General features: G+C 64.8%; 109 protein-coding genes, 1 tRNA gene and 1 other RNA gene (2 of these 111 running past the window's edge). 53 read left to right on the top strand and 58 right to left on the bottom strand.

Features of this window, described 5'->3' with window-relative positions; all coding sequences use genetic code 11:
* The 3 genes from folP to rlmE all read right to left on the bottom strand — a co-directional run.
* Positions 1-85, bottom strand: the 5' portion of a protein-coding gene (gene folP, locus ACQ5BL_RS15315; RefSeq protein WP_243804626.1) for a dihydropteroate synthase. The gene continues 785 nt to the left of window position 1, outside the view; 85 of the gene's 870 nt are visible here — the first part of the coding sequence; the start codon lies at positions 83-85; the stop codon falls past the left edge of the window.
* A gap of 9 nt (positions 86-94) precedes the next feature.
* Positions 95-2,011, bottom strand: coding sequence for an ATP-dependent zinc metalloprotease FtsH (gene ftsH / locus ACQ5BL_RS15310; protein ID WP_207882720.1), 1,917 nt, complete (start codon positions 2,009-2,011; stop codon positions 95-97).
* A 201-nt stretch (positions 2,012-2,212) separates the two neighbouring features.
* Positions 2,213-2,836 (bottom strand): 23S rRNA (uridine(2552)-2'-O)-methyltransferase RlmE, encoded by a 624-nt coding sequence (gene rlmE / locus ACQ5BL_RS15305; RefSeq protein ID WP_017518950.1) that lies wholly within the window; start codon positions 2,834-2,836, stop codon positions 2,213-2,215.
* Between the two features lie 79 nt (positions 2,837-2,915).
* On the opposite strand from rlmE, the gene ACQ5BL_RS15300 reads away from it, so the two are divergent.
* Complete coding sequence (locus ACQ5BL_RS15300) at positions 2,916-3,230, top strand: YhbY family RNA-binding protein (RefSeq protein ID WP_207882711.1); 315 nt, start codon at positions 2,916-2,918, stop codon at positions 3,228-3,230.
* A gap of 42 nt (positions 3,231-3,272) precedes the next feature.
* On the opposite strand, the gene ACQ5BL_RS15295 is transcribed toward ACQ5BL_RS15300, so the two are convergent.
* The 9 genes from ACQ5BL_RS15295 to grpE all read right to left on the bottom strand — a co-directional run bounded on the left by ACQ5BL_RS15295 (position 3,273) and on the right by grpE (position 14,094).
* Positions 3,273-3,707, bottom strand: a complete 435-nt coding sequence (locus tag ACQ5BL_RS15295; RefSeq protein ID WP_243804624.1) for a DUF4149 domain-containing protein — start codon at positions 3,705-3,707, stop codon at positions 3,273-3,275.
* The gene (gene greA, locus ACQ5BL_RS15290; protein WP_017518953.1) at positions 3,688-4,164 is read right to left on the bottom strand and encodes a transcription elongation factor GreA; all 477 of its coding nucleotides are present in this window, start codon (positions 4,162-4,164) and stop codon (positions 3,688-3,690) included. The genes ACQ5BL_RS15295 and greA overlap by 20 nt, the downstream gene beginning before the upstream one ends.
* Positions 4,161-7,382, bottom strand: a complete 3,222-nt coding sequence (carB, locus tag ACQ5BL_RS15285) for a carbamoyl-phosphate synthase large subunit (RefSeq protein ID WP_207882707.1) — start codon at positions 7,380-7,382, stop codon at positions 4,161-4,163. The genes greA and carB overlap by 4 nt, the downstream gene beginning before the upstream one ends.
* A gap of 19 nt (positions 7,383-7,401) precedes the next feature.
* Entirely contained in the window at positions 7,402-8,055 is a 654-nt protein-coding gene (leuE, locus tag ACQ5BL_RS15280) for a leucine efflux protein LeuE (protein WP_207882852.1), read from the bottom strand.
* 26 nt (positions 8,056-8,081) lie between these two features.
* Entirely contained in the window at positions 8,082-9,218 is a 1,137-nt protein-coding gene (carA, locus tag ACQ5BL_RS15275) for a glutamine-hydrolyzing carbamoyl-phosphate synthase small subunit (protein ID WP_243804622.1), read from the bottom strand.
* A gap of 187 nt (positions 9,219-9,405) precedes the next feature.
* Complete coding sequence (gene dapB, locus ACQ5BL_RS15270) at positions 9,406-10,212, bottom strand: 4-hydroxy-tetrahydrodipicolinate reductase (protein ID WP_243804621.1); 807 nt, start codon at positions 10,210-10,212, stop codon at positions 9,406-9,408.
* Between the two features lie 58 nt (positions 10,213-10,270).
* Positions 10,271-11,401: a molecular chaperone DnaJ gene (gene dnaJ / locus ACQ5BL_RS15265; RefSeq protein ID WP_243804619.1), complete on the bottom strand. Its 1,131-nt coding sequence runs from the start codon at positions 11,399-11,401 to the stop codon at positions 10,271-10,273.
* Positions 11,402-11,523: 122 nt separating this feature from the next.
* The gene (gene dnaK / locus ACQ5BL_RS15260; protein ID WP_207882698.1) at positions 11,524-13,440 is read right to left on the bottom strand and encodes a molecular chaperone DnaK; all 1,917 of its coding nucleotides are present in this window, start codon (positions 13,438-13,440) and stop codon (positions 11,524-11,526) included.
* A gap of 90 nt (positions 13,441-13,530) precedes the next feature.
* Entirely contained in the window at positions 13,531-14,094 is a 564-nt protein-coding gene (gene grpE / locus ACQ5BL_RS15255) for a nucleotide exchange factor GrpE (protein WP_243804616.1), read from the bottom strand.
* Between the two features lie 171 nt (positions 14,095-14,265).
* On the opposite strand from grpE, the gene recN reads away from it, so the two are divergent.
* On the top strand, positions 14,266-15,942 hold the full coding sequence (gene recN / locus ACQ5BL_RS15250) for a DNA repair protein RecN (protein ID WP_243804615.1): 1,677 nt from the start codon (positions 14,266-14,268) through the stop codon (positions 15,940-15,942).
* 157 nt (positions 15,943-16,099) lie between these two features.
* Here the strand turns inward: recN and fur are convergent, their stop codons facing one another.
* The gene (gene fur, locus ACQ5BL_RS15245) at positions 16,100-16,504 is read right to left on the bottom strand and encodes a ferric iron uptake transcriptional regulator (RefSeq protein ID WP_015478949.1); all 405 of its coding nucleotides are present in this window, start codon (positions 16,502-16,504) and stop codon (positions 16,100-16,102) included.
* A gap of 96 nt (positions 16,505-16,600) precedes the next feature.
* Here fur and ACQ5BL_RS15240 point away from each other — a divergent pair, with 96 nt between their 5' ends.
* A complete protein-coding gene (locus ACQ5BL_RS15240; RefSeq protein ID WP_243804613.1) occupies positions 16,601-17,146 on the top strand; it encodes an outer membrane protein assembly factor BamE in 546 nt (181 codons plus the stop codon).
* Between the two features lie 69 nt (positions 17,147-17,215).
* Here the strand turns inward: ACQ5BL_RS15240 and ACQ5BL_RS15235 are convergent, their stop codons facing one another.
* Both ACQ5BL_RS15235 and ACQ5BL_RS15230 read right to left on the bottom strand, forming a co-directional pair.
* Positions 17,216-17,524: an RnfH family protein gene (locus tag ACQ5BL_RS15235; RefSeq protein ID WP_243804612.1), complete on the bottom strand. Its 309-nt coding sequence runs from the start codon at positions 17,522-17,524 to the stop codon at positions 17,216-17,218.
* Positions 17,517-17,951, bottom strand: coding sequence for a type II toxin-antitoxin system RatA family toxin (locus tag ACQ5BL_RS15230; RefSeq protein WP_045216710.1), 435 nt, complete (start codon positions 17,949-17,951; stop codon positions 17,517-17,519). Before ACQ5BL_RS15230 ends, ACQ5BL_RS15235 begins: the two co-directional genes overlap by 8 nt.
* Positions 17,952-18,105: 154 nt before the next feature.
* Between ACQ5BL_RS15230 and smpB the strand changes: the two genes are divergently transcribed.
* Positions 18,106-18,585, top strand: coding sequence for an SsrA-binding protein SmpB (gene smpB, locus ACQ5BL_RS15225; protein WP_243804611.1), 480 nt, complete (start codon positions 18,106-18,108; stop codon positions 18,583-18,585).
* Positions 18,586-18,621: 36 nt separating this feature from the next.
* On the opposite strand, the gene ACQ5BL_RS15220 is transcribed toward smpB, so the two are convergent.
* Entirely contained in the window at positions 18,622-19,398 is a 777-nt protein-coding gene (locus ACQ5BL_RS15220) for an FCD domain-containing protein (protein ID WP_243804610.1), read from the bottom strand.
* A gap of 330 nt (positions 19,399-19,728) precedes the next feature.
* Between ACQ5BL_RS15220 and ACQ5BL_RS15215 the strand changes: the two genes are divergently transcribed.
* The 11 genes from ACQ5BL_RS15215 (at position 19,729) to ACQ5BL_RS15165 (ending at position 35,025) form a co-directional block, all read left to right on the top strand.
* Positions 19,729-21,405, top strand: coding sequence for a lactate permease LctP family transporter (locus ACQ5BL_RS15215; RefSeq protein WP_243804608.1), 1,677 nt, complete (start codon positions 19,729-19,731; stop codon positions 21,403-21,405).
* Between the two features lie 156 nt (positions 21,406-21,561).
* Entirely contained in the window at positions 21,562-22,707 is a 1,146-nt protein-coding gene (gene lldD / locus ACQ5BL_RS15210) for an FMN-dependent L-lactate dehydrogenase LldD (RefSeq protein ID WP_243804606.1), read from the top strand.
* A gap of 168 nt (positions 22,708-22,875) precedes the next feature.
* Complete coding sequence (locus tag ACQ5BL_RS15205) at positions 22,876-25,698, top strand: FAD-binding and (Fe-S)-binding domain-containing protein (protein WP_243804605.1); 2,823 nt, start codon at positions 22,876-22,878, stop codon at positions 25,696-25,698.
* Between the two features lie 157 nt (positions 25,699-25,855).
* Positions 25,856-26,533, top strand: a complete 678-nt coding sequence (locus tag ACQ5BL_RS15200; protein ID WP_243804604.1) for a response regulator — start codon at positions 25,856-25,858, stop codon at positions 26,531-26,533.
* The gene (locus tag ACQ5BL_RS15195) at positions 26,530-27,936 is read left to right on the top strand and encodes a sensor histidine kinase (RefSeq protein WP_430293177.1); all 1,407 of its coding nucleotides are present in this window, start codon (positions 26,530-26,532) and stop codon (positions 27,934-27,936) included. The genes ACQ5BL_RS15200 and ACQ5BL_RS15195 overlap by 4 nt, the downstream gene beginning before the upstream one ends.
* Before the next feature lie 85 nt (positions 27,937-28,021).
* The gene (locus tag ACQ5BL_RS15190; protein ID WP_243804602.1) at positions 28,022-28,273 is read left to right on the top strand and encodes a hypothetical protein; all 252 of its coding nucleotides are present in this window, start codon (positions 28,022-28,024) and stop codon (positions 28,271-28,273) included.
* Between the two features lie 194 nt (positions 28,274-28,467).
* Positions 28,468-31,752 (top strand): acetyl-CoA carboxylase family protein, encoded by a 3,285-nt coding sequence (locus ACQ5BL_RS15185; RefSeq protein WP_243804600.1) that lies wholly within the window; start codon positions 28,468-28,470, stop codon positions 31,750-31,752.
* A 402-nt stretch (positions 31,753-32,154) separates the two neighbouring features.
* The gene (locus ACQ5BL_RS15180) at positions 32,155-33,165 is read left to right on the top strand and encodes a sodium:calcium antiporter (protein WP_243804599.1); all 1,011 of its coding nucleotides are present in this window, start codon (positions 32,155-32,157) and stop codon (positions 33,163-33,165) included.
* An 88-nt stretch (positions 33,166-33,253) separates the two neighbouring features.
* Positions 33,254-33,931 (top strand): type 1 glutamine amidotransferase domain-containing protein, encoded by a 678-nt coding sequence (locus ACQ5BL_RS15175; RefSeq protein WP_430293176.1) that lies wholly within the window; start codon positions 33,254-33,256, stop codon positions 33,929-33,931.
* A gap of 73 nt (positions 33,932-34,004) precedes the next feature.
* Positions 34,005-34,362, top strand: a transfer-messenger RNA (tmRNA) gene (gene ssrA / locus ACQ5BL_RS15170).
* A gap of 171 nt (positions 34,363-34,533) precedes the next feature.
* Positions 34,534-35,025, top strand: a complete 492-nt coding sequence (locus ACQ5BL_RS15165) for a hypothetical protein (protein ID WP_243804596.1) — start codon at positions 34,534-34,536, stop codon at positions 35,023-35,025.
* 338 nt (positions 35,026-35,363) lie between these two features.
* Here ACQ5BL_RS15165 and ACQ5BL_RS15160 read toward each other — a convergent pair whose 3' ends face one another.
* From ACQ5BL_RS15160 to ACQ5BL_RS15150, 3 genes are all read right to left on the bottom strand, one after another.
* Entirely contained in the window at positions 35,364-35,594 is a 231-nt protein-coding gene (locus tag ACQ5BL_RS15160) for a hypothetical protein (RefSeq protein ID WP_243804594.1), read from the bottom strand.
* A 108-nt stretch (positions 35,595-35,702) separates the two neighbouring features.
* Positions 35,703-36,092 (bottom strand): hypothetical protein, encoded by a 390-nt coding sequence (locus tag ACQ5BL_RS15155; RefSeq protein WP_243804592.1) that lies wholly within the window; start codon positions 36,090-36,092, stop codon positions 35,703-35,705.
* Positions 36,085-36,300 (bottom strand): hypothetical protein, encoded by a 216-nt coding sequence (locus tag ACQ5BL_RS15150; RefSeq protein WP_430293175.1) that lies wholly within the window; start codon positions 36,298-36,300, stop codon positions 36,085-36,087. The genes ACQ5BL_RS15155 and ACQ5BL_RS15150 overlap by 8 nt, the downstream gene beginning before the upstream one ends.
* Before the next feature lie 705 nt (positions 36,301-37,005).
* On the opposite strand from ACQ5BL_RS15150, the gene ACQ5BL_RS15145 reads away from it, so the two are divergent.
* The gene (locus ACQ5BL_RS15145; protein WP_243804587.1) at positions 37,006-38,247 is read left to right on the top strand and encodes an AAA family ATPase; all 1,242 of its coding nucleotides are present in this window, start codon (positions 37,006-37,008) and stop codon (positions 38,245-38,247) included.
* Positions 38,240-38,842 carry a DUF4276 family protein gene (locus ACQ5BL_RS15140; protein WP_243804585.1) on the top strand — a complete coding sequence of 201 codons (603 nt, stop codon included), beginning with the start codon at positions 38,240-38,242 and terminating at the stop codon, positions 38,840-38,842. The genes ACQ5BL_RS15145 and ACQ5BL_RS15140 overlap by 8 nt, the downstream gene beginning before the upstream one ends.
* 594 nt (positions 38,843-39,436) lie before the next feature.
* Here ACQ5BL_RS15140 and ACQ5BL_RS15135 read toward each other — a convergent pair.
* The 3 genes from ACQ5BL_RS15135 to ACQ5BL_RS15125 form a co-directional block, all read right to left on the bottom strand.
* Entirely contained in the window at positions 39,437-39,739 is a 303-nt protein-coding gene (locus ACQ5BL_RS15135; protein WP_243804583.1) for a hypothetical protein, read from the bottom strand.
* Between the two features lie 114 nt (positions 39,740-39,853).
* Positions 39,854-40,525 carry a YceH family protein gene (locus ACQ5BL_RS15130; protein WP_243804582.1) on the bottom strand — a complete coding sequence of 224 codons (672 nt, stop codon included), beginning with the start codon at positions 40,523-40,525 and terminating at the stop codon, positions 39,854-39,856.
* Between the two features lie 61 nt (positions 40,526-40,586).
* Positions 40,587-41,342, bottom strand: a complete 756-nt coding sequence (locus ACQ5BL_RS15125) for a cache domain-containing protein (protein ID WP_243804581.1) — start codon at positions 41,340-41,342, stop codon at positions 40,587-40,589.
* Between the two features lie 487 nt (positions 41,343-41,829).
* On the opposite strand from ACQ5BL_RS15125, the gene ACQ5BL_RS15120 reads away from it, so the two are divergent.
* A complete protein-coding gene (locus ACQ5BL_RS15120) occupies positions 41,830-43,323 on the top strand; it encodes an aldehyde dehydrogenase (protein WP_243804579.1) in 1,494 nt (497 codons plus the stop codon).
* A gap of 155 nt (positions 43,324-43,478) precedes the next feature.
* Here the strand turns inward: ACQ5BL_RS15120 and ACQ5BL_RS15115 are convergent, their stop codons facing one another.
* Positions 43,479-44,159, bottom strand: a complete 681-nt coding sequence (locus tag ACQ5BL_RS15115; RefSeq protein ID WP_243804578.1) for a type 1 glutamine amidotransferase — start codon at positions 44,157-44,159, stop codon at positions 43,479-43,481.
* Between the two features lie 276 nt (positions 44,160-44,435).
* Between ACQ5BL_RS15115 and ACQ5BL_RS15110 the strand changes: the two genes are divergently transcribed.
* The 9 genes from ACQ5BL_RS15110 to ACQ5BL_RS15070 all read left to right on the top strand — a co-directional run bounded on the left by ACQ5BL_RS15110 (position 44,436) and on the right by ACQ5BL_RS15070 (position 53,883).
* Positions 44,436-45,656, top strand: a complete 1,221-nt coding sequence (locus tag ACQ5BL_RS15110) for a cytochrome P450 (protein WP_243804577.1) — start codon at positions 44,436-44,438, stop codon at positions 45,654-45,656.
* Positions 45,653-46,933 (top strand): FAD-dependent oxidoreductase, encoded by a 1,281-nt coding sequence (locus ACQ5BL_RS15105; RefSeq protein WP_243804575.1) that lies wholly within the window; start codon positions 45,653-45,655, stop codon positions 46,931-46,933. The genes ACQ5BL_RS15110 and ACQ5BL_RS15105 overlap by 4 nt, the downstream gene beginning before the upstream one ends.
* Positions 46,930-47,370: a flavodoxin domain-containing protein gene (locus ACQ5BL_RS15100; RefSeq protein WP_243804573.1), complete on the top strand. Its 441-nt coding sequence runs from the start codon at positions 46,930-46,932 to the stop codon at positions 47,368-47,370. The genes ACQ5BL_RS15105 and ACQ5BL_RS15100 overlap by 4 nt, the downstream gene beginning before the upstream one ends.
* A gap of 10 nt (positions 47,371-47,380) precedes the next feature.
* The gene (locus ACQ5BL_RS15095) at positions 47,381-48,082 is read left to right on the top strand and encodes a type 1 glutamine amidotransferase (RefSeq protein WP_243804572.1); all 702 of its coding nucleotides are present in this window, start codon (positions 47,381-47,383) and stop codon (positions 48,080-48,082) included.
* Between the two features lie 141 nt (positions 48,083-48,223).
* Entirely contained in the window at positions 48,224-49,597 is a 1,374-nt protein-coding gene (locus ACQ5BL_RS15090; protein WP_243804571.1) for a glutamine synthetase family protein, read from the top strand.
* Entirely contained in the window at positions 49,594-50,286 is a 693-nt protein-coding gene (locus ACQ5BL_RS15085) for a substrate-binding periplasmic protein (protein WP_243804570.1), read from the top strand. Before ACQ5BL_RS15090 ends, ACQ5BL_RS15085 begins: the two co-directional genes overlap by 4 nt.
* Before the next feature lie 151 nt (positions 50,287-50,437).
* Positions 50,438-51,187 (top strand): FadR/GntR family transcriptional regulator, encoded by a 750-nt coding sequence (locus tag ACQ5BL_RS15080; protein ID WP_243804569.1) that lies wholly within the window; start codon positions 50,438-50,440, stop codon positions 51,185-51,187.
* Positions 51,188-51,286: 99 nt separating this feature from the next.
* Positions 51,287-52,030, top strand: a complete 744-nt coding sequence (locus ACQ5BL_RS15075; RefSeq protein ID WP_243804568.1) for a cache domain-containing protein — start codon at positions 51,287-51,289, stop codon at positions 52,028-52,030.
* Positions 52,031-52,395: 365 nt separating this feature from the next.
* Positions 52,396-53,883 carry an APC family permease gene (locus ACQ5BL_RS15070; protein WP_243804567.1) on the top strand — a complete coding sequence of 496 codons (1,488 nt, stop codon included), beginning with the start codon at positions 52,396-52,398 and terminating at the stop codon, positions 53,881-53,883.
* 231 nt (positions 53,884-54,114) lie between these two features.
* On the opposite strand, the gene ACQ5BL_RS15065 is transcribed toward ACQ5BL_RS15070, so the two are convergent.
* From ACQ5BL_RS15065 to ACQ5BL_RS15040, 6 genes are all read right to left on the bottom strand, one after another.
* Entirely contained in the window at positions 54,115-55,599 is a 1,485-nt protein-coding gene (locus ACQ5BL_RS15065; protein ID WP_243804566.1) for an amidohydrolase family protein, read from the bottom strand.
* Positions 55,596-56,795, bottom strand: coding sequence for an amidohydrolase family protein (locus ACQ5BL_RS15060; protein ID WP_243804565.1), 1,200 nt, complete (start codon positions 56,793-56,795; stop codon positions 55,596-55,598). The genes ACQ5BL_RS15065 and ACQ5BL_RS15060 overlap by 4 nt, the downstream gene beginning before the upstream one ends.
* 169 nt (positions 56,796-56,964) lie before the next feature.
* Positions 56,965-58,017 (bottom strand): extracellular solute-binding protein, encoded by a 1,053-nt coding sequence (locus tag ACQ5BL_RS15055; protein ID WP_243804564.1) that lies wholly within the window; start codon positions 58,015-58,017, stop codon positions 56,965-56,967.
* A gap of 38 nt (positions 58,018-58,055) precedes the next feature.
* Positions 58,056-58,847 carry an ABC transporter permease gene (locus ACQ5BL_RS15050; protein ID WP_243804563.1) on the bottom strand — a complete coding sequence of 264 codons (792 nt, stop codon included), beginning with the start codon at positions 58,845-58,847 and terminating at the stop codon, positions 58,056-58,058.
* Positions 58,844-59,755 carry an ABC transporter permease gene (locus ACQ5BL_RS15045; protein ID WP_243804562.1) on the bottom strand — a complete coding sequence of 304 codons (912 nt, stop codon included), beginning with the start codon at positions 59,753-59,755 and terminating at the stop codon, positions 58,844-58,846. The genes ACQ5BL_RS15050 and ACQ5BL_RS15045 overlap by 4 nt, the downstream gene beginning before the upstream one ends.
* Positions 59,756-59,757: 2 nt before the next feature.
* Positions 59,758-60,828, bottom strand: a complete 1,071-nt coding sequence (locus ACQ5BL_RS15040; RefSeq protein ID WP_243804561.1) for an ABC transporter ATP-binding protein — start codon at positions 60,826-60,828, stop codon at positions 59,758-59,760.
* 140 nt (positions 60,829-60,968) lie between these two features.
* On the opposite strand from ACQ5BL_RS15040, the gene ACQ5BL_RS15035 reads away from it, so the two are divergent.
* Positions 60,969-61,655 carry a GntR family transcriptional regulator gene (locus tag ACQ5BL_RS15035; RefSeq protein WP_243804560.1) on the top strand — a complete coding sequence of 229 codons (687 nt, stop codon included), beginning with the start codon at positions 60,969-60,971 and terminating at the stop codon, positions 61,653-61,655.
* Positions 61,656-61,776: 121 nt separating this feature from the next.
* On the opposite strand, the gene yjiA is transcribed toward ACQ5BL_RS15035, so the two are convergent.
* From yjiA to ACQ5BL_RS15015, 4 genes are all read right to left on the bottom strand, one after another.
* On the bottom strand, positions 61,777-62,775 hold the full coding sequence (gene yjiA / locus ACQ5BL_RS15030) for a GTPase (protein WP_243804559.1): 999 nt from the start codon (positions 62,773-62,775) through the stop codon (positions 61,777-61,779).
* A 207-nt stretch (positions 62,776-62,982) separates the two neighbouring features.
* Positions 62,983-63,186 (bottom strand): YbdD/YjiX family protein, encoded by a 204-nt coding sequence (locus ACQ5BL_RS15025; RefSeq protein ID WP_015478970.1) that lies wholly within the window; start codon positions 63,184-63,186, stop codon positions 62,983-62,985.
* A gap of 12 nt (positions 63,187-63,198) precedes the next feature.
* The gene (locus ACQ5BL_RS15020) at positions 63,199-65,265 is read right to left on the bottom strand and encodes a carbon starvation CstA family protein (protein WP_207882604.1); all 2,067 of its coding nucleotides are present in this window, start codon (positions 65,263-65,265) and stop codon (positions 63,199-63,201) included.
* Between the two features lie 187 nt (positions 65,266-65,452).
* Entirely contained in the window at positions 65,453-65,965 is a 513-nt protein-coding gene (locus ACQ5BL_RS15015; RefSeq protein ID WP_207882602.1) for a DUF3015 domain-containing protein, read from the bottom strand.
* A 191-nt stretch (positions 65,966-66,156) separates the two neighbouring features.
* Here ACQ5BL_RS15015 and ACQ5BL_RS15010 point away from each other — a divergent pair, with 191 nt between their 5' ends.
* Positions 66,157-66,525, top strand: a complete 369-nt coding sequence (locus ACQ5BL_RS15010; RefSeq protein WP_207882600.1) for a PilZ domain-containing protein — start codon at positions 66,157-66,159, stop codon at positions 66,523-66,525.
* A gap of 114 nt (positions 66,526-66,639) precedes the next feature.
* On the opposite strand, the gene radA is transcribed toward ACQ5BL_RS15010, so the two are convergent.
* The 3 genes from radA to ACQ5BL_RS14995 form a co-directional block, all read right to left on the bottom strand.
* A complete protein-coding gene (radA, locus tag ACQ5BL_RS15005; RefSeq protein WP_243804558.1) occupies positions 66,640-68,016 on the bottom strand; it encodes a DNA repair protein RadA in 1,377 nt (458 codons plus the stop codon).
* Between the two features lie 54 nt (positions 68,017-68,070).
* Positions 68,071-68,313: a hypothetical protein gene (locus tag ACQ5BL_RS15000; RefSeq protein WP_207882595.1), complete on the bottom strand. Its 243-nt coding sequence runs from the start codon at positions 68,311-68,313 to the stop codon at positions 68,071-68,073.
* A 76-nt stretch (positions 68,314-68,389) separates the two neighbouring features.
* Positions 68,390-68,632, bottom strand: a complete 243-nt coding sequence (locus ACQ5BL_RS14995; protein ID WP_207882593.1) for a YdcH family protein — start codon at positions 68,630-68,632, stop codon at positions 68,390-68,392.
* Between the two features lie 154 nt (positions 68,633-68,786).
* Here ACQ5BL_RS14995 and mscL point away from each other — a divergent pair, with 154 nt between their 5' ends.
* Entirely contained in the window at positions 68,787-69,194 is a 408-nt protein-coding gene (mscL, locus tag ACQ5BL_RS14990; protein ID WP_207882591.1) for a large-conductance mechanosensitive channel protein MscL, read from the top strand.
* Between the two features lie 50 nt (positions 69,195-69,244).
* On the opposite strand, the gene ACQ5BL_RS14985 is transcribed toward mscL, so the two are convergent.
* The gene (locus ACQ5BL_RS14985) at positions 69,245-70,021 is read right to left on the bottom strand and encodes a ferredoxin--NADP reductase (RefSeq protein ID WP_243804557.1); all 777 of its coding nucleotides are present in this window, start codon (positions 70,019-70,021) and stop codon (positions 69,245-69,247) included.
* Between the two features lie 194 nt (positions 70,022-70,215).
* Between ACQ5BL_RS14985 and ACQ5BL_RS14980 the strand changes: the two genes are divergently transcribed.
* From ACQ5BL_RS14980 to ACQ5BL_RS14965, 4 genes are all read left to right on the top strand, one after another.
* Positions 70,216-71,340, top strand: a complete 1,125-nt coding sequence (locus ACQ5BL_RS14980) for a methyltransferase (protein WP_243804556.1) — start codon at positions 70,216-70,218, stop codon at positions 71,338-71,340.
* A gap of 76 nt (positions 71,341-71,416) precedes the next feature.
* Positions 71,417-71,677 (top strand): antitoxin, encoded by a 261-nt coding sequence (locus tag ACQ5BL_RS14975; protein ID WP_243804555.1) that lies wholly within the window; start codon positions 71,417-71,419, stop codon positions 71,675-71,677.
* Positions 71,674-72,081 carry a type II toxin-antitoxin system VapC family toxin gene (locus tag ACQ5BL_RS14970; protein WP_243804554.1) on the top strand — a complete coding sequence of 136 codons (408 nt, stop codon included), beginning with the start codon at positions 71,674-71,676 and terminating at the stop codon, positions 72,079-72,081. Before ACQ5BL_RS14975 ends, ACQ5BL_RS14970 begins: the two co-directional genes overlap by 4 nt.
* 70 nt (positions 72,082-72,151) lie before the next feature.
* Complete coding sequence (locus tag ACQ5BL_RS14965) at positions 72,152-73,009, top strand: alpha/beta fold hydrolase (protein ID WP_243804553.1); 858 nt, start codon at positions 72,152-72,154, stop codon at positions 73,007-73,009.
* Positions 73,010-73,098: 89 nt separating this feature from the next.
* Here the strand turns inward: ACQ5BL_RS14965 and ACQ5BL_RS14960 are convergent, their stop codons facing one another.
* Genes ACQ5BL_RS14960 through ACQ5BL_RS14940 form a run of 5 tightly spaced genes read right to left on the bottom strand, consistent with a single transcriptional unit; the run spans position 73,099 to position 79,214 of the window.
* Positions 73,099-73,665 (bottom strand): nucleotidyltransferase family protein, encoded by a 567-nt coding sequence (locus ACQ5BL_RS14960; RefSeq protein WP_243804552.1) that lies wholly within the window; start codon positions 73,663-73,665, stop codon positions 73,099-73,101.
* A complete protein-coding gene (locus ACQ5BL_RS14955; RefSeq protein ID WP_243804551.1) occupies positions 73,662-74,633 on the bottom strand; it encodes an XdhC family protein in 972 nt (323 codons plus the stop codon). Before ACQ5BL_RS14955 ends, ACQ5BL_RS14960 begins: the two co-directional genes overlap by 4 nt.
* 3 nt (positions 74,634-74,636) lie before the next feature.
* Entirely contained in the window at positions 74,637-75,848 is a 1,212-nt protein-coding gene (locus ACQ5BL_RS14950; RefSeq protein WP_243804550.1) for a cytochrome c, read from the bottom strand.
* A gap of 2 nt (positions 75,849-75,850) precedes the next feature.
* Complete coding sequence (locus ACQ5BL_RS14945) at positions 75,851-76,390, bottom strand: (2Fe-2S)-binding protein (protein ID WP_017520662.1); 540 nt, start codon at positions 76,388-76,390, stop codon at positions 75,851-75,853.
* Entirely contained in the window at positions 76,383-79,214 is a 2,832-nt protein-coding gene (locus ACQ5BL_RS14940; RefSeq protein WP_243804549.1) for a xanthine dehydrogenase family protein molybdopterin-binding subunit, read from the bottom strand. Before ACQ5BL_RS14940 ends, ACQ5BL_RS14945 begins: the two co-directional genes overlap by 8 nt.
* Before the next feature lie 332 nt (positions 79,215-79,546).
* Here ACQ5BL_RS14940 and ACQ5BL_RS14935 point away from each other — a divergent pair, with 332 nt between their 5' ends.
* On the top strand, positions 79,547-80,758 hold the full coding sequence (locus ACQ5BL_RS14935) for an MFS transporter (protein ID WP_243804548.1): 1,212 nt from the start codon (positions 79,547-79,549) through the stop codon (positions 80,756-80,758).
* A 293-nt stretch (positions 80,759-81,051) separates the two neighbouring features.
* Here the strand turns inward: ACQ5BL_RS14935 and ACQ5BL_RS14930 are convergent, their stop codons facing one another.
* From ACQ5BL_RS14930 to ACQ5BL_RS14920, 3 genes are read right to left on the bottom strand one after another with little or no spacing between them, the layout of a single operon-like run.
* A complete protein-coding gene (locus tag ACQ5BL_RS14930; protein ID WP_037007166.1) occupies positions 81,052-81,201 on the bottom strand; it encodes a DUF2474 domain-containing protein in 150 nt (49 codons plus the stop codon).
* Between the two features lie 11 nt (positions 81,202-81,212).
* A complete protein-coding gene (gene cydB / locus ACQ5BL_RS14925; RefSeq protein WP_243804547.1) occupies positions 81,213-82,220 on the bottom strand; it encodes a cytochrome d ubiquinol oxidase subunit II in 1,008 nt (335 codons plus the stop codon).
* Between the two features lie 3 nt (positions 82,221-82,223).
* Positions 82,224-83,657 (bottom strand): cytochrome ubiquinol oxidase subunit I, encoded by a 1,434-nt coding sequence (locus ACQ5BL_RS14920; protein ID WP_243804546.1) that lies wholly within the window; start codon positions 83,655-83,657, stop codon positions 82,224-82,226.
* A gap of 468 nt (positions 83,658-84,125) precedes the next feature.
* On the opposite strand from ACQ5BL_RS14920, the gene ACQ5BL_RS14915 reads away from it, so the two are divergent.
* The 4 genes from ACQ5BL_RS14915 to betT all read left to right on the top strand — a co-directional run bounded on the left by ACQ5BL_RS14915 (position 84,126) and on the right by betT (position 89,695).
* Positions 84,126-84,905: a MetQ/NlpA family ABC transporter substrate-binding protein gene (locus ACQ5BL_RS14915; protein WP_243804545.1), complete on the top strand. Its 780-nt coding sequence runs from the start codon at positions 84,126-84,128 to the stop codon at positions 84,903-84,905.
* A gap of 165 nt (positions 84,906-85,070) precedes the next feature.
* Positions 85,071-86,261: a trans-sulfuration enzyme family protein gene (locus ACQ5BL_RS14910; RefSeq protein WP_243804544.1), complete on the top strand. Its 1,191-nt coding sequence runs from the start codon at positions 85,071-85,073 to the stop codon at positions 86,259-86,261.
* 19 nt (positions 86,262-86,280) lie between these two features.
* Positions 86,281-87,183, top strand: coding sequence for a sigma 54-interacting transcriptional regulator (locus ACQ5BL_RS14905; protein WP_243804543.1), 903 nt, complete (start codon positions 86,281-86,283; stop codon positions 87,181-87,183).
* Positions 87,184-87,736: 553 nt separating this feature from the next.
* Positions 87,737-89,695 (top strand): choline BCCT transporter BetT, encoded by a 1,959-nt coding sequence (betT, locus tag ACQ5BL_RS14900; RefSeq protein ID WP_243804674.1) that lies wholly within the window; start codon positions 87,737-87,739, stop codon positions 89,693-89,695.
* Between the two features lie 159 nt (positions 89,696-89,854).
* Here the strand turns inward: betT and ACQ5BL_RS14895 are convergent, their stop codons facing one another.
* The 7 genes from ACQ5BL_RS14895 to yedA all read right to left on the bottom strand — a co-directional run bounded on the left by ACQ5BL_RS14895 (position 89,855) and on the right by yedA (position 97,902).
* Positions 89,855-91,894, bottom strand: a complete 2,040-nt coding sequence (locus ACQ5BL_RS14895) for an OPT family oligopeptide transporter (protein WP_243804542.1) — start codon at positions 91,892-91,894, stop codon at positions 89,855-89,857.
* A 237-nt stretch (positions 91,895-92,131) separates the two neighbouring features.
* The gene (gene tauD, locus ACQ5BL_RS14890; protein WP_243804541.1) at positions 92,132-92,968 is read right to left on the bottom strand and encodes a taurine dioxygenase; all 837 of its coding nucleotides are present in this window, start codon (positions 92,966-92,968) and stop codon (positions 92,132-92,134) included.
* An 84-nt stretch (positions 92,969-93,052) separates the two neighbouring features.
* On the bottom strand, positions 93,053-93,871 hold the full coding sequence (locus ACQ5BL_RS14885; protein WP_243804540.1) for an ABC transporter permease subunit: 819 nt from the start codon (positions 93,869-93,871) through the stop codon (positions 93,053-93,055).
* The gene (locus ACQ5BL_RS14880; protein ID WP_243804539.1) at positions 93,861-94,652 is read right to left on the bottom strand and encodes a taurine ABC transporter ATP-binding protein; all 792 of its coding nucleotides are present in this window, start codon (positions 94,650-94,652) and stop codon (positions 93,861-93,863) included. Before ACQ5BL_RS14880 ends, ACQ5BL_RS14885 begins: the two co-directional genes overlap by 11 nt.
* 113 nt (positions 94,653-94,765) lie before the next feature.
* Entirely contained in the window at positions 94,766-95,785 is a 1,020-nt protein-coding gene (gene tauA / locus ACQ5BL_RS14875; RefSeq protein ID WP_207882551.1) for a taurine ABC transporter substrate-binding protein, read from the bottom strand.
* 188 nt (positions 95,786-95,973) lie between these two features.
* Entirely contained in the window at positions 95,974-96,966 is a 993-nt protein-coding gene (locus ACQ5BL_RS14870) for an acyl-CoA dehydrogenase family protein (RefSeq protein ID WP_279577150.1), read from the bottom strand.
* Positions 96,967-97,026: 60 nt separating this feature from the next.
* Positions 97,027-97,902 (bottom strand): drug/metabolite exporter YedA, encoded by an 876-nt coding sequence (gene yedA / locus ACQ5BL_RS14865; protein WP_243804672.1) that lies wholly within the window; start codon positions 97,900-97,902, stop codon positions 97,027-97,029.
* A gap of 180 nt (positions 97,903-98,082) precedes the next feature.
* Here yedA and ACQ5BL_RS14860 point away from each other — a divergent pair, with 180 nt between their 5' ends.
* Positions 98,083-98,529 (top strand): Lrp/AsnC family transcriptional regulator, encoded by a 447-nt coding sequence (locus ACQ5BL_RS14860; protein WP_207882547.1) that lies wholly within the window; start codon positions 98,083-98,085, stop codon positions 98,527-98,529.
* A gap of 312 nt (positions 98,530-98,841) precedes the next feature.
* On the opposite strand, the gene ACQ5BL_RS14855 is transcribed toward ACQ5BL_RS14860, so the two are convergent.
* Positions 98,842-100,119 (bottom strand): acetyl-CoA C-acetyltransferase, encoded by a 1,278-nt coding sequence (locus ACQ5BL_RS14855; protein WP_243804537.1) that lies wholly within the window; start codon positions 100,117-100,119, stop codon positions 98,842-98,844.
* Positions 100,120-100,284: 165 nt separating this feature from the next.
* On the opposite strand from ACQ5BL_RS14855, the gene ACQ5BL_RS14850 reads away from it, so the two are divergent.
* Complete coding sequence (locus ACQ5BL_RS14850; protein ID WP_243804536.1) at positions 100,285-101,640, top strand: 3-oxoacyl-ACP reductase; 1,356 nt, start codon at positions 100,285-100,287, stop codon at positions 101,638-101,640.
* 102 nt (positions 101,641-101,742) lie between these two features.
* On the opposite strand, the gene ACQ5BL_RS14845 is transcribed toward ACQ5BL_RS14850, so the two are convergent.
* Positions 101,743-102,147 (bottom strand): EF-hand domain-containing protein, encoded by a 405-nt coding sequence (locus ACQ5BL_RS14845; RefSeq protein ID WP_243804535.1) that lies wholly within the window; start codon positions 102,145-102,147, stop codon positions 101,743-101,745.
* A 63-nt stretch (positions 102,148-102,210) separates the two neighbouring features.
* Positions 102,211-103,218 (bottom strand): AraC family transcriptional regulator, encoded by a 1,008-nt coding sequence (locus tag ACQ5BL_RS14840; protein WP_243804534.1) that lies wholly within the window; start codon positions 103,216-103,218, stop codon positions 102,211-102,213.
* Positions 103,219-103,423: 205 nt separating this feature from the next.
* On the opposite strand from ACQ5BL_RS14840, the gene ACQ5BL_RS14835 reads away from it, so the two are divergent.
* The 9 genes from ACQ5BL_RS14835 (at position 103,424) to ACQ5BL_RS14795 (ending at position 108,754) form a co-directional block, all read left to right on the top strand.
* Positions 103,424-104,281: a MaoC family dehydratase gene (locus ACQ5BL_RS14835; RefSeq protein ID WP_243804533.1), complete on the top strand. Its 858-nt coding sequence runs from the start codon at positions 103,424-103,426 to the stop codon at positions 104,279-104,281.
* A gap of 53 nt (positions 104,282-104,334) precedes the next feature.
* Positions 104,335-104,652 (top strand): nucleotide pyrophosphohydrolase, encoded by a 318-nt coding sequence (locus tag ACQ5BL_RS14830; RefSeq protein WP_207882535.1) that lies wholly within the window; start codon positions 104,335-104,337, stop codon positions 104,650-104,652.
* Positions 104,649-105,419 (top strand): methyltransferase domain-containing protein, encoded by a 771-nt coding sequence (locus ACQ5BL_RS14825; RefSeq protein ID WP_243804532.1) that lies wholly within the window; start codon positions 104,649-104,651, stop codon positions 105,417-105,419. Before ACQ5BL_RS14830 ends, ACQ5BL_RS14825 begins: the two co-directional genes overlap by 4 nt.
* A 54-nt stretch (positions 105,420-105,473) precedes the next feature.
* Positions 105,474-106,055 (top strand): DUF4136 domain-containing protein, encoded by a 582-nt coding sequence (locus ACQ5BL_RS14820; RefSeq protein ID WP_243804531.1) that lies wholly within the window; start codon positions 105,474-105,476, stop codon positions 106,053-106,055.
* A gap of 119 nt (positions 106,056-106,174) precedes the next feature.
* Positions 106,175-106,735, top strand: a complete 561-nt coding sequence (locus tag ACQ5BL_RS14815; protein ID WP_207882522.1) for a DUF4136 domain-containing protein — start codon at positions 106,175-106,177, stop codon at positions 106,733-106,735.
* A gap of 13 nt (positions 106,736-106,748) precedes the next feature.
* On the top strand, positions 106,749-107,243 hold the full coding sequence (locus ACQ5BL_RS14810; protein ID WP_243804530.1) for a GNAT family N-acetyltransferase: 495 nt from the start codon (positions 106,749-106,751) through the stop codon (positions 107,241-107,243).
* Positions 107,230-107,604: a DsrE family protein gene (locus ACQ5BL_RS14805; RefSeq protein ID WP_243804529.1), complete on the top strand. Its 375-nt coding sequence runs from the start codon at positions 107,230-107,232 to the stop codon at positions 107,602-107,604. Before ACQ5BL_RS14810 ends, ACQ5BL_RS14805 begins: the two co-directional genes overlap by 14 nt.
* The gene (locus ACQ5BL_RS14800; protein ID WP_243804528.1) at positions 107,601-108,062 is read left to right on the top strand and encodes a glycine cleavage system protein H; all 462 of its coding nucleotides are present in this window, start codon (positions 107,601-107,603) and stop codon (positions 108,060-108,062) included. Before ACQ5BL_RS14805 ends, ACQ5BL_RS14800 begins: the two co-directional genes overlap by 4 nt.
* On the top strand, positions 108,059-108,754 hold the full coding sequence (locus tag ACQ5BL_RS14795) for a M15 family metallopeptidase (RefSeq protein WP_243804527.1): 696 nt from the start codon (positions 108,059-108,061) through the stop codon (positions 108,752-108,754). The genes ACQ5BL_RS14800 and ACQ5BL_RS14795 overlap by 4 nt, the downstream gene beginning before the upstream one ends.
* A 42-nt stretch (positions 108,755-108,796) precedes the next feature.
* Here ACQ5BL_RS14795 and ACQ5BL_RS14790 read toward each other — a convergent pair whose 3' ends face one another.
* Complete coding sequence (locus tag ACQ5BL_RS14790; RefSeq protein WP_243804526.1) at positions 108,797-109,378, bottom strand: hypothetical protein; 582 nt, start codon at positions 109,376-109,378, stop codon at positions 108,797-108,799.
* Between the two features lie 174 nt (positions 109,379-109,552).
* Between ACQ5BL_RS14790 and ACQ5BL_RS14785 the strand changes: the two genes are divergently transcribed.
* From ACQ5BL_RS14785 to ACQ5BL_RS14775, 3 genes are all read left to right on the top strand, one after another.
* Positions 109,553-109,981 (top strand): anti-virulence regulator CigR family protein, encoded by a 429-nt coding sequence (locus tag ACQ5BL_RS14785; protein WP_243804525.1) that lies wholly within the window; start codon positions 109,553-109,555, stop codon positions 109,979-109,981.
* 126 nt (positions 109,982-110,107) lie between these two features.
* Positions 110,108-110,311: a hypothetical protein gene (locus ACQ5BL_RS14780; RefSeq protein WP_207882506.1), complete on the top strand. Its 204-nt coding sequence runs from the start codon at positions 110,108-110,110 to the stop codon at positions 110,309-110,311.
* A 112-nt stretch (positions 110,312-110,423) separates the two neighbouring features.
* Positions 110,424-110,732 (top strand): excalibur calcium-binding domain-containing protein, encoded by a 309-nt coding sequence (locus tag ACQ5BL_RS14775; RefSeq protein ID WP_243804524.1) that lies wholly within the window; start codon positions 110,424-110,426, stop codon positions 110,730-110,732.
* Between the two features lie 11 nt (positions 110,733-110,743).
* Here ACQ5BL_RS14775 and ACQ5BL_RS14770 read toward each other — a convergent pair.
* Together ACQ5BL_RS14770 and selB are read right to left on the bottom strand one after the other, a co-directional pair.
* Positions 110,744-110,839: transfer RNA gene (locus ACQ5BL_RS14770), tRNA-Sec, on the bottom strand.
* A 140-nt stretch (positions 110,840-110,979) separates the two neighbouring features.
* A protein-coding gene (selB, locus tag ACQ5BL_RS14765) for a selenocysteine-specific translation elongation factor (protein ID WP_243804523.1) crosses the window boundary here: on the bottom strand, positions 110,980-111,379 show its end. It continues 1,667 nt past the right edge of the window; only the last 400 of its 2,067 coding nucleotides appear in the window; its start codon lies off the right edge, out of view — the gene reads right to left on this strand; it ends in the stop codon at positions 110,980-110,982.

Here is a 111,379-nt window from a genome sequence, read left to right as displayed (position 1 = left end):
TGAGGATGCCCATGACATGCGGGCGACTCAAATCAAGAACCCGGCTGCCGCAAGGCAACCGGGTCGGGTGGTACAACGAACTCATTCAGTGCTCTCAGTGTTCGCCAGCGGGCCCGCCAATCGGGTTTTCCTGGCGACCTTCGTCGCGCGGCGCGGGAGCATTGCCGGAGGACCCGGAATTGCCACCCTGCCAGTCACGCGGCTCGCGCGGCGTGCGGCCGGCCATGATGTCGTCGATCTGATCGGCGTCGATGGTTTCGTACTTCATCAGCGCGTCAGCCATCATGTCGAGCTTGTCGCGGTTTTCTTCCAGCAGGCGCTTGGCGGTGCCGTAGCAGTCATCGATGATGCGGCGCACTTCCTGGTCGATCAGCTTGGCGGTCTCGCCGGACACATTGGCGTGCTGGCTGCCAGCACTGCGTCCGAGGAAGACTTCACCCTCTTCTTCCGCGTACATCAGCGGACCGAGCTTCTCCGACAGGCCCCATTTGGTCACCATGTTCCGCGACAACTGGGTGGCGCGCATGATGTCGTTGGAGGCGCCGGTGGTCACGCCCTCGAAGCCCAGGGTCATTTCCTCGGCGATACGGCCGCCGAACAGGGAGCAGATCTGGCTTTCCAGGGCACGCTTGGACAGGCTGTAGCGGTCCTCTTCCGGCAGGAACATGGTCACGCCCAGGGCGCGGCCGCGCGGGATGATCGAAACCTTGTAGACCGGGTCGTGTTCCGGCACCAGACGGCCAACGATGGCGTGGCCGGCTTCGTGGAACGCAGTGTTCTTCTTCTCTTTCTCGGACATGACCATGGTCTTGCGCTCGGCGCCCATCATGATCTTGTCCTTGGCCAGCTCGAATTCACGCATGTCGACGATGCGCTTGTTGGCGCGAGCGGCGAACAGCGAGGCCTCGTTGACCAGGTTGGCCAGGTCGGCACCGGAGAAGCCCGGGGTACCGCGCGCGATCACGGCCGGATCGACGTTGTCACCCAGCGGGACCTTGCGCATGTGCACCTTGAGGATCTGTTCGCGGCCACGGATGTCCGGCAGGCCGACCACCACCTGGCGGTCGAAGCGGCCCGGACGCAGCAGCGCGGGGTCGAGCACGTCCGGACGGTTGGTCGCAGCGATGACGATGATGCCGTCATTCATCTCGAAGCCGTCCATCTCCACCAGCAACTGGTTGAGGGTCTGTTCGCGCTCGTCGTGACCACCACCCAGGCCGGCGCCACGATGGCGACCGACGGCGTCGATCTCGTCGATGAAGATGATGCAGGGTGCGTGCTTCTTGGCCTGGTCGAACATGTCGCGGACACGGGAAGCGCCCACGCCGACGAACATTTCCACGAAGTCCGAACCGGAAATGGTGAAGAACGGCACCTTGGCTTCGCCGGCAATGGCCTTGGCGAGCAGGGTCTTACCGGTACCGGGCGGACCGACCATCAACACGCCGCGCGGGATGCGACCACCCAGGCGCTGGAACTTGCCCGGATCGCGGAGGAACTCCACCAGCTCGCTGACCTCTTCCTTGGCCTCGTCGCAACCGGCGACGTCGGCAAAGGTGGTCTTCACCTGGTCTTCCGACAGCAGGCGGGCCTTGCTCTTGCCAAAGCTCATCGGGCCGCCGCGGCCGCCGCCGCCGCCCTGCATCTGGCGCATGAAGAACATGAAGACCGCGATGATCACCAGGATCGGGAAGCTCGCCACCAGGAGCTGAGTCCAGATGCTCTGCTGTTCGGGCTGCTTGCCTTCGACAACGACGTTGTTGTTGACCAGGTCGCCGATCAGGCCGTTGTCCTGGATCGCCGGGCGGATGGTCTTGAAGGTGTCACCATCCTGGCGCTTGCCGGTGATGACGTAACCGTCGACGGTCACGCGCTCGACCTTGCCGTCCTTCACCTGCTGGATGAAGTCGGAATAGTTGAGCGTCTGTGGCTCGCTCGGGCTGGAGAAGTTGTTCATCACGGTGACGAGCACCGCCGCGATGATCAGCCACAGAATCAGGTTCTTTGCCATGTCGTTCAATTGACTACCCTCTGAAGCCGGCTCCGCCCTGGAAACCGCTTCTCACGACGGCCAGACTCCTTCCGGCCAAAATTACTACACAACGCCCGCCGCCAGGCAGGCGCCGTCTGTAACCCTTTATGAACCCCGGCTTTCACCGGTACAAGCAAAACCTGCAAGGCATAGACCAACAGCCGGCCCAATCATTCCAGTCTAGGCGCCGCGAAAGCCCCGTGCGAGCAGATACTGCTCCCGCGAACGGTCGCGGGACGACAGCGGCTTGCGCATCTGTACCTTCTCGAAATTCTCGCGAACCTGTTTGTGGTAAGCGTCGAAACCCTCACCCTGGAAAATCTTGATCAGGAAATCGCCCCCCGGACGCAGCACACGGGTGCACAGGTCCAGGGCCAGCTCGCAGAGGAACATGGCACGAGGCATGTCCACGGCGGGCAATCCACTCATATTGGGGGCCATATCGGAAATCACAAGGTCTACTGGATTCTCTCCGATGGCCTGCAGCAACTGGGCAAAAACCTCGTCCTCGGTGAAGTCGCCCTGGATGAAGGTGACGTCCGGAATGCTGTCCATCGGCAGGATGTCCGACGCAATCAGGGTGCCCTTGTCGCCGATCACCCGGCTGGTGACCTGCGACCAGCCGCCCGGCGCCGCGCCGAGGTCGACCACGGTCATGCCCGGGCGCAGGATGCGATCCTTCTCCTGGATTTCCAGCAGCTTGTAGCTGGCACGCGAGCGATAGCCGTCGCGCTGTGCCATCTTCACGTAAGGATCGTCGAAATGTTCTTTCAGCCAGCGATGGCTAGTCTTGGAACGGGCCACGTATTACCTCGTCTGAGCGGCATCCCGGTATAACCGAAACTCGGGTAGAATATCCGCCTTTTTTCCCAGGGGTCAGATTATGGCGCTCTCTCAGGAGCAGAAAAAGCAGTTCAAATCTATCGGGCATCACCTGAAACCCGTATTGACCGTCGCTGAAAACGGTCTCTCGGAAGGCGTGATGGCCGAGCTTGAGCGTGCACTCAACGATCATGAACTGATCAAGGTGCAGTTCCGCATCGCCGAACGTGACGACCGTCGCGCGCTGATCGACGAACTCTGCCAGAACGGCAGCTGCGAACTGATCCAGGTCATCGGCAAGATGGCGCTGATCTATCGCCGCAATCCCAAGCCGAACAAGAACCTGTCGAACATCAGCCGCTACAGCGGTCTCTGACAGTCAAGCCCGGCAGCGCGGAGCCGGCAAGGCTCCGCCGCGTCAGCTCCGCTCGTCCCGCCCCGGCGCCGGCTGCAGCACCAGCAGCAACCCGCAGAGCGCCACCACCAGGTAGTTGAACAGCAGCCAACGCTCGGCGTCCGGCGCGACCTGGCGTACTCCGAAATACACCATCGTCATCACCAGCACACTGAGCAGCAATTGCCCACGCATCTCGCGGGTGAAGGCGGCGAATCCGTGCGCCTGCCAGAGCACCAGGGCCTGGAGCAACGCGCAGAAACCGGCGAAACCCAGCAGCAGCGGCTTCAGGGCATCCGCCACTGCATCCACCAGCAGCGGCGCCAGGCCGATCTTGGCCAGCGCCGGCAGCATCACGAACTGAAGCAGCCAAAGGCCGCCGACCCAGAATGTCTGGGCCAGCAGCCAGCTGATGGTGCCTGCGCTTGGACTTTGCCGATCAGGCGTGGCGGACTTCAACGATCTCGTACTCGACGTCACCGCCCGGAGTCTTCACCAGTACGGCGTCGCCTTCGGTCTTGCCGATCAGCGCACGGGCGATCGGCGAGTTGACCGAGATCTTGCTGTTCTTGATGTCCGCCTCGTCGTCGCCGACGATCTGGTAGGTCACGGTCTCGTCGGTCTCGACGTTGGCGATGTCCACGGTAGTGCCGAAGATCACCTTGCCGGAGTGCGGAATGGTGGTCACGTCGATGATCTGCGCGTTCGACAGCTTGGCCTCGATGTCGCGGATACGCGCCTCGGACATGCCCTGCTGTTCACGGGCCGCATGGTACTCGGCGTTTTCCTTGAGGTCGCCCAGCTCACGCGCTTCGGCGATGGCCTGGGTGATCTGCGGGCGCAGAACGGTCTTCAGGTATTTCAGTTCTTCTTCCAGGGCGCGAGCGCCCTGGACGGTCATTGGAAATTTGCTCATGCGTTGATTCCTGCATGGAGATCCTGCAGACGGCGAACGGTCTTCTCGGGACCGAACTTGAGCGCCTCACAGATCGCCTGACCCGCCGCGATGGTGGTGGTGCAGTAGATCTTGTGCTGCAGGGCGTTACGACGGATGGAGTACGAGTCAGCGATGGACTGGCGACCTTCGGTGGTGTTGATGATCAGGGTGACTTCGTCATTCTTGATCATATCGACCACGTGAGGACGGCCCTCGGTCACCTTGTTCACGCGGCGCACCGGCAGACCGGCAGCCTCGATGACGCGGGCGGTACCGGCGGTGGCGACCACTTCGAAGCCCAGCGCGACCAGGTCGCGGGCGACCTGAACGGCTTGCGGCTTGTCGTCCTCGCGGACGCTGATGAAGGCGCAACCGGCGTTCGGCAGGATTTCGCTGGCGCCCAGCTGGGCCTTGGCGAATGCCTCACCGAAGCTGTCGCCGACACCCATCACCTCGCCCGTGGACTTCATCTCTGGGCCGAGGATCGGGTCGACGCCCGGGAACTTGGCGAACGGGAACACCGCTTCCTTGACGCTATAGTAAGGCGGGATCACCTCCTGGGTGAAGCCGACTTCGGCCAGGGACTTGCCGGCCATGACGCGGGCCGCCACCTTGGCCAGCGACTCGCCGATGCACTTGGAGACGAACGGCACGGTACGGGACGCGCGCGGGTTCACCTCGATCACGTAGATGTCCTCGCCCTGCACGGCCATCTGCACGTTCATCAGGCCGACCACGCCGAGCTCCAGGGCCATCTTCTTGACCTGTTCGCGGATCTCGTCCTGGATGTGCTGCGGCAGCGAGTACGGCGGCAGCGAGCAGGCGGAGTCACCGGAGTGCACGCCGGCCTGTTCGATGTGCTGCATGATCGCGCCGATCACCACGGTCTCGCCGTCGCACACCGCATCGATGTCGACTTCGATGGCGCAGTTCAGGAAGCGGTCCAGCAGCACCGGGCTGTCGTTGGAGACCTTCACGGCTTCGCGCATGTAGCGCTTGAGCTCTTCTTCCTGGTAGACGATTTCCATCGCACGGCCGCCCAGTACGTAGGACGGACGCACTACCATCGGGTAGCCGATGTTCTTCGACAGCTCCAGGGCCTGGTCTTCGCTGCGCGCGGTGGCGTTGGCCGGCTGACGCAGGTTCAGGCGCTGCACCATCTGCTGGAAGCGCTCGCGGTCTTCGGCGCGGTCGATGGCGTCCGGGCTGGTGCCGATGATCGGCACACCGGCTTCTTCCAGGGCGCGGCAGAGTTTCAGCGGAGTCTGGCCGCCGTACTGCACGATGACGCCCTTGGGCTGCTCGACGCGGACGATTTCCAGCACGTCTTCCAGGGTTACCGGCTCGAAGTACAGACGGTCGGAGGTGTCGTAGTCGGTGGAGACGGTTTCCGGGTTGCAGTTGACCATGATGGTCTCGTAACCGTCTTCACGCATGGCCAGCGCGGCGTGCACGCAGCAGTAGTCGAACTCGATGCCCTGGCCGATGCGGTTCGGACCGCCGCCCAGGATCATGATCTTGTCGCGAGTCGACGGATTGGCCTCGCACTCTTCCTCGTAGGTCGAGTACATGTAGGCGGTGTCGGTGGCGAATTCGGCGGCGCAGGTGTCCACGCGCTTGTACACCGGCAGCACCTTGAGCTTCTGGCGATGGCTGCGCAGGTTCTTCTCGGTCACACCGAGCAGCTTGGCCAGGCGGGCGTCGGAGAAGCCCTTGCGCTTGAGCTTGTACATCAGGTCGCGGTCGATTGCGGACAGACCCAGGGTCTTCACGCGCTCCTCGTCCTTGACCAGGTCTTCGATCTGCACCAGGAACCACTCGTCGATGCGGGTCAGGTCGAAGACTTCGGCGATGCTCTTGCCGGCGCGGAAGGCGTCGGCGACGTACCAGATGCGGTCGGCATTGGGCACGGTCAGCTCGCGCTTGAGGATGCCTTCGGCTTCCGGATCGTTCAGGTCCAGCTTCGGATCGAAACCGGTGGCGCCGACTTCCAGGCCGCGCAGGGCTTTCTGCACGGACTCCTGGAAGGTGCGGCCGATGGCCATGACTTCACCCACGGACTTCATCTGGGTGGTCAGGCGGGCGTCGGCTTTCGGGAATTTCTCGAAGGCGAAACGCGGGATCTTGGTGACGACGTAGTCGATCGCCGGCTCGAAGGACGCCGGGGTGCGGCCGCCGGTGATGTCGTTCTGCAGCTCGTCGAGGGTGTAGCCGACGGCCAGCTTGGCGGCGATCTTGGCGATCGGGAAGCCGGTGGCCTTGGAAGCCAGCGCCGAGGAACGCGATACGCGCGGGTTCATCTCGATCACGACCATGCGGCCGGTGTTCGGGCAGATGCCGAACTGCACGTTGGAACCGCCGGTTTCCACGCCGATCTCACGCAGCACCGCCAGGGAGGCGTTGCGCATGATCTGGTATTCCTTGTCGGTCAGGGTCTGCGCCGGGGCCACGGTGATGGAGTCACCAGTGTGCACGCCCATCGGGTCGAAGTTCTCGATGGAGCAGACGATGATGCAGTTGTCCTTCTTGTCGCGGACAACCTCCATCTCGTATTCCTTCCAGCCGATCAGCGATTCGTCGATCAGCAGTTCGTTGGTCGGCGACAGGTCCAGGCCACGGGCGCAGATCTCTTCGAATTCTTCGCGGTTGTAGGCAATGCCGCCGCCGGTGCCGCCCATGGTGAAGGACGGACGGATGATGCAGGGGAAGCCGACCTTCTCCAGCACGCCGTAGGCTTCTTCCATGCTGTGGGCGATGCCCGAGCGCGGGCAGGCCAGACCGATGTCGCGCATGGCCTTGTCGAAGCGCGAGCGGTCTTCGGCCTTGTCGATGGTGTCGGCGTTGGCGCCGATCATTTCCACGCCGAACTGCTCGAGCACGCCGTGGCGCTCCAGGTCCAGGGCGCAGTTCAGAGCGGTCTGGCCGCCCATGGTCGGCAGCAGCGCGTCAGGGCGCTCCTTCTCGATGATCTTGGCGACGGTCTGCCACTTGATCGGCTCGATGTAGGTGGCGTCGGCCATGGCCGGGTCGGTCATGATGGTAGCCGGGTTGGAGTTCACCAGGATGACACGGAAGCCTTCTTCCTTCAGGGCCTTGCAGGCCTGTGCGCCGGAGTAGTCGAACTCGCAGGCCTGGCCGATGACGATCGGGCCGGCGCCGAGGATCAGGATGCTCTTGATGTCTGTACGCTTGGGCATGGGACTCTCGTTGCAATATTCAGGAAAGGGTTGCGCTGGCCAGCTTCACGCCAAAGCCGACGAACAGGGCGCCGACGCCACTCGAGGCGCCGGCAGCCAGCCGTTGCCGCCGACGGAACCAGGCCGCCAGACGCACACCGGAGAAAATCAGGAAGCTCAGGTACAGGGCGCTGAGGATCTCGAGGATCGTGCCCAGTACCAGGAACGACAGGCCGGGGTAGGCGTATCCCGGGTCGACGAACTGAATGAAGAAGGAAACGAAGAAGAGGATCGCCTTGGGGTTGGACAGGCTCAGCAGCAGCGCCTTGCGGAACGGCTGGTTGACGTCCACTTCCTTGGCCGGAGCCGCGGCTTCCGACAGGGGCTGGCGCAGTTTCTGCCAACCGCCGCGGAGCATGCCGATACCAAGATAGAACAGGTAGGCGGCGCCAACGTACTTCAGACCCAGGAACAGCATCGGCTCGGTCTTGAGCACCGAGGCGATACCCAACGCCGACAGCAGCATCAGGATCGCATCGCCCAGGAACACCGCGCTCGCCGCCCGGTAGCCCGAGGCCACGCCGCGCTGGGCGGCGGTGGCGAGGACGAACAGCGAGTTCGGCCCCGGCAGCAGGACGATGAACAACGTACCCAGAACGTAGGTCCAGATATCGGTGATTCCCAGGGTCGGCATCATCTTCATTTACCTCTTCGGAGGTCTCAGCGACGCTCGGCCATCGCCGCGATGAAGCGGTCGAACAGCGGGGCCACGTCGTGCGGACCGGGGCTGGCTTCCGGGTGGCCCTGGAAGCTGAAAGCCACCTTGTCGGTGCGCTCGATGCCCTGCAGGGTGCCGTCGAACAGCGACTTGTGGGTCGCGCGCAGGTTGGCCGGCATGCTCGCCTCGTCCACGGCGAAACCGTGGTTCTGGCTAGTGATCATCACCACGCCCGAATCCAGGTCCTGCACCGGGTGGTTGGCACCGTGGTGGCCGTGGCCCATCTTCAGGGTCTTGGCGCCGGAGGCCAGAGCCAGCAGCTGGTGGCCGAGGCAGATGCCGAATACCGGGATCTCGGTGTCGAGGAACTCACGGATGGCCTGGATGGCGTAATCGCACGGCTCGGGGTCGCCAGGGCCGTTGGAGAGGAAGATGCCGTCCGGGTTCAGGGCGAGCACTTCGCTGGCGGGGGTCTGCGCCGGCACCACGGTCAGGCGGCAGCCGCGGGCGACCAGCATGCGCAGGATGTTCAGCTTCACGCCGAAATCGTAGGCGACCACGTGGTACGGCAGTTCGGCGGCGGCGATTTCCGGGTGGCTGTCGGTTTCCAGGTTCCACACGCTGGAACGCCACTCGTAGCGCTCGGTGGAGGAAACGACTTTGGCCAGGTCCATGCCCTTCAGGCCCGGGAAGCCGCGTGCCAGTTCGAGGGCTTTTTCCTCGGTGGCGTCGTCGCCAGCCAGGATGCAGCCGTTCTGCGAACCCTTCTCGCGCAGGATGCGGGTCAGGCGGCGGGTATCGATGCCGGCGATGGCGACGGTACCGTTGGCTTTCAGGTAGTCCGGCAGGGACTGCTTGTCGCGCCAGCTGCTGGAGAGCAGCGGCAGGTCACGGATGATCAGGCCGGCGGCCCAGACCTTGTTCGACTCGGCGTCTTCCGGCGTGGTGCCGGTGTTGCCGATATGCGGATAGGTCAGGGTGACGATCTGTTGGGCGTAGGAAGGATCGGTAAGGATTTCCTGGTAGCCGGTCATGGCGGTGTTGAACACCACCTCTCCGACGGTCTGGCCGTCGGCGCCGATGGCTTCACCGCGAAAAACGCTGCCGTCGGCAAGTGCAAGTATGGCTGGCTTAGTCAAGAAGACCTCCCGTAGTTCAAGCCTGGCTGGGCGTGCGCAGATTGTAAAAAAGCGGGATGACATCAGAAGAAGTCATCCCGCTTTTTATGTGATCATGCTGCGCTACTTTTAGTGGACACACTAAAGCTGTAGTTTACAGAAATGCGACATCATGGTCCACCTTTTGCACGACGTACGGCCATGCCGCTCAGCGCAGGCCGAGAACATCCTGCATGTCGTACAGGCCATTGGCCTGCCCTTCCAGCCACTGAGCAGCACGCACAGCGCCGCGGGCGAAGGTCATGCGGCTCGAAGCCTTGTGGGTGATCTCCACGCGCTCTCCATCAGCAGCGAACAGCACGGTGTGGTCGCCCACCACATCGCCGGCACGCACAGTGGCGAAGCCGATGGTCTCGCGCGGACGAGCGCCGGTCTGACCTTCACGACCGTACACGGCCACCTTTTCCAGATCACGGCCCAGTGCATTGGCGACCACTTCGCCCATGCGCAGCGCGGTGCCGGACGGCGCATCGACCTTGTGGCGGTGGTGCGCCTCGAGGATCTCGATGTCCACATCGTCACCCAGAACGCGGGCGGCGGTGTCGAGCAGCTTCAGGCAGAGGTTCACGCCGACGCTGTAGTTGGCCGCAAAGACGATCGGGATGTCCTTCGCGGCGTCGCTCAGCAGCTCCTTCTCCGCCGCGGAGAAACCGGTGGTGCCGATAACCATCGCCTTGCCGGCCTTGCGGCAGACTTCGAGGTTTTTCAGGGTAACGGTCGGATGGGTGAAGTCGATCAGCACGTCGAACTCGTCGACTACCTTGGCCAGGTCGCCCGACAGCGGCACGCCGATGCGGCCCAGGCCCGCCAGCTCGCCAGCGTCCGCCCCCACCAGGGTGCTGTCCGGACGGTCGACTGCCGCAGTCAGGCCGGCGCTGCCATTGGTCTGCTGCACCGCTTCGATCAGGGTCTTGCCCATGCGCCCAGCGGCGCCCATTACGGCTATACGTCGCATATAAAACTGCTCCAAAGCTAGAAAGCCCCGGACGACTCACACCGCCCGGGGCCTTGCATCATAGATCGTCGAAGAAGCGCTTCATGCCCTCGAACCAGCCACTGGCCTTGGGCGAATGGGAGGCGTTGCCCTGCAGGGTACCGCGGAACTCTTCGAGCAGCTCGCGCTGACGCTTGTCCAGGTTGACCGGGGTCTCCACCACTACGCGGCACATCAGGTCACCAGCACCGCCGCCGCGCACCGGGGCAACGCCCTTGCCGCGCAGACGGAACAGCTTGCCGGTCTGGGTGCCCTCAGGGATCTTCAGCTTGACGCGGCCATCCAGGGTCGGCACTTCCAGCTCGCCCCCCAGGGCGGCGTCGGCGAAGCTGATCGGCACTTCGCAGTACAGATGCTTGCCGTCACGCTGGAAGATGTCGTGCTCGCGCACGTTCACCACCACATAAAGGTCGCCCGCCGGGCCGCCATGGGCGCCAGCTTCGCCTTCGCCGGTCAGGCGGATGCGGTCGCCCGTATCGACGCCAGCCGGGACTTTCACCGATAGGGTCTTGTGCTCCTCCACGCGACCCTGGCCGTGGCAGGAGCCACAGGGGTCGGTGATCATCTTGCCGCTGCCATGGCAACGCGGGCAGGTCTGCTGCACCGAGAAGAAGCCCTGCTGCATGCGCACCTGGCCGATACCACCGCAAGTGGTACAGGTGACCGGTGTGGTGCCGGGCTTGGCGCCGCTACCGCTACAGGTCTTGCAGCCGACCAGAGTGGGAACGCGAATGGTCACGGTGGTGCCGCGAACCGCGTCTTCCAGGTCCAGATCGAGGGTGTAGCGCAGGTCGGCGCCGCGTGCCGGACCGCCGCGAGAGCCGCCGCGCCCACCGCCGCCACCGAAGAAGTCGCTGAAGACATCACCAAAGATGTCCGAGAAGCTCGCGCCGCCGAAGCCAGCCCCGCCGCCGCCCATCTGCGGGTCGACGCCGGCATGGCCGTACTGGTCGTAGGCCGCGCGCTTGCTGGCGTCGGACAGGACCTCGTACGCCTCGTTGGCCTCCTTGAATTTGTCCTCGGCTTCCTTGTCGCCGGGATTGCGGTCCGGGTGGAACTTCATGGCGAGCCGGCGATAGGCCTTCTTCAGGTCCGCTTCGCTGGCGCCGCGCTCGACACCCAGTACCTCGTAAAAATCACGTTTGGCCATAAATTCTTTGCACCTTGAAAACCTCTCCCCCAGACACGCCAACGCGGGAGCAAGCCCCCGCGTGACGTTTCATGCGCACCGACACGCTGGTCGGTGCGCCGGAGCGGAAGCAAGCACGCGGCTTACTTGTTCTCCTTGACCTCTTCGAACTCGGCATCGACGACATCGTCGCCAGCCTTGTCGTCAGCGGCCTCGCCCTGAGCGGCAGCACCCGGCTGCGGCTGTTCGGCGTACATCTTCTGCGCCAGCGGAGTGGACGCCTGGGACAGCGCGTTCATCTTCGCCTCGATCTCGGCCTTGTCGTCGCCTTTCACGGCAACTTCCAGCTCGCCCAGCGCCTTCTCGATGGCGGCTTTCTCTTCGGCGGTGGCCTTGTCGCCAGCCTCGGTGACCATCTTGCGAGTGGCGTGGACCAGCGCGTCACCCTGGTTGCGGGCAGCGGCCAGTTCCTCGAACTTGCGGTCTTCCTCGGCGTTCGCCTCGGCGTCACGCACCATCTGCGCGATCTCGTCCTCGGACAGGCCGGAAGAGGCCTTGATCACGATGGACTGCTGCTTGCCGGTAGCCTTGTCCTTCGCGCCGACGTGCAGGATGCCGTTGGCGTCGATGTCGAAGGTCACTTCGATCTGCGGCACGCCGCGCGGAGCCGGCGGAATGTCAGCCAGGTCGAACTTGCCCAGCGACTTGTTCTGTGCGGCTTGCTTGCGCTCGCCCTGCAGAACATGAATGGTCACGGCGCCCTGGTTGTCATCGGCGGTGGAGAACACCTGCGACTTCTTGGTCGGGATGGTGGTGTTCTTGTCGATCAGCGCGGTCATCACGCCACCGAGGGTTTCGATACCCAGGGTCAGCGGGGTGACGTCGAGCAGCAGCACGTCCTTCACGTCGCCGGCCAGCACGGCGCCCTGGATGGCAGCACCCATGGCAACGGCTTCGTCCGGGTTGACGTCCTTGCGCGCTTCCTTGCCGAAGAACTCGGCAACGGTCTTCTGCACCAGCGGCATACGGGTCTGGCCACCGACCAGGATCACTTCGTCGATCTTCGAGACATCCAGGCCGGCGTCTTTCAGCGCAACGCGGCACGGCTCGATGGTGCGGGCGACCAGGTCTTCCACCAGGGATTCCAGCTTGGCGCGGGAAACCTTGACGTTCAGGTGTTTCGGGCCGGAGGCGTCAGCGGTGACGTACGGCAGATTGACGTCGGTCTGCTGGGTCGAGGACAGCTCGATCTTGGCCTTCTCGGCAGCTTCCTTCAGGCGCTGCATGGCCAGCGGGTCGCCCTTGAGGTCCATGCCGGATTCTTTCTTGAACTCCTCGACGAGGTAGTCGATCAGGCGCAGGTCGAAGTCTTCACCACCCAGGAAGGTGTCGCCGTTGGTGGCCAGTACTTCGAACTGGTGCTCGCCATCGACTTCGGCGATTTCGATCACGGAAACGTCGAAGGTACCGCCGCCCAGGTCATAGACGATGATGGTGTGGTCGCCCTTGGCCTTGTCCAGGCCATAGGCCAGCGCAGCCGCGGTCGGCTCGTTGATGATGCGCTTGACGTCCAGACCGGCGATGCGGCCGGCGTCCTTGGTAGCTTGACGCTGGCTGTCGTTGAAGTAGGCCGGAACGGTGATGACCGCTTCGGTGACCGGCTCGCCCAGGTAGTCCTCGGCGGTCTTCTTCATCTTCTTCAGGACTTCGGCGGAGACCTGCGGCGGAGCCATCTTCTGGCCCTTGGCCTCGACCCACGCGTCGCCGTTGTCAGCCTTGACGATGGCGTACGGCACCATCTTGATGTCTTTCTGTACGACGTCTTCTTCGAAACGGCGGCCGATCAGGCGCTTCACCGCGTACAGGGTGTTCTTCGGGTTGGTCACGGCCTGGCGCTTCGCCGGCTGACCTACCAGGATTTCGCCGTCGTTGGCGTAGCCGATGATCGACGGGGTGGTACGAGCGCCTTCGGCGTTCTCGATGACCTTGACGTTACCGTTCTCCAGGATGGACACACAGGAGTTGGTGGTCCCCAGGTCGATACCAATGATTTTGCCCATATTTCACTCTCCAGAAATTAGATTCCGCGCTGACCCTGTTGCGGGTCTTTGGCTCGGTTGATTACCCAGATGGGGACCGGGTGGTGGATTTCAAGCCTTCTCGTCGATCGAAGGCGGAGTTTGTTCCGGTGCCTTGCTGACCACGACCATGGCCGGACGCAGCAGGCGACCGTTGAGCAGGTAACCCTTCTGGAACACCTTGACCACGCTGCCCGGCTCGAGGCGAATGCTCTCCTCCATGGCCATGGCCTGGTGATGTTCGGGGTTGAACGGCTCGCCGTGCGGGTCGACCGGTTCGAGATTGAAGCGCTTCAGGGTGTCGTGGAACATCTTCAGCGTCAGCTCGATGCCTTCGCGCATCGGCTTGATCGCCTCGTCTTCCGGGTTCGACATCTCCAGCGCACGCTCGAGGGTATCGACGATCGGCAGCAGGTCGCCGGCGAATTTCTCCAGGGCGAACTTGTGCGCCTTCTCCACGTCCTGCTCGGCACGGCGGCGGACGTTCTGCAGTTCGGCGACGGCGCGCAGGCTCTGATCCTTGGCCGCGGCGACCTGCTCTTCCAGGTCCAGCACGCGGGCATTCAGGTCCTCGGCAGCGCCGTTTTCCGGCTGCTCGTTGAACTGGGAATCCTGAGTCTGTTGTTCGTCAGACATGCCACTCTCCTAAAAAAGAAAATAAGCCTTTGAAAACAAAGCGAACCCATTGGTCCGCGGCTCTGCCGTCTATATGGGGTGGAATTCGGCTTCTTCAAGGGGTAGGTGGAGAATTGCCAGCGGCAAAAAATACTGTATAAATAACCATGTCTATCTACGGAGCCGCCGCCCATGCTGGTTCACCTGTCCGTGCACAACTACGCCATCGTCGAGCACCTCGATCTCGAGCTCGCCGCCGGCATGACCGTGATCACCGGCGAAACCGGCGCCGGCAAGTCCATCATGCTCGACGCCCTCGGCCTGGCCCTGGGCGACCGCGCCGACAGCGGCGTGGTGCGCCCCGGCGCCGACAAGACCGACATTCTCGCCAGCTTCGATGTCAGCGCCATTGCCGAAGCCCGAGACTGGCTCGCCGAGCGCGACCTGGAGCAGGATGGCCCGTGCATCCTGCGCCGGGTGATCACCGCCGAAGGCCGCTCGCGCGCCTATATCAATGGCACGCCCTGCCCGCTGGGCGATCTCAAGCACCTGGGCGAACTGCTCATCGATATCCACAGCCAGCACGAGCACCAGTCGCTGCTCAAGGCCGACACCCACCGCCGCCTGCTCGACGAGTATGCCGGCAGCCAGGATCTGGCGCGCCAGGTGCAACTCGCCGCGCAACGCTGGAAGCAGACCCGCCAGGAACTGGACCGCCTATCACGCAACGGCGACGAACAGCGCGCCCGCCACCAGTTGCTCAGCTACCAGCTGGAAGAGCTGGAAAACCTCGGCCTGGGCGACAACGAACTGGAGACGCTGGAAGCTGAGCACAAGACCCTGAGCAACGCCGGCAGCCTGATCGCCGCCTGTCGCCAGGTCGTCGAACTGTGCAGTGAAAACGATGCCGGCAACGTGCTTTCCGCGCTGACGTCGAGTCTCAATCGCCTGACCGCCTTCCCGAGCCAGCCAGCTGCATTGGGCGAAGCGGTGAACCTGCTGTCCAGTGCGCAGATCCAGGTGGAGGAAGCCATCGGCGAGCTGAACCGGTTCGTCGATCACTTCGACGCCGACCCCATGCGCCTGCAGCAACTGGAAGAGCGCATGGACGCCATCTATAGCCTCGCGCGCAAGCACCGCGTGCAGCCTCACGAACTGCAGGACCTGCAGCAACGCCTGCTGGACGAGTTGGAAGCGCTGAACGCCGACGACGAAGCCGTCGAGCGTCTGGGCGACGAGCTGGCTGCCTATGCCCGCCATTACCAGGAAAAGGCGGAGGAGCTCAGCCGCATCCGCCAGGCCGCAGCGCCGCAGCTGGCCAAAGCCGTGGAAATTGAAATGCAGCGCCTGGGCATGCCCGGCGGGCGCTTTGCCATCGACCTGCGCGAATGCGCCCCGGACGAGCCGCAACCCAATGGACGGGAGCAGCTGGAGTTCCTCGTCAGCGCCAACCCCGGCCAACCGATGAAGGGCCTGGCGAAGGTCGCCTCGGGCGGCGAACTGTCACGCATCAGCCTGGCGATCCAGGTGATCACCGCGCAGACCTCGCGCATCCCCACGCTGGTATTCGACGAAGTGGACGTTGGCATCGGCGGCCCCACAGCCGAAGTGGTCGGCCAACTGCTGCGCCGCCTAGGCCAGCGCGGCCAGGTCCTGACCGTCACCCACCTGCCGCAGGTGGCCGCCCAAGGCCATCAGCACCTGTTCGTGCACAAGGACCGCGACACCAGCGAAACCCGTACAGCGGTGGCGAACCTGAAGAAGGCAGAGCGCATCGAGGAAATCGCCCGCATGCTCGGCGGTGTCGACCTGACCAAGGAATCCCTGGCCCACGCGCGCAAGATGGTGGACTCCGCCGTACAGGGGTAATCCCCTATAGGAGCGAGCTTGCTCGCGAACCGGTCTCTCCTACGACCTCGGCGTTATGCCTTCGCGAGCAAGCTCGCTCCTACAAAAAAAAACCACAAAAAAGCCGTACAAACGAAAACGGCGACCCGAGGGGCGCCGTTCTGCATTCCGCGTACGCTTATTTCTTCTTGCGCACGTAGAGCACCAGATTGTGATCGACGAGCTCGAAGCCACGCTCGCGGACGATTTCCTTCTGGCGTTTCTCGATTTCCGAGTCCATGAACTCGATGACCTCGCCGGTATCGACGCAGACCATGTGATCGTGGTGCCCGCTATCAGCCAGCTCGAAGACGGCATGGCCGCCATCGAAGTTGTGGCGCACCACAAGGCCAGCGGCCTCGAACTGGGTCAGCACGCGGTAGACGGTGGCCAGACCTACGTCCTCACCTGCCTCCATCAGCGCTTTGTAGACATCCTCCGCGCTCATGTGGCGTTGCTCGGCGGAATCGAGCATCTGGAGGATCTTGACGCGCGGCAGCGTGACCTTGAGTCCGGCTTTGCGCAGTTCGCTATTTTCAACCATGTGTGCTTTCTCGGCGCTGGAAGCTTCGCAGCTTCCCTCAATGCAGGTATGATCGGGGTTTCGTCGCTCAGCCAAGATAGTGGAAGTCACCACCCGATGCAAAACGCCAAGCTCATGCTGACCAGTCTCGCCTTCGCGCTGGGACTCGCCGCACTCGCCGGTTGCTCTTTCCCGGGGGTTTACAAGATCGACATCCAGCAGGGCAACGTCGTAACACAAGACATGATAGACCAGTTGAAGCCCGGAATGACCCGGCGCCAAGTGCGGTTTATCATGGGTAACCCCTTGATCGTCGACACTTTCCACCCCAATCGCTGGGATTATCTGTACAGCATCCAGCCCGGTGGCGGTCAGCGCCAGCAGGAGCGCATGAGCCTGTACTTCAGCGAAAGCGATCAACTGATCGGCCTCAATGGCGACTTCATGCCCGGCGTGAGCCGCGACGAGTCGATCCTCGGCACCGACGGTGGCGTCACGCCTCCGCTGGCACCGGAAGCTCCGATAAGCGTTCCGCAACCCGAGCAGCCCAAGGAGCAACCGGCCAAGCCCGGCTCCGTGGAAGAGCAGATCCAGAAGGAAGTGGACCAGGTGGAAACCGTGCCGGTCCCGACCCCGGAACCGCTGGACAAGGACCCGCAGTAAGGGTCTGTCCGACAAAAAGCCCGGCCAAGGCCGGGCTTTTTGTTGCCTGCTATTTCAGGCCCCGGGCAATCACCCCCTGGCGGCTTTCGCCCGCGCGGCACGCTGCTTGCGCACTTCCTTGGGATCGGCGATCAGCGGACGATAGATCTCCACCCGCTCCCCCTCCTCCAGCACGCGCTCATCGGGCCTGACCACGGCCTTGCCGAAAATCCCCAGCGGGCAATTCTGCACATCCAGATCGGGAAACTGCGCAGCGATCCCCGACAACAGTACCGCCTCGCGCACCCGGGTGCCGTAGGGCACGCCCAGGCGCAACAGGGCTTGCCGCTCCGGAAGCGCGTAGACGACCTCGATGGCGATGCTCGCCGGCTCAGCCATGGAGCTGCTTGGCGCGCTGGCAGAAGGCGTCGACCATGGTATTCGCCGCCTGGGTGAAAAGCGGGCCGAGGGTCGCCTTCACCAGGGCGCCGGCGTAGTCGAAGGTCAGGTCGAGGGAGATCTTGCAGGCTTTGTCGCCCAGCGCCTTGAAGGTCCAGACACCGTGCAACTGAGTGAAGGGGCCTTCTTCAAGATTCATCTCGATGCTCTGGCCGGGCACCAGCACGTTACGGGTGGTGAAGCGCTGGGTGATGCTGCCCTTGGCCACGGTCAGCTCGGCGCGCATGGCCGTATCGCTTTCCTCCAGCACGGTGGAAGCGGAACACCAGGGCAGGAACTCCGGGTAGCGCGCCACATCGTTGACCAGGTCGTACAGCGCCTTCGCCGGATAGGGCAGCAGGGCCGAACGCTGGATATGCGTGCTCATAGACATCTCGCTTGGTTGTGGGGCATTTCATACGCCCGCTGCTCAAAAAAACAGCGCGCATTGTCCGAGATTAGCCACGCCCCCTCAAGCTTGCATGCCGTCGCACACTGTCCCGATAGCGGCGCGGCGAGCGACTCCCTATAATGCGCGGCCTATGGCTAAACAGAAGAAACACCCTTCGGGGACCATCGCGCAGAACAAGAAGGCTCTGCACGACTACTTCATCGAGCAGCGCTTCGAGGCGGGCGTCGCCCTGGCCGGCTGGGAAGTGAAAAGCCTGCGCGCCGGCAAGGCGCAGCTGGTGGACAGCTACGTGCTGCTCAAGGATGGCGAAGCCTGGCTGCTGGGCAGCCACATCACGCCGCTGACCACTGCCAGCACCCACGTCATCGCCGACCCGGTGCGCACGCGCAAGCTGCTGCTGCACAAGCGCGAGCTGGGCAAGCTGTTCGGTGCCGTGCAGCAGAAAGGCTACGCCTGCGTCGCGCTGTCGATGTACTGGAAGAAGCACCTGATCAAGTGCGAGATCGCACTGGCCAAGGGCAAGAAAGAGTACGACAAGCGCGGCACCGAGAAGGAGCGCGACTCCGACCGGGAAATCCAGCGCGCCATGCGCCACGGCAAGGACGACTGAGTCCTGTCGCGCCCTCTTGCGAGGGCGCGTTGCCGGTCAGGCGTCCACCGCGCCCTGGCGCCGCTGCGCCCGCTGCAGACGCACCTCCTGCGCCTGGGCTTCGGCCAGCACTTCCTGCACGTAGTCGATGTGCCGTTGGGAAATTTCCCGCGCTGCCTCCGCCTGCCCGCCGACAATCGCGTCGTACAACTCGCGATGCTGACGCATCAGCTGCTCGCGGGTTTCGTCGCGCTGCGCGTACATCCCGCCGATGTTGGTCACCACGTTGCGCTTGAGCAGGTCGAACAGGCCACGGATGGTGTGCAGCAATACGGCGTTATGACTGGCCTCGGCGATGGCCAGATGGAAGGCCGCATCCGCCGCGCCCTCCTCCGCCCGGCTGACTTTGCCGGGGCTCTGGTAGCAGTCCTGCAGGGTATCGAAGGCCTGTTTCAGGCGCTGGTGATCCACCTCGGTCGCGCGCTGCGCCGCGTAATAAGCACAGGAGCCTTCCAGTGTGTGGCGGAACTCCAGCAGATCGCGCTGCGCTTCAGGATTGCTCTCCAGCAGGTGCAGCAGCGGATCGCTGAACATCGAGCCCAGCCCTTCGCTGACATAGTTGCCGCCGCCCTGGCGACTGACCAGCAGCCCCTTGGCGCCCAGCTTCTGGATCGCCTCGCGAAGTGACGGCCGCGACACGCCGAACTGCTCGGCCAGCGCACGCTCTGCCGGCAAGCGCTCACCGGCTTTGAGCGTGCCTTCGAGAATCATCGCCTCCAGCCGCTCGACGATGTCATCCGACAGACGGCGCTGCTTGACCTGACCAAACCCCATCTTCGTGCTCTCCCACGGAAAAACGCTCTGCGCCGCGACTTGCGTGCCGATCACGGCAGTCTGACCAGCCCGGAAGCCAGCCACAAGACCGCACCACCCACCCGGGCGTCATCGACAAAAGTTGAACTGCAGCAAATTGACACGCCGACTGCAGGGCTTTTACCCTGAGCGCTCGGCTTTGTAAATTGGTATTACCAATTTACCGCAAAGTCGATTACACGACAACTACGCCGCGATCAGTCGACCGCCTGCCAGCGCGCCACAAGCGCAACGGAATCGCCCGACCGGCAACAAGGCCCTCCACCCAAAAACAATTAGGGAGCCAACCAGATGCAAACCTGGCAGCAGATCTATACCCCGCTCGGCAGCCTCGGCCTGTCCGCGCTGGTCGCCGTCATCCCGATCGTGTTCTTCTTCCTCGCCCTCGCCGTGTTCCGCCTCAAGGGCCACGTCGCAGGCAGCATCACCCTCGCCCTTTCGATCATCATCGCCATCGCCGCCTTCGGCATGCCCGCCGACATGGCCATCGCCGCTGCCGGCTATGGCTTCGCCTACGGCCTGTGGCCGATCGCCTGGATCATCGTCGCGGCGGTGTTCCTCTACAAACTCACAGTCAAGAGCGGCCAGTTCGAAGTGATCCGCAGCTCGGTGCTGTCGATCACCGGCGACCAGCGCCTGCAGGTGCTGCTGATCGGTTTCTCCTTCGGCGCCTTCCTCGAAGGTGCGGCGGGCTTCGGCGCGCCGGTGGCGATCACCGCCGCCCTGCTCGTCGGCTTGGGCTTCAACCCATTGTATGCCGCGGGCCTGTGCCTGATCGCCAACACCGCACCAGTGGCCTTCGGCGCCCTGGGCATCCCGATCATCGTGGCGGGCCAGGTCACCGGCATCGACGCCTTCAAGATCGGCGCCATGACCGGTCGCCAACTGCCGTTCCTGTCGATCCTCGTGCCGTTCTGGCTGGTGTTCATGATGGACGGTCTCAAGGGCGTGAAGGAAACCTGGCCGGCCGCGCTGGTCGCTGGCGGCAGCTTCGCCATCACCCAGTACTTCACCTCCAACTTCATCGGCCCGGAACTGCCGGACATCACCTCCGCCCTGGTCAGCCTGATTTCCCTGACCCTGTTCCTGAAGGTCTGGCAACCGGCTAGCGAGCGCGAAGTAGTCGCCACTGCCGGTGGCGCCGCCGTCCTAGGTGGTAATGCCCCGCGCGGCGCGGAGCCGACCCCCTACAGCTTCGGCGAAATCCTCAAGGCCTGGTCGCCCTTCCTGGTACTGACCGTGCTGGTGACCATCTGGACCCTGAAGCCGTTCAAGGCCATGTTCGCGCCGGGCGGAACGCTGTACAGCCTGGTGTTCAACTTCGCCATTCCGCACCTGGACCAACTGGTGGTGAAGACCGCGCCCATCGTCGCCAATCCGACGCCGATTGCCGCCGTGTTCAAGCTGGATCCGGTCTCGGCCACTGGCACCGCGATCTTCCTCTCCGCCGTGGTCTCGATGTTCATCCTGCGCATCAGCGCGAAAACTGGTCTGACCACCTTCAAGGAGACCCTGATCGAGCTGAAATGGCCGATCCTCTCCATCGGCATGGTGCTGGCCTTCGCCTTCGTCACCAACTACTCGGGCATGTCCACGACCCTGGCGCTGGTCCTGGCCGGCACCGGTGCGGCCTTCCCGTTCTTCTCGCCGTTCCTTGGCTGGCTGGGCGTGTTCCTGACCGGTTCGGATACCTCTTCCAACGCCCTGTTCAGCTCGCTGCAGTCCACCACCGCGCACCAGATCGGGGTCAACGACACCCTGCTGGTGGCCGCCAACACCAGCGGCGGCGTGACCGGCAAGATGATCTCGCCGCAATCCATTGCCGTGGCCTGCGCCGCCACCGGCATGGTCGGCAAGGAATCCGACCTGTTCCGCTTCACCCTCAAGCACAGCCTGATGTTCGCCGCCATGGTGGGTCTGATCACCCTGGCCCAGGCCTATATCTTCACCGGCATGCTCGTTCACTGACCGAGCGCTGATCGGCTGCGCGTCGGCGATACTGCGTTGGAAATGGCCTCGGAGATGCTCACCTACAGTCGTAGGCTCCGCTCCCTCGGCCATTTCCGCCTTGTCTCGCTCTAGCTCGCTCGATCCAACACTTTTCTCTCGAAACGGAAGAGCCCAATGATCATCTCTGCCTCTACCGACTACCGCGCCGCGGCCCAACGCAAGCTGCCGCCGTTCCTCTTCCACTACGCCGACGGCGGCGCCTACGCCGAGCGCACCCTGCGCAACAACGTCGACGACCTGGCCAACATTGCCCTGCGCCAGCGCGTGCTGAAGAACATGTCCGAGCTGAGCCTTGAGACGAAGCTGTTCAACGAAACGCTGAGCATGCCCGTGGCCCTGGCTCCGGTCGGCCTGACCGGCATGTACGCCCGGCGTGGCGAGGTGCAGGCAGCTCGCGCGGCGGCGGCAAAAGGCATTCCGTTCACGATGTCCACGGTGTCGGTCTGCCCCATCGAGGAAGTCGCCCCGGCCATCGATCGCCCCATGTGGTTCCAACTCTATGTGCTGAAGGACCGCGGCTTCATGCGCAACGCCCTGGAGCGCGCCAAGGCCGCCGGTGTCACCACCCTGGTGTTCACCGTCGACATGCCAGTGCCCGGTGCCCGCTACCGTGACGCCCACTCCGGCATGAGTGGCCCGAACGCGCCGCTGCGCCGCGTCTGGCAAGCCATGACCCACCCGGCATGGGCGCTGGACGTCGGCCTGCTGGGCAAACCCCATGACCTGGGCAACATCTCCAAGTACCGTGGAAACCCCACGGGTCTTGCCGACTACATCGGCTGGCTGGGCGCCAACTTCGACCCGTCGATTTCCTGGAAGGACCTGGAGTGGATCCGTGATTTCTGGGACGGTCCGATGGTGATCAAGGGCATCCTCGATCCCGAGGACGCGAAAGACGCGGTGAAGTTCGGTGCCGACGGCATCGTCGTGTCCAACCACGGCGGCCGCCAGCTCGACGGCGTGCTCTCCAGCGCCCGAGCCCTGCCGGCGATCGCCGACGCGGTGAAAGGCGACCTGAAGATCCTCGCCGACTCCGGCATCCGCAACGGCCTGGACGTGGTGCGCATGGTCGCCCTGGGCGCGGACACCGTGCTCATCGGCCGCGCCTTCCTCTACGCCCTGGCGACCCACGGCGAAGCCGGCGTGAAGAACCTGCTGGACCTGTTCGAGAAGGAAATGCGTGTGGCCATGGTGCTGACTGGTGCCAAGTCCATCAGCGAGATCACCCGTGACTCGCTGGTGCGCGAGCTGGGCGCCTGAGCCCGGCTCTTCGTAGGAGCGAGCTTGCTCGCGAACCCGCCCCGCTTCGTGCCAGCCCGGTTCGCGAGCAAGCTCGCTCCTACAAAAAAGCGCCCTGGTGCGCTCTACATAAAGACCACCGATGGGCCGCCCAGCGGCCCACGCTCACCGATGATGACTGGAGCCGCCATGAGCCTGCCCGCCGCGTTCCTCGACACGGTAGAACACCTGATTCCCCGCGAGCGCCGCTTCGACGATCCGCTCTCGACCCTGGCCTTCGGCACCGACGCCAGCTTCTACCGGCTGATCCCCAAACTGGTGATCCGCGTCGAGAGCGAAGACGAAGTCGCCACCCTGCTCAAGGCCGCCCACGCCCAGCAGGTGGCGGTGACCTTCCGCGCCGCCGGCACCAGCCTCTCCGGCCAGGCCGTGAGCGATTCGGTACTGCTGGTGCTGGGCGACAACTGGAACGGCCGCGACATCCGCGATGGCGGCACCCAGATCCGCCTGCAGCCCGGCGTCATCGGCGCCCAGGCCAACGCCTGGCTGGCGCCCTTCGGCCGCAAGATCGGCCCGGACCCGGCCTCGATCAACGCCTGCAAGATCGGCGGCATCGTCGCCAACAACGCCAGCGGCATGTGCTGCGGTACCGCGCAGAACAGCTACCACACCCTGGCCGGCATGCGCCTGCTGCTGGCCGACGGCACCCTGCTGGACAGCGAGTTGCCCGAAAGCGTCGCGGCCTTCCGCGCAAGCCACGGCGCCCTGCTCGAGCAGCTCGCCGAACTGGGCCGGCAGACCCGCGCCAACGCCGAGCTGGCCGCGAAGATCCGCCACAAATACCGGCTGAAGAACACCACCGGCCTGTCGCTGAACGCGCTGGTCGACTACGACGAGCCGCTGGATATCCTCACCCACCTGATGGTCGGCTCCGAAGGCACCCTGGGCTTCATCAGCGCGGTGACCTACGACACCGTGCCCGATCATCCGCACAAGGCCAGCGCACTGACCGTCTTCCCCGACGTGGAGACCTGCTGCAAGGCCGTGACCGTGCTCAAGCAGCAGCCGGTATCCGCCGTGGAGCTGCTGGACCGCCGCAGCCTGCGCTCGGTGGAGAACATGCAGGGCATGCCCGAGTGGGTGAAAAGCCTCTCCGCCAATGCTTGTGCACTGCTCATCGAATCCCGCGCGGCAACCCAATCGCTGCTGCACGAACAACTGGCGCAGATCAGCGCCTCCATCATCGGTTTCCCGGTGGAGAAGCAGGTCGACTTCAGCGAAGACCCAGTGGTCTACAACCAGCTCTGGCGCATTCGCAAGGACACCTTCCCGGCCGTCGGGGCGGTGCGTGAAACCGGCACCACGGTGATCATCGAGGACGTCACCTTCCCCGTCGAACAACTGGCCGAGGGCGTCAACCGCCTGATCGAGCTGTTCGACAAGCACGGCTACGACGAGGCCATCCTGTTCGGCCATGCGCTGGAAGGGAACCTGCACTTCGTCTTCACCCAGGGTTTCGAATCGCCCGAGCAAGTGGCGCGCTACTCGGCCTTCATGGACGACGTCGCGCAACTGGTCGCCGTGGAATACGGCGGCTCGCTCAAGGCCGAGCATGGCACCGGGCGCAACATGGCGCCCTTCGTCGAACTCGAGTGGGGCCACGACGCCTATCAGCTGATGTGGCAGCTCAAGCGCCTGCTCGACCCCACCGGCATCCTCAACCCCGGCGTGGTGCTGACCGACGACCCGCAACTGCACCTGAAGAACCTCAAGCCGCTGCCGGCCGCCGACGAGATCGTCGACAAGTGCATCGAGTGCGGCTTCTGCGAGCCGGTCTGCCCGTCCAAGGGGCTGACGCTGAGCCCGCGTCAGCGCATCGTCATGTGGCGCGACATCCAGGCCAAGCGCCGTGCCGGTATCGATACCACCGAGCTTGAGCGCGACTACCAGTACCAGGGCATCGACACCTGCGCCGCCACCGGCCTGTGCGCCCAGCGTTGCCCGGTGAACATCAACACCGGCGAACTGATCAAGAAACTGCGCGGTGAAGAGGCGCACCACGCCGGCACCGCCACCTGGCTGGCGCGCCACTTCGCCACCGCCATGAAGGGCGCGAAGTTCATGCTGCATGCCGCCAATGGCGCACGGATGCTGCTCGGTGCGCCGCGCCTCGCCCGCCTCAGCGCCAGCATCAGCCACGCCAGCAAGGGCCGCGTTCCGCAGTGGACGCCTGCCATGCCGCAACCCGTGCGCCTCGCAGCCACGTCGCAGCCTGTGGATAACGGCAAACCGCGCGTCGTCTACCTGACAGCCTGCGTGTCCCGCGCCATGGGCCCGGCGGCGGCGGACGAAGAGCAGACGCCGCTGATCGACAAGACCCGCCAGCTGCTGGAAAAAGCCGGCTATCAGGTGGTCTTCCCGGACAACGCCGACAACCTCTGCTGCGGCCAGCCGTTCGCTTCCAAGGGCTACCAGTCGCAGGCCGACGCCAAGCGCGACGAGCTGCTCGCCGAGCTGCTGCGCGCCAGCCGCGGCGGCCTCGACCCGATCTACTGCGACACCAGCCCCTGCACCCTGCGCCTGGTGCAGGACCTGGCGGACGACCGGCTGAAGATCTACGACCCGGTGAAGTTCATCCGCACCCATCTGGTCGAGCGCCTGGACTTCCAGCCGCAGGACAAGCCGGTGGCCGTGCACGTCACCTGCAGTACCCAGCATCTGGGCGAAAGCCAGGCGCTGATCGACCTGGTCAAGCGCTGCACCCGCGAGGTGGTGATTCCCGAGGGCATCCACTGCTGCGGCTTCGCCGGCGACAAGGGCTTCACCACCCCCGAGCTGAACGCGCACTCGCTGCGCACACTCAAGGACGCGGTAAAGCACTGCGAGGAAGGCGTCTCCACCAGCCGCACCTGCGAGATCGGTCTGTCCGCCCACAGCGGCATCGACTATCGCGGCGTGGTCTACCTGGTGGATCGCGTCACCCGCGCGCGCCCCGTGCAAGGCTCTTCATAGGTCCCGGCCCGCGTAGGAGCGGACTCCGTCCGCGATTTGCCGCAGGCGGCGCCAATTCGCCACTGTTCTTAACACCTCGTTAAGCGAGCGCTGGCACCCTCTGCCCGAACCGGATGGCGCCAGCTATCCTGCTGCACAGGCCGGTGAGGGGACCACGATGAGAATTCTATTGGCAGAAGACGACCAGTTGCTGGGCGACGGCATTCGCGCCGGGCTCGGCCTGGAAGGCGATACCGTGGACTGGGTCCAGGACGGCCAGGCTGCCGACCAGGCGCTGCAGACCGACGAGTTCGACCTGCTGGTGCTCGACCTCGGCCTGCCACGCAAGGACGGCCTGGAAGTGCTGCGCGCCCTGCGCCGGCGTGGCGACCTGACGCCGGTGCTGATCCTCACCGCCCGCGACAAGGTGACCGACCGCGTGGCGGGGCTCGACGCCGGCGCCGACGACTACCTGACCAAACCGTTCGACCTCGACGAGCTGCTCGCCCGCGTCCGCGCCCTCACCCGCCGCCGCACCGGCCGTGCCGCGCCACTGCTGCAGCACGGCGACCTGATGCTGGACCCGGCGACCCATCAGGTCAGCCTCGCCGGCGCGCCAGTGGACCTGGCCCCGCGCGAGTACGCACTGTTGCGTCTGCTGCTGGAGCAACGCGGCAAGGTGCTGTCGCGCACCCGACTGGTGGAGGCCCTGTACGGCTGGGACGGCGACCTGGAGAGCAACGCCATCGAGGTCCATGTCCACCACCTGCGGCGCAAGCTTGGCAATGGCCTGATCCGTACCGTGCGTGGCATCGGCTACGGGATCGACCGCCCCGGCACTGCGTCCTCGTCGTGAGTCCCGTCCCCCGCCGCGTCGGCTCGCTCAGTCGTCGACTGCTGCTGCTGCTGATCGGCGGCATCTCCTTGTGCTGGCTGGTCGCCGGCCTGTTCACCTATCACCTGACCCGCGAGCAGGTGAACCGCCTCTACGACCAGGACATGATCGACTTCGGCCAGGCCGCGGCCAGCCTGGTGGACGTCGCCGACGCCATCGATCCGCAGTCCACCGACGCCCTGGAAATTCTCGCCCGCAGCCGCAAGGCCATCGAGGGACTGCCGCTGATCCGCCGTGAAGCGACCCTCGGCTACGCCATCTGGTATCGCGGCCAACCCCTGCTTGCCACCCCTGGCCCGCCGCACGGCATCGAAGCTCAGCCGCTGGGCTTCTCCGACCTGCAACGCGACAACGTGAACTGGCGCGTCCTGCAGATCGTCTCGCCAGGCGCCGACGAAGTGCGCATCTGGGTCTTCGAAGACCTGCACTTCCGCTCCAAGACCCTGCGTCTGCTGCTGTTCAGCGCGCTGTTCCCCCTGCTGCTGGCCCTGCCGCTGTTCCTCGTGCTGGTGTGGTTTGGCGTGCGCCAGGGCCTGGCGCCGTTGCGCAGCCTGATCGCCCAGCTCCACCTGCGTACTGCCCACAGCCTGCACCCGCTGTCGCTGAGCCGGGCGCCGGTGGAGGTGCACAGCCTGGTCAACGAGTTGAACCTGCTGCTGGAGCGCCTGCAGTCGGCCCTGGAGGCTGAGCGCCGGCTGACCAGCGATGCCGCCCACGAAATCCGCACACCGTTGGCCAGCCTGCGCACCCACGCCCAGGTCGCACTGCGCTCCTCCGACCCGGCGGCCCATGCCCACGGCTTGCAGCAGGTCAGCCGCAGCGTCGAACGCATCAGTGCGCTGATGGAGCAGATCCTGCTGCTGGCCCGGCTCGACGGCGAAGAACTGCACGAGACCTTCCGCCGCGTCGACCTCGGCCTGCTCGCCGAGGAAACCATCGCGGAACTCGCCCCCCAGGCCATCGACAGGCACATCGAGCTCACCCTCGACACCCACCCGGACAGCACATTGATGGGGGTGTCGGTCTGGCTCGGGCTGATCCTCACCAACCTGGTCGGCAACGCCCTGCGCTACACCCCCGAAGGCGGCCGCGTGGCGGTGAGCCTGGAGCGCACGGCCGACCAGTTGGTGCTCTGGGTACGCGACAACGGCCCGGGCGTGGCACAGGCCGAGCAGGCGGCCATCTTCACCCGTTTCTATCGCAGCCCCAACGTGGCCAGCAGCACCGGCAGCGGGCTGGGCCTGCCCATCGTCAAGCGCATCGTGGAGATCCACCACGGCCGCATCAGTCTGCACCCGGGGCTGGACGGCACTGGCCTGGGCGTATGCGTCGAACTTCCGGCAACCACCGGCGAAAAAGAGTGAACCTGAGGACAACTCCGGCAGTCCACCCTTTACGGTCCGCGTGAACGGTCCGCCACGACTCGGTCAATTTGCCAGGAGTACAGCCATGAAACGTACCGCCTTGCTCATTACCGCCGCTTTGCTGGCGTCGCCGGCGTTCGCCGCCGACCTGTGCAGCGACAACCTTCAGAAAATCGATGCTGCCGTGCAGTCCAATGCCGGTAGCGCCCAGACCCAGGACCAGGCCATGCGACTGCAGGAGAAAGCCATCCAGTCACAGCAGTCGGGTAATACCAAGGCCTGCATCGCCCAGACTGAAAAAGCCCTGAAGTTGCTCAAGCAGAGCAGCAAGTCCTGATGCCCTTCGACGGCCGGCCGCCTGGACCGGCCGGCCGCCATCGCTCTCGAATGCCAACCGCACCGATGGGCTTACCGCGCCGATAAGCACCACGAAGCTCTCGCCATTCGCGAGCCAGCAGTTCGTTCCCCCGACCAGCCGCCTACTTAAGATGTAGCGATTGCCGACCGACAAGAATCACAAGCGGAATCGCCATGTCCCTGACGCACCTGCTCATCGCCAACCGTGGCGAAATCGCCATTCGCATCGCCCGCGCCGCCGCGGAACTGGGCATCCGCACCCTTGCCATCTACGCCGAGGACGATGCCGACTCCCTGCATACCCGCCAGGCCGACCAGGCAAAGCCCCTGCGCGGACGCGGCGCCAGCGCCTACCTCGACCAGCAGCAGATCATCGACATCGCCCTGGCCGAGGGCTGCGATGCCGTGCATCCCGGCTACGGCTTCCTCTCCGAAAATGCCGACTTCGCCCGTCGTTGCGAGGCTGCCGGGCTGACCTTCGTCGGCCCCTCGGCCCAGGTGCTGGAGTGTTTCGGCGACAAAGCCCGCGCTCGCGACTTGGCCAGCACGCATGGCGTGGCGCTGGCCGCCGGCAGCAACCGCGCCACTTCGCTGGAAGACGCCGAGCGCTTCTTCCGCGAGTTGCCCAGCGGCGCCGGAATGATGATCAAGGCCCTGGCCGGTGGCGGCGGACGCGGAATGCGTGCGGTGCGCAGCAGGGACGAGATCGCCGAGGCCTATGCCCGCTGCCAGGCAGAGGCCCGCGCCGCCTTCGGCGATGACCGCCTCTATGTCGAGCGCCTGATCCCGCGTGCCCGGCACATCGAAGTGCAGATGATCGGTGACGGCCACACCGTCAGCCACCTGTGGGAGCGCGACTGCACGTTGCAGCGGCGCAACCAGAAGCTGCTGGAAATCGCCCCCAGCCCCAACCTGCACCCGCGCCTGCGCGGCGCCATCCTCGCCGCCGCGCTGCGCCTCGCCGAGGCGGTGAACTACCGTGGCCTGGGTACTTTCGAGTTTCTCCTCGACGAGGACAGCGGCGACTTCGTGTTCATGGAAGCCAACCCGCGCCTGCAGGTGGAGCACACCATCACCGAAGCGGTGACCGGCATCGACCTGGTGCAGGCGCAGCTGCGCATCGCCGCCGGCGCCAGCCTCGCCGAACTGAACCTGACCCAGGCGGAAATTCCCCCGCCGCGTGGCCATGCCCTGCAACTGCGGATCAACCTGGAGAGCCTCGCCAGCGACGGCACGCCGCAACTCGCCTGCGGACGGATCAGCGCCTACGAACCGCCCAGCGGGCCCGGCCTGCGGGTGGACGGCTACGGCTATGCCGGCTACCGCAACAGTGCCGGCTACGACTCGCTGCTGGCCAAGCTGATCGTCCACGGCAACGGTGGATATCCACAGCTGGTGCAGCGCGCCTATCGCGCACTCTGCGAGTTCCGCCTGGAAGGTGTGGCCAGCAATATCCCGCTGCTGCTCAACCTGCTGCGCCAGCCAGAAGTGGCCGAAAACCATGTGACCACCCGCTACATCGAGGAGCACCTGCCCGCCCTGCTCGGCGCGCAGGAACATGCCCATCCACACCGTTTCTTCAGCAATGCGGGGCAGGTTCCGGTCGAGCAGCGCACCAGCTCAGCGCCGGTCGGTTGCATTCCGTTGGTCACACCCAGCGCAGGTGTACTCGTCAGTCTGAACACAGCGCCCGGCGATGCCATCGCGCAGGGCCAGACCATCGCTGTGGTCGAGGCGATGAAGATGGAATTCGAGGTGAAAGCCAGCGCCAGCGGCATCGTCCATAGCCTCGCCGCCACCCCCGGCGACAGCCTCGGCGCAGGCAATGCACTGCTGTTCATCGAACCGGCGGACATCCAGGCACAGGACAGCCAGGACACCGCCGTCATCGACCTGGACGCCATCCGCGCCGACCTCGCCGAAGTCCTCGAACGCCACGCCATCGGCCTCGACGAACGCCGCCCGGACGCTGTCGCCAAGCGCCACAGGATCGGCAAGCGCACCACCCGCGAGAACCTTGCCGACCTGCTCGATGACGGCAGCTTCATCGAGTACGGCGCGCTGGCCATCGCCGCCCAGCGCCGTCGCCGCAGTATCGAGGAACTGATCGCCAGCAGCCCCGCCGACGGCCTGGTCAGCGGCCTGGGCAGCATCAACGCCGCGCAGTTCGGCGACGAGAAAGCCCGCTGCCTGGTGCTGGCCTATGACTACACGGTGTTCGCCGGCACCCAGGGCGTGATGAACCACAAGAAGACCGACCGCATGCTGCATCTGGCCGAACAGTGGCGCATCCCGCTGGTGCTCTACGCCGAAGGCGGCGGCGGGCGGCCGGGCGACACCGATTTCGTCGGCGTGGCCGGGCTGGACAACATGAGCTTCGTCGGCCTGGCCCGGCTCTCAGGGCTGGTGCCGCTGGTGGGAGTGGTCTCCGGCCGCTGCTTCGCCGGCAACGCCGCGCTGCTGGGGTGCTGCGACGTGATCATCGCCACCCGCGATACCAGCCTGGGGATGGCGGGCCCTGCAATGATCGAAGGCGGCGGCCTGGGCACATTCGCTCCCGAAGAAGTCGGCCCCAGCGACGTGCAAAGTGCCAATGGGGTGATCGACGTGCTGGTGGAGGACGAAGCCGAAGCCACCCGCATCGCCCGCCAGTACCTCGCCTACTTCCAGGGCGACACCGCCGACTGGCAGTGCGCCGACCAGCGCCTGCTGCGCCACGCGGTGCCGGAGAATCGCCTGCGGGTCTATGACATTCGCCAGGTCATCGAGCAGTTGGCCGACAGCGGCTCGGTGCTGGAACTGCGCCGTCACTTCGCCGCCGGGATGATCACCGCGCTGGTACGTATCGAAGGCAAGCCCTTCGGGCTGCTCGCCAACAATCCGATGCACCTGGGCGGCGCCATCGACGCCCAGGCCGGCGACAAGGCCGCGCGCTTCATGCAGCTGTGCGACGCCTTCGACCTGCCGATCATCTCGCTGTGCGACACCCCTGGCTTCATGGTCGGCCCGGAGGCGGAAAAAACCGGCACCGTCCGCCACGTCTCGCGCATGTTCGTCACCGCTGCCAGCCTGACCGTACCCTTCTTCACCGTGGTCCTGCGCAAGGGCTACGGCCTGGGCGCCCAGGCCATGGCCGCCGGCAGCTTCCACGCCGCGCTGTTCACCGTGGCCTGGCCCAGCGGCGAGTTCGGCGCCATGGGGCTGGAGGGGGCGATCCGCCTCGGCTACGCCAAGGAACTGGCCGCCGTGCCGGATGCGCAGGAACGCCAGGCACTGTTCGACAAGCTGGTCGCCGCCGCCTACCGCAACGGCAAGGGCCTGAACATGGCGAGCTATCTGGAGATCGACGACGTGATCGACCCGGCCGACACCCGCCGCTGGCTGCTGCGCGGCCAGGCGTCGACGCCGAAGCCTGCACCGCGCCAGGGCAAAAAGCGTCCACTGATCGACACCTGGTGACCGGGCGGATTGAGCTACGCTGGCGATCGGCTAGAATGCGCGGCGTCATTGGGGAGTAGCCGACCGTTCGCACGAGCGGGGGCGACGTCAACACACTTGGCCCAGATCCGTTGACGATCTCGCGAGCTAGAGCAGAACTAGGCGAGAGCTGCTGAGAAAGCGGAGTTTACGAGAGTAAATGAGCATTTCTCAGCGGGTCTCAACGACATTCTGCCGATGCGCAGCAGATCGTAGACAGATTTCAAGCCATGGCGTCGCCAGCAATACATCGCCTGGCAAGACCTTTGACCACGCAGCCTCCGAAGGGCCGGGGAGCGCGTGGTCATGGGTATCGAACCGGCCAGGAGTTTTCACCGTGATGCACCCGCCCATCCCTCGCTCCATCCACCTGGGGCCCCACACATGCTGACCTTCATCCTCGAATTGCTCGGCATGCTGCTGGTGATTCTGGTTGCCGCCGAAGTCTTCACCAACGCGCTGGAGCATTTGGGCGAACGCCTGGGCATCTCCGAAGGCGTCACCGGCTCGCTGTTCGCCGCCATCGGTACGGCCCTGCCGGAAACCCTGATTCCCCTGCTGGCACTGTTCGCCGGCACCAGTAACGCCAACCTCAACCAGGAAGTCGGCGTGGGCGCCATCCTCGGTGCGCCGTTGATGCTGTCGACCCTGTCCACCTGCCTGATGGCCTGCTTCGCCCTGCGCGCACGCGGCCTGACCGGGCGTGTACGCCCTGAGCGTACGGGCCTCAAGCGCGACCTGAATTTCTTCCTGATCGCCTTCAGCCTCGCCACCGTCGCCATGTTCGTGCCGGTGGAATACCTGACGGTACGCCTCGGCCTGAGCCTGCTGCTGGTGTTCACCTACGTCGCCTACATCACCCTCACGCTGCGCGCTTCGCAGGAGCTGGTGGAGAACGGCCACGGCACCGAGGCCGACCACCACATGTACCTGTCGCGCATCGGCCTGCCAACCAACCTGGCAACCATCCTGTTGCAGCTGCTGCTGGGCCTGGGTTTGCTGGTGCTGGGCGCCAAGGGCTTCATCCACGGCGTCGAAGGGCTCTCGCATCTGCTGGGCGTTTCCGCGCTGCTGCTGTCGCTGCTGATCATCCCGATCGCCACGGAGCTGCCGGAAAAGATCAACAGCATCCTCTGGGTCCGCCGCGGCAAGGACACCCTGGCGTTCGGCAACATCAGCGGCGCCATGGTGTTCCAGGGCACCCTGCTGCCCGCCATCGGCATCCTGCTCACCCCCTGGCAACCACGCACCGAAGTCCTCACCGGCGTGCTGGTCACCCTCGGCGCCGCCCTCTGGCTGCGCCTCAATGCCCAGCGCGATGGGCTTCCGATCTGGGTGCTGCTGCTCAACGGCGTGCTGTACGCCGCCTATCTGGGCATCACCCTGTCACGCTGACGAGCGCGGCGCACCGCCTACACTGACCAGTCAGGGCTGCCGTTGCTGCGGCAGCCCCTTGTCACAGCGATACGCCGAAGGAGTGAGCATGAAAATCCTGGTAGTCCTGACCTCCCACGACCAGCTCGGCAGCACCGGCAAGAAAACCGGCTTCTGGCTCGAGGAGTTCGCCGCGCCCTACTACGTGTTCAAGGATGCCGGCGCCACCCTGACCCTGGCCTCGCCCAAGGGCGGCCAGCCACCGCTCGACCCCAAAAGCGACGAGGAAGACGCCCAGACCCCGGCCACCCGCCGCTTCCGCCAGGACAGCGAAGCGCAGGCCGCACTGGCCAACACCGTGAAACTGAGCGAGGTGCACGCCGACGACTACGACGCCCTCTTCTACCCCGGCGGCCACGGCCCGCTGTGGGACCTGGCCGAGGACCGCACCTCGGTGGCACTGATCGAGTCCTTCCACTCCAGCGGCAAGCCCGTCTCCGCCGTCTGTCACGCCCCCGCCGTGTTCCGCCATCCGCGCGGGCTGGATGGCCGCCCGCTGGTGCAGGGCCGGCATGTCACCGGCTTCACCAACAGCGAAGAGGAAGCCGTGGGGCTCACCGACGTAGTGCCCTTCCTGGTCCAGGACATGCTCAAGGCCAACGGCGCCCGCTTCAGCAAAGGCCCGGATTGGCAGAGCCACGTGGAAGTCGACCGCGGCCTGATCACCGGCCAGAACCCCGCCTCCTCCGAGGCAGTGGCCGAGGCCGTGCTGAAATTCCTCACCTGACAACGACTTGCGCCGCCCCGGTTGGACCTTGGGGCGGCTTTCCCGTAGAATGGTCGCGACCTTCAAAGGTTTTGGGGCCGATTAGGATTCGACGCCGGTAACAAAACTCGAGGGGCATGCCGAGTAGGTGACAGTTCTCGTAAATCAGCTGCCACAACTTTATAGTTGCCAACGACGACAACTACGCCCTAGCAGCCTAAGTGCCGCTAGCAGACCCTAGGGGATGCCTGTAAACCCGACGATTAGGTCTGTCATATAGAACAGGATCGCCGCCAAGTTCGCTGTAGACGTAACGGCTAAAACTCATACAGCTCGCTCCAAGCACCCTGCCACTCGGGCGGCGCGGAGTTAACTCAGTAGAGATGGCTAAGCATGTAGAACCGACAGCGGAGAACTGGCGGACGGGGGTTCAAATCCCCCCGGCTCCACCAAACGCAAACGATAAGCCCCTGATTTTCCTAGTGAATTTCAGGGGCTTTTTCGTTTCTGCTACAAATTGTCGAATGGGGTTGGCCTCCGCGCAAACCTTCTTGGGCAATGGACAAATCCCTTCCACTCCGAGTAGCTTCGCAAAGGCCGCTATCTATCGCATCGGAGGCGATATGAAGGACGAAGTGAAAGGCGCCTTGGACTCTATTTTTAGCGCTCACGCTGAAAAAAAACGTGAACAAGTCACCGCAGCGAACGAGCTTGCCCGCCGTCAATTCGAGTTTCTTGAGGAGTTCGGTCGCTACGCAGAGCAGGTAGTTCGCCCTGCTTTTGAATCGGTGGGTGAGCACGTCAAGAAGAATGGTTACGACTACCGCGTGGCTTCGCAACCATATAAACAAGACTCGCGCGGTGTCACTACTGATCCATCAATCACGGTCTATTTCATCGTCCCCAACGATGGGAAACACCGTCAGCTCAGCGAGTACCCCCATCTCTCAGTTGCCGCCAATAAGGGAACCCAAAAAGTGTTGCTACACGAAAGCACCATGGTCCCTGGTCGCGGAGGAATGTCGGGAGGCGGTACAGGGATACCACTTGATCAGCTCACGGAAGACCTGATTCATACTCAGCTACTTAAAATTCTGGGTGCGGTTTTTAGATAGCAGCAAAGGCCAATGGGCCGAACCTCACGGCATCCTGAAGATGATCAGGCGACAGATGTGCGTATCGCATGGTCATCGTCAGCGTCGAGTGCCCAAGATTTTCTGGAGCGTGAGTATATTCCCGCCATTCATCATGAAATGGCTGGCGAATGTATGCCGAAGAGCATGACTGGCCTGACCTTGCGGCAGTTGAATCGTGGTGCGCTCCAGGGCACGACGGAAGGATGTGATGCAGGACGTGAACGGACCATGCATCCGCCAATGCGCCCTCACCCGGTCAGCCAGCTCTGTTGGAATCGGCACGTGGCGCACCTTCCCTGACTTGGTTCCGGCATAGGTCACGACGTTGCCCTGGAGCCGTTGAGCGGGAAGCGTCTCAGCCTCGGACCATCGAGCACCGTAGCCAGGCAGAGAAGCGTCACCAGCTCCGTATGCGGGTTGTCGCAGCGGTCGCGGATCGAGTCCAGCAGCTCGCTGATCTGCTCAGTGGTGAGCCACGACAGTTCCCGCTCTTGCAGCTTGAGCAGCGCCGCCTCAGCCAGCGAGTTGTCGTACTCGATCTGCTTCAAGTCTTTCAGCTCATTGAACACCGCGCGGACGTAGCCCTGTTCGTTGTTTAGGATCTTCCCGGATAGCTGCCCTAGGCTCACCGGCCGAGACTGGTGACGGGCATGCGTTCAAGGGTTCGGTCCACCCGTGCTTCCGTTCGCCGGAACGGTGGGGCTGTTCCGACGAGCCGGGAGCGCGGCCCTTGAGCGCGGATCGTCAGGGTGGGCGATGCGGTCCATTACGTTGCCGGAACCATGCCGGTCGCGGTGCCGCATCACCCGGATCGTGCGAATGTCAGACCAGAACAATTCGTTCGGGTAGTGCCCCTCGCCGTTGGCCGCGACGACAAGGAAGTAGGGATCACTGTGGACGCCTTCGAGTGCCAGGACGACGCCGACAACATGAAGCAGACACCAGAGCGGCTCGGGGTCTTGTTCCCAGACCAGTTCGACCAGAACGGTTTTGCCCAGATAGGTCAGGGCGCTCTCGGTATCCAGGGCGACGCGATTGCTAGTCATTGCTGTAATCCCCCGCCTCGAAATTCTCTTTGCCACTGAGCAGCTCAGCTCGGAAGCGGACCATGTTCACCACCTGCATTTCCCCCATGGTGGTGCTGGGGATGGTGCCGTTACGCACCCATTCCTCAGCTTCTTCAATATTCACGCCGCACATCTCGGCGAAGGCGGGGATGGTGCAAATATCGGGGCTCGATTGGTGTTCGCTCATAGGGGCAACTCCTTTTCCATAAGCTAGCTGGTGAACAACGCGACATTGACCAGCACGTGCTTGCCGACCTTCTCGTGAGGGATGTAACCGTTGCGAATCCAACCCCAGACAACGTCATGGCGGTCACCCATGCGAATCCAGTCGGCAAACTCCCTCCAGGGCATCACTGGAGGCGAGCTAGATTGGTCTTTATGAGACAGGCTGATTCCTTCCACATTTATGGCCTTTGCTGCACTATGCTGGTCAATAGAGGACTATGGCCTTGGACTATGTTCAAGGCCTAACCAAACAATAGCCATGAACTATGTTCATGTACATAGTTCAACAATGATAATTATCTATTAGATGAGAATTACTGAGAGAGCTCTTATATTGATAGGCCGCAGCAACCTTAGTGTGCTGACTCGGGCTGGTGAAACTGACTACAACCGATGGGTCAGCATCAAACGAGGGCGTGCCCGAGTGGGAGCCGAAGAGATCGAAATCCTCGGAATGGTCTACCCCCAGTACCGATGGTGGCTTTCGACCGGTGAAGTTATGCCCGAAATTGGGCAAACGAGCCCTGACTACGATGAGGCCAATCGAGACTTGATAGGTCAGAGTGCGAGATAGCGATCACAAAGGAAGTAACTAGGCGTTGGTATGCCCGTAATCAGGACAGGAAAGCTTAGAGGTCTAAGTGCTTAAATATCTGGAGCAATGTTAATGGCGACAAGAAGCCCTACGAGTATTCCTCGTATCGAATCACTGCGGGTTGAAAACTATCGCGCATTGCGAAAGGTAATCTTAGACGATTTAACACCACTTACTGTTTTGCTGGGACCAAATGGCAGCGGCAAATCCACAGTTTTTGATATTTTTAACTTCCTTTCCGAATGTTTCCAGTTTGGCTTGCGCTACGCATGGGATAGGAGGGGTAGAGGAAAGGAGCTTAAGACCAGAGGAGCATCTGGCCCAATTGTCTTTGACTTAAAATATCGCGAAAGTCCCAAAGCTCCTCTTATTACTTATCACCTTGCTATTGATGAAGGCGTACGCGGCCCTGAAGTTGTTGAGGAGTGGTTACAATGGCGGCGCGGCCAATCGGGCAAACCATTTCGCTTTTTAAATTTTGCGCGTGGTGTTGGTGAAGCCGCTAGCGGTGACGCACCCGATGAGACAGATAAAAGGGTGCAAACTAACCTGCGATCAGCAGACCTGATCGCAGTAAACACTCTAGGACAATTCTCAGAACACCCTCGTGTCGCTGCTTTACGAGAATTTATAACAGACTGGTACGTTTCTTATCTTTCAATTGATCAGACCAGAAACCAACCAGAGGCCGGCCCACAGGAAAGGTTAAGCAAGGGCGGAGAAAATCTCCCAAATGTTGTTCAATATCTTAAAGAGCAACATCCGAAGCGTTTGGAGGAAATATTTTCTGTATTACAAAAGAGAATCCCTCGACTAGAACGGGTTGAAGCAGACCCCATGCCAGATGGCCGCTTGCTTCTTCAAATTAAAGATGCACCATTCGACAGGCCGGTTCTTTCGAAGTACGCATCAGATGGAACACTTAAGATGCTTGCCTATTTGACGGTTCTTTATGATCCAGAACCGCCAAAATTTATAGGAATTGAAGAGCCGGAGAACTTTCTTCATCCAAGATTACTTCCTGAGCTAGCGGAGGAATGCCGAGCTTCTGCGGAACGGTCTCAGCTTTTAATAACCACGCACTCGCCATTCCTTTTGAATGCAATGAGGCCAGAAGAAGTTAGGATTCTCTATCGTGATGAAGAGGGCTTCACTCAAGCAGTCCGGGCTAGCGACATCCAGGGTGTAAAAGAATCTTTAAAGAACGGCGCATCTCTAGGTTATTTGTGGATCGAGGGTTCCTTTGGAATGGGAGACCCTCTAACTAATCATGGCGCCCCCAAACCTCCTCGAAAAAGGAAAAATAATGATTGAAAAGATTATTTTTCTTATCGAGGAGTACTCGATGGAAGTCACATTAACAGAATTACTCCCTAAAGTTATCGAAGATATCGACTTCGAAATAATAAGATTTCAATGCAAAGATGACTTATTAAAGCAACTTCAGGGAAGACTAAGAGCTTATGCGTCTTGGATACCAGACAACTGGAGAATTGTCGTACTTGTTGATCGCGATGACGACAACTGTATTAGATTGAAGCAGCAGCTTGAGAATACTTCTACTCAAGCCGGCCTAGTATCCAAGACAGCAGCAGCGCCAAACGCACCATTTAAGATTGTAAACAGAATCGCCATCGAGGAGCTGGAGGCATGGTTTTTCGGGGATTGGCAAGCAGTAAAAGCTGCCTACCCAAAAGTTTCTGTTGATATCCCCAAAAGAGCAGGATTCCGAGACCCAGATGCAATCAAAGGAGGAACTTGGGAGGCGATGGAGCGCGTACTAAAGGGAGTCGGTTATTTTAAGACAGGACTAAGGAAGGCGGAATTCGCCAGAGAAGTCTCTGCAAAAATGGACCCCCAACTAAATACCTCTAAAAGTTTTCAAGTTTTTCTCGAAGCATTAGTTTGAAATATGGGCGGCCTGAGGTTCGGAGGCCGCCCCAGAAAAATCAACTAGTGTGACAGGAATAGCTGCAATAATAACAGCCATTGATTCTTGCCTGAGGCCATCTAACCTTCGCAGATGCTACCGCTTCATGGCAGCTTGAAAAGGTTCCCAAGAAAATACAGTTTTCCTGCTTTGGCATATAGGTACACCCTGTGGTGGTATTGTGAACCTCGTGATCGCCATTAGCTTGGGGGGTTTGATTAACAATAAAGTTAGGCATATCAATTCCTTGATATCGAAAGGCTGCTTTTTTTGCTCCGCCAGTGCCGACTCTTCCTTCTGTACCTTCCTAGCACAATCCGGATGCACCATTAATGTGCCACCATTCATCCACCTTCGCCAGCCACTGTCGAAAAAGTGTCGAAATCACTTACCGATACTTGCCACCAATGCCCAGAATGGCCCAGCTGAACTCCCCGGCTTCAGTGGTATTAGCCAAAAATGACCAACAATGACCGTACCCTAAAACGGGTTCAAATCCCCCGGTTCCACCAAACCCAAAGAAAAAGGCGCTGAGCCCCAAGCTCAGCGCCTTTTTTCTTGCCCGCTATTTTCCTAGAGCGTCAGAAATCCCAGTCGCGGCATCAGTTGCTCGCCCTGCGCCTCGAGCACCGTTTCCACACAAGGCTTGCACAGTCGCAGCCGCTCGGCGTTGCAGAGCAGCGGGCCATTTTCATCTCTGGCACCGAACGGGTCGTCGATCAGCACACCCTTGATCAACCCTCGGTGGAACAATTCACGGATGGCGAGGAGATTGCTTTCGCGTTGCCCGACAAGGTCGTTCACGGATTTGAAATCGGCATCCGAAAGCTGGCTGAGCACGGCAGTCAGCTGGGCCTGGGAGAAGGGACGACGCATGGTGAACTCCGGATCAATGCGGGTGAGGCGGTGACTATCGACGCCGGATGTTAACGCTTGATTAGCGGAGCGGCAGGCCGACCAAAGTCGGTCGGCCAATGGGAAATGCCTGATTCAGTCGCGTGCGACGCCCAGTTCCAGCAAGGCCAGCCGCTCCTCGAGGGCGGCGATGCGGGCCTCCAGTTCGACCAGGCGGCCTTCGTCATGGCTGCCGCCGTCACTGCGCTCGCTGGAGGCGCGGCTGCCACTGGCGGCGATGGCGGCCGCACGGTCTTCCTCGGTACCCAGCAGGTGCATGTAGCGGTCTTCGCGCTGGCCGCTCTGGCGTTCCAGTTGCACGGCCATGCCGCGGCCGGCGAGGCGTTCGAGCTGGTGGCGGACCTCTTCGGTGTCGTCGAAGTCATGCATGCGCTGGCTGCGGGTGAGCAGTTCGTTGAGGGTCTGGGGGCCACGCAGGAACAGCAGGCCGAGCAGGATGACCTGCGGCTTGACCAGTTCCAGGGCCTTGTCCAGCCGCTGTTCCCAGCGGTCGGCACGGCTGCCCATGACCAGACGGGTCATCTCGCGGCCTTCGAGATGGCGCAGCGCCTGGCCGACCTGGCCAGGCGTGAGGCTCATCACCGGGTCGCGGCTGGTTTTCTGGTTACAGGCGGTGACCAGGGCATTGAGAGTCAGCGGGTAGGTTTCCGGCGTGGTGACCTGCTTTTCGATCAGGCATCCGAGGACGCGGGCATCCACTGCGCTGAGCGGTTCGAAGTCGGAGAGGGTGTCGGGCGACTGGCTCATGGCGGTATCCGTCAATGGAAGAACCGCCCTAGCCTAGCCAATTGCGCTGCGTTTGGCAGCTTCAGGCCGCACCGGCCAGGCGGCGGGTCAGCGGACGCTCGATCACGGCCCAGTGGGAGAAGGATTCGGCCAGCTCCTGCTCGCGCCCCTGCCCCTCGCGGCCCAGCGTGCGGCGAGCGAGGTCGCCGGCGAACCAGTTGGCGGTATTGGCCGCCACCACCCTGCCCTCGCCATTGACCACCAGGGCTTCATGGCCCATCCGCATCAGACTGCCCAGCAGCACGCTCTCGAATTCATGCAGGGCGATGTCGGCTGCGGCGACGCCAATGAAGCGGCCATCCACCAGGATCGGCACGGAGAAGGCAAGGATGTACAGGTCCGTGCCGTAGAGGTCGATAAAAGGACCGACCACCGAGGGCTTACCGCTGGCACGCGGGCGGGAGAACCAGGGCATGTTCAGGTAGTTGTAGAAGTTCTCGCTGCGCCGGTTGAAGTTCAGACTCATGGGCACGACCTTGTCGCCTCGGCCGTGGTACCACCACTCCAGGTACATGTCCTGGTCGGCCAGTTCGCCCGGTTCGATCACCACGCCAGTGCCGTGCAGGCGCGTGCCGTCATCGGTGAGGTCATGCTGGATGCGCGGGCGCAGCGCGCCGAGGTCCTTCGACGACGGTCGCTTGCCCTCCTCCGCCAGCTCACGCCAGATCGCCGCGACCTCGCCGGCCAGCTCGTCGAGGCGCTGGAAAACGTTACGGATGGAAGCGTCGATGCGCTGGGCACAGCGCTGGAGTTCATCCGTGGGTTGTTCGCTGGACATGACCGGGGCCTCGCGAGTTCGTGGTGTTGCGCGGGCTAGACGGGCCCGCTGGGGAGGTTCCAAGTAGCGCCACGCTCGTCTTCGCCATGAGCAATGAGCGCGCCGTGAAGGCAGCAAGCCCTGTGCCAGCCAGCCGTCCTCAGCAGCGAACTCGAGCGTCAATGGGGCCGGCACTGATCCCAGGGGAGAGATGAGGCTCAACAAACGCCCTGGACACTCCTGAAGCCATTGATCATTGAGCACACTGCGTGCGCGGAAAAGATGCAGCCCCTGCAAACCGGCGGCGCACCGATAAAACTATGAATTTATACTTTTATTGCTGATTTCCGAGCTCATAACAGTGATTTCTCCGGAAAATCCCCCCCTAACCAGGGATCCGGCGGTCGCTATTGGCAACCTCGACTCATTAAGATATTTTTCCATAGGTATTTGCCCGAGACGGTCATTTCACCGTCCCCAACAACAGCAAGAACGAGGAGCAATACCGATGAGCCAGCCAACGCGCGCCGAATGGGAAGCCCGCGCCAAAACCCTGAAGATCGAAGGCCGCGCCTTTATCCAGGGCGAGTACCTTGCCGCCGCCTCCGGCGACACCTTCGATTGCATCAGCCCGGTAGACGGCCGCCTGCTGGCCAAGGTCGCCAGCTGCGACGCCGCCGACGCCGAACGTGCCGTGCAGAGCGCACGCGCCGCCTTCGATTCCGGCGTCTGGTCGCGGCAAGCGCCGGCCGCACGCAAGGCCGTGATGATCCGTTTCGCCGCGCTGCTGGAAGAGCACGCCGAGGAGCTGGCGTTGCTGGAAACCCTGGACATGGGCAAGCCCATCGGCGACTCGCTGAATGTCGACCTGCCGGGCGCCGCCGACTCCATCCGCTGGAGCGGCGAGGCCATCGACAAGGTCTACGACGAAGTGGCCGCTACCTCCCATGACCAGCTCGGCCTGGTCACCCGCGAACCGGTCGGCGTGGTCGCCGCCATCGTGCCGTGGAACTTCCCGCTGATGATGGCTGCATGGAAACTCGGCCCGGCGCTGGCCACCGGCAACTCGGTGATTCTCAAGCCGTCGGAGCGTTCGCCACTGACCGCCATCCGCATCGCCCAGCTGGCCATCGACGCGGGCCTGCCGGCCGGCGTGCTGAACGTGCTGCCGGGTTATGGCCATACCGTCGGCAAGGCCCTGTCGCTGCACATGGATGTGGACACCGTGGTGTTCACCGGCTCCACCAAGATCGCCAAGCAGCTGATGGTCTACGCCGGCGAATCGAACATGAAACGTGTCTGGCTGGAAGCCGGCGGCAAGAGCCCGAACATCGTCTTCGAGGATGCCCCGGACCTGCAGGCCGCCGCCGAGTCCGCTGCCGCTGCCATCGCCTTCAACCAGGGCGAAGTGTGCACCGCCGGCTCACGCCTGCTGGTGCAGAAGTCGATCAAGGCGAAGTTCGTGCCGCTGGTGGTCGAGGCGCTCAAAGGCTGGAAGGCGGGCCACCCGCTGGACCCGGACACCAACGTCGGCGCCCTGGTCGACGGCCGCCAACTGGAGCAGGTGCTGGGCTACATCCAGGCCGGCCAGGACGAAGGCGCAAAGATTCTCACCGGCGGCAAGCGCGTGCTGGAAGAAACCGGCGGCACCTACGTCGAGCCGACCCTGTTCGACGGCGTGAGCAATGCCATGAAGATCGCCCGCGAGGAAATCTTCGGTCCGGTGCTCTCGGTCATCGAATTCGAGGATGCCGAGGAGGCCGTGCGCATCGCCAACGACACTCCGTACGGTCTGGCTGCGGCCGTCTGGACCAGCGACATCTCCAAGGCCCACCTCACCGCCCGCGCCCTGCGTGCTGGCAGTGTGTGGGTGAACATGTACGACGGCGGCGACATGACCGCGCCCTTCGGCGGCTTCAAGCAGTCGGGCAACGGTCGCGACAAGTCGCTGCACGCCTTCGACAAGTACACCGAACTGAAGGCAACCTGGATCAAGCTCTGATCCGCAAGGGCAGAGCCGCCATCCAGACGGCGTACAATCGTTCGCGGTTGTACGCCGCACGTCGTCCCGATTCCGCAGCCGGATCTCAGAGGAGAAGTATTCTCCTCCTCTGATTTTCAGCAGCCTCGCCCCCAGTCAATAGAGCTACCCCGCACCTACAGCCACGCGAGGAAGTCCTCCAGCAGCAACCGGCAGTTGTCCCGGTTGGCAGCCTCGCGCTCGGCGATTTCCGCACGGATGCGCTCCGGCAGGTCGCCCGCCTCGCTCATGAACCGTCGCCCCTCCTCGCTGCGCCGCCAGTAGGCAATCCAGGTATCGAACATCGCCGTGTCGATTTCCGGGTGGAACTGCACACCCAGACTACGGCCGTGGCGGTAGGCCTGCGCGGCTAACTCGGTGCGTCCCAGCAAAGTGGCGCCCGGTGGCGGAGTGAAAGCGTCGAAGTGAAAGTTCAGCCAGGGGCCTTTCAGAACCCAGTCGTCCTGCAAGGTATCGAGGGTGGTCCAGCCGATTTCCGCCTCACGGTTGCGATACACCTCGCCGCCCAGCGTACGCGCCAGCAATTGGCTGCCGAAGCAGATGCCCAGGGTCGGCACGCCACGCGCCTGCACCGCCCTCAGCCAGGCCAGCTCACCAGCCAGCCAGGGCACCCGATGGTCGTAAGCCGACTCCGGACTGCCCAGCACCAGCAGCAGATCCAGGCTCGCCGGCTCCGGCAGGCCGGCATCCACACTCCGCAATTCCAGGTCAATGCCCTGCTCGGCAAACAACAGCGGCAGGCAGCCGGCAACATCCCCGGCGTCGTGAAGTACGGCAATGGCTCGAGATGCTTTCATGGTTTCCCTCCTTAAAGATTTCAAAACAGATTTTTAATCGACCCAGCGAAACTCCGCGAAAGCGCATGAATACGGGGGCTCCCCCACTTCTCCCCGCCGCTCATGTGCCGGGAAGCGCTGGGAATGTGAAAAAATCCTGTTGAAAACTATAAAACCATATTTTAAATTAAATTCCATTCCCCTCACAACGGAGGGAGGCGGCATCGCCTGGTGCCGATCACAACAACAACGAACGCGCCGTCCAACGGCGGCAGCGCAAGACCGGAGGTGTCCCGAATGACCACCAGTGCCCCCATCCGCCTCGATGACGCTCCTTACCTGGACGTGGCCGACCCGAACTTCTCCATCCGCTCCGCCGCGGTGCGCGAGGCTCGCGAGCGCAGCTGGTTCGCGCGCACCCCTTACGGCCTCGCCGTGCTGCGCTACGACGAGGTGAACAAACTGCTGCGCGACCAGCGCCTGCGCCAGGGCAGCTATGCCTGGCCGGCGCACAACAACGCCACCGGCAGCTTCGCCGACTGGTGGATGCGCATGCTGTTGAGCAAGGAGGGCGCCGACCATTCCCGGCTGCGCCGCCTGGCCAATCCGGCCTTCGCGCCGAAGCTGGTCAAGCAGATGATGCCGGACTTCCAGCGCCTGGCCGGTGACCTGATCGCACAGTTCGCCGAGCGCGGCGAATGCGAGTTCGTCAGCGAGTTCGCCGAGCCCTATGCAACCCAGGTCATCTGCCTGCTGCTCGGCCTGCCGATCAGCGAATGGAAAGGTCTCGCTGATCTCGCCGTGGAAATGGGCCTGGCCCTGGGCGTGACATTCAAGCGCGACGAAGCGCGGATCAACGCCGCCACCGACAAGCTGTTCGTCTATGCCCGCCAGGCGGTGGAAGCGCTCAAGCGCAACGGCCTGGGCGAGGACTTCCTCAGCAGCCTGGTGCGAGCCAACGAAGAGGATAAGAACGCCCTCAGCGACCAGGAGCTGTACGACATGATCGTCCTGGCGATCTTCGGCGGCATCGATACCACCAGGAACCAGCTGAGCCTGGCGATGGACACCTTCCTGCAGCATCCCCGGCAGTGGGAGCTGCTGGGCAACGACCCGGAGCTGGCTCGCGCCGCCGTGGAAGAAGTGATGCGCGTACGGCCGACCGTCACCTGGGTCACCCGTGAGGCACTGGAGGACTTCGAATACCAGGGGCTGAATATCGCCAAGGGCACCACGCTGCACCTGTTCAGCCAATCCGCCGGCAGCGATCCGCACGCCTTCGAGGACGCCAGCTTCGACATCACCGCCAAGCGCCTGCCGCACTTCGGCTTCGGCGCCGGCGCGCACCACTGCATCGGTCACTTCATCGCCCGTGGCGACATGACTGCCGCCCTGGCGCTGCTCGCCCAGCAATTGAAGAACCCGGCCCCCAACGGCGAAGCCGAGTGGCTGCCGGACAGCGGCAACACCGGCGCCACCCGCCTGCCGATCCGTTTCGACGCGGTACGCACGAAATGACCACGCCCAGCGTAGCCATCGTCGGTAGCGGGCCCTCGGCCTGCTACCTGGCCCAGGCCCTGCGCAAGCATTGGTCGCAGGCGCAGATCGTGGTGATCGAGCGCCTGCCAGCCCCCTTCGGCCTGGTGCGCTACGGCGTAGCGCCGGACCACCAGGGCACCAAAGCGGTGTGCCGCCAGTTCGAGCGCCTGTTCGAGCGCGAGGGCGTGGAGTTCCTCGGTAATCTGGAAATCGGCCGCGACCTGTCCCTGGAACAATTGCGCGAAGCCTTCGACCTGGTGGTACTCGCCACCGGCCTGTACGGCGACCGTCGCCTGGGCATTCCCGGCGACGAGCTGGCCGGCGTGTACGGTTCCGGCCGCGTCACCCGCCTGTTCAATGGCCACCCCGACGAGCATGGCTTCGCGCCGGCATTCGGACGCCGCGTGGCGGTGATCGGCAACGGCAACGTGGCGGTCGATGTGCTGCGCCTGCTGGCCAAGTCGGCGGAAGACTTTACCGGCTCGGACATCGCCGACGCGCCGTTGCAGGCTCTACTGGCCGAAGGCGTCGAGCGTATTGACGTGGTCGGCCGCTCACCCGCCGTGCAGGCCCGCTTCGATCCGGTGATGCTGCGCGAGTTGGGCAAGCTGGCACAGGTGCGCATCCGCGTCGAGGACCTGCCTCCGGAGCGCTATCAGTGCGCCGACACTGCTGAACAGGCGCGCCTGGAAGTACTGCGCGTACTGGCAGCCCAGGAGCCGCCGGCCCATGGCCGCGAGCTGGTCTTCCACTTCGGCTGGACACCTCAGGCCATTCTCGGCGCCGACCGCGTCGAAGCGCTGGAACTGCGCCACGCCGATGGTCGCAAACTGCGCCTGGAGCTGGACAGCGTGATCAGCGCCATCGGATTTGAGGAAGCCGCCGGCGCCAGCCTGCGCCGCGATGCCCTGCTCGGCGCCAGCGCCGATCTCGAACATGGTCGCCTGGACGCCGGCCTGTACTGCGCCGGCTGGCTGCGCCGCGGCCCGCGCGGAACCATTCCGGAGAACCGCCAGGACGCCCGCCTGGTCGCCGAGGCGATGTTCGCCGACCAGCAGGACGCGCCGCGCAACGGCCGCCCCGGTCTCGCCGGCCTGCCGGCCGGGCTGCGAGCCCGATGCGTGAGTTACGCCGACTGGCGACGTATCGACCAGGCCGAAACTCAGGCCGCCGCCCCCGGACGTGCGCGCCGCAAGATCACCGACCGCGCCGGCATGCTCGCCATCGCCCGCAGCCCCCAGGAGAACCCCGCATGAACATCCTCATCCTCTTCGGCACCGAGACCGGCAACGCCGAGATGGTCGCCGACGACCTCGCCGACGCTTTCGGCTCCGACTATCCCACTCAGGTCCGGGACATGGCCGCGTTCACCCCTGCCGACCTGGATGTAGGCGATTTCCTCGTGATCGTCTGCTCCACCTACGGCGATGGCGAACTGCCCAACAGCGCGCAACCGTTCCACGCTGCGCTGCTCGCGCAACAGCCTGACCTCGCGGGCCTGCGCTTCGCGACCTTCGGCCTGGGCGACAGCTTCTACGAAACCTTCAACCGTGGCAGCCGGATCATTGCCGAGGCACTGGTAGATCGGGGGGCGGTGGCGGTCGGAGAGCACGGCCAGCACGACGCCTCCAGCGGTGAACTGCCCGGCGACGCGGCGCTGGCCTGGGCCAAGACCTTACTCGGACAGATTTAAGGAGAGCACCATGCGCCTGTGCATCATCGAGAACGGCCTGGTCCCCGAGCAATTGCAGAGCGATTTCGGCAGCTATCCGTCGATGATCGAACGCTGGCTGGCCCCGGCCTTGCCCGAGGCGCAGTTCACCTATGTCTCGGCCGTTAACGGCGAAGCCCTGCCCAATGCCGAGGCCTTCGACGGCTACCTGCTGACCGGATCGCGCCACAGCTGTTACGAACACAGCCCATGGATGCTGCGCCTGGTCACCTTCCTGCGACGGCTGAGGTCCTTGCGGAAGCCGGTATTCGGCATCTGCTTCGGCCACCAGATCATGGCCGACGCCTACGACGGCCGCACTCGCCGTGCCGACGTGGGCTGGGGTGTCGGCGCGCAGCCCTACCGCTACGACGCCGAAGGGCTGAAGGATGCAGCCACCCTGGTATTCCATCAGGACCAGGTCAGCAGCCTGCCGCCCGAGGCTCGCGTCGTCGGCGGCTCCGTGCATTGCCCCTACGGTGCACTGGATTACAGCTTCCCGGCGCGCTCGGTGCAATTCCACCCGGAATTCACCCATGAGTACCTGGCAGCCCTGCTCGACCGCTACGGCAACGGCTTGCTTCCCGCCAATGTCACGGCCCAGGCCTGGGACTCGCTACACAAACTGACCCCGGACAACCAACAGATCGCCTGCTGGGCTGCGGACTTCTTCCGCGAGCACGTCCGCCCCTGAATTAATGCCATCGCGAGGCCCGGCTCGCCAGAGAGGTTTGTTTTCCGATAAAAACATATAACAACATATTTAATATATATAGATAGACATCAACCCATAAGCAGCGTGCCTTGCCTGCCGCTGCCCGAGGAGTACCCCGAAATGACAGCGCTCGACCTACACAAGGAATACAACACCAGTTCCGCCGTCGCCCAGGACCTCGCCGCCCGCATTCGCGATGCAGGCGTGGAGTACCTGTACTACCAGGTGGTCACCCTCAGCGGCCGGGTGCTCGCCAAGGTGGTACCGGCCAAGCACCTGCTGCGCAATCTGGAAAAGGGCGTGCAATTCCACCGCACCGCGCTTTCCGACCTGCAGAGCACCCGTGCCGGTGTGCTGCTGGGTGGCGGCGCCCAGGCTGCCGAATTCACCGCCATTCCCGATGTCAGCAGTTTCAACGTACTGCCCTGGGACAAGTCCATCGGCAGCCTCTTCTGTCGCCTGTACGAGCCGGACCATCGCCAGGAGGTCGCCGGCCAGGTGCTGGCCACCGACACCCGCGGCCTGCTGATCGACAGCCACAACGCCTTCACCGCCGAAACCGGACTGAGCCTGAAGACCGGCTGCGAGCCGGAGATGACCTGGTTCGGCGACAAGCTGGAGGTCAAGGTACGCCCCGGAGCCAGCCCGGCCTACCACCTGGGCAACCTGGAGACCATGCGCCCGATCTTCCAGCGCGTGATGCAATACGCCGGGGCCATGGGCCTGGACATGATCGAAGGCGACTACGAAGACCCGGGCCAGCTCGAGCTGAACTGGATGTTCGACGACTGCCATCTCACCGCCGACCGCCTGGTGACCTACCGCCTGATCTGCCGCCAGGTGGCCAACGAATTCGGTGTGCGCGCCAGCTTCATGCCCAAGCCGACCACGGGCAGCATGGGCAGTGGCTGCCACCACAACTTCAGCCTCTGGCGAGGAGAGCAGAACGTGCTGGCCGAAGCCGGCCGCCGCGAGTTGCACCTGACTGAAACCGGCCGTCACGCTCTCGGCGGCCTGCTCGCCCATGCCCCCGGCTCGATGCTGGTGATGGCCTCCACCGTAAACTCCTACAAGCGCTTCTGGGACGCCGGTCTGTTCGCCCCCAACCGCCTGAACTGGGGCATGGACAACAAGACCTGCACCGTGCGTCTGTCGGCCAACGGCCGCCTCGAATACAAACTGCCCGACGCCAGCGTGAACCCCTATCTGTCGCACACCCTGCTGCTGGCCGGCATCCGCGACGGCCTGGTCAATCGCACCGACCCCGGCGCCCCGGACAACAGCGACAGCATCCCCACCGCTCGCGAAAACGTGCACATGCCGATGACCCTTGGCGAAGCCGTGCAGGCGTTCGATGCCGACGCCGTGGTGCGCGGCGCGTTGCCCCCGGCGATGGCCGAGCTGTACCGCGACCTGAAGGCCGACGAGTGGGCTCGCTACTGCTCCGTCGTCACCGAATGGGAGAGCAAGATGTACATGGACTACCTGCCATGAGCCGCACACTGCGCGTGCTGTGCGCGGACCTGCCGGCTCCGCCGCTGTTCCACAAGGACGCCGCCGGCTACCGTCACGGCTACGAATCCGACGTCGCCCGTGCCCTGGCCGCACGCCTGGGTCGAGAAGCGGAATTCGTCTACCGCAACTGGGCGGACTTCTATCCGGCGCTGGACGCCGGCGATGCCGACATCCTGCTGTGTGGCCAGGGCATCTCTGCCTACCGCATGAGCCTCGCCGACTTCACCGCCCCCTATGCGGTGTTCGACGAGGCCGTGATGGTGCTGCGCGGCAGCCTCGTGCGCAGCCCGGCGGACCTCATCGGAAAGAAGGTCGGGGCAATCGCCAACAGCCTCAACATGGCGCTGGCGGAAACGTTCGAAGGCTGCATCACCGTGCCCTTCGGCGGAGACAGTGACGACGTGCTCGGGGATATGGTCCAGGCCCTGCGCGATGGTCACATCGATGCCCTGGTGGACGACGACGTGGCGCTGGTGCCGCTGGCCGAGGAAGCCGATCTCGCCATCGGCTTCAGCGTACCCACCCACAATCGCTGGGGCATTGCGGTACGGCGCGGCCAGACGCGATGGCTGGACGAAGTGGACACCGCCCTCGCCGCATTGAAGGTCGACGGCGAGCTGCAACGCATCTGGCAGCACTGGATGCCGAGCCTGCCCTACCCCTTCTGACAACTGTTGTGGCAAACGGCCGCCCTTCGGGGCGGCCGCTTTCAACATTAAGCTCTGGGTATGAGGTTATACTGCACCAACTCTTATCACTTTCGGTCCCCTACAGGAGTTCAGGCCCCGGCGCCCTGCCTCGCCGCGGTCGTACCGCAGCATGAATGGATCCTCCCCCACTGCTCCCGGCCCGTTCATTCGCCTGCGCCAGGAAGGCCGTACCGAAGAAGTGGTCCGTCGGCTGATGGATGCCATCGACCTCGGACTGTTCGCCGAGGGCCAGCAATTGCCCAGCGAAACTGAACTGGCCATGCAATTCGGAGTGGCCACCGTAACCCTGCGCGAAGCGCTGGCCTATCTGCGTCAACGCGGCGTCATCGAGACTCGCCGCGGGCGAAACGGCGGCAGCTTCATCCGCGCCATCGAAGAAATCCCAGCAGAGATCGTCCTCGGCCGCCTCGACGAACTGAGCACTATCGACCTGCGCGATCTCTGCGACGAGCACATCGCCATTTCCGGTACCGCCGCGCGCCTGGCCGCCAAGCGCGCCTCGCGGGAACACCACCAGCAGCTTGCGCACTACATCGAGTCCCTGGGCAAGGCTGGCAGCCGTCACGAACGCCGTCGCGCCGATGCCCGCTTCCACATCGAGATTGCCGTAGCCTCGCAGTCGGTGCGTCTCACCCACGCGGAAATCCGCCTGCAGGCGGAAATCGGCGAACTGCTTTGGCTACCGATGCCCGGTGCGCCCAGCGTGGAAACCATCCAGCAGGAGCATGCGGCGATCCGCGAGGCGATCGTAGCCGGCGATCCAAACCTGGCCGGCGCCATGGTCGAAGCTCATGTGAATCGGGGCGTAAAACGCCTTATCGACATGAAACTGGAGCTTCTGGCCCAAGAGCCAAGCTAGTTGGCACAGCACTTGCCCCTTTTTACTCGTCAAAAACCTCTGATTTAGGATTTTTATCCGCAGAGGTGCGATCAGCCCCTATTACAAGAGACCCAGGCTATGGCGAGCGTGCAGTGCAGCGAGGAATTGAACGAGTGCGCCCAGCGCATTGACGTGTCGATCAGTAACATCTTTGCCCAGATCGATACCCTGGCAGAGGAAATTGCGCGCATCTGGCGCGACGCCGGTACCAAGCCGGTCACCTCGCCGGAGCTGGCCAGCCTGCGCCCGCTCATCGAAAGTTGCCTGACCCAGCCCGGAGCCTGCCTGCAGGGCTGCGGCGTGGTGCTGCAACCCGGCGTACTGCACGATCAGGAAATGTACCTGGAATGGCGCCAGCTCGGCAGCGGCGGGCGCACCGTGCCGCTGAGCCTGAACTTCAACCGTCGCTGCGAGAACTTCTACGACTACCGCGCCATGCCCTGGTTCGCCACGCCACGCGAGAGCGGACGCAGTACCGTGGTCGGCCCCTATGTCGACCTCTACGGCCAGGACATGTACATCCTCACCTTCTCCCGCCCGGTGCTGGTGGACAACCGCTTCATCGGCGTGGCCGCCGCCGACATAGCCCTCAATCGCTTCGAGCGGGTAGTCACCGCCAAGCTCATGCGCCTTGACCACGAGGCCCTGATCATCAGCGGCGAAGGGCGCGTCGTGGCAGCCAATACCGCCAACTTCACCGCCGGCGAGATGGCCAGCGTGGGCTTCGCCACCGATGCCCGCTGCCAACGCGCCAGCCTCGCCGAACAGTCGGCGCACTGGACCCTGGTGCAACTGCCGGACAAGCGTCGCCACGCAGCCTGAGCCATCACAGTGCTCCATAAAGGAGCACTGTGCGTTACCCCGGCCCACTTCCGCCCTCGATCGAAGTGCCTGCAAGCCCTGTAAGCCGCGTCGAGCCGTGCAAGGGCCCTGCTCATCGGCCAGCACGTCCTGCTCTAGTTCAAGGCTTCCCGAGGGATCAGCATGACCCGGTGCTGCTCAAGCAATAAAACATTTTAAGTCATATGTAATATGGCATAGGCTGTGCTTGCTCTCTGCAGGCGTCCAGAACTGTTACCGCCAGCCAGGCCGCCCTTGATTACACCGTTGTCACCCTTGGCCCAAAGGCCCCAGTCCCGATCCATCTGTTCGATGCCAACGTGCATAGCCATACAGGAATAATAACGATGAACAGTCCGATCCACCCCGGTCTCGCCCCGGTCGACCGCGACGCGGAACAGCTCCGCGCGCTGGGCTATTCCTCCAACTTCGAACGCAGCATGAGCCTGTGGCAGAACTTCGCCCTGGGCTTCACCTATCTTTCGCCGGTGGTCGGCGTATACAGCATCTTCGGCCTGTGCCTGGCAGCAGGCGGCCCGCCGATGTTCTGGTCCTACCTGCTGGTGGGCATCGGGCAGATGCTGGTGTGCCTGATCTTCTGCGAAGTGGTTTCGCAGTTTCCCATCTCCGGTGGCGTCTACCCCTGGGCCCGACGCCTTGTGGGTAAACGCTGGGCGTGGATGGTTGGCTGGATCTATTCGGTATCGCTGTGCGTAACCATCGCCGCAGTGGCCCTTGGCGCCGGTCCCTACGTGGCCACCCTGCTCGGCTACGAGGCCACCCCGGCCACCAACACACTGATCGGCCTGAGCCTGACCCTGATTGCCACGCTGCTCAATCTCAGCGGCACCAAACTGCTGGCGCGGGTGGCCATGTTCGGCTTCCTCTGCGAGTTGATCGGCGCCATCGTGATTGGCGGCTACCTGCTGATCTTCGAACGCCACCAGCCGATATCCGTGCTGTTCAACACCTTCGACATCCGCATCGACGGCGCCTACTGGCCGGCGTTCCTCACCGCCTCGCTGGCAGGGATGTTCCTCTACTATGGCTTCGAGGCCTGTGGTGATGTCGCCGAGGAAACGCCCAATCCGAGCCGACGCATTCCCAAGGCCATGCGCATGACCATCTGGATCGGCGGTGGCGCCTCGATGTTCGCCGCCCTGGCACTGATCCTGGCAGTGCCGGACATTGGCGCGGTGATCTCCGGTACCGACAAGGACCCGATGACCACCATCTTCGACAACGCCTTCGGCCCGCTCGGTGCCCGCCTGGTGATGCTGGTTATCCTGGTCTCCTTCGTCTCCTGCGTACTCAGCCTGCAAGCTGCCGCCAGTCGCCTGCTGTATTCCTACGCACGCGACGAGATGGTCATGGGCAGCCGCCTGCTGCAGCGTCTGTCGCCGAACACGCATGTGCCCACCGCCGCCCTCGTGGTGTGCGGCGTGATCCCGGCCGCCATCGTCTGCATCGGTTTCTACCTGCAGAACGCCATCGGCACCGTGGTCAGCTTCGCCGCCATCGGCATCTACCTGTCGTTCCAGATGATCGTCGCCGGCGCCCTGTTCGCCCGTGCCCGTGGCTGGCAGCCGAGCGGCGCCTTCACCCTGGGTAAATGGGGCTGGCCGGTAAATATCGCCGCCCAGATCTATGGCGTCCTCGCGATCGTCAACATGTCCTGGCCGCGCACGCCGGATGCGCCCTGGTACCTGAACTACGGGATCATCCTGGTGGGTGGCATCGTGATCGCGCTGGGCCTGGTCTACATGACGCTGTTCCGCCCCTACGACAAGGGCACCGCTCCCCATGGGGATGCGTGGAAACTGCATCAGCAGTAAGCGTTCGAGGGAAACGAAAACGCCCGGCATTCTGCCGGGCGTTTTTGCTTTTTGCGCGGGGAGTTCCTTGCAGGACCGAGGGGGGCGCCTAGCCCTTGCTCGCTAACGGAATCACCGGCTGCCCTGGCGCAGGGCGGTTCGCGAGCAAGCGCGTTCCTACAGGGTCTTGCGCACGCCGGTTACGCCAGTTCCACGCGCTGAGCCCAGTGGCGCTCTCCCGCGTCCATTGCTTCAGCGAACGTCCAGCATCGGTGCCTCGGCGCTGTAGGCATCGGCAAAGGGAATCGCGGAATGGAACAACGTGCGCCACGGCGGATTGCCGAAGGCACGCTCGGCATGGTGCTGCATCTGCTTCTGGAACAGCGCATCGGCGCGGCGTTGCAGGTCGGCATGGTCGACTCCGATCACCTGGCCGTCCTGCATCACACAGCGGCCGTCGATGAAGCTGGCGATGCAGTCGTCGCCACGCCCGGCGGTGAACAGGTTCTTCAGCGGGTCGAAGAACGGTCCCTGGTGGAAGGCGCCGAGGCGGAACACGGTGATGTCCGCGCGAGCGCCTGGAGCGAGGCGGCCGAGATCGTCGCGGCCCAACGCCTGGGCACCGCCGAGGGTGGCCGCGTTGTAGAGATCGAGCATGCGCGTGTGCTCGGCATTGCCCTCCTTCACCCGCGCAATGTTCAGGCCCTGACGCAGGTTGTCGAGCATGTCCGCCGGGAAAGTGTCGGTGCCCATGGCGAGGTTGATGCCCCGCGCGCGGTATGCGCCGAACGAGTCCAGCGCATCACCTTCGCGGGCGAACACCACCGGGCAATGCACCAGGCTCGCGCCGGTATCCGCAAGGCGCTGCAACTCGTGCTCGCCGCTGTGCAGGATGCCGTGGGGCAGCACGCTGCGCGGGTTGAGCAGGCCGTGGCTGTCGAGCCATTGCAGCGACGAGGTGTCGCGCAGGCGGCGCACCAGCTCCACTTCGTAACGCGACTGGCAGCAGTGCAGGCGCAGCGGCGCGTTCAGTTCGCGCTGTACGGCGGCGGTGCGCTCCAGCAGCGCGGGCGTGCAGGTTTCGATGCGGTCGGGCAGCAGCGCGCCGCGCACTAGGTCGCTATGGGCGCCGTCGAAGTCGCGGAAGAAGCGTTCGGCTTCCTTCAATCCGGCAAGACCGGCGGCTTCGTCCCAGTGCTGCGCGGGGCTGCCGTCGGCGCGGGCGTAGGTCATGCCGCTCATGTAGCAGGGGCCGAGGTAGGTGCGCAGGCCGAGTTCGCCGGATAGCGCAGCGACCCCGGCGAATTCGTCGTAGTGCTCGGCCCAGCGCCGGTAGTACATGGAAGTGATCGGCATGGCGGTGGTGATGCCGTTGCGGATCAGCTGGGTGAAGGCGTAGCGGTACTTGAACAGTTCCTCGTCCGGGCTGTAGCACTCGGTCGGCCCGGCGCGCAGATAGTCCTCGGACCAGACGCGGCCCATATTCCACTCGGCGCCGTTGTCCAGAGTGAGGACGGTGGAGTCGAGATCGCCCAGGGCGTCGAGGTCGATGAAGCCGGGGCCGATCAGCGCGTGGCCGTAGTCGATCCACTGGCTGACTTCGCCGGGGAAACCGCGTCCGACGAAGAGGATCTTCCCGCCCTCGAACACCACTTCGCCGTGGCGCCAGAGCACGTGCTGGCGGCCATCGAAGCCGACCAAGAAGCTGGCTTTCAGCCCAATGCGCGGAACACTCACAGGCGCGACTCCAGCAGTTTCCCGTGCTCGGCAATCAGCTTGCCGGCCTTGAATACCTGGCGCTGCGCCGGACGCGCGACCACGGCCTCGCCGATGGTCTGCGCCGGCAGCAGGAGGAAGTCCGCCGCCGCGCCGACGTCGATACGCGCCGGCTCGCGGCCCAGTGCCCGGGCGCCACTGGCGCTGGCGGCGTCGAAGGCGGCAGCGAGGTCATCGTCCTTGCACAGGTCGAAGCGGAAGGCGAGGAACATGGCGCGTTCGAGCATGTCGCCGTTGCCCATGGGCGACCACGCATCGCGGATGCCGTCGCTGCCCAGGCACAGGTTCACCCCCGCTTCGCGCAGGGCGAGGAACGGCGGCACCGGGGTATCGGCCGGTGCCGAGCTCATCAGCGAAATCTTCAGTTTGGCCAGACGCTCGGCCAGCGGTTTGACCTGCCCCCAGGGCGCCATGCCCAGGCAGTAGGCGTGGCTGATCATCACCTTGCCCTGCAGGCCGTGGCGCTCGGTGTAGTCGGCGATGCGGGCGATCTGCCAAAGGCCCAGCTCGCCCTTGTCGTGCAGGTGGATGTCGACGCCACGGCCGAATTCCACGGCCAGGCCGAAGACGATATCCAGCTGGGCGATGGGGTCGTCGTCGATGCCGCATGGGTCGAGGCCGCCGACGTTTTCCACGCCCAGCGCCAGCGCTTCGCGCATCAGCTCGGAGGTGCCGGGGCGACTGACCAGGCCGGTCTGGGGGAAGACCACGAACTCCATGTCGATCAGGTCGGCGTAGCGCTTGCGCAGCGCCATCATGGCTTCGACATGGCGCAGACCCAGCTCGGGGTCGATGTCGACGTGGCAGCGGAAGGTCAGCGAGCCTCGGGCGATGCATTGCTCCAACAGCGCGCCGGCGCGGGCGGCGATGGGCGCGTCGATCTCGCGCAGCACGCGGCGCTCGTTGGCGATGTAATCCTTGAGCGTGGGGCCGGCGCTGTTGGGGCGCCAGGGTTGGCCCCAGAGGGTCTTGTCCAGGTGGCAGTGGCTTTCCACCAGCGGCGGCAGCAGGAGCTGGCCAGCGCCGTCGAAGTCGCCGGCCTGCGGCGTGGTGTTGCTCGCCGGGCGGCGCTCGGCGATGCGACCGTCACGGATGAGGAAGTCTTCCGCGGCATTGCCCAGCGGACGGATGTTGCGCAGCCAGTAGCTGTCGGTCATGGGGACCTCGAACAAGAATCGGATAAAAGACGTAGGGCGAATAACCGCTCGCGGTTATCCGCCGATGAGCTCGACGGCGGATAAAGCGTTCCGCTTTATGCGCCCTACGGGGTGGATCTGGACGACACGTGTAGGAGCGAGCCCCGAATCGCGGGGCCCGGTCAAACCATCAGCCCTTGAGCTTGGACCAGATGCGATCCTGCAGCTCGCGGGACTTGTTGCTGCATTCCTTCTCCAGGCGCAGGCGCTGTGCGTACTCCGGCGGCATGTTGATGGCGTCCATCACCTTCCACTTGGCGTCGAGCAGCTTGTCGGTCTCGATGCCGTTGGAATAGGCGATGGCGTTGGTCACCGCGGCGGCGTTCTCCGGCTTCATCATCCAGTTGATGAAGACCTTGGCGTTCTCTGGGTGCGGCGCGCTCTTGGGCACAGCGAAGTTGTCCTGGAAGGAGGCCACGCCCTCTTTCGGGTAAACGTACTTGATGGTGCTCTTCTGCAGCGTGGCGCGGGCGGTGGAGCCGTTCCAGTTCTGCATCAGCACCACTTCGCCGGAGGCCATGCGGTCCACCGTGTTGTCCGAGCTGTACATCTTCAGGAAGGGCTTCTGCTTCTGCAGCAGTTCGAGAATCTTCTTGGCGTCCTGCGGGCGCTCGGTGCATTCGTCGACGTTCAGGTAGTGCGCGGCGGCGTTGATCAGGCTGCTCGGGGTGTCCAGTGCAGCGACCTGGCCTTGCAGTTCCGGACGCGGCTCGAAGAATTCCTTCCAGGAATCATCCAGCTTGCCGCCCGGCACCCGCGCGCTGTCGTAGGAGAAACCGGTGCTGCCCCACAGGTAGGGTGCCGAGTACTTGCGGCCCGGGTCGAAGGCCGGGTCGCGGAAGGCCGGCTTCACGTACTGGAAGTTGGCGAGCTTGGGCGTGTCGATCTCCAGCAGCAGGTCCTGCTTGATCAGCGTCTGCATGATCGAGTGCGACGGCACGATCACGTCGTATGCCGCACCACCGGCCTGCAGCTTGGCCAGCAGGGTTTCGTTGCTGTCGTAGCCGTCCATGGTGACCTTGATGCCGGTCTCCTTCTCGAACTTGGCCAGCAGCTCCACCGGGTAGTAGTCGGTCCAGTTGTAGAAGAACAGCTGCTTGGGCTCCTCGGCCTGGGCGACGCCAGTGGCCAGCAGGGCGAGGGACAAACCGGCAAGGCCGTGACGCAGGGCATTCAACTTCATCGTTTTCTCCAGAAAGAGCGAAAGGTCGGCAGTCTTGATCAGGCGTCCGGTTTGCCGCGCTGGCCGAGCCAGTACGACAGCACCACGAGGACGATGGAAATCACCAGCATGAGCGTCGAGATCGCATTGATCTCGGGGGTTACCCCGGCCTTGATGGCCGAGAAGATGTAGACCGGCAGCGTCGTCGAACCAGGCCCGGCGACGAAGAAGGTCATGATGAAGTCGTCGAGGCTGACCACGAACGCCAGCACCGCACCGGACAGCACCGCCGGCCACAGCAGCGGCAGGGTCACCCGGCGGAACACTTGGTAGGGGCTGGCGTACAGGTCGCCGGCGGCTTCCAGCAGGCTCTTGTCCAGGTCATTCAGGCGCGCGCGGATCGGCAGGTAGGCGAAGGGAATGCAGAAGCCGACGTGGGCGACGATCACCGTCATCAGGCCCAGCTTGATCCCCAGCGACATGAACAGCAGCAGCGTGGCCACCGCGATGACGATCTCCGGCAGGATCAGCGGCAGGTTGATCCCGCCTTCCACCAGCCGCCGGCCGTAGAACGGCCGCGAAGTGGCGAGTGCCGCCGCCAGCGCGATAGCGGTGGACAGCACGGTAGCGAAGCCCGCCACCACCAGCGAGTTGAACGCGGCGGCCTGGATCGACGGGTTGACCACGATCTTGCCGTACCAGGCGAAGGAGAACTCGGTCCACACCGTGGCCGAACGGTTGGCGTTGAAGCTGTAGCCGATCAGCACGAGGATCGGCAGGTACAGGTAGGCCAGGACCAGGATACTGGTCTCGCGGGTACCGGGCAGTTTCTTCAGGTGCTGGGCGATCATGCGTTGGCTCCTCCCAGGTGGACGGCCTTGGCGGCGCGGCGGCTATACAGGGCGAACGCGATCAGTGCGAGCAGCATGATCGCCAGCAGCAGGAACGACAGCGAGCCGCCCAGGGGCCAGTTGCGCGCGGTGCCGAACTGTTGCTGGATCAGGTTGCCGATCATCAGCGTCTTGCCGCCGCCGAGGATGGCCGGGGTGATGAAGGCGCCCAGGCTCGGCACGAACACCAGCAGGGAGCCGGCGATCACACCGGGCATGGACAGCGGCAGGATCACCCGGCGCAGCGCCTTCCAGCGGTTGGCACCGAGGTCATAGGCGGCCTCGACCAGACGCCAGTCGAGCTTCTCCAGGGTCGAGTAGATCGGCAGGATCATGAACGGCAGGAAGCTGTACACCAGCCCCACGCAGACGGCGAAGTCGTTGTACAGCAGGGTGATGCCGCCGGCCTGGGGGAACAGCGCGTTGAGCGTCTGGGCGATCCAGCCGTGCTCGCGCAGGATGATCAGCCAGGCGTAGTTGCGGATCAGCAGGTTGGTCCAGAACGGGATGGTGATCAGCAACACCATCAGATTGCGCGAGCGCTCGCTGAGGCTGGTCATCCACAGCGCCACCGGGAAGCCGAAGAGGAAGCACAGCAGCGTGGTGCCGCCGGCCTGGAACAACGAGCGCAGCAGCGCCTGGGCGTAGACCCAGTTGAGCTCCAGGTTGCCGTCGAAGTCCTCCTGGAAGAACAGCTGCACGTAGCTCTGGATCTGCCAGTCGGCGTGCCAGTCGACGCCACCGTAGAGGTTGCGCGGCAGCAGGCTGATGTAACCCATGATCGCCAGCGGGATGGCGATCAGCCCGAGCAAGGTCAGCGCCACCGGGCTGAGCAGCAACAGGCGTCGGGTGGTGGGCGACTCGGTCATGGTCAGGCCTCCATCAGCAGGCAGGCCTGGGGCGGCAGGTGCACTGCCACGGCCTCGCCGACGTCGCGGGCACGACCGCCTTCGTTGCTTTCGCGCAGGGTGATCTGCGAGGCATCGGGCAGGCGGCAGCGGTACAGCGTGGCGGTGCCGACATACATCACCGTCTCGATCACCGCGCGCAGATGGTGCGGCTGCGACGGATCGACCAGCTTCGAGCGCTCCGGGCGGAAAGCCAGCTGCACGCTGTTCTGGTCCAGCCCGTCGGGCACCTGGCAGGGGATTTCCGCCGGCATCGCGTTGGGGTGGAAAGCACCCTGGCGCATCTGGCCGGGGAGGAAGTTGATGTCGCCGATGAACTGCGCGACGAAGCGATGGCGCGGACGCTCGTAGATCTCGTTGGGGGTGCCGATCTGCATGATGTTGCCGTGGGACATCACGGCGATGCGGTCGGACAGGGTCAGCGCTTCTTCCTGGTCGTGGGTGACGAAGATGAAGGTGATGCCCGCCTCTTCCTGCACGCGCTTGAGTTCGACCTGCATCTCCTTGCGCAGCTTCAGATCCAGCGCGGACAGCGGCTCGTCGAGCAGCAGGACCGAGGGCTTGGGCGCCAGCGCACGGGCCAGGGCCACGCGCTGCTGCTGACCGCCGGACAGCTCGGCCGGCTTGCGCCGCGCCAGGTGCTCCATCTGCACCAGCGCCAGCATCTCCTTCACGCGATTGGGGATTTCACCACGGGACAGGCCCTGCATTTCCAGGCCGAAGGCGATGTTCTCCGACACCGTCATGTGCGGGAACAGTGCGTAGCTCTGGAACACGGTATTGATGCGCCGGCGGTACGGAGGCAGGTCGTTGACCCGCTCGCCACCGACGAGGATGTCGCCGGAGGTGACGTTCTCGAAGCCGGCGATGCTGCGCAGCAGCGTGGTCTTGCCGCAGCCGGACGGCCCCAGCAAGGTGAAGAACTCGTTATGGGCAATATCGACCGAGACCTCGTTGAGGGCGGGGGCGACGTTCGGATCATCGGTGTAGCGTTTGCTGACCCGACGGATCTCGACTGACGACGAGTGATTCATTTTGGTGCATTCCTCTTGTTTTTGTATGCAATATTTGAATGCAACCTAGAAATAACTGATGTATTTTTCTTCTGCAACTGGTTTTGCACGGACGGATTTGCGGCATCCTTTCCAGGGTCAAGAAAGAGACGGAGTCGCTCATGGCGGAGAATCACCCCGAGTCCACGGTGGAACGCGTCTACCAGGGGGTTTACGAGGCAATCAGCAAACGCAGCCTGCGCCCGGGCATGAAGCTCGGCGAGGCGGCGCTGGCAGAATTGTTCAAGGTCAGCCGCACTTCGGTGCGCGCGGCGCTCAAGCAACTGGAGGCGGACGGGCTGGTGTCCTCCGCGCTCAACAAGGGCGCCTGGGTGTCGCTACCCAGCGACGAGGAGATCCGCTCGCTGTTCGAAACGCGGCGGTTGATCGAGATCGGCATCGTCAGCGAACTCTGCCGCCGCGCCGACAGCGCGATCTTCCAGGACCTGCGCGACCACGTGGCGCTGGAAGACGCGGCCCACGACCATGACCATGCGCAGTTCGTCCACCTGCTCGGCGAGTTTCACCTGAAGCTGGCGGCGGCGCTGGGCAACCCGGTGCTGCTGGACTTCTTCCGCAAGCTGATCGAGCGCGCCTCGCTCTACGCCACGACCCTGGACGATGGACACCACGAGACCTGCCGGGGCAACGAGCACCTGCGGTTGATCGAATTCATCGAGGCGGGCAACCAGGCGGCGGCCATCGAACTGACCTGCATGCACCTGAATGCCATCGAGCAGGCGATCATCAAGGCGGCGGGGAACCTGAAGGCGGATTACCATCCGCTCAAGCATCTGATCGGCGGGTGAGTCCTGCGGACTTTGTAGGAGCGCGCCATGCGCGCGATCGCGGGCATGGCCCGCTCCTACAATGGGCGCCACGAACTATCCGGCCCATGAAAAACGCCCGGCACTGGCCGGGCGTTTTCGTTCAGGCGGCAGGTCCGCCGGTGATGGCTTCGAAGCCCTGGCGGATCTGCTCTTCCGGCAGGTTGTCACCGATGAAGACGATCACGCTCTCGCGCGTCTCGTCGCTCTTCCACTCGGTATCCCAGTCGAAGCCATAGAGCCGCAGCACGCCCTGGAACACCAGGCGCCGTGCTTCGCCGGCAATATTCAGCACGCCCTTGTAGCGCAGCAGCGAGTTACCGTGCCATTGCAGCAGATCGTCCATGAAGGCGCTCAGGCGCTCGATGTCCAGCGCACGCTCGCTGCGCAGCACCAGGGTGGTGATGCGGTCGGTGGTGTCCGCCGCCGGACGCACCGGGCGCAGCAGCGGACGCAGGCCGACGTCGGCGTTGAGGTTGAAACCGCGCACGTCGAACAGGCGCTCCAGTTCGATGGCGCCATGCTTCACCGGATGGATCTCGGCGCGGCGGTTGATGCGCTGCAGGCGCTCCACCAGCGCGTCGTACTGCTCCGGCGACACCAGGTCGCCCTTGCTCACCAGGACGCGGTCGCCGAAGCCGACCTGGGCCTGGGCGATGGCCTCCTGCAGGTGGCGGTCGGCGTTGGCCGCGTCCACCAGCGTAATGATGCCGTCGAGCAGGTAGCGCTCGCGCAGGGTTTCGTCGACGAAGAAGGTCTGCGCCACCGGCGCCGGGTCGGCCAGGCCGGTGCACTCGATCACCACGCGGTCGAAGTCCAGTTCGCCGTTGTCGCGACGCTCCAGCAGCACGTACAGCGCACGCTCGAGGTCCGTATTGATGGTGCAGCAGACGCAGCCGTTGGACAGCGTCATCACCTGCACCGCGTCATCGCCCAGCAATTGGCCGTCGATGGGCGTGTCGCTGAATTCGTTCTCGATCACGGCGATCTTCAGGCCATGCTCGGCCTTGAGAATGTGCTTGAGCAGGGTGGTCTTGCCCGCCCCGAGGAAGCCGGTGAGGACGGTCACCGGAATCTGCGGTGTGCTTGCGGAATCGGTCATGGGAACATCCAGGCAATCAGAATTGAAAACAGGCAGAAATGAAAACGGGCCGCGATCGCTCGCGGCCCGTCCAACGATTAATGAAACGTCGGCGAGGCAGCCGAGACAAGGCGCCAGTGCTCGGAAAAAGCGGAGTCTACTGCAGTAGATGAGCATTTTTCCGGCCGCTGGCAACGCAGCATCGGCCACGCAGCCAGTTTCATTGCGTCAACAGCAGCGGATCGGTCGCCCCTTGCCGCCACCGTAGCGCGCTTCCTGGCGCTCGCGGAAGAACTCCTCGTAGGTCATCGGAGTCTTGTCCGGGTGTTTGTTCTGCATGTGCTGAACGTAGGTGTCGTAATCGGGCATGCCGACCAGCATGCGCGCGGCCTGCCCGAGATACTTACCCATGCGGCTGAGGTCATTGAACATACTGAACCTCCATCAAGCGTCCGGAATCGGCTGGAAGGGGGCTTCCTTGTCGGTGCGCTCCTTCTTAGTCCAGGCGCTGGCGCCGACCTTGATGGAGTACACCAGCACGCTGAGCACCACCAGCAGGAACAGCACGGTGAGGCCGGCGTTGATGTAGGCGTTCATCATTACGGCCTGCATCTGGCCGATATCCTTGGCCGGGGCGATGATCTGCCCGGCGTCTAGACCCGCGGCGTACTTCTTGCCCAGGGCGATGAAGCCGACGGCCGGATTGCTGTCGAACAGCTTGATCAGGCCGGCGGTGCTGGTGCAGATCAGCAGCCAGGCAGCCGGGAAGGCAGTCACCCAGACGTACTGCTGGCGCTTCATCTTGATCAGCACGACGGTGGCGAGCATCAGCGCGATACCGGCAAGCATCTGGTTGGAGATGCCGAACAGCGGCCACAGGGTGTTGATGCCGCCCAGCGGGTCGACCACGCCCTGGTACAGCAGCCAGCCCCACAGCGCGACGCAACCGCCGGTACCGACGATGTTGGCGCCCCAGGAGTCGGTCTTCTTCATGGCCGGGACGAAGTTGCCCAGCAGGTCCTGCAACATGAAGCGACCGGCACGGGTACCGGCGTCCACCGCGGTGAGGATGAACAGCGCCTCGAAGAGGATCGCGAAGTGGTACCAGAAGGCCATGGTGTTCTCACCCGGCAGTACCTGGTGAAGGATGTGCGCGATGCCCACGGCGAGAGTCGGCGCACCACCGGCACGGGCCAGGATGGTGGTTTCGCCGATGTCCTTGGCGGTCTGCGCCAGCACGTCCGGCGTGATGGCGAAGCCCCAGCTGCTGACGGTCGCGGCCACCGCGTTGACGTCGGCACCGACCACGGCCGGCGGGCTGTTCATGGCGAAGTAGATGCCCGGTTCGATCACCGAGGCGGCGACCATCGCCATGATGGCCACGAAGGACTCCATCAGCATGCCGCCGTAGCCGATGTAGCGGGCGTCGGGCTCGCGGTTGAGCAGCTTGGGCGTGGTGCCCGAGGAGATCAGCGCGTGGAAGCCGGACACCGCGCCACAGGCGATGGTGATGAACAGGAACGGGAACAGGCCGCCCTTCCACACCGGGCCGGTGCCGTCGGTGAACTGGGTCAGGGCCGGCATTTTCAGATCCGGCGAGACGATCAGGATGCCGATGGCCAGGGCGACGATGGTGCCGATCTTCAGGAAGGTCGACAGGTAGTCACGCGGGGCCAGCAGCAGCCATACCGGCAGCACCGAGGCGATGGCGCCGTAGGCGATCAGCATCCAGACGATCTGCACGCCGTGGAAGGTGAAGACCGGTGCCCATTCGGGGCTGGCGGCAACCTGCCCGCCCATCCAGATGGAGCCCAGCAGCAGGGCCACGCCGACCACGGAAATCTCGCCGATGCGGCCCGGGCGGATGTAGCGCATGTACACGCCCATGAAGATCGCGATCGGAATGGTCGCCAGCACGGTGAACATGCCCCACGGGCTGTCGGCCAGGGCCTTCACCACGATGAGCGCGAGCACCGCGAGGATGATGATCATGATCAGGAACGCGCCGAACAGAGCGATGGTCCCCGCCACCTGCCCCATTTCCTCGCGCACCAGTTCACCCAGCGAGCGGCCGTTGCGGCGGCTGGAGATGAACAGAATCATGAAATCCTGCACGGCACCGGCCAGTACCACGCCGGCGATCAGCCAGAGCGTACCGGGCAGGTAGCCCATCTGCGCGGCGAGCACGGGTCCGACCAGCGGGCCGGCGCCGGCGATGGCGGCGAAGTGGTGACCGAAGAGGATGTGCTTGTTGGTCGGGACGTAGTCCAGGCCGTCGTTGTTGAGGACCGCGGGGGTCGCTCGATTGGGATCCAGCTGCATCACCTTGGTGGCGATGAACAGGCTGTAGTAGCGGTAGGCGACCAGATAGATGGCAACCGCCGCGACGACGATCCACAGTGCGTTGATGGCTTCGCCGCGACGCAGTGCCACGACTCCCAAGGCAAAGGCACCGACTATCGCCACCGCCAGCCAGGCGAGGTGACGTAGCAGGCTGTTGTTATTGTTCATAGCGAGGCTTCCGACAGTTTGAAGGCGAGAATTCGCAGAAAAATTCTAGTCCTTTCCCGCGACCTATTCATACGACCTTAGTCTAGAGCGGTTACGCGCTTATTGCCCGAAGTCAAATACCGTCTGGCGGCGCGCCGCACCAATGAAAAGCCCGCCAGGCGGCGGGCTTTCGGGTCGAGCCAAAGGATCAGGCCGGTTGCTTGGCGTACTGCGCCAGCACCTGGTCGCGACTCATCACCGCCAGGGTGTTGTTCAACACCTCTTCGCCGGTGGCGTTCTGCGAAGTGAAGATCTCACCGAAGTGCTGCTGGGTGACCTGGGCGAAGTGCGCGCGGTCCTGGGTGGGGATGCCGAGCAGTACGGCATAGGCGTCCAGCGCATCGCCATGGCCCTGGGCCATGTTCTCGGCGATGTTGTCGAGCATGCCGTTCATGGCGAAGATCGAGCGACCGCCGTAGCCGATGCGCTGGTTGGCATCGCAGCCGTTGGTGCCCGAGGTCAGGCCGAAGGTGGCATTGCCCGAGGTGCCGTTGGTGGTGGTGGCCAGCAGGTGCGGGAACAGGCCGCGCTGACCTTCGAAGACCATGTTGCCCCAGCCGCAGCCGTGGCCGCTCTGCCCTGCCTCATCGGCATGCGCCAGCAGACTGGCAGCGCTCAGCACCCCGAGAATCAGCCCCTTGCATACGAACTTCTTATCCATGTTCTGCACTCCACAATAGGTATTGGATTGACGCCCCAAGAGCTTTGGCGAGCGACTGCGGGCTGTCAAACCCGCAGCGGACGTGGCTGACGGACGAAAGCTCGGAAAATGGCGTACGACGCATTACCGAGGCTTTCTCCATGGGGAGGTCTATAGTGAGGCAAAGCAGAAACGGCCGGAGAGCCACGACAATGACTGACGATCACGCCGAGCGCCGGCGCTTCCAGCGCATCGCCTTCGATGCCGGCACGGAAATCAGCCAGGGCGACCACCGTTGGAAGGTCACCCTGCTCGACCTGTCGCTGCAGGGTGTGCTGGTGGAACGCCCCGAGCACTGGGAGGTGGTAGCCGGCGAGCCGGTGCAGGTGCGCATCTACCTGGGCTTCGACGTCAACGTCTACATGGAGGCGGACCTGGCCTGGGAGCGCGAGGGCCTGCTGGGCTTCAACTGCAAGCACATCGACCTGGAATCCATCAGCCACCTGCGGCGGCTGGTGGAGCTCAACCTGGGCGACGAATCGCTGCTGGAGCGGGAACTGACGCTGCTCAGCGAGCATTGAGATCGCGAGTCGCCATCACCCGATCGCGGACGGAGTCCGCTCCTACGAAAATGCCAGCCTGGGCGTAGGAGCGGACTCCGTCCGCGATTGCTCATCACCAACGCTGAAGCGGACCTACTCGAACAACGCATCCAGCGCCTGCTCCAGGCGAGTCACCGCAATCACCTGCAAGCCTGGCGGCGCCTCTTTCGGCGCGTTGCCCTTGGGTACGATGGCGCGCTTGAAGCCGTGCTTGGCCGCTTCCTTCAGACGCTCCTGGCCGCTGGGCACCGGACGCACCTCACCGGACAGGCCGACCTCGCCGAACACCAGCAATTGGTGATCCAGCGGCCGGTTGCGCAGGCTGGACATCACCGCTGCCATCAGCGCCAGGTCCGATGCGGTTTCCAGCACCTTCACCCCGCCCACCACGTTGAGGAACACGTCCTGGTCGTAAGTCGGGATACCGCCGTGGCGGTGCAGCACCGCCAGCAGCATGGCCAGGCGGTTCTGGTCGAGGCCCAGGGTGACGCGGCGCGGGTTGGCCAGGTGGCTGGTGTCCACCAGCGCCTGAACTTCCACCAGCATCGGCCGCGAGCCTTCCCAGGTGGCCATGACCACGCTGCCCGGCACCGACTCCTGGGCACGGGTCAGGAAGATCGCCGAGGGGTTGGAAACTTCCTTCAGGCCGCGATCGGTCATGGCGAACACGCCCAGTTCGTTGATCGCACCGAAGCGGTTCTTCACCGCCCGCAACAGACGCAGGCGGCCATCGGACTCGCCCTCGAAATACAGCACGGTATCGACCATGTGCTCCAGCACGCGCGGACCGGCCAGTGCGCCTTCCTTGGTGACGTGGCCGACCAGGAAGATCGCCGTGCCGCTCTGCTTCGCGAAGCGCACCAGCAGCGCCGCGCTCTCGCGCACCTGGGCGACGCCACCGGGGGCCGATTGCAGTTGCTCGGTGAAGATGGTCTGGATCGAGTCGATCACCATCACCTTGGGCTGCTCGTGGCGCGCGGTGGCAATGATGCTCTCGATGCAGGTCTCGGTCATGACCTTGAGCTTGTCCTCCGGAAGGCCCAGGCGCCGGGCGCGCATGGCGACCTGCTGCTGGGATTCCTCACCGGTGACATAGAGCGCCGGCAGGCGCGCGGCGACGTTGCAGAGGGTCTGCAGGAGGATGGTGGACTTGCCGATGCCGGGGTCGCCGCCGATCAGCACCACCGAGCCGTCGACCAGGCCGCCGCCGAGCACGCGATCCAGTTCCGCCGAGGCGGTGGTGAAGCGCGGCATTTCTTCGACGCTGACTTCGGCGAGGGTCTTGATGTTGGCCTGTTGGCCGGCCCAGCCGCCGCGACCGGAAGTGCCGCCGGAGCCGCCGGTGGGCGTGGTGTCGACGACGGTCTCGACCAGGGTGTTCCAGGCGCCGCAATCAGGGCACTGCCCAGCCCATTTGGGGTAGGTGGCGCCGCACTCGGTGCAGCCGTACATGCGCTTGGCCTTGGCCATGAGCGGACTCCGTCGAAGACAAAGCCCGCATCATAGCCAATCGGGCGGAGCGGTTCAGCTCGCCAGGCGGCGATACTGGCACTCCATATCGTACTTGAGGCTTTCGCGGCGCATGAGCAGCGAGGCCAGGGTACCGTCGGGGCGCTCGACGCCCTCCTCCACCCGACCAATGCGCTGGTCCAGCAGCTCGTATTGCAGCTTCAGGCGAACCAGGCGCTCCTGGGCACGGAGGGCTTCGACGTTACGTTGATTGGATTTGGTGACGGACTTGCCAGAGGACGAAATGGCTTTGCGCATGGCGGTGGCACCGGTTGGAAATGGATGACAGGAGCCTACGCCTCGCTCCGCCCCACACCCTTGATACCGATCAAGCTCAACTGGATCGCTTGAGCAGATCGGCGATTTCGTCCTTCAGTGTCACGCGTTGCAGTTTGAGGGAGTTGAGAGCGAGGTCGTCCATCGCCTGGCGGCCGTCCTCGATGTCGTAGATCTTCCTGTCCAGCTCCTCGTAGCTGGCAGCCAAGCGGGTGAAGGTGGCGTCCTTCCCGTGCAACCGGGTCATCAGTGCCTTCTGGTCGGGAAATTCGCGGGACAACGGATGATGCTCGAGCGGCATGGCGGACCTCCTTAAATGGATGGGTTGCCCGATAAGCCTAGACCACCCGGCAAAAGCGCCCAGCACCGCCGGTCATGCAACGATTCGGGATGATCAGGTCGCGGCGGGCCGCTAAACTGCCCACCTGTCCCCCTCTGTTACAAGGAGTTCCTGCATGAGTCTGCTTAGCGAGTTCAAGGCTTTCGCCGTCAAGGGCAACGTGGTCGACATGGCCGTCGGTATCATCATCGGCGCCGCCTTCGGCAAGATCGTCACATCGTTCGTCGGCGACGTGATCATGCCGCCCATCGGCCTGCTGATCGGGGGCGTGGACTTCTCCGACCTGGCGATCACCCTCAAGGCCGCCGAAGGCAATACGCCTGCGGTCGTGATGGCCTACGGCAAGTTCATCCAGACCTGCCTGGACTTCGTGATCGTCGCCTTCGCCATCTTCATGGGCGTGAAGGCCATCAACCGCTTCAAGCGTGAGGAAGAAGCCGCACCGGCAGCTCCGACCAAGGACCAGGAACTGCTGAGCGAAATCCGCGACCTGCTCAAGGAACAGCGCAACCGCGCCCCCTGATATGCCCGGCTCACCCCGTCGCGACGGCGGGGTGAGCAACCCGATCCTTCCTACCAGTAATTCTCCACGGCGATCTGCCCGGGCTTGCGCGTCAGCGCCAGGCTCATGCCGCGCGCCTTCAGCACGGTGCGGGTGTCCTCGATCATCTGCGGGTTGCCGCAGAGCATCACGCGCGAATGCTCGGGGCTGAGCTCCAGACCGGCGGCACGCTCCAGCTCACCATTCTCGATCAGCGTGGTGATCCGCGCATTCAGACAGCCGGGAACGCTCTCGCGGGTAACCACCGGGATGAATTGCAGCTTGTGGATGTGCTCTGCCAGATGCTCCATTCCGGCGAAACTGGCGATCAGTTCGCGGTAGGCCAGCTCCTTTTCCTCGCGGGCGCTGTAGACCAGCTTGATGGTCTCGAAGCGCTCCCACGCCTCGAAGTCCTGCAGGATCGACAGGAACGGCGCCAGCCCGGTGCCGGTGGCCAGCAGCCAGAGGTCGCGGCCATCGGGGAAGCGGTCGAGGGTGAGGAAGCCGAAGGCCTGGCGGTCCACCAGCAACTGGTCACCGACGCTCAGACGGCTGAGTTCGCTGGTGAACTCCCCGTCCGGCACCACGATGGAGAAGAATTCGAGGAATTCATCGTGGGGCGCCGAAACCATCGAGTAGGCACGCCAGACGATGCTGCCGCTGGGCTTGTACACGCCCAGGCGAGCAAACTGCCCAGCGCGGAAGCGGTAGCCGCTGTCGCGGGTGGTGCGCAGGGTGAACAGGCTCGGGGTGAGTGTCTGCACGTCCAGCAGGGTCTGGCGGGTGAACTTCTCTTCGCTGGCGGTCATCGTCCGCTCCTTTCTCAAGAACCCGCCCATTTTCCCGTATTGGCGGCGCAAGAAACACCCGCAAGGCTTGTGGTCATCGCTCGCCGGGGCACAACGCAGACGAAAGCCCCGCGGATAGGCGATAATTTGCGCTTTCCGGCCGACCGACGGCGGTCGTCGGAGCCATTCACCCGAAACGCCCGTTCGAGAGTCCCATGCCTGTCCTCGCCAGCCCCTTCGCCCAGCTCGATCTGGTCCGTCACCCCGAACAGCGCGAAGACCCGCTGCAGGCCTTCGATGCGGCCGATGAGTACCTGCTCAGCCATCTCCACGAGCAGGGTGTCAGCGCGGAGAGCCGGGTGCTGGTGCTCAACGACAGCTTCGGCGCCCTCGCCGCCAGTCTCGCGCCCCATGTGCGCCTGACCAGCAGCGGCGACTCGCACCTGGGCTTCATCGCCCTGCAGCGCAACCTCGAACGCAACGGCCTCACCGAAGCGCCGCTGACCTTCGTGCCCGCCAGCGACCTCCCGCAAGGCCCGTTCGACCACGTACTGGTGCGCGTGCCCAAGACGCTGGCACTGCTGGAGGAACAGTTGATCCGCCTGCACGACCAGCTCGCGCCGGGGGCGAAGGTGGTCGCCGCCGGCATGATCAAGCACCTGCCGCGCGCCGCCGGCGACCTGCTGGAAAAGTACATCGGCCCGATGCAGGCCTCGCTGGCAGTGAAGAAAGCCCGTCTGCTCGTGGCCACCGCCGAGCAGCGACCAGTACCGAAGTCGCCCTACCCCACCCGCTACCGCCTGGACAAACCGGCGCTGACGCTGCTGAACCACGCCAACGTGTTCTGCCGCGAAGGCCTGGACATCGGTACCCGCGCCTTCCTCCCGCACCTGCCGCAGGTGCACCACGCCGTGCGCGCGGCGGACCTGGGCTGCGGCAACGGCGTGCTGGGCATCGCCTTCGCCCTGCTGAACCCGCAAGCCGAACTGACGCTGGTGGACGAGTCGTACATGGCGGTGCAGTCCGCGCGGGAAAACTGGCAGGCCGCCCTCGGCGACCGCCCTGTGGATATCCACCCCGACGACGGCCTCGCCAGCCAGGCAGCCGACTCCCTGGACCTGATCCTGTGCAACCCGCCCTTCCACCAGCAGCAGGTGGTCGGCGACTTCCTCGCCTGGCGCATGTTCCAGCAGGCCCGCGCCGCGCTGGTCACCGGCGGCGAGCTGTGGATCGTCGGCAACCGCCACCTGGGCTACCACGCCAAGCTCAAACGCCTGTTCCGCGGCGTCGAGCAGGTGGCGGCAAATCCGAAATTCGTGGTGCTGAAAGCGACCAAATAGCCAGGGGCATTTGCTCAAATCTTGAGCAGGCGGCAGAATACACACGCACACGTACACACAACGGAGGGGCGTACCCATGCCGACTTCCACCCTCACCACCCGCGTGTTCATGAACGGCAATAGCCAGGCAGTGCGGATTCCCCAGGAATTCCGCCTGGATGTCAGCAGTGTGGAAATCACACGCAAGGACAACGGCGACCTGGTCATCCACCCCATTGCGCAGGATCGCGGCGCCGCGCTGATGGAAGCGCTGCAGGGCTTCGATGATGACTTCATCGAAGCCCTGGAAGCAGAACAGCGCGACCAGCCGCCAGCCCAGGACCGGGACGAGCTGTGAAGTACCTGCTCGATACCAACATCCTGATCTACCTGTTGAAGAACCGGCCGGAGTCAGTCGCGCAGCGCGTCAGCGCCCTTCCTGCCGAGGCTTCGCTGAATATGTCGTTCTTCACCTATGCCGAGCTGCTCAAGGGTGCGGAGCGCAGTTCGCGCAAGGCCGAAGTCCTGCGCCAGCTGGAGCGCCTGACACGCCAGGTACCGGTGATCTACGACGGCACTCCCAGCCTTTGCGAACACTACGCAGTGCACTTTACGCGGCTGAAACTGGCCGGTACGCCGATCGGTGCCAACGACCTGTGGATCGCCTGCCACGCCCTGGCTCTGGGTGCAACGTTGGTAACGCACAACACTCGCGAGTTCGAGCGTATCGAAGGCCTCATGCTGGAAGACTGGGCCGACTGACCCATCGAAGCGGATTGCCTTGCACCGCTTCCGGTAGCAGCATGGATCGCCCCCAACCCGGACGCGCGCCATGACCGCACAAGAAGCCGCCCTGCCCGAACTGATCCGCACCGCCGACGGCGTCGATCTCGCCCTGCGCCGCGTAGGCCCGGCGGACGGCGTGCCAGTAGTGCTAACCCATGGCACCTTCTCCAACCACCGCAGCTGCCTGGGGCTGGCCAATCATCTCGCCAGCCGTGGCTTCGCCTGCTGGCTGTTCGATTGGCGCGGACATGGCGACAGCGGACACAACGACTTCCTCCACAGCTTCGACGACGTGGCCGAGCAGGACGTGCCGGCGATTCTCGACGCGGTAAGCCAGCGCACCGGGCAGACGGCACTGCACTGGATCGGGCACTCCGGCGGCGGGCTGATCGTCTCGATGTGGGCGGCGCGCAATCCCGAGCTGGCTCGGCGGCGGCTACGCTCGGTGGTCCTGATCGGCTCCCAGGCTACGGCGGCCGGCGCCAGCCCTCGGCACTGGCTGGCGCTCCAGGCGTTCGACTGGATGCTGCGCTGGCGGCGCATCGCGCCCAGCCGCGCGAAGAGCGTCGGACCCGAGGCGGAGAGTGCGCGGCTGATGCGGCAGTGGTGCCAGTGGAATTTCCGGCGGCGGTTCGATTCCCTGGACGGCTTCGATTATCTGGCCGGGCTGGGCAGCGTCGAGTTGCCGGTACTGGGCGTCGCGGGCAGTGGCGATACCTTCATTGCACCGCTCGCGGGTTGCGATGCGCTGGTGAAAGCCTTTGGCGGGACGCAGGCGAAGCTGGAACTGTTCGGCCGGGCGACGGGGGCGCGGGAGGATTACAGCCATAACCGGCTGCTGCTGTCGCGCAATGCCAGCCTGGAAATCTGGCCGCGCATCGGGCAGTGGTTGGCGCAGAATTGATCACCGCAGGGCGGTTCGCGAGCAAGCTCGCTCCTACAATGGGAGCGCTGGCGCCAATCCTGTAGGAGCGAGCTTGCTCGCGAACCCGGTCAGGAGCGCAAGGCGTCCGGCGTGTCGACGTCACGGAGCACGCCCGCGTCGGCAACTTCCAGGGTGACGCAACGATCGCGGTTCGCCTGGACCACCGTCCGGGCGCCTTCATCACCAGTGAGCTGTGTCAGCTCCGTCCAGAACTCGCGGCCGAACAGCACGGGGTGGCCGCGCTGGTCATTGTGAAGCGGGAAGAGAATGGTCGAAGTACTGGCAGCCTCGGATAGCGCCCGCAAGGTTTGCGTGGCGATCCAGGGCATGTCGCCCAGCAGGATGGCCACGGCCTGCGCGGGAGAGTTGCTCAGCGAAGCTGCTCCAGCTGCCAGACTGTGCCCCATGCCGAGCGCCGCATCCGGACTGTGGATAACCCGGCAGCCGGCAGGCAGACCGAAATCCTCCGCCCGCTCGCCATCACGCAACACCACGCGCACTTCATCGAATACCGCCTGAGCCCGCTCGACGCTGTGGGCGAGCAGGCTGCGCCCGTCGGGCAGGGACGCGCGGCGCTTGTCCGCGCCGAAGCGCGAGCCCTGGCCGGCGGCCAGGACCAGCGCCACAACCGTCACAGCGCCTCGCGGGCGATGCCGCTGCGGGTACGCAGGATGTCGGCCAGTACGGCCAGGGCGATTTCTGCCGGGGTCTTGCTGCCGAGGTTCAGGCCAATCGGCGCATGGATGCGCGCCAGCTCGGCTTCACTCAGGCCACCGATACGGTGCAGGCGTTCGCGGCGCTTCTCGGAGGTGGTGCGCGAGCCCATGACGCCGATGTAGAAGGCCTCGGTGCGCACCGCTTCGAGCATCGCCAGGTCGTCGATCTTCGGGTCGTGGGTCAGGGCGACCACGGCAGTGTCCGCGTGGCAGCCGCCGTTGGCGATGAAGATCGACGGCAGTTCGCGGCGGATTTCGATGCCGTCCAGCACCACGCCGTCCAGCGCTTCTTCGCGCGGGTCGCAGAGGATGACTTCGAAGCCCAGGCCCTTGCCGAACTCCGCACAGAAATGCGCGACGCTGGAGTAACCGGCCAGCAGCAAGCGCTGGGCAGCACCGACGCGCAGCAGCACGCGGGCTTCGTCACGCTCGACGCGCGGGCCATGCTCGTGGTCGTCGCTCAGGCGGCGGCTGCCATCCCGCAGGTTCACTTCGCGCAGCAGGCGGCGCTGGCCGAGCAGCGCCGATTCCAGTTCGCGCAGGTGGGCCTGCACGTCGCAATCGGGCGCGAGGTTTTCCACCAGCACGTCGAGGATGCCGCCACAGGGCAGGCGGATGTTGCTGCGGGTATCGGTGCCGTCGCCATAGCGCACGACAACCACCGGCTCACTGAACTCGCCTTCAGCGACGCGTTCGAGGAAGTCATCCTCGACACAGCCGCCCGACAGCGAGCCCACCCACTGGCCGCTGGCGTTGACCGCCAGCAGCGAACCCGGCGCGCGGGGCGCCGAGCCGTAGGTGAAGAGCACGCTGCACAGCCACACACGCTGCCCGGCGTTGGACCACTGGAGCGCCTGGCGAACCACTTGCAGATCGAGATGCTGCACGACTCACTCCGCCTTGAGTTGAGCGACCTGTTGTACGCCCATGTCGCCCGGCAAGCCACCCCAGGCCTGACGCAGGTAGTTGATCAGGTCGGCGAGCTGCTCGTCACTGAGCTTGTCGGCGAAGCCCGGCATCGGCTGCATGCGCTCGAAACCGGTGAACTGCTGCTCGCGGATGCCCTCGACAATGACCTTGGCCAGGTTGCGCGAATCGGCCAGGCGCAAGGTGGTGTTGCCCTGCATGGCCACGGCGATGTGCGGCTTGCCCTCGCCGTCGTTGCCGTGACAGCCGGCGCAGACGTTGAGGTACTGCTGACGGCCACGCTTGGCGCTGTCGCTGAGCTGGTCCTCGGGCACCGCCTGCACCACCTTGGCCTGCGGCGGCTGATCGCCGAGCAGGTAGGTGGACATGGCGGCCAGGTCCTCGTCACCCAGGTGCTGGGTGCTCAGGTGCATGACCGGGAACATCTCGTTGAACATGCTGCCCTGGGGGCTCATGCCGTGCTTGAGGAAGCCGGTGAGGTCGGCACTGGTCCAGCCACGCTCGGCCAGGTCCTGGGCCAGCAGGCTCGGGGCGCTGTAGCCGTTGAGCAGGCCGCCGGTCAGGCGCTTGTCCTGCTGCAACGCGCCGATGCTGTTACGCGGGGTGTGGCACTCGCCGCAGTGGCCGAGCACTTCCACCAGGTACTGGCCGCGCTTGTAGGCGTCGCTCTTGCCCTCGGTGTTTTCCAGCTGGACGCTCGTGCCGTAGAGCATGTTCCAGCCCGACAGCCCCATGCGCACGTTGAACGGGAAGCTCAGGCTGGTCTGGGGCGCGGCGCGGTGCACCGGCGTCTGGCTCATCAGGTAGGCGTAGAGGGCATCGCTGTCCTCGCGCTTGATGAGGTGGTACGAGGTGTAGGGCATGGCCGGATACAGATTGGCGCCGTCCTTGCGCTTGCCCTCGGTGAGGGCGGCGAAGAAGTCGTCGGCGCTGTAGTTGCCGATGCCGAAGTCCTTGTCCGGGGTGATGTTACTGCCGTAGATGGTGCCGAACGGCGAGTGGATCGGCAGGCCGCCGGCGAACGGCGCGCCGCCCTCGGCGGTGTGGCAGGCCATGCAGTCGGCGGCGCGGGAGACGTACTCGCCGCGCTTGATCAGCTCCTGGTCGGCCGCCTGGGCGCTCACCGCCAGACCGAGGCCGACAGCCAGCGCGAGGCCGGAAAGAATGCGCTGCATGCTTAGCCCTCCTTGACCAGGCCGAGATCGGTCAGCACTTCGCGGGTGGCGTCGTAGTAACGCACGTACCCGGTGCAGCGACAGATGTGGTGGCCAAGGCTGGCCTCGATGGTCGATTCCAGTTCGCTCTTCTTCAGCGGCTGGCGCTGGGCCTTCTCCACCAGCACGGTGGCGGCGTTGACGAAGCCCGGTGCGCAGTAGCTGCACTGGAAGGCGAAACGGTCGACGAACTTCTGCTGGATCGGATTCAGTTCCTTCACCGAACCGTCTGCCTCGCGTTTGGCGTGGCCCTCGATGGTGCGCACCTTCTTGCCTTCGAAGTAGTGCGCGCCGGTGATGCAGGTGCGCACTTCCTCGCTGGTGCCGTCGGGGTTGTCGACGATCACCACGCAGGCATGGCAGATGCCCTGGCCGCAGCCCAGGCGCGAGCCGGTAAGGTTCTGGTACTCGTGCAGGTAGTCGATCATCGGCAGGTCCTCGGGAACCTCGACCGGACCGACGGTTTGACCATTCAGGGTCAGGTTGAGCGGACGGTTAGCCATTGAGGGCCTCCTTGATGCGAGCGGGGGTGATGGGCAGGTCGCGGACGCGCTTGCCAATGGCGTGGGCCACGGCGTTGCCGATGGCGCCGACGACCGGGATCATCACCACTTCGGCGATGCCCTTGGACGGGTCGCTGGGCGAGAGCGGCGGAAGGATTTCCGAGCTCTGCTGCCAGACGGCCACGTCTTTCGCCTTCGGGAGACGGTAGCGGTTGAAGTTCCAGTCGCCCTCGCCCGGGCCACCCTCGTACAGCGGCATGTCTTCGAGCAGCGCATGGCCGATGCCCATCGCGGTGCCGCCTTCGATCTGGCCTTTCACCAGTTCAGGCACCAGCACGCGGCCACACTCGATCCAGCTGTGGTGATTGAGCACGGTGACTTCGCCGTTGCCCTTGTTCACCTTCAGCTCGACGATGGTCGCCACCGGGCTGTAGTAGGTCACCGCGGCGTTGTTCAGCTGCACCGGCGGATAGGCCACGTTCTGGCGATCCAGCAGGTGGAAGCCGGCGCTGTTCATCTGTGCCTTCTTCACGCCCGGGGCGCCGTCGCCGTATTTCACGGCCAGGGCGTCCAGCGGCAGGCGGTCGCGCACGCCGTCGATGACGAAGTCGCACTCCGCCCAGCTCCAGCGGTTGAAGCCGTGGACGGTGGCGCCAGTGATCAGGCCCTTCTCGTGGGCGACCTTGGCCAGCTCGGCGAACGACAGCGGCTCCAGGCCGTTGGCGGTGAGCTTGCCGTCGACCCAGTGGGCGTCTTCCCGGCGCACTACCAGCGGGTTGGCCGCGCCGTTGAACGGGCCGCGACGCCAGATTTCCAGGGCCGCCGGCCACAGGCCGTGGTTGAACAGCACGCGCGCCGCTTCACGGGTGGCGTGGCTGAAGTAGTAGGCCGAGTTGGTCGCCGACGACGCCGAGGCGTACTTACCGACCCAGCGCGGGTTGCGCAGCTTCTCGTCCTGGGTGGGCTGGTTCATGGTGTAGGGGTCTTCGCCGCTCACCAATTGCAGCTCGCCCCATTCGGTTTCGGCGGTCTTCATCTCGTCCGCCGGCTTGCCGAGGAAGTCGGCCACCACCAGTGCCTGTGAGGTGGACATGCCGGTGCCGATCTCGATGCCGATGTGGCGCATGTGCACCTTGCCCTGGGCATCGAACTCGATGCTCGCCATGGGCGCTTCGGAGCCGGTGCCGAAGTCCTTCTGGCAGATGGCGAAGCCGACGCCGTACCAGTGATCCGGGTCCTTGGCGTCCATTTCCTTCTTGCGTGCGTCGCGGGTCTTCCACCACTCGTGGGCGGCGGCCTTGTCGAGAATCTCGTGCAGGCGCAAGGCGCCAGCGGGGATCGCGCCCTGGGTGTTCTTCATGCCCGACTTCAGCGCGTTGACACGGCGCAGTTCGATGGCGTCGACGCCCAGCCGGCCGGCGATCTCGTCCACCATCATCTCGGTGGCGGCCATGCTCTGCAGGGTGCCGTAGCCACGCATGGAACCGGCCTCGACGGCGCGGGAATGGTAGGCGGTCACCTGCAGGTCATTCTGCGGCATGTAGTAGATCGACTGCGCGGCGGTGGCGCCCACGGCGGCCACGGACGGGCTGTAGTTGATGCGGCCACCGCCGTCCACGCTCATCTCGGTGCGGAAGATCTTGAAGGTCATGTCCTTCTTGTCCACCGCCAGCTGGTAGCGAATGTCGAACGGGTGGCGCTTGATGCCGCTCTGGAACTGCTCGTAGCGGTCATTGGCCAGGCGTACCGGCACGCCGTTGCCGTACAGCGCAGCCAGGGCCGCGTAGTAGACGAAGATGTTGTGGTCCTTGGAGCCGTAACCCACGGTGTAGCCGGGGTGCATGTTCAGCTTGGCCAGGCCGAAGCGCGACGGCGCAATCATGTGCGCGGTCTCGTAGGCCGCCTCGAACGGGCACTGGGTGGCGACCACGAAGTGCAGGGTCTTGCTCGCCGGGTCGTACCAGCCGTTGCCGTTGTCCGGCTCCATGGCGGCCGGCTCGATGGACGGGGTCTTGTAGCGCTCGTCGAAGACCAGCCAGTTCTCCGGCGGGTTGTCGATCTGCGCCTTGATCTTCTGCGCGTAGAACAGGCCCTGCTCGGTGAGGTCGCCGTGCTGGTTGGGCTGCTGGTTCCACACCGGTTTGCGCTCGCGGATCATCGGGAAGAGGATCGAGTCCTTGAGGCTGGAGAACTCGTCCGGATCGGCCGAGGTCGCGCCACCGACGCGCACGTAGCGGAAGCTGCCGTAGGGATCGCCCTGGTACAGCGGGGCCTGCTCGCCGTAGCGGATCGCCTTGTCGTTGAACTTCATCTTCAGCTTGGCTTTGCGGAAGCGCTCGAAGTCGTTCCAGATCAGGATGGCCACCGGGTGGCCGATGAACATCGGCACCTTGCCGCGCGGCAGCAGCGGGTCCGGGGCGTGGGCCTCGGGGAAGACGATACCGTCCTTGTCCAGGTCCTCGGCGGTGACGATGCGGTCGGGCTGCAAGTCAGCGCCCAGCCAGGCGAGGTCGATGCCGTCGAAGATGCGGTCGGCCTTGATGGTCTTGAGCAGCATGGCATGGCCCTGCTGCTGCGGCCAGCCGGGCATGTCCTTGGAACGGATGTCGCGGGCGAACACCTTGTTGCCGCAGACCTTGGACAGCGCATCGTTACGGAAACGCGCCTTGCCGTCGTGGCCCATCCACTGCTGGGGCGAGACGGTGACGGAGTTTTCCATCAGGGCAGCGAAAGCCCGGCTGCCAAGCGGCGCCAGCGTCACGCTGACGCCAGCGATCAGCCCGCCCTGCAGGAAGGCACGCCGGGAAATATCACGGTTGGACATGGTTCATCCTCTGGACGGTGAAGGCCCGTCCATGTCGATTTCTGGTGCTGAATAAAACTGGAAGGGTGCGCAATCGGGGGGCGTTTCGAAGGTGACGCCGAAGGGTGTTCTTGCTGTAAAACCTGACCCTTTCGTCAACTTTAACCCATCTGCATCCTTCCAGGCAAAGTCAAGCAGGCAACTTGTCGCGCTGTTGCCCAATCTGACGACCACTCATCAGCTTTGGCGGCAACCGCTCAAGTCCGCGGGTATCGCCTCGTGCGCCCGGAAAAGTGCTACGCCGTGTTACGCTGCGCAGCTCTTGCTTAGCCGCCTAACGAATAGTCCCCGCCATGCCTGCCGAAGCTACGTCCCTGCTGCGCCATCGCCCCTTCCTCGCCTTCTGGCTCGCCCGCGTCTGCACCGCCAGCGCCTTCCAGATGATCACCGTGGCCATCGGCTGGCACATTTACGAACTTACCCACAACGTGCTCGATCTGGGCCTGGTGGGGCTGGTGGAGTTCCTGCCGCGGGTGATCTTCATGCTGCATACCGGCCACGTCGCCGACCGCTACGACCGCCGGCGCATCGCCTCGCTCTGCCAGATCGGCCAGGGCCTGGTGGCGGTGGCGCTGGTGGTGGGCGCCAGCACCGACAACGTGACCCGCGAGATGATCTTCGTGATGGCCTTCCTGCTGGGTACCGCGCGGGCCTTCGAGATGCCGACCACGCAGGCGCTGCTGCCGAACATCGTGCCCAGCGCACTGTTTCCCCGCGCCGTGGCCGCCTCCGCCTCGGCCATGCAGGCGGCGACCATCGCCGCGCCCGCCCTCGGCGGCCTGCTCTATGCCTTCGGCGCGTTCTGGGTCTACACGCCGACCGCCGTGCTGTACTTCATCGCCTGCACCCTGGTCATGACCCTGCCCTCGCGCCAGGCGCCTGCGGCGCAAGGCAAGGCCACGCTGGAATCGCTGCTGGCCGGTATCCGCTTCATCCGCAGCCGCCCGGACATCTTCGGCGCCATCTCCCTGGACCTGTTCGCCGTACTGCTGGGCGGCGCCACCGCGCTGCTGCCGGTATTCGCCAAGGACATCCTGCTCACCGGCCCCTGGGGCCTGGGCCTGCTGCGCTCGGCACCGGCAGTGGGCGCGCTGCTGATGTCGTTCTGGCTGGCGCGCTTCCCCATCGAGCGCAACGTGGGGCGGATCATGTTCCTCGCTGTGGGCATCTTCGGTGTCACCACCATCGCCTTCGGCCTGTCGACCTCCTTCTGGTTCTCCCTGGCGGTGCTGGTGGTGCTGGGCGCGGCGGACATGATCAGCATGGTGATCCGTGGCGCCTTCGTGCAGCTGGAAACCCCGGACGAGATGCGCGGCCGGGTGAGCGCGGTGAACGGTCTGTTCATCGGCGCCTCGAACCAGCTGGGCGAGTTCGAGTCGGGTATCACCGCCCACTGGTTCGGCACCGTGCCGGCGGTGGTGCTGGGGGGCGTGGGCACGCTGATCGTCACCGGGGCGTGGATGAAACTGTTCCCGAGCCTGGCGAAGCGGGACAAGTTGCACTGATTGCCCCGCCGCTTTTGTAGGACCGAGGGGGGCGCCTAGCCCTTGCTCGCGAACCCTGGCTGATCGCGGACGGAGTCCGCTCCTATAAAAGCCGCATCCCCGTAGTAGCGGACTCTGTCCGCGAACGGGGTTCGAGCGCAAACCGGAGCCTGGGCAGAGTGCGGTTCGCGAGCAAGGGCTAGGCGCCCCCTCAGCCCTACGAAAAGCCCCGTCCCGACAAAAAAATCCCCCGCTGGAAATACCAGCGAGGGATGTGGGAACGGGCGTCATGGGAGGCGCCCGGATGGGATCTGTCAGTGCGGCGTGCCCAGCCCAGCAGCACTCATGAACAGGCGCATCAGCCAGGCCGCAACACCCAGGCCGGCGACGCTCAACGCCCAGATCAGCACCAGCCAGCCGAGCCGCTTGCGCAGCGGTGCTTTCTCCTGCTCTTCATGAGTCATCGCGCGCACCTCTAGTGGTAGCCATCGCCATGTTTCACCTTGCCGCGGAACACGTAGTAGCTCCACGCGGTGTAGCCGAGGATGAAGGGGATGATGAACAGCGCGCCCACCAGCATGAAGCCCTGGCTCTGCGGCGGAGCGGCCGCGTCCCAGATAGACAGCGACGGCGGCACGATGTTCGGCCACAGGCTGATGCCCAGTCCGCTATAGCCCAGGAAGATCAGCACCAGGGTGAGCACGAAAGGCTTCACATGGTCGTTGCTGGCCACCGAGCGCAGCAGGCTGTAGAGGGTCACCAGCACCAGCAGGGGCACCGGCAGGAACCAGATCAGGTTGGGCAGGCTGAACCAGCGCTGGGCGATTTCCTCATGGGCCAGCGGCGTCCACAAGCTGACGATGCCGATCACCGCCAGCAGCACCAGCGCCAGCGGCTTGGCCAGGTCATGCATGCGTTCCTGCAGGCGGCCTTCGGTCTTCATGATCAGCCAGGTGCAGCCCAGCAGGCTGTAGGCCACGACCAGGCCGAGGCCGCAGAACAGCGGGAAGGGTGCCAGCCAGTCCAGCGCGCCACCGGCGAACTGCCGGTTGGCCACCGGGATGCCTTCGATGAAAGCGCCCAGCGCCACGCCCTGGAAGAAGGTTGCCACCAGGGAGCCGGCGATGAACGACTTGTCCCACAGGTGCCGCTTGGCCGGCTTGGCCTTGAAGCGGAACTCGAAGGCCACGCCGCGGAAGATCAGCCCCACCAGCATCAGGATCAGCGGCAGGTAGAGCGCCGAGAGCACGGCCGAATAGGCCACCGGGAAGGCGCCGAACAGCGCCGCGCCACCCAGCACCAGCCAGGTCTCGTTACCGTCCCAGACCGGCGCCACGGTGTTCATCATCACATCGCGGTCGCCCTCGTCCTTGAAGAACGGATAGAGCATGCCTATCCCCAGGTCGAAGCCGTCCATCACCACGTACATCATGATCCCGAAGATGATGATGATCGCCCAGATCAGCGGAAGATCGATTCCCATGGCTCAGTTCCTCCCTGCCGGGCTGGTGTCGTCGTCGAAATCATCCTCGGCAGCCGACAGCGGCCGCGCGGGAGTGCGCTTCTGACCGGCGCCGCCGTGGCTGGTCTCGCGGCCTTCATGGGTGACCGGGCCCTTGCGCACCAGGCGCATCATGTAGCCGATGCCCACGCCGAACAGGGTGAAGTACACCAGCACGAACATCACCAGGGTCAGGCTCATCTGCGCGACGCTGTGGTTGGACACCGCGTCCGAGGTGCGCATCAACCCATAGACGACCCAGGGCTGGCGGCCGATCTCGGTGGTGAACCAGCCGGCGAGGATGGCGATCAGGCCCGACGGTCCCATCCACAGCACCAGGCGGAGGAAGGCGCGGTTCTGGTAGAGCCGCTTGCGCAGGCGCAGCCAGACGCTCCACAGGCCCACCAGGATCATCAGCATGCCCAGGCCGACCATGACGCGGAACGACCAGAAGATGATGGTGGAGTTGGGGCGGTCGGCTTTCGGGAAGTCCTTCAGCGCCGGGATCGGCTCGGTCAGGCTGTGATTGAGGATCAGGCTGCCGAGTACCGGGATTTCGATCTTGAAGCGGGTTTCCTCGCGCTCCATGTCCGGCCAGCCGACCAGCACCAGCGGGGTCGGGCCGCCTTCGCTGTTGTCCCAGTGGCCCTCGATGGCGGCGATCTTCGCCGGCTGGTGCTTGAGCGTGTTGAGGCCGTGGGCGTCGCCCACCATGGCCTGGATCGGCGCGACGATCAGCGCCATCCACATGGCCATCGAGAGCATCTTGCGGATCGCCGGGTTGTCGCGGCCGCGCAGCAGGTGCCAGGCCGCCGAGGCGCCGACGAAGAAGGCGGTGGCGACGAACGAGGCGATCGCCATGTGCAGCAGGCGATAGGGGAAGGACGGGTTGAAGATGATCGCCAGCCAGTCCACCGGCACCACGATGCCGTTGACGATCTCGTGGCCCTGCGGGGTCTGCATCCAGCTGTTGGAGGCGAGAATCCAGAAGGTGGAGATCAAGGTGCCGATGGCCACCATCACCGTGGCGAAGAAGTGCAGGCCCGGACCGACGCGGTGCCAGCCGAACAGCATGACGCCGAGGAAGCCGGCTTCGAGGAAGAACGCCGTGAGCACTTCATAGGTCAGCAGCGGGCCGGTGACGCTCCCGGCGAAAGCCGAGAAGGCGCTCCAGTTAGTGCCGAACTGGTAGGCCATGACCAGGCCCGAGACCACGCCCATGCCGAAGTTGACGGCGAAGATCTTCGACCAGAAGTGATAGAGGTCGCGGTAGACCTCCTCATGGGTCTTCAGCCACAGGCCTTCGAGCACCGCCAGGTAACTGGCGAGACCGATGGTGATGGCGGGGAAGATGATGTGGAAGGAGACGGTAAAGGCGAACTGGATCCGAGCCAGGTCGAGCGCCTCTAATCCGGACATGACGATTCCTCTTCAGGCTGACGCCCGCCACGCCAGTGGCCGGGCACCGTGCCTTGCGCGTGCGCAGGGCGTTCTTGCGTGAGTCTGTATTTTCTAATCACTCGGTTTCGAGTCCCCGGTCTGACGCCGGTTCGGCTTCATTTGGCCGCCCATTCAGAATGGACCGCGATCTGCATTGATGCCGCTCAATGAAGCAACTCGATCTTACGCGGCCAACCGGCGCGCACCGCCGTGGTGGGTTGCCGCGCGGCGGGGTGTCGCGCGACAGGTTGTCTCAGTGCCAAGCCGGCACATGAACAAAATCGAATATCAAAATGAAAAATTAATATTTTATTGGAATAAAAAAGCTCGGTAAGTTCTGCCTCAACCGCAGCCTCTGGAGCCGCGGAAAAAATCCACCGCCCGTACGAAGGCCCCATCCCGGCCGGCCCGGACGCCAGCGGTCATCTGCCCCACAAGGACATCGCAATGAAAAAGCTGCTGCTTCTGACCGCCCTCGCCACTGCCTTCACCACCTCCGCCTTCGCCAACGAGAAGCTGGTCATCGCCGCCACCCCGATCCCCCACGCCGAGATCCTCGAGCTGATCAAGCCGACCCTGGCCAAGGAAGGCGTGGACCTGGAAATCAAGGTCTTCACCGACTACGTACAGCCCAACGTGCAGGTGGCCGAGAAGCGTCTGGACGCCAACTACTTCCAGACCAAGCCGTACCTGGACAACTTCAACAAGGGCAAGGGCACCGACCTGGTCACCGTGATCGGCGTGCATGTCGAGCCCTTCGGCGGCTACTCGAAGAAGTACAAGTCCATCGACCAACTGCCGGACGGCGCCACCGTCGCCATCCCCAACGAAGGCAGCAACAGCGGCCGCGCCCTGCTCCTGCTGCAGAAGGCCGGTGTGATCAAGCTGAAAGACCCGACCAATGCGCTGGCCACCCCGAAAGACATCGCCGAGAACCCCAAGCACCTGAAGTTCAAGGAACTGGAATCGGCCCTGCTGCCGCGCGTGCTGGACCAGGTCGACCTGGACCTGATCAACACCAACTACGCGCTGGAAGCCAAGCTCAACCCGGTGAAGGACGCACTGATCCTCGAAGACCGCAACTCGCCCTACGTGAACTACCTGGTGGCGCGTCCGGACAACAAGGACAGCGACGCCCTGAAGAAACTCTCGGCCGCGCTGACCAGCCCTGAGGTCAAAACCTTCATCGAGAAGAAGTACAACGGCGCCGTGGTGCCCGCCTTCTGATCCGCCGCCCGGCCGAGTGCCGGGCACATCGACTCCCACGCTGGGCGCGGCTGACCGCGCCCCCGCCTAGGAGTCACGTCGGTGATGCCGCAATGCGGCCCGCCGAACAGACTCCACACGCCGGTGACCCCATCCACCGGCGTTTTTCTTTTCGAGGTACTCGTCATGAGCGAATCCCCCAAAGGCCCCGCCACCCGCGCCGTACATGCCGGCCACGACGCCGACCGGCGCATGGTGACCCGCGCCAAGAGCCAGCCGATCTACCAGAGTTCGGTGTTCGTCTACGACTCCCTCGAGCAGGTCGACGACTTCCTCGCGGGCAACCCCGACAACTACATGTACACGCGCATCGGCAACCCCAACCACAGCGCCGTGGAAGAGTTGCTGCGCGAACTGGAAGGTGGCGAGGACGCGCTGTTCTCCGCCTCCGGCATGGCAGCGATTTCCGCAGCACTCCTGGGCGTGCTGAACGCCGGCGACCACCTGATCGCCAGCCGCGAGCTGTACGGCACCACCCAGAGCCTGATCGAGAAGGAGCTGACGCGCTTCGGCATCATCTCCACCCTGCTCGACCTCAACGATCTGGCGGCGGTGGAAGCGGCGATCACGCCCACTACCAAGCTGATCTACACCGAGACGGCCTCCAATCCGCTGGTGCGCGTGAGCAACGTGCCGGCACTGGCCGACCTCGCCCACCGCCGCGGCCTCAAGCTGCTGGTGGACAACACCTTCCTCTCGCCGGTGCTCTACCAGCCGCTGCGCGATGGCGCCGACCTGGTGATCCACAGCACCACCAAATACCTCAACGGCCACAGCGACGCCATGGGCGGCGCACTGGTGGGCGATGCCCAGTGGATCGCGAGCGCGCGGCGCTTCCAGATAAACGCCGGCGGCAGCGCCAGCCCCTTCGAGAGCTGGCTGAACTTCCGCGGCGCCAAGACCCTGGCCCTGCGCATGAAGGCCCATTCGCAGAATGCCCAGGCACTGGCCGAAGCCCTCGAAGCGCACCCGCAGGTCGAGCGCGTGTACTACCCCGGCCTGCCCTCGCACCCGGACTTTGAGCTGGCGCAGCGGCTGTTCCGCAAGGGCCACTCGGGCATGTTGAGCTTCACCCTGAAGGGCGGCCTGGACCAGGTCGACGCGTTGATCGGCGCACTGCAACTGGCCGCCTTCGCGCCGTCGCTGGCCGGTGTCGCCAGCAGCATCACCCACCCCGGCAAGACCTCGCACCGCGCGCTGTCCGCCGAGGCCCTGACCGCGCTGGACATCCACGACGGCACCATCCGTGTGTCGGTGGGCATCGAGGACAGCGAGGACATCGTCAGTGACTTCCTGCAGGCGCTGGATGCGCTGTAGAGCAGAAGGAGAACCACCCATGAACGCCCCCCAAGCACCGCTGCCGCTGCTGACCTTCCCCGACGCCGACAAGAGCCCGCTGAGCATCCGCGCCAAGGCGCTGGTTTTCTTCGACCCGCGCTCGCACCAGGTACGCGACGAAGTGGAACGCCTGGCGCCGCTGCCGCAGCCGGTGCTGATCCACGGCGAGACCGGCACCGGCAAGGAGCTCCTGGCCCGTCACATCCACCGCGCCAGCGAGCGCCCCGGCCTGTTCGTCGCGGTGAGCTGCAGCGCCCTGAGCCGCAACTACGCCGAGGCCGAGCTGTTCGGCTATGCCCCCGGCGCGCACAACGGCCCGGTGAGCAGCCGCGCCGGCTGGTTCGGCTCGGCCAACGGCGGCACCCTGTACCTGGACGAGATCGCCGACCTGCCGCTGTCGCTGCAGCAGAAGCTGCTGCGCGTGCTGCAGGAGCGCGAGGTGCTGCGCGTCGGCGCCCGCGAGCCGGTGCCGGTGGACGTGCGCCTGGTCGCCGCCACCAGCGTCGACCTGGTGCAGGCCGTGCGCGCGGGGAAATTCCTCGAAGGGCTGCAGCAGTACCTGCACGACGGCAACCTGACCCTGCCGCCGCTGCGCGAACGCATCGGCGATATCCAGCCGCTGGCCGAATACTTCCTCGGCGTGCACGCACAGCGCCTGGAACTGCCGGTGCCGCAGATCGCCAGCGACACCCAGCGGGTTCTGGAAAGCTACCCCTGGCCGGGCAACATCCGCGAGCTGGAGAACGTCATCCACTTCGCCCTGCTGGTCAGCCCCGGAACCGAAATCGGGCCTGAGCACCTGAACCTGCCGGACGTTTCCCTGCCGGATTTACGGGCCCTGCTGCAGCGCCCGGGTGTCCGCGAGCAGCTGCAAGCCCTGCTGAACGCGACGCAGAGCTGAACCGTTTCACTAAAAGCGACGAATGGTCGCAGTGAAACGATTCGCCCCGCTCATTGCTGACAGCAGAGAATCCTGAGCAAGCTATCAATTTCAGGATTTTATCCTGCACAAGCCAAACAATGCAGACTCATCGACCGGATCAATATCAACCATAAAGACCATTCACTTATATTTGTCACAAATATCAGGGAAAATGGCTATCAGGCAGTCGGGACCCAATTTCCCCGAGCCTTTGGAGACTATCGTGACCAGCTTTGCCGCTCTTGCCAGCTTTTTCGCCGCCACCGCCTTCCTGAACGTACCTGCGCAGGTCGACCCGGAACGCCGTGAGATTCGCCAAGCGAAGAAAGCCCGCCGCAAGTAAAGCAGTACCCGCTCCGCTCGGCCCTCGTACAGGGCCGGCGGCGGGACCATCGGTCCCGCCAATTGGCCTTGGAAGGCCATCTCGTGTTTTCATTGAATGCTTGTTCAAGGAAAAACATGAGGGACCCCGCCCGTTTTGACTGCACCACAATCCCCTACCCCGTCCGTTACACCCAGCCCCTCCATGCGCATGAACCCGCCGGTCTTCTACGGTGCGGCGGCGCTGATCCTGATCTTCGTCCTCTTCGTCATCGGCCTGCCACAACGCGCAGGTGACTGGCTGCTCGCCGCCCAGACCTGGGCCGCCGGGACCGTCGGCTGGTACTACCTGCTGGCGATGACGCTGTACCTGATCTTCGTGGTGGTCACCGCGCTTTCCGGCTACGGAAAGATCAAGCTCGGTGCCGACCACGACGAGCCGGAATTCAGCTACCTGTCCTGGGCCGGCATGCTGTTCGCCGCCGGCATCAGCATCACCCTGTTCTTCTTCTGCGTCTCCGAGCCGCTGACCCATTTCCTCCAACCGCCGCAAGGCGAAGCCGGCACCCCGGAAGCGGCGCGCCAGGCCATGCAGCTGCTGTTCCTGCACTGGGGCCTGCACGGCTGGGGCGTGTTCGCCCTGGTGGCGATGGCGCTGGCCTACTTCGCCTACCGCCACAACCTGCCGCTGGCCCTGCGCTCGGCGCTCTACCCGCTGATCGGCAAACGCATCAACGGCCCCATCGGCTACGCGGTGGACTGCTTCGGCATCATCGCCACGGTGTTCGGCCTGGGCGCGGACATGGGCTTCGGCGTACTGCAACTCAATGCCGGGCTGGACTACCTGTTCGGCATCGCCCACAGCCATCCGGTGCAGATGACGCTGATCGTGCTGATGATGGGCGCGGCGATCCTGGTGGCGGTGTCCGGCGTCGACAAGGGCATCCGCCTGCTGTCGGACATCAACATGCTGCTGGCCTGCGCGCTGCTGCTCTTCGTGCTGTTCGCCGGCCCCACCCAGCACCTGCTCAACACCCTGGTGCAGAACATCGGCGACTATCTCGGCGCCCTGCCGACCAAGAGCTTCGACCTCTACGCCTACGGTCACGAAGGCAGCGACTGGCTGGGCGGCTGGACGGTGTTCTACTGGGCCTGGTGGATCGCCTGGGCGCCCTTCGTCGGCCTGTTCATCGCGCGCATCTCGCGCGGGCGGACCATCCGCGAATTCGTCTTCGGCGTGCTGTTCATCCCGCTGGGCTTCACCCTGGCGTGGATGTCGATCTTCGGTAACAGCGCCCTGGACCAGGTGCTCAACCACGGCTTCAGCGAACTGGGCCGGGTCGCCGTCGAGGAGCCCTCGATGGCGCTCTACCAGTTGCTGCAGAACTACCCCGGCAGCAAGGCCGTGACCGCCGTCACCGTGCTGGTGAGCTTCGTGTTCTTCGTCACCTCGGCCGACTCCGGCACCGTGGTGCTGTCCACCCTCTCCGCCCACGGCGGCAGCGCCGACGATGACGGCCCGAAATGGCTGCGGGTGTTCTGGGGCGTCGTCACCGCCTTGGTCACCGGCGGCCTGCTGTTCGCCGGCAGCATCGATGCGCTCAAGTCGGCGGTAGTACTGACCTCACTGCCCTTCTCGCTGATCCTGCTGCTGATGATGTGGGGGCTGCACAAGGCCTTCTACCTCGAATCCCAGCGCCAGCGCGCGCGTACCCACTCCCTGGCGCCGCCGCCCTCGACAGAGACCGGCGGCTGGAAGCGGCGCATTTCCCAGGCCGTGCACTTCCCCACTCGCGACGAGGTGTACCGCTTCATGAGCGACGTGGTCAGCCCGGCGATTGCCGAGGTCTCGGAAGTGTTCCGCGAGAAGGGCCTGCAGGTGGATTCCGACCTCGACCTGGGCAACCTGGAGTTGGGCGTCGAGATCGGCCACGGCGAGCAGCATCCGTTCCTCTACCAGGTATCAATGCGCGGCTACTTCACGCCGTCCTTCGCCCGCGCCGGCATGGGCGGCCTGCACCTGAAGAACCGCCGCTACTTCCGCGCCGAGGTGCACCTGTCCGAGGGAAGCCAGGACTACGACCTGATGGGCTACAGCAAGGAACAGATCATCAACGACATGCTCGACCAGTACGAGCGGCACCTGCAGTTCCTGCATCTGGTGCGGTGAGCCAGGGCATCGCGGACGGATGCGGCTCCTACATTGGACCTGACCGGCTCTCGTAGGAGCGGACTCCGTCCGCGATCAGCCCCCATGTGCTGCTGATCGGAACACTGCCAAAAATGAAAAAGGCGCCCGCAGGCGCCTTTTTCGCATCATGGCGGAGGATCAGCCACGCGTGCCGCTCAGCACCTTGCGGTAGAACATCACGCAAATGGCGACGAACACCACCAGGCCCAACCACTGCGCGGTGTCTTCGAAGGAGCCGCCGACCAGCGCCAGCGGGGCGTCCTTGCCGGTGGTGCCGATGATGGCCGCGAGCAGGATGCCCATCAGGCTCTCGCCGACGATCAGGCCCGAGGCCAGCAGCACGCCACGGCGCTTGGGCTCGTCGGAGAATTTCTCCTCGCTGACGCCAGCCGCCTGGGCGCGTTTCTTCAGCGCGTTTTCCAGCAGCCAGGCAAGTACCGCACCAACCACCAGGGTCATGCCGATGGTGGGCGGCAGGTAGATGCCCAGGCCGACGGCGAGCACCGGCAGGCTGGCCTTGCCGGTGCGGCGCAGCAGTACGTCCACCAGGATCAGCGCGATGCCCAGCGCCACGCCGATGAGGATCATGTTCCAGTTCAGCGCGTTGTGGAAAATCCCGCTGGCAATCGCCGTCATCAGCGTCGCCTGCGGTGCGGCCAGCGCGGCGTTCGGGTCCATGCCCTCGCGCGGCAGCGCGCCGGTGAAGCCGTAGGCGTTGAACAGCAGCTCCAGCACCGGCGGAATCACCAGGGCGCCCACCAGGCAGCCGACGATCAGCGCCACCTGCTGGCGCCACGGGGTCGCGCCGACCAGGTAGCCGGTCTTGAGGTCCTGCAGGTTGTCGTTGGAGATGGCCGCGATGGCGATCACCACCGAGGTGGTGAACAGCGCCAGGGCGATGGCCAGCTTGCCGCCTTCCATCGCCAGGAAGCCGTCTTCCAGCGAACCGACGCCAAGGATCAGCAGCGACACCAGGATCACCGCGATGATGCCGATGCCGGAGATCGGGCTGCTCGACGAGCCCACCAGGCCGGCCATGTAGCCGCAGGCGGCGGCGATCAGGAAGCCGAAGAAGAAGGCGAAGATCACGCAGACCGCCACCAGGCCCCAGAAGCCGAAGCCGTGCAGGTCCGGCGCGGCCTCGCCGAGGAAGACGGAGAACACCGCGAACAGCGCCACCAGCAGAACGCCGGCGATGGCGACGATCCACTTCGCCGACAGGTCCTGCTCGGTGCGCAGGTCGCTCACTTCACCGCGCCCACGCACGGCGCTCAGCGACGACCAGACGCCCTGCACCATGGGCTTGAAAAGGGTGGCCAGGGTCCACAGCGCGGCGATACCGATAGTGCCGGCGCCCAGGAAGCGCACCTGGCTGCTCCACAGTTTGGTGGCCAGCTCCGGCAGGCTCTGCCCTGCGACCAGCGCGCTGTTCACCGAGAGCAGCGGTACCGCCACGCCCCAGGCGATGACCACGCCGATCAGGATGGCGATACCGGCGGTGATACCCATCAGGTAACCGGCGCCAACCAGCGCCAGGGAGAAGCCGGTGGACAGGCGGAATGCCGCCTGCCCGGCGGTAAGCCAGAAACTGAAGCCTTCGGCGAGCACCTTGAAGCCGCTGCTGAGCAGGCTGAACGCGGCGGCGATCACGCCGCCGGCGAGGATGTCGCGCAGCCCAGGGCCACCGGTTTTCGCAGGCTTGCCGGCCTTCTCTTCTTCCTCGTCATGGCTGCCGACGCGGAGGATCTCCGCCGCCGCCACGCCTTCGGGATAGGGCAGGTTGCTTTGCACCACCATCACCCGGCGCAGCGGAATGGTGTAGAGCACGCCGAGGATGCCGCCGATGGAGCAGATGGCCCCGGTCTGCCAGAACGGGAAGCCGCTCCAGTAGCCGATCATCAGCAGGCCCGGGAGGATGAAGATGATCGAGGAAAGGGTGCCGGCCGCCGAGGCCTGGGTCTGCACCATGTTGTTCTCGAGGATGTTGGAGCCGGAGAAGTAGCGCAGCACGGCCATGGAGATGACCGCCGCGGGGATCGACGACGCGAAGGTCAGGCCAACCTTGAGGCCGAGGTAGACGTTGGAAGCGGTGAACACCACGGTGATCAGCGCGCCGAGGATCAGGCCGCGAACCGTAAGCTCGGCGAGGTTGGACTCGTCGGGAATCCTTTCTTGCATGTAGGCAATCTCTTTATGAAGCGAAACTGCCAAAGCGTAGGACAGTGAGCCTGTCACTGCGACCCAGAATGGCGACCAATGCGGTCTGCGGTGCGGCTTTGTTGCCGCAAGTCACGGGGATGAAGGGAAATTCCCAGGCAAAGCAGGACCTGTAGGAGCGAGCTTGCTCGCGAACCGCATAACGCAGCTTTCATCGGTGAACCCGTTCGCGAGCAAGCTCGCTCCTACAAGTAATCCTCAGAACGGTTTGTCCCCCAGAATCGTCGCGCGGTGCATCACCCGGCGCTGCGGGCGGTAATCGTCCACCGCGTAGTGCTGGGTCACGCGGTTGTCCCAGAAGGCCACGTCGTTCTCCTTCCAGCGCCAGCGCACGGTGAATTCCGGGCGGGCGAAGTGGGCGAACAGCAGGTCGAGGATGGCGCGGCTTTCCGCCGGCTCCAGCTCGTTGATGCGGGTGGTGAAGCCGTCGCTGACGAACAGTGCCTTGCGCCCGGTGACCGGGTGCGTGCGGATTACCGGATGGCTGCGCGGCGGGTTCTTCCTGCGCGCCTCCTCCAGCCGTGCGAGGTCCGCGTCGGTGGCGCCGAAGCGTTCCTGGGGGAAGGACTTGCTGATGTCGTGGGTCGCGGTGAGGCCGTCGAGCAATTGCTGCAGCGGCTTGGACAGCGCCTCGAACGCAGCGATGCCGCTGGCCCACAGGGTGTCGCCACCGTAGGGCGGCAACTGCTTGGCGGCCAGCACGGCGCCGAGCGCCGGAGTTTCGAGGAAGGTCACGTCGGTGTGCCAGATGGCGTTGTCGCGCACGTCGGTGACGGCGGTGTCGAGGACGATGACTTCGCGCTGCTCCGGCGAGCTGGGGTAGATCGGGTGGATGTGCAGATCACCGAAGCGCGCGGCGAAGTTCGCCTGCTGGGTCGGCGTCAGCGGCTGGTCGCGGAAGAACAGCACTTGATGATTGAGCAGGGCCTGCTCGATCTGGCGCTGCGCCGCGTCGTCCAGCGGGTCGGCCAGGCGCACGCCGGAAACGATGGCGCCCAGTGCCGGGCTGATGGGTTCGATGCTCAGGGTGGTCATGTTCGTGTTCTCTCGTGAGGTTCACGGGAAGAGGCGTTCTCTCCCCTGCCCTCGCCTGCCTGGCGAGGGCGTCGGATCGGTGTGTTATTCCCAGGAAGCGAAGCGCTTCTGCAACCAGCGCAGGCCCAGCTCGAAGCTCAGCGCGATGGCCGCGATCAGCAGAATCCCCAGCACCACCACGTCGGTGGCGAGGAACTGCGCGGCGGACTGCACCATGAAGCCCAGCCCACGGTTGGCGGCGATCAGCTCGGCGGCGACCAGGGTCGACCAGCCCACGCCCAAGGCGATGCGCAGGCCGGTGAGGACTTCCGGCAACGCACTGGGCAGGATCACGTGGCGCACCACCTGCCAGCGGTTCGCGCCCAGGCAGCGCACGGCCTGGATGCGCGACTTGTCCACGCGGCGCACGCCGGCGGCAGTGGCGATCAGCAGCGGCGCGAACAGCGCGAGGTAGATCAGCAGCACCTTGGACAACTCGCCGATGCCGAACCAGATGACGATCAGCGGCAGGTACGCCAGCGGCGGCACCGGGCGGTAGAACTCCACCAGCGGATCGAAGGCGGCCCCCACCAGCGGGTTGAGGCCCATCAGGATGCCCAGCGGAATGGCCGTCAGCACTGCCGCGCCCAGCGCCAGCAGCACGCGCAGCAGGCTGGTGCCGATGTGCTGCCACAGCGAGGCGTCGACGTAGCCTTCGGCGAGCAGACGCTGGAAGGCCTCCACCAATTGCTCCGGCGCGGGCAGGAACAGCGTGTCGACCCAACCCAGGTGCGTGGCCAGCCACCAGAGCAGGAAGATGCCAGTGACGCTGCCGGCGGCGGCCCAGCGGCGGTAATCGCGCGGCACGCTGCGGGCAATCGGCGCGGCAGCCGGGAGTTTGGCGGCGAGGGTATCAGTGGGCATGTTCGGCCTCCGGTTCCTCAAGGAACTCATCCAGCAGCAGTTGGCGCAGGCGCGCGAATTCCGGGTCGGACTTGATCGAGCGCACCGGCTCGCCAGCGGCGTAGCGGCGGGCGAAGTCCAGCGGCAGGCGCTTGACGATGCGCGCCGGCGGGCCGTCCATCACCACCAGGTCGGTGGCGAGGAACAGCGCTTCATCGACGCTGTGGGTAATCAGGAACAGGCCCTTGCCGGTCTTGCGCCACAGGTCGAGGGTCAGTACCTGCATGCGCTCGCGGGTCAGCGCATCGAGGGCGCCGAAGGGTTCGTCCAGCAGCAGGAAATCCGGCTCTACCGCCAGCGCGCGGGCCAGGCCCAGGCGCTGCCGCTGGCCACCGGAGAGCTGCGAGATGCGGTAGTCCGCGTGCTCGCCAAGGCCCACCAGCTTGAGCACTTCATGGGCGCGGGCATTGCGCTCGGCAGTGCCGACGCCACGGATGCGCAGACCCAGGGCGACGTTGTCCAGGGCACTCAGCCAGGGCATCAGCGCGTCGTCCTGGAACACCACGCCGCGCTCGCCGCCGGGGCCATTCAGGGTGCGGCCGTCGATCTGCACGCGGCCGCCGTCCGGCGCCTGGAAGCCCGCCAGCACGTTGAGCAGGCTGGACTTGCCGCAGCCCGACGGGCCGAGCACCACCAGGGATTCGCCCTTGGCCAGGCTGAGAGAAAGGTCCCGCAGGACGACGCGCTCGCGTCCGTTCTGCTGGAAGGTGAGGCTGACCGCCTCGGCCGTCAGACGGCTCATGTTCTGCCCTCCGTAGGGTGAGAAGGATTACCTAGCGGTTCCCTGTAGGAGCGCGCCATGCGCGCGAATCGCGGGCGTGGCCCGCTCCTACAGGTTGAGTCCGTCGTTACGCCTCAGCGCTGCCCGACCTGCACGCTCTCCGCCTGGCGCACGTATTCCGCGCTGACATAGGGCGAGTAGTCCTTGAGCACCGACGGCACGCGCTTCTGCTCTTTCAGGAATTCGGCGGTGCCGGCGATGTCCTTGGCGGTGCCGCCACCCAGCAGGGCGGACGACAGCTGCGCCTGGGATTCGGGGAAGGCGGAGCCGGCCAGCAGCTCGGGCACGTCCTTAGGATCGGCGCCGGTCAGGCGGGCGATCTTCTTCGCCTGCTCGGAGTCGGCGGTCCACTGCGCCTTGTGGGCGTTGTAGTCGGCGAAGGAATCCAGGCTCACCTTGGCGAACTTGGCGATGACGTCCGGATGCTTCTCGGCGAAGTCCTTGCGGGCCACCCAGACCTCGAAGGTCGGTGCGCCCCACTGGCCGACTTCGGCGGCGTCGGTCAGCACCTTGCCGGACTTCTTGATCTCGCCCAGGGCAGGCGACCAGACGAAGGCGCCATCGATGTCGCCACGGCGCCAGGCGGCGGCGATCTCGGTGGGGTTGAGGTTGACGATCTTCACCTTGGCGGGGTCGATCTTCCAGTGCTTGAGCGCGCCCAGCAGGCTGTAGTGCGAGGTGGACACGAACGGCGTGGCGATGGTCTTGCCGACCAGGTCCTCAGGCTTCTCGATCTTGCTGCCGTTGCGCACCACCAGGGCCTCGGCCGAGTTGATCTGTGCGGAAACGATGAAGGCGACAATCGGCAGGCCGCGCGAGGTGGCGGCGGCCAGCGGGCTGGAACCGAGGTTGCCCAGCTGCACGTCGCCCGAGGCGATGGCGGCGACCACTTCCGCGCCGCTGTTGAAACGGCGCCAGTCGAGCTTCTCGCCGATAGCCTTTTCATAGGTGCCATCGGCTTGCGGAACCTTGGTCGGGTCGATGCCGGTCTGGTAGCCGAGGACGATGTCGGCGAAGGCGGCGCTCTGGGAGAACAGCGCGGCCGCAACAGCGACGCCGGCCAGGGCACGGCGTACGAAACGAGGTTTGTTCATGGTGTTTCCTCTGGGTAACGGCGGTGCCGGCCTCCAGAGAGGGACGGACCACGGGACGGGATTCGATGGGTTGAAACCTGCTTTTGAAACCTTGTCCGGTGCTCCGGTAGAAACTAGATTAACGGTATAAAAAACTCGTAATAAATAATATTTGGTTCTTAACTTATGAGCGCCCGATGTGAGGCATCTCAGGTCGCGCCGGCGAGCAAACGCGCATGCACACCCTCCTCCCGCAGTCCGACTTCGACCGCCTGTTGCGCCACGGCGGCGGTCTCCGCCACCAGGGTCGCCAGCGCGGCGCTACGGGTGAAGGTCAAACCGTTTTCCGTCGCCAGGGCCGCCTCGAACGCCACGGCGGACTGCTCGGACAGTCGCAGCCCCAGCCCCAGCAGACGCCGCAATCCACCCACCGCCACCCGTGCCGGCAGCGCGTCGCACGCCTGCATGGCCAGGCCCAGGGCGATATTCGCCTGAAGCAGCGCCGCCAGGCTGCCACGCAGTTGCGCACGGGGCGTCCAGGGCAGCCCCGGCGGCAGCAGGATGTCCTCGGGATGCAGGCGCACTTCATGGCAGCGCAGCAGCCCGCCTCCATTGGGCTCGAAGCGATCCAATCCATCGCGATTGGCCGGCAGCGCGGCGATCAGCAGGCCTTCGCTGGGAGCGTGCCAGGCCGAGATCAGCAGCCAGTCGGCCGCTTCGGCGCCGAAGCAATCGTGACGGCCACCCTGCAACAGGAAACCACCGCGCCGGTGCTCCCGTGCCAGCAGGCGGCGCTCCTGGTGATCCACCGCCTCGCCCCACAGCCAGTCGCGCTCCACGCTCAGCGGCAGCAGGCGTTCGCGCTGCTCGCGGCTGCCCAGCAACAAGACGCTGGCCAGTTGCAGGTGATGCACGGCGAACAGGCGGGCCAGGGTGCCGTCGCGCTCGGAGAGGTCACGCAGGGTCTGCAGCACCTCCTCCCAGCCGGCGCCACGCCCGCCGTATTCGCGCGGCACCGACAGGTCGAGCAGGCCGGACGCGCGCAACGCGCGGCTCCAGCGGGCAGAGGGAAGATCGGGAAGGGAAGCGGTCGCCGCCAGGTTCATGCACACCTCATCGAAGAAGTCGGTCAGTGGCCTGGGCGTATGGCGCGCGGGTGTACTGAGAAAGGAAAAACGGCCTCCCTGTGGAGGCCGTTTCATACCCTAGCGAAGTCGCCGGGCGGCGCGAAATAACCTTTCGGGCTTAGCTCATGCCGCGTCCTAGCGCCGCCACTGCGGCAAGCCGATCAGCACCACGGCGCTGATGATCACGGCCATCGCCAGGGACTCGGCCAGGCCGATGTGCTCGCCGGCGAACACCACGCCCAGCATCACCGCCACCGCCGGGTTGACGTAGGCATAGCTGGTGGCCGCCGCCGGGCGCACGTTGGCCAGCAGGTACATGTAGGCGCTGAAGGCGATGATCGAGCCGAACACCACCAGGTAGGCCAGCGCGCCCCAACCGGCAGCCGTAGGCATCTGCTCCATGCGTTCGCCGCTGAGGAAGCTGCCCAGCAGCAGCACGCCGCCGCCCACCAGCATTTCCACCGCGCTGGCCATGGCACCGCTGGGCAGATCCAGGCGACGGCTCCACACCGAGCCAAAGGCCCAGGTGGCCGCCGCGAAAATGATCAGCGCCGCACCCGCCGGGCTGCCCTGCAGGTTGGAACCGAGATTGAGCAGCACGATACCGAACAGGCCCAGGGCAATACCGGCCCATTCCAGCGCAGTGGTCTTGTTGCCGAAGAAGCGCCCGAACACCAGGGTGAACAGCGGCACCGTGGCCACCGCCAGCGCCGCCACGCCCGAGGCCACGCCCCAGTGCTCGGCCACCGTCACCCCGCCGTTGCCGCAGCTGAGCAGCAGGACACCGATGGCGCCTGCCGACAGGCACTGCCTGAGGGTCGGTAACGGCGCGCCGCGCCAGAGCATCCAGGCGAACAGGATCGCCCCGGCGATGATGAAGCGGCAGCCCGCCATCAGCATCGGCGGCCAGGACTCGACGCCGATACGGATCACCAGGTAGGTCGAGCCCCAGATGAAATACAGGGCGAAGAACGCGGCGATCAGGGTCAGGGAGACGCGGGCTCTGGGCATGGTGATCGTGGTCATGGGAAGCGCTCGACAAGACAGGCAGAGCGCTTCATTTTATGAGGGTCGTCTGTGCCTTATAAGGCACAGACGACGCTAAAGCAGGCATAACACTTTTCATTCGACGGATTTTCCGGTGACTTTCCGTTGAATCAAATTTCGTCGAAAAACCCGAGGTTACCCCCCATGGACAAATACGACCGCGCGCTGCTCGCCGCCCTGCTGGAGGACGGCCGGATGTCCTTCGCCGAGCTGGCCCGGCGCATCAACCTCTCCCCTCCAGCGGTGGCCGACCGCGTCGCCCGCCTGGAGGCGGACGGGGTGATCACCGGCTACCACGCCAGCGTAGACCTGTCGAAGATGGGCCGCTCGATCCAGTGCCTGATCGAGATGCGCCTGAACGACCATCGCAGCAAGAGCATGCTCGACCCGCTGATGGAGATTCCGCAGATCATCGACTGCTACCGCATCACCGGCGAAGCCTGCGTAATGCTCAAGGTCGCGGTGAGCTGCACCCAGGAACTGGAAGAGCTGATCGACCGCCTGGCGCAGTTCGGTACCAGCAAGACCTCGCTGGTGCTGTCCACGCCGTTCACGGCGCGCATCCATCCGGGAATGTTGCAGGGCGGTTGAGGTGGGTTTCTAGAAGGAAATTGCGCCCAGCCCCGAGCGACGGTCTCAATTGTAGGAGCGGGCCATGCCCGCGATCGCGCGCATGGGGGGCTTCTACAAGGGTGCTCGGCGCTCACCGGTATTGGTAGGAGCGAGCTTGCTCGCGAACACCGGCCGGCACCGAGGCGGGGGTGGTTCGCGAGCAAGCTCGCTCCTACAGGTAATGCTCGCCCGGCACGCGGATAAAAAAGGCGGCGCCGCTTGCGCGGTGCCGCCTGAAGTCACGGAGTTGCTACATCGTGGGGCCGCCAATGGCCGCCCCGATGTATTGGATTACTTTTCCACGATCGCGGTCACACCTTGACCGCCTGCCGCGCAAATCGAGATCAGCCCGCGCCCCTTCCCGGCCGCGTCCAGCAGCTTGGCCAGGTTGGCGACGATGCGGCCGCCAGTGGCGGCGAACGGGTGTCCCGCAGCCAGCGAACTGCCCTTCACATTGAGTTTGCTGCGGTCGATGGAACCCAGCGGCGCGTCGAGGCCCAGGCGCGTCTTGCAGTACTCCGCGTCCTCCCAGGCCTTGAGGGTACAGAGCACCTGGGCGGCGAAGGCTTCGTGGATTTCGTAGTAGTCGAAGTCCTGCAGGGTCAGGCCATTGCGCGCCAGCAGGCGCGGCACCGCGTAGACCGGCGCCATCAGCAGCCCCTCGTGGCCACCGACGAAATCCACCGCCGCCGCCTCGCCGTCCTTGAAGTACGCCAGGATCGGCAGGCCGCGCGCCTTCGCCCATTCCTCGCTGGCCAGCAGCACCACGGAGGCGCCGTCGGTCAGCGGCGTGGAGTTGGCCGCCGTCAGGGTGCCGCGCGGGCCCTTTTCGAATACCGGGCGCAGGGTGCCGATCTTCTCCAGGTTGATGTCCGGGCGCAGGTTCTGGTCGCGCACCAGGCCACGGAACGGCGTCATCAGGTCGTTCTGCCAGCCTTCGTCATAGGCGGCGGCCAACTTGTGGTGGCTCTCGAAGGCCAGCTTGTCCTGCTCGTCGCGGGGGATGGCCCAGGTCTGCGCCATCTGCTCGCAGTGCTCGCCCATGGACAGCCCGGTGCGCGGCTCGCCGTTCTTCGGGATGTGCGGCATCAGGTGGCGCGGGCGAATCTTCAGCAGGCTCCTGATCTTTTCGCCGTTGGACTTGCCGCGATTGGCCTCCAGCAGGATCTTGCGCAGCCCTTCGTTGACGCCGATGGGCGCGTCGGAGGTGGTGTCCACGCCGCCGGCGATGCCGCACTCGATCTGCCCGAGGGCAATCTTGTTGGCCACCAGGATGGCCGCTTCCAGGCCCGTGCCGCAGGCCTGCTGGATGTCGTAGGCCGGGGTCTCCGGCGCCAGGCGGGTGCCGAGCACGCACTCGCGGGTCAGGTTGAAGTCGCGGGAATGCTTGAGCACCGCACCGGCGACCACCTCGCCCAGGCGTTCGCCGTGCAGCTTGTAGCGCTCGATCAGGCCGTCCAGCGCGGAGGTCAGCATCTCCTGGTTGCTCGCCGTGGCATACACGGTGTTGGAGCGGGCGAAGGGAATTCGGTTGCCGCCAACGATGGCGACCCGGCGCAATTGGGTCATGCAGGGCTCCTGAGAATGAGCGTTGAAGTGCGCTCAAGGCTAACCTTAGCCGCTTGTGTCGCATTGGCCGCCCCGCCGTTGCGCAGGTCAGCGCGGTCAATTGCGCAGAACCGGCGGCTGCGTAGAGTGGTCAGCACTTTGAGAACCCGTGCAGGAGCCCGTTCCATGACCGATCGCTACATCGCCTTCGCCAACTCCAACGTCGGCCGCCGCCTGGTCGGAGCCCTCGGCCTGCCCGCGCCGGTCCGCCTGGAGCGCTGGAGCGCCGGGCGCACGCGGCCGGTGGACGGAGCACTGCTGCTCGGCGGCGAAGGGGGCCTGAACGAAGCCGTGCTGTCATTTTCCGAGCGCCTGACCGATGCGGTGTTCGCCTTCGCCGAAGGCCAGTACGGCCTGCCGCGCTGGACCGCCGAGCATGGGCCGAAGCTCAAGGCCATCGTCTTCGACGCCAGCGGCCTGACGCGCTTCGAGCAGACGATCGAGCTGCGCACCTTCTTCCAGGGCGCGCTCAAGGGCCTGGATAAATGCCCGCACGTGGTGATCCTCGGCCGCGCACCGGAGTCCCTGAAAGACCCCGTCGCCGCCAGCGTGCAGCGCAGCCTGGAAGGTTTCAGCCGCTCCCTGGGCAAGGAGATCCGCCGCGGCGGCAACGTGCAGCTGGTGTATGTCGGCAAGGGCGCCGAGGACCAGCTCGAAGGCGCGCTGCGCTTCTTCCTCTCGCCCAAGAGCGCCTATGTGTCCGGGCAGGTCGTGCGCCTGGCCGCGTATGACAAGCAGGTGCAGGACTGGAGCCGCCCGCTGGTGGGCAAGCGCGCACTGGTGACCGGCGCTGCCCGCGGCATCGGCGCCGCCATCGCCGAGACCCTCGCCCGTGACGGCGCCGAGGTGGTGCTGCTGGACGTGCCGCCCGCCAAGGACGCGCTCGATGCGCTGGCCGCTCGTCTGGGCGGCCGGGGCGTTGCGCTGGACATCTGCGCCGCCGATGCCGGCGCGCAACTGGTGGAAGCGCTGCCCGATGGCGTCGACATCCTGGTGCACAACGCTGGCATCACCCGCGACAAGACCGTCGCCAAGATGAGCGAAGCCTTCTGGAACTCGGTGATCGACGTGAACCTCAAGGCTCCGCAGGTACTGACCCAGGCGCTGCTGGACGCGAACAAGCTGCACGACGACGGCCGCGTGGTGCTGCTCGCCTCCATCAGCGGCATCGCCGGCAACATGGGCCAGACCAACTATGCGGTGAGCAAGGCCGGCCTGATCGGCCTGGCGCAGGCCTGGGCGCCGGTGCTGGGCAAGAAGGGCATCAGCATCAACGCAGTGGCGCCGGGCTTCATCGAGACCCAGATGACCGCTGCCATCCCGCTGACCATCCGCGAGGCCGGCCGACGCATGAACTCCATGGGTCAGGGCGGCCTGCCGCAGGACGTGGCCGAAGCCGTGGCCTGGTTCGCCCAGCCGGGGTCCGGCGCGGTGAGCGGGCAAGTGCTGCGGGTGTGTGGGCAGAGTTTGTTGGGGGCGTGATCGCAAGGGGCGCGCAACCGTACGCCCCGCTCTTGTAGGAGCGGGCCACGCCCGCGATTCGCGCCCATGGGGCGCTCCTACAGGCTGCCCCGCGGGTCGAACCTACCGCCCCCGCGCCGCAATCAACTGCTGAAACTCCTCCGCACTCAATCGACGGTCACCATCGCGATCACCGCGCAGGATCAGCGCGGGCTCCTGGGCCATGAACTCGGCCGGGCTGACCTTCCCGTCGCCATCGCTGTCCGGCCAGACCACGGCATTGGGCGAAGGATTGCTGCTCTGGCTCGGCGGGGTGAGCTCCTGGCGGCTGAGGAAACCATCGGTGTCACGGTCCAGCCGGCGGAACATGCGTTCGCGCATCGCCGCCATGTCGCTGGCCTCGATGAAGCCGTCGGCATCGCGGTCCAGGCGGGAGAAGGCCGTTTCGCTCGTCTGGCTGGCCAGTGCCTGCTGGCTGCCCAGGAGCACGGCGCCACACAGCAGGGCGTTACGAATTCGGCGTTGCATCGGGAAATCCTCGGGTGGAAAAGCGCGCCAAGCCTACTCAGCACGCCACTCGAAGAGGTTCGATCACTCCGCCGGCGTCTGCGGCCGGCCGCGACGGCGGAACTCCACTGGGGTCTCGCCAACCCAGCGCTTGAAGGCGCGGTAGAAGGTGCTCGGCTCGGAGAAGCCGGTGCGCTCGACAATCACCTCGATGCGCTCGTCGGTCTTGAGCAGCAGGTCCTTGGCCAGCCGGCAGCGGTAGTCGGTGACCAGGTCGTTGAAGCGTACTCCGGCCATGGCCAGGCGCTCGCGCAGGCGGCGAGCGGGCATATCCAGGCGGGCGGCAACCTGTTCGAGGGTCGCGCCGCCATCCACCAGCAGCACGCCGATCAGCTCGCGCACCTTGCGCACCAGGTCCAGGCGTTCGACCTCGGCCAGCTGCCGGCGCGCCAGCGACTCGTGCATGCGCAGCAATTCCGGGGCGGCATGGCGCGAGGGCTTGTCCAGCACGGCGGCGTCGAACACCAGGGCGTAGCGCTCGGCGCCCAGCACCGCCGGGCAACCGTAAACATCCAGGTAGCGCTCGGCGGGAGCACCGGCTTCGTGCATCAGCTGCACCTGATGGGGCCTGAAATCGCCTTCGGTAAGGGCGTGGAACAGGCGAACCACGGCGCCGGCGAGCATTTCCGGGAAGTGCCGGTTGGTTCCGGCCGCATGGCCGAGCAGCAGCACGGCACGCTCGCCTTCGATTTCCAGGCGCGCATTGAGGGTGTCGGAGAGCAGGCGCACGTAGCGCAGTGCGTGGCGCAGGCCTTCGCCAAAGGTCGAACTGGAGAGGAACAGGTATTCCAGCAGCAGGCCGTGGAATGCCGGCAGGTGGCCGGCCAGATAGAGACCGACGTGCTCCTGACCGCATTCTTCCGCGGCGGCCTTCCAGAACAGGTTCTGTGCGCTGTGGGGAAAGCGTCCGGCGGGCAGGCTGCCGGCGGGCAGGCCGACGCGCGCCAATACTCGGTCGGGGTCGGTGCCGCTGGCGCGCAGGGCGTCGATCACCGGGCGCATCAGCGCCACATCGTCGGTCAGATCACGCATGGTGTTTTTTCTAGTTATCCATGGGGCGGGCCCATCTTAGGCAGCTTTCCCATCGCCCCTCAAGAGAATCAGGAAGGCCATTGAACGAAATCTCCGAGCAATCGGACGGTCAGATTGACTTGCCTGCCGCGCATCGCGAAACCACGGCCAATGCCCGCCTGTACGCACTGGCTAAGCTGACTGAATGCATCTCAGGAGATACCCAATGCCCCGCGATTGGCTCGATCTGTCCGCTCCCCCTGCCCTTACCGGCCTGTTCGTCCGCGCCGCCCTGCGCCGTGGTGTGCGCGGCCGCAGCCTGCCGACCCGCGGCTTGCGCTGCCCGGTGACGGTCGATCCGAAGCATCTTGAGCGCTATCGCAAGGTCTGCGGCTTCCCCGACAACCACCTGCTGCCGCCCACCTACCCGCACGTCCTCGCCTTCGGCCTGCAGATGGGCTTGCTCACCGACGCCCGCTTCCCCTTCCCGCTGCTGGGCCTGGTGCACCTGGAAAACCGTATCAGCGTGTTGCGCCCGCTGGGCGGGCTCGGGCCGTTCAACGTCAGCGTGCGGGTGGACAACCTGCAGCCCCACGAGAAGGGTGTGACCTTCAGCATCATCACCCAGTTGCACGACCAGCTCGGCCTGCTCTGGGAAGGCGACAGCCGCATCCTGTTCCGTGGCATGCGCCTGGACGGCACGCCACCGTCACGCGAGGACGTGACCGAGCTGCCGCTGGAGCAGATCGACGCCTGGAGCTGCCCGGCGGACATTGGCCGCCGCTATGCCCGCGTCGCCGGCGACTACAACCCGATCCACCTGTCCGCGGCCAGCGCCAGGCTGTTCGGTTTCCCCCGCGCCATCGCCCACGGTCTGTGGAACAAGGCGCGCAGTCTGGCGGCGCTAGGCGAGCAACTGCCGTCGGCCGGCTATCGGGTCGAAGTGCGCTTCCAGAAGCCGGTGCTGCTGCCCTCCTCGGTCAACCTGCTGGCCAGCGAGCCGGCGCCGTCCGGGCAGTTCAGCCTGCGCGGCAAGGACGACCTGCCGCACATGGCCGGCAGCTGGAGCCCTCTCGATGCTTGAAGCTTGAGGCTTGAAGCTTGAAGCTATGGGGCTCCCCAGGAGCCCCATGACGCATGAACCTCGAAGAACTCACCGCGCGCCTGCACGCCATCCGCGACCATAACGACTGGAGCCGCTTCCACAGCCCGAAGAACCTGGCCATGGCCGCCAGCGTGGAAATGGCCGAGCTGGTGGAAATCTTCCAGTGGCTGCGCGAGGACGAATCCCGCCAGCTGCCGCCGGAAACGCTCGCCCACGCCGGGCAGGAAGTCGGCGACATCGTGCTCTACCTCCTGCTGCTGTGCGCCGAGCTGGGCATCGACATGGAGCAGGCGGTGCGCGCCAAGCTGGCCGACAGCGAGCGGCGCTTCATCGAAGGGGGCGCCAAGTGAGCCAGCCTCCCAAGACCGGCGACCGCCACTTCGACGAACTGGCGACGCGCTTCGCCGAGAAGATCTACGGCGGCGCCAAGGGCGCGATCCGCCTCGCCGTGCTGCAGGCCGATCTCGCCGAGGCGCTGCCGGATCGCCCGCTGCGCGTGCTGGATATCGGCGCAGGCTTGGGCCACATGTCCCTCTGGCTGGCCGGGCGCGGCCATGACGTCACCCTCGCCGAACCGGCCGCACCGATGCTCGAAGGCGCCCGCCAGCGCTTCGCCGAAGCGGGCCTCTCCGCCACCTTCATCGAGGCGCCCTGGCAGGACCTGCTCGGCCAGCTCAACGAACCCTACGACCTGGTGATCTGCCACGCCGTGCTGGAATGGCTGGCCGAACCGCTGGCGATCCTTCCGGTGCTGCACCAGCTGACTCGCAGCGACGGCTGGCTGTCGCTGGCCTTCTACAACCGCGACGCGCTGATCTACCGCAACCTGCTCAAGGGCCACTTCCGCAAGCTGCGCAAGAATCGCTTCTCCGGCGAAGGCCAGAGCCTGACCCCGCAGGAGCCGCTCGACCCGCGCACGCTGGAAGCCGCCATGGACGGTCACTGGCGCATCGAGGCACGCAGCGGCGTGCGGGTGTTCCACGACTACATGCCGGTGGAGTTCCAGCACAAGGCCGAGCCGCTGGACCTGGTGGAGATGGAACTGCAATACCGTCGACATCCCGCGTTCGCCGGCCTGGGCCGCTACCTGCACTGGCTGTGCCGGCCACAGGATTAGGTGCATAGTTTGCGAGTGCGCACGCCGACCGGTCCGGGCGTGCGGGAGTCCGTCATGCCGCGTTACCTGCTGATCCTGCCGCTGTTCGCTGCCCTGGCCGCGTGCCAGAGCCCGAACCCCTACACCGCCACGTCACTGCCGATGCCGCCGGCGCCGGCTTCGGCGGCCCATCCGGGGCTCGACCCCGGCAGCTACCCGGCGGCGCCGATGGACTATGGGCACTACCGCTCCTGGAGCTGGGCCGACGGCGCCGGCTTTGGCGGTCCGTTGCAGGACGCCGTCAGCGAAGCCCTCGACCAGCGCGGCCTGCGCCCGGCGCGCAGCAATGCGCCGGCGGACCTGGTGGTCAGCGCCCAACTCTCCAGCGAACAACGCACCCGGCAGACCACCGACTACTACGGCGGCGGCTACTACGGCGGCTGGGGTGATCCCTGGTACGGCGGCGCCTATTACCCGGTCGTGCGCACCTATGTGGTCACTGTCAGCGTGGTGCACATCACCCTGTTCGACGCCCACAGCCATCAGGAAGTGTGGAGCGGCAGCGCCGAATACGAGAACGCCAGCAGCGAGAGCGACCAGGCCCGCTCCTTGCGCGAAGCCGCACGCAAGGCCATGGACGGCTATCCGCCGGGCTGATCGGCAGGTGGCCAGGGCGCTTGCCAGGCAACGCGTTCCAGCTCCCCGCACAACCGCTCTGCCGCTTGCCTTTGCGCGGACTCTGCGCTTGGATGGAAGCTCTATCAGGAGTATTCCCCATGATCCGCCGTTTACTGCTTCTGGGCCTGATGCTGGGTCTGGCCGCCTGCGAAACCACCAGCGTCAGCCGCGACTACGACACCACCCGTGACTTCTCCCGCTACATGACCTGGAGCTGGGCACAACCGTCGTTCGAGTACCGTCCGGACGACCCGCGCATCAAGAGCGACCTCACCGAACAGCGGATCACCCAGTCCGTCGCCGACCAGCTCGACCAGCGCGGCCTGCGCCAGGCCCAGGGCGGCAATATCGGCGACGTGAAAGTGCGCGCCTACCTGATCGTCGACCAGCGCCAGGACCAGATCACCTCCTACAGCGGCGGCTACTGGAACGGTTATTGGGGCGGCTACTGGGGCCCGCCGCCGATGGCCGAGACCCGCACCGTCACCTACAAGGTCGCCACCATCCAGGTCGACCTGTTCGACGGCAAGGACGGCAAGCTGGTCTGGCGTGGCAGCGGCGAGCAGATCATGCGCAGCAGCCCGCCGACGCCCGCCGAGCGTGAAGCGGCGATCAACGAGACGGTGCAGAAAGTCATCGCCCAGTATCCGCCGCACTGAGCCGGGAGACAGCGTGGAACATCCAATCCTCAGCCATCGTCCCGCCGCTGCCGGCGACCTCGACGAAGTGGTGCGCTTTCCCCAGGATCGTGACGAACTCTTCTACTGCTACCCCAAGGCGAGCTGGCCGCTGACCGTCGGCCAACTCGCCGCCGCCATGGCCGAGCGCCGGGGCAGCACCCTCGCCCTGCTGGACGGGCGCGCGGCGGGTTTCGCCAACTTCTACCAGTGGCAACCGCGCGAGTTCTGCGCGCTGGGCAACATGATGGTCGCGCCCTGGGCCCGCCGGCACCGCGTGGCCCAGTACCTGATCGAAGTCATGGAGAAACTCGCCCGCGAGCAGTACAAGGCGCGGGTGATGAAGGTGTCCTGCTTCAACGCCAACGCCGCTGGGCTGCTGCTCTACACTCGGCTGGGTTATCGGCCGCAGGCCATCGTCGAGCGCGCCGACCCTCAAGGCCGGCGCATCGCCCTGGTACAACTGGAGAAAGCCCTTGACCCTCTCTGACCGGCAGCGCGTGCTGATCATCGTCAGCAGCGGCCCGAGCACCCCGGCGCGCTGCGCGGCGCCCTTCTACACCGCCACCCTGCTGGCCTGCATGGACGCCCAGGTCACCCTGTTCCTCAGCGGCGAAGGCACCCGCCTGGCGCACCAGGACATCGCCGACCACCTCTACGCCGCCGAGGGTGGCGAACCCATCAGCCACTTCATCCAGCAGGCCAAGGAAGCCGGCGCACGCCTGCTAATGTGTCGCGCGCCGGGCGTGCCGGTCGACGAAAGCCGGCTGATCGAGGAAGTCGACGAAATCGCCAGCGGCGGCGAGCTGGCGCGGATGATCCTCGAATACGACCGGGTGCTGACCCTGTGAAATTGCATGGGCTGGAATTCCCCGACGACCGCCTGTACGCCCCCGAGTACAACCTCTGGCTGCGCGAAGAATCCGGCGGCGCCGTCGCCCTCGGCCTCACTGCCTACGGCTGCGCCCTCTACGGACAGATCTTCGCCTTCACCCCCAAGCGTGACGGCTGGCACATCGAGTGCGACCGCAGTTTCGGCGTGGTCGAATTCGCCAAGGCCGCCTCCTCCGCCCGTAGCCCGCTGGATGGCCACATCCTCGCCAGCAATGACGCCGTGGTGCGCCGGCCGGGCCTGATCAACCAGGACTGCTACGGCGAAGGTTGGATGGTGCGCCTCGCGCCTGACGACTGGGCCGCCGCCCGTGGCCGCTTCCTGCAAGGCCAGGCCGCGCTGGATGCCTTCGCCCGGCGCATGTACCTGGACAACTTCGACCCCGAGGACGACGGGGTGCAGGCCCTGCGCCCATGAGCCGAGCAGGCGCGGCACAAGGCTGGCGCCTGCCGCTCCTGCTGCTGTTGTTCGCCTGCCTGCCGCTGCGTGCCGACCAACCGGCACAACCCGGCTTCGTCTACCTCGACCAGGTGCTGAAATCCGCCCGCTATGACGTGCGCTACGCCGGCTCCGACAACTTCGTCGGCGCGCCCATCGACGGCTACCAGAAGGCGCGGATCATCCTCACCCGCGAAGCCGCCAGCGCGCTGGCCGCCGTGGAGCAGGACCTCGCCCTGAGCGGCCTGGCCCTGAAGATCTTCGATGGTTATCGCCCGCAACGCGCCGTGGAAGCCTTCAAGCGCTGGGCCGCCGATCCGCAGGACACCCGGCAGAAAGCCCGCTACTACCCCGACCAGGACAAGCGCACGCTGTTCCGCGACGGCTACATCGCCCAGCACTCCGGGCACTCGCGCGGCAGCACCGTCGACCTGACGCTGGTGGATGCAAAGACCGGAGAGGAATTGGACATGGGCAGCCGCTTCGACTTCTTCGGCCCCATTTCACACCACGGCACCACGCTGATCAGCGTGCAGCAGACCCGCAACCGCGAAACCCTGCGCCAGGCCATGCTGCGCCACGGCTTCGAACCCTACGCCGCGGAGTGGTGGCATTACCGGCTGAAGGCCGAGCCCTATCCGTCGACCTACTTCGATTTTCCGGTGCGCTAAGAAAGGGAGAGGGATAGCGGCCGTCCCTGGCCGCGAGACGACTCAATCGTCGTCGTGGTCGTTCTTCGTGGAGTTATCGGAAGCGTTGTCCAGGCCCTTGGTGTTGTGGGTACCCGGCGTGGTATCGGAGATCGCCGTTGCCTTGGCCAGGCCACGGGTGTCCTTCGAATGGGCCACGGACGAGGTCGTCGCGCCATGTCCCTTGCTGTCGTTCTTGGCGGTGCCGTTGTGATGGCCGCTCACGCCGTGGTCGCGCGTGGCCTTGCCGGCATGTTCGACGCCTTCGACCTTGCCATTGCGCTTCGCACCGTGGATGCCGGAGCTGCCGTCGGACGGGTCACTGGTATGGCCAAGAGCGCCTTTGCCCTTGCCATTGCCGTGACCATTGCCATCGCCATCACCGCCGCCATTGTCACCGCTGTGGCCGGCACTGCTACCGCCGCCGTGACCACCGCCATTGCCACCACCATTACCACCGCCGTGGCCACCTCCATTACCGCCACCGCCGCCACCACCATTGCCCTTGGCATAAACCGAACCAATCGGCGAGAGGTCGGCGGGCAGCAAAGCTGTGGCGCCGAAGGCGAAAGCACAGACTACTGCAGCAACCAGGGTTTTCTTCATGATCGATACGCCTCCAGGGGCGGGGTTGAGATACTCCTCTGACTACACCATAGCCCCCGTGGTTCGTGGGATTCCGACGAAATGCAGGCACCTGGGTACCAGTTCGCCTGCTGCCGGAATGGTGTGACAACGGCTACGCTCAGCTGCACAGGCCCAAACGGAGAACATAAGGATATGCCCAGACCCAACACCCTGCTGGCAACGGCCCTCGGCCTCGCCCTGATTGGCGCCAGCCCAATGCTGCTGGCCGGCAATGGCAACGGTAATGGCCACGCCAAGAACGCCCAACACGGCAATCAAGGACAAAGCGGCGGCAGCAACTGGCACGGCGGCCCGCAGATCGACATCGGCGGGGTTCGCGTCATTCTCGACGACAACCGCGACTACTGGAGCCCCGGCGCGGCGCTGCCGCCAGGCATTCGAAAGAACCTCGCGCGGGGCAAACCGCTGCCGCCCGGCATCGCCAAGAAACTCGACGGTCGCCTGATCGGCCGCCTGCCCCGTTACGATGGCTACGAATGGCAGCAGGCCGGTACCGATCTGCTATTGGTCACCATCGCCACTGGCGTCATCTACGAAGTGCTGAACAACGTGCTGGATTGACGCCCCCGGCACGCCCAATCACACGTCATTAGCGATACGGGGCCAGGCTCCTCATTGGAGCCGCCCCTTAATCCGCCGTTAATCCTCCGGGCCGACTCTCGAGGCTCACTCTAGGAGGACTCTCCCATGCTCAAGCTCTCCGTGGTCACCCTTGCCTGCATCGCCCTCGCCGGCTGCTCCGACGCCCCGCGCTACACCCACTTCAACGCCATCGAATCGCCCGTGCGCGAATCCTTCGGCGAAGACAGCCTCGAACGCCAACCCACCCGCATCCAGTTGCAGAGCGACGACTACTCGGCCCAGCAGCAGCGGATGATGTGGGGACAGTGACGCCGTGCGACCTCGGCAAGGCGCGGTGACAACTGCCGCGACCGCTACTTTCCAGAAGGAATCCAAAGGGTTTGCCCACTAGAATTGGATGCACACAATTCTGGTGGCCCCCATGAAGAAATGGATCTTCCTCGCAGCTCTGGCGCTGTTCGCCTGGCAATACATGGACAACCCGGACTGGCAGTCCCGGTTCTTCCGCCTGTCTCCGGCGCCACTCTCGGCTTCCCAGCCTTCCGAAGCCGTACCGCCATCGGCGACCGACGCTGAACCAACGCTCAACGTCCGTTGCGACGGCCGCAAATACTGCTCGCAAATGACCTCCTGCGCCGAGGCCAAGGCTTTCCTGCGAAGCTGTCCGGGCATGAAGATGGATGGCGACGGCGATGGCATTCCCTGCGAGGAACAGTGGTGCCGGATGTAGCCAAGGAAAAGTGGCGGAAGGCAGTGGGAGTCGAACCCACCCAGGAACGGCTGCCGTCCCCCACCGGGTTTGAAGCCCGGCCACGCCACCGGGCGTGATTGCCTTCCCTGGACTGGTACCGGCGCTGGAGCGCGCTGGCGAATCGGGAGCATGGATGTTGCCATCATTACACTGACCGATGCCAGCGTAGCGATGCCGCAGGAGGGCTGAATACTCGTGCTGCGCGACTACCCGGCCCGATGTCTATCTATTTCGATTCATTGCTACCCGGCGCCTTTGCTCTGAGGGCCGCGAAAGCCGCTTCGACTTCCTCGTCCGAGCGCCCTTCTCCAGCCTCCATCGACACCCGGCCAGCTTTGATCTTGGCCTCCAGAAACTCACCGTAGCCTTCGCCCGCCGCCGTGCCCACCAGCGCCGAATCCTCCCGTACCCGCCGCTCATTGCCGAAGCGGCGGGTGAAGCCGATGCGGTCGAAGTACTCCAGCAGCTGGATGCAGCGCTTGCGGCCGATGCCGATGCGGTCGCGGAAGGCGGCGGCGCGGATGATGCCGGCTTCGTCGCGCAGGTGCAGGGCGTGGCTGGCGAGTTGGCGGAGGGTTTCTTCCGGGTAGAACAGGTCCTTCACCACTTGGTGTAGCTGGCCCAAG

The organism is Pseudomonas sp. B1-22 (assembly GCF_050474425.1).
Classification (GTDB): domain Bacteria; phylum Pseudomonadota; class Gammaproteobacteria; order Pseudomonadales; family Pseudomonadaceae; genus Pseudomonas.
This window is presented reverse-complemented; position numbering and strand designations above follow the sequence as displayed.

Excerpts from the sequence above, each read along its gene's own strand:
- ACQ5BL_RS15200 (WP_243804604.1), top strand. The coding sequence starts at position 25,856 with ATGAGAATTCTATTGGCAGAAGACGACCAGTTGCTGGGCGACGGCATT.
- yedA (WP_243804672.1), bottom strand. The coding sequence starts at position 97,902 with ATGCCCAGAGCCCGCGTCTCCCTGACCCTGATCGCCGCGTTCTTCGCC.
- ACQ5BL_RS15100 (WP_243804573.1), top strand. The coding sequence starts at position 46,930 with ATGAACATCCTCATCCTCTTCGGCACCGAGACCGGCAACGCCGAGATG.
- radA (WP_243804558.1), bottom strand. The coding sequence starts at position 68,016 with ATGGCCAAGGCCAAGCGCATGTACGGCTGCACCGAGTGCGGCGCCACC.
- fur (WP_015478949.1), bottom strand. The coding sequence starts at position 16,504 with ATGGTTGAAAATAGCGAACTGCGCAAAGCCGGACTCAAGGTCACGCTG.
- ACQ5BL_RS14935 (WP_243804548.1), top strand. The coding sequence starts at position 79,547 with ATGCCTGCCGAAGCTACGTCCCTGCTGCGCCATCGCCCCTTCCTCGCC.
- ACQ5BL_RS14975 (WP_243804555.1), top strand. The coding sequence starts at position 71,417 with ATGCCGACTTCCACCCTCACCACCCGCGTGTTCATGAACGGCAATAGC.
- recN (WP_243804615.1), top strand. The coding sequence starts at position 14,266 with ATGCTGGTTCACCTGTCCGTGCACAACTACGCCATCGTCGAGCACCTC.
- dnaK (WP_207882698.1), bottom strand. The coding sequence starts at position 13,440 with ATGGGCAAAATCATTGGTATCGACCTGGGGACCACCAACTCCTGTGTG.
- betT (WP_243804674.1), top strand. The coding sequence starts at position 87,737 with ATGAACCCGCCGGTCTTCTACGGTGCGGCGGCGCTGATCCTGATCTTC.
- ACQ5BL_RS14980 (WP_243804556.1), top strand. The coding sequence starts at position 70,216 with ATGCCTGTCCTCGCCAGCCCCTTCGCCCAGCTCGATCTGGTCCGTCAC.
- ACQ5BL_RS15040 (WP_243804561.1), bottom strand. The coding sequence starts at position 60,828 with ATGAATCACTCGTCGTCAGTCGAGATCCGTCGGGTCAGCAAACGCTAC.
- ACQ5BL_RS15055 (WP_243804564.1), bottom strand. The coding sequence starts at position 58,017 with ATGAAGTTGAATGCCCTGCGTCACGGCCTTGCCGGTTTGTCCCTCGCC.
- ACQ5BL_RS15185 (WP_243804600.1), top strand. The coding sequence starts at position 28,468 with ATGTCCCTGACGCACCTGCTCATCGCCAACCGTGGCGAAATCGCCATT.
- ACQ5BL_RS14815 (WP_207882522.1), top strand. The coding sequence starts at position 106,175 with ATGATCCGCCGTTTACTGCTTCTGGGCCTGATGCTGGGTCTGGCCGCC.
- ACQ5BL_RS14785 (WP_243804525.1), top strand. The coding sequence starts at position 109,553 with ATGCCCAGACCCAACACCCTGCTGGCAACGGCCCTCGGCCTCGCCCTG.
- ACQ5BL_RS15000 (WP_207882595.1), bottom strand. The coding sequence starts at position 68,313 with ATGCGCAAAGCCATTTCGTCCTCTGGCAAGTCCGTCACCAAATCCAAT.
- ACQ5BL_RS14945 (WP_017520662.1), bottom strand. The coding sequence starts at position 76,390 with ATGGCTAACCGTCCGCTCAACCTGACCCTGAATGGTCAAACCGTCGGT.
- dapB (WP_243804621.1), bottom strand. The coding sequence starts at position 10,212 with ATGCGACGTATAGCCGTAATGGGCGCCGCTGGGCGCATGGGCAAGACC.
- ACQ5BL_RS14915 (WP_243804545.1), top strand. The coding sequence starts at position 84,126 with ATGAAAAAGCTGCTGCTTCTGACCGCCCTCGCCACTGCCTTCACCACC.
- ACQ5BL_RS15105 (WP_243804575.1), top strand. The coding sequence starts at position 45,653 with ATGACCACGCCCAGCGTAGCCATCGTCGGTAGCGGGCCCTCGGCCTGC.
- ACQ5BL_RS15050 (WP_243804563.1), bottom strand. The coding sequence starts at position 58,847 with ATGATCGCCCAGCACCTGAAGAAACTGCCCGGTACCCGCGAGACCAGT.
- ACQ5BL_RS14985 (WP_243804557.1), bottom strand. The coding sequence starts at position 70,021 with ATGACCGCCAGCGAAGAGAAGTTCACCCGCCAGACCCTGCTGGACGTG.
- ACQ5BL_RS14950 (WP_243804550.1), bottom strand. The coding sequence starts at position 75,848 with ATGCAGCGCATTCTTTCCGGCCTCGCGCTGGCTGTCGGCCTCGGTCTG.
- yjiA (WP_243804559.1), bottom strand. The coding sequence starts at position 62,775 with ATGACCGATTCCGCAAGCACACCGCAGATTCCGGTGACCGTCCTCACC.
- ACQ5BL_RS14885 (WP_243804540.1), bottom strand. The coding sequence starts at position 93,871 with ATGCCCACTGATACCCTCGCCGCCAAACTCCCGGCTGCCGCGCCGATT.
- ACQ5BL_RS15205 (WP_243804605.1), top strand. The coding sequence starts at position 22,876 with ATGAGCCTGCCCGCCGCGTTCCTCGACACGGTAGAACACCTGATTCCC.
- ACQ5BL_RS15115 (WP_243804578.1), bottom strand. The coding sequence starts at position 44,159 with ATGAAAGCATCTCGAGCCATTGCCGTACTTCACGACGCCGGGGATGTT.
- ACQ5BL_RS15240 (WP_243804613.1), top strand. The coding sequence starts at position 16,601 with ATGCAAAACGCCAAGCTCATGCTGACCAGTCTCGCCTTCGCGCTGGGA.
- ACQ5BL_RS14870 (WP_279577150.1), bottom strand. The coding sequence starts at position 96,966 with ATGAAACGGCCTCCACAGGGAGGCCGTTTTTCCTTTCTCAGTACACCC.
- ACQ5BL_RS15110 (WP_243804577.1), top strand. The coding sequence starts at position 44,436 with ATGACCACCAGTGCCCCCATCCGCCTCGATGACGCTCCTTACCTGGAC.
- ACQ5BL_RS15300 (WP_207882711.1), top strand. The coding sequence starts at position 2,916 with ATGGCGCTCTCTCAGGAGCAGAAAAAGCAGTTCAAATCTATCGGGCAT.
- tauA (WP_207882551.1), bottom strand. The coding sequence starts at position 95,785 with ATGAACAAACCTCGTTTCGTACGCCGTGCCCTGGCCGGCGTCGCTGTT.
- ACQ5BL_RS15220 (WP_243804610.1), bottom strand. The coding sequence starts at position 19,398 with ATGGGGTTTGGTCAGGTCAAGCAGCGCCGTCTGTCGGATGACATCGTC.
- ftsH (WP_207882720.1), bottom strand. The coding sequence starts at position 2,011 with ATGGCAAAGAACCTGATTCTGTGGCTGATCATCGCGGCGGTGCTCGTC.
- ACQ5BL_RS15215 (WP_243804608.1), top strand. The coding sequence starts at position 19,729 with ATGCAAACCTGGCAGCAGATCTATACCCCGCTCGGCAGCCTCGGCCTG.
- ACQ5BL_RS15180 (WP_243804599.1), top strand. The coding sequence starts at position 32,155 with ATGCTGACCTTCATCCTCGAATTGCTCGGCATGCTGCTGGTGATTCTG.
- ACQ5BL_RS14910 (WP_243804544.1), top strand. The coding sequence starts at position 85,071 with ATGAGCGAATCCCCCAAAGGCCCCGCCACCCGCGCCGTACATGCCGGC.
- ACQ5BL_RS14995 (WP_207882593.1), bottom strand. The coding sequence starts at position 68,632 with ATGCCGCTCGAGCATCATCCGTTGTCCCGCGAATTTCCCGACCAGAAG.
- ACQ5BL_RS15090 (WP_243804571.1), top strand. The coding sequence starts at position 48,224 with ATGACAGCGCTCGACCTACACAAGGAATACAACACCAGTTCCGCCGTC.
- ACQ5BL_RS15190 (WP_243804602.1), top strand. The coding sequence starts at position 28,022 with ATGAAACGTACCGCCTTGCTCATTACCGCCGCTTTGCTGGCGTCGCCG.
- ACQ5BL_RS14835 (WP_243804533.1), top strand. The coding sequence starts at position 103,424 with ATGCCCCGCGATTGGCTCGATCTGTCCGCTCCCCCTGCCCTTACCGGC.
- ACQ5BL_RS15080 (WP_243804569.1), top strand. The coding sequence starts at position 50,438 with ATGAATGGATCCTCCCCCACTGCTCCCGGCCCGTTCATTCGCCTGCGC.
- leuE (WP_207882852.1), bottom strand. The coding sequence starts at position 8,055 with ATGCCGACCCTGGGAATCACCGATATCTGGACCTACGTTCTGGGTACG.
- ACQ5BL_RS15120 (WP_243804579.1), top strand. The coding sequence starts at position 41,830 with ATGAGCCAGCCAACGCGCGCCGAATGGGAAGCCCGCGCCAAAACCCTG.
- ACQ5BL_RS14845 (WP_243804535.1), bottom strand. The coding sequence starts at position 102,147 with ATGCAACGCCGAATTCGTAACGCCCTGCTGTGTGGCGCCGTGCTCCTG.
- ACQ5BL_RS15125 (WP_243804581.1), bottom strand. The coding sequence starts at position 41,342 with ATGTCCAGCGAACAACCCACGGATGAACTCCAGCGCTGTGCCCAGCGC.
- ACQ5BL_RS15025 (WP_015478970.1), bottom strand. The coding sequence starts at position 63,186 with ATGTTCAATGACCTCAGCCGCATGGGTAAGTATCTCGGGCAGGCCGCG.
- ACQ5BL_RS15020 (WP_207882604.1), bottom strand. The coding sequence starts at position 65,265 with ATGAACAATAACAACAGCCTGCTACGTCACCTCGCCTGGCTGGCGGTG.
- ACQ5BL_RS15165 (WP_243804596.1), top strand. The coding sequence starts at position 34,534 with ATGAAGGACGAAGTGAAAGGCGCCTTGGACTCTATTTTTAGCGCTCAC.
- ACQ5BL_RS15010 (WP_207882600.1), top strand. The coding sequence starts at position 66,157 with ATGACTGACGATCACGCCGAGCGCCGGCGCTTCCAGCGCATCGCCTTC.
- ACQ5BL_RS15075 (WP_243804568.1), top strand. The coding sequence starts at position 51,287 with ATGGCGAGCGTGCAGTGCAGCGAGGAATTGAACGAGTGCGCCCAGCGC.
- ACQ5BL_RS14920 (WP_243804546.1), bottom strand. The coding sequence starts at position 83,657 with ATGTCCGGATTAGAGGCGCTCGACCTGGCTCGGATCCAGTTCGCCTTT.
- ACQ5BL_RS15235 (WP_243804612.1), bottom strand. The coding sequence starts at position 17,524 with ATGGCTGAGCCGGCGAGCATCGCCATCGAGGTCGTCTACGCGCTTCCG.
- ACQ5BL_RS14850 (WP_243804536.1), top strand. The coding sequence starts at position 100,285 with ATGACCGATCGCTACATCGCCTTCGCCAACTCCAACGTCGGCCGCCGC.
- ACQ5BL_RS15045 (WP_243804562.1), bottom strand. The coding sequence starts at position 59,755 with ATGACCGAGTCGCCCACCACCCGACGCCTGTTGCTGCTCAGCCCGGTG.
- ACQ5BL_RS15085 (WP_243804570.1), top strand. The coding sequence starts at position 49,594 with ATGAGCCGCACACTGCGCGTGCTGTGCGCGGACCTGCCGGCTCCGCCG.
- cydB (WP_243804547.1), bottom strand. The coding sequence starts at position 82,220 with ATGGGAATCGATCTTCCGCTGATCTGGGCGATCATCATCATCTTCGGG.
- ACQ5BL_RS14880 (WP_243804539.1), bottom strand. The coding sequence starts at position 94,652 with ATGAGCCGTCTGACGGCCGAGGCGGTCAGCCTCACCTTCCAGCAGAAC.
- ACQ5BL_RS14775 (WP_243804524.1), top strand. The coding sequence starts at position 110,424 with ATGAAGAAATGGATCTTCCTCGCAGCTCTGGCGCTGTTCGCCTGGCAA.
- ACQ5BL_RS15070 (WP_243804567.1), top strand. The coding sequence starts at position 52,396 with ATGAACAGTCCGATCCACCCCGGTCTCGCCCCGGTCGACCGCGACGCG.
- ACQ5BL_RS14965 (WP_243804553.1), top strand. The coding sequence starts at position 72,152 with ATGACCGCACAAGAAGCCGCCCTGCCCGAACTGATCCGCACCGCCGAC.
- ACQ5BL_RS14860 (WP_207882547.1), top strand. The coding sequence starts at position 98,083 with ATGGACAAATACGACCGCGCGCTGCTCGCCGCCCTGCTGGAGGACGGC.
- ACQ5BL_RS15135 (WP_243804583.1), bottom strand. The coding sequence starts at position 39,739 with ATGCGTCGTCCCTTCTCCCAGGCCCAGCTGACTGCCGTGCTCAGCCAG.
- ACQ5BL_RS15035 (WP_243804560.1), top strand. The coding sequence starts at position 60,969 with ATGGCGGAGAATCACCCCGAGTCCACGGTGGAACGCGTCTACCAGGGG.
- ACQ5BL_RS14940 (WP_243804549.1), bottom strand. The coding sequence starts at position 79,214 with ATGTCCAACCGTGATATTTCCCGGCGTGCCTTCCTGCAGGGCGGGCTG.
- mscL (WP_207882591.1), top strand. The coding sequence starts at position 68,787 with ATGAGTCTGCTTAGCGAGTTCAAGGCTTTCGCCGTCAAGGGCAACGTG.
- ACQ5BL_RS15155 (WP_243804592.1), bottom strand. The coding sequence starts at position 36,092 with ATGACTAGCAATCGCGTCGCCCTGGATACCGAGAGCGCCCTGACCTAT.
- ACQ5BL_RS14820 (WP_243804531.1), top strand. The coding sequence starts at position 105,474 with ATGCCGCGTTACCTGCTGATCCTGCCGCTGTTCGCTGCCCTGGCCGCG.
- ACQ5BL_RS15140 (WP_243804585.1), top strand. The coding sequence starts at position 38,240 with ATGATTGAAAAGATTATTTTTCTTATCGAGGAGTACTCGATGGAAGTC.
- ACQ5BL_RS15130 (WP_243804582.1), bottom strand. The coding sequence starts at position 40,525 with ATGAGCCAGTCGCCCGACACCCTCTCCGACTTCGAACCGCTCAGCGCA.
- ACQ5BL_RS14780 (WP_207882506.1), top strand. The coding sequence starts at position 110,108 with ATGCTCAAGCTCTCCGTGGTCACCCTTGCCTGCATCGCCCTCGCCGGC.
- tauD (WP_243804541.1), bottom strand. The coding sequence starts at position 92,968 with ATGACCACCCTGAGCATCGAACCCATCAGCCCGGCACTGGGCGCCATC.
- grpE (WP_243804616.1), bottom strand. The coding sequence starts at position 14,094 with ATGTCTGACGAACAACAGACTCAGGATTCCCAGTTCAACGAGCAGCCG.
- ACQ5BL_RS15150 (WP_430293175.1), bottom strand. The coding sequence starts at position 36,300 with ATGAGCGAACACCAATCGAGCCCCGATATTTGCACCATCCCCGCCTTC.
- ACQ5BL_RS15095 (WP_243804572.1), top strand. The coding sequence starts at position 47,381 with ATGCGCCTGTGCATCATCGAGAACGGCCTGGTCCCCGAGCAATTGCAG.
- ACQ5BL_RS14930 (WP_037007166.1), bottom strand. The coding sequence starts at position 81,201 with ATGACTCATGAAGAGCAGGAGAAAGCACCGCTGCGCAAGCGGCTCGGC.
- ACQ5BL_RS14895 (WP_243804542.1), bottom strand. The coding sequence starts at position 91,894 with ATGCAAGAAAGGATTCCCGACGAGTCCAACCTCGCCGAGCTTACGGTT.
- ACQ5BL_RS15230 (WP_045216710.1), bottom strand. The coding sequence starts at position 17,951 with ATGAGCACGCATATCCAGCGTTCGGCCCTGCTGCCCTATCCGGCGAAG.
- carB (WP_207882707.1), bottom strand. The coding sequence starts at position 7,382 with ATGCCCAAGCGTACAGACATCAAGAGCATCCTGATCCTCGGCGCCGGC.
- ACQ5BL_RS15145 (WP_243804587.1), top strand. The coding sequence starts at position 37,006 with ATGGCGACAAGAAGCCCTACGAGTATTCCTCGTATCGAATCACTGCGG.
- ACQ5BL_RS15015 (WP_207882602.1), bottom strand. The coding sequence starts at position 65,965 with ATGGATAAGAAGTTCGTATGCAAGGGGCTGATTCTCGGGGTGCTGAGC.
- ACQ5BL_RS14855 (WP_243804537.1), bottom strand. The coding sequence starts at position 100,119 with ATGACCCAATTGCGCCGGGTCGCCATCGTTGGCGGCAACCGAATTCCC.
- ACQ5BL_RS14830 (WP_207882535.1), top strand. The coding sequence starts at position 104,335 with ATGAACCTCGAAGAACTCACCGCGCGCCTGCACGCCATCCGCGACCAT.
- ACQ5BL_RS14905 (WP_243804543.1), top strand. The coding sequence starts at position 86,281 with ATGAACGCCCCCCAAGCACCGCTGCCGCTGCTGACCTTCCCCGACGCC.
- greA (WP_017518953.1), bottom strand. The coding sequence starts at position 4,164 with ATGAGCAAATTTCCAATGACCGTCCAGGGCGCTCGCGCCCTGGAAGAA.
- smpB (WP_243804611.1), top strand. The coding sequence starts at position 18,106 with ATGGCTAAACAGAAGAAACACCCTTCGGGGACCATCGCGCAGAACAAG.
- lldD (WP_243804606.1), top strand. The coding sequence starts at position 21,562 with ATGATCATCTCTGCCTCTACCGACTACCGCGCCGCGGCCCAACGCAAG.
- ACQ5BL_RS14795 (WP_243804527.1), top strand. The coding sequence starts at position 108,059 with ATGAGCCGAGCAGGCGCGGCACAAGGCTGGCGCCTGCCGCTCCTGCTG.
- ACQ5BL_RS14840 (WP_243804534.1), bottom strand. The coding sequence starts at position 103,218 with ATGCGTGATCTGACCGACGATGTGGCGCTGATGCGCCCGGTGATCGAC.
- dnaJ (WP_243804619.1), bottom strand. The coding sequence starts at position 11,401 with ATGGCCAAACGTGATTTTTACGAGGTACTGGGTGTCGAGCGCGGCGCC.
- ACQ5BL_RS15175 (WP_430293176.1), top strand. The coding sequence starts at position 33,254 with ATGAAAATCCTGGTAGTCCTGACCTCCCACGACCAGCTCGGCAGCACC.
- ACQ5BL_RS14790 (WP_243804526.1), bottom strand. The coding sequence starts at position 109,378 with ATGAAGAAAACCCTGGTTGCTGCAGTAGTCTGTGCTTTCGCCTTCGGC.
- ACQ5BL_RS15060 (WP_243804565.1), bottom strand. The coding sequence starts at position 56,795 with ATGACCGACAGCTACTGGCTGCGCAACATCCGTCCGCTGGGCAATGCC.